This window comes from Nocardia glycosmidis (assembly GCF_052545115.1).
Genome location: NZ_JBQWRH010000005.1, coordinates 1 through 115,343, shown reverse-complemented (window position 1 = coordinate 115,343; position 115,343 = coordinate 1). Strand labels below are relative to the sequence as shown.

The 115,343-nt window shown below is 66.5% G+C and carries 93 protein-coding genes, 3 tRNA genes and 1 riboswitch (1 of these 97 running past the window's edge); of the genes, 52 read left to right on the top strand and 44 right to left on the bottom strand.

Features of this window, described 5'->3' with window-relative positions; all coding sequences use genetic code 11:
• A protein-coding gene (locus ACT86A_RS08310; RefSeq protein WP_445091428.1) for an SDR family NAD(P)-dependent oxidoreductase crosses the window boundary here: on the top strand, positions 1 to 2,925 show its 3' portion. It extends 2,169 nt beyond the left edge of the window; 2,925 of the gene's 5,094 nt are visible here — the last part of the coding sequence; its start codon lies beyond the left edge, outside the window; it ends in the stop codon at positions 2,923 to 2,925.
• Between the two features lie 145 nt (positions 2,926 to 3,070).
• Complete coding sequence (locus ACT86A_RS08305; RefSeq protein WP_445091427.1) at positions 3,071 to 5,356, top strand: fatty acyl-AMP ligase; 2,286 nt, start codon at positions 3,071 to 3,073, stop codon at positions 5,354 to 5,356.
• 110 nt (positions 5,357 to 5,466) lie between these two features.
• On the opposite strand, the gene ACT86A_RS08300 is transcribed toward ACT86A_RS08305, so the two are convergent.
• The 3 genes from ACT86A_RS08300 to ACT86A_RS08290 form a co-directional block, all read right to left on the bottom strand.
• Positions 5,467 to 5,880 (bottom strand): RNA-binding S4 domain-containing protein, encoded by a 414-nt coding sequence (locus ACT86A_RS08300; protein WP_445091426.1) that lies wholly within the window; start codon positions 5,878 to 5,880, stop codon positions 5,467 to 5,469.
• Positions 5,881 to 5,883: 3 nt separating this feature from the next.
• Entirely contained in the window at positions 5,884 to 6,459 is a 576-nt protein-coding gene (locus ACT86A_RS08295; RefSeq protein WP_445091425.1) for a C40 family peptidase, read from the bottom strand.
• A gap of 78 nt (positions 6,460 to 6,537) precedes the next feature.
• Positions 6,538 to 6,703: riboswitch (cyclic di-AMP (ydaO/yuaA leader) on the bottom strand.
• Between the two features lie 215 nt (positions 6,704 to 6,918).
• Positions 6,919 to 7,197, bottom strand: a complete 279-nt coding sequence (locus ACT86A_RS08290) for a hypothetical protein (protein WP_445091424.1) — start codon at positions 7,195 to 7,197, stop codon at positions 6,919 to 6,921.
• Between the two features lie 167 nt (positions 7,198 to 7,364).
• On the opposite strand from ACT86A_RS08290, the gene ACT86A_RS08285 reads away from it, so the two are divergent.
• From ACT86A_RS08285 to ACT86A_RS08255, 7 genes are all read left to right on the top strand, one after another.
• Positions 7,365 to 8,546, top strand: coding sequence for a DUF8462 domain-containing protein (locus tag ACT86A_RS08285; protein WP_445091423.1), 1,182 nt, complete (start codon positions 7,365 to 7,367; stop codon positions 8,544 to 8,546).
• A 173-nt stretch (positions 8,547 to 8,719) separates the two neighbouring features.
• Positions 8,720 to 10,675 carry an acyl-CoA dehydrogenase family protein gene (locus ACT86A_RS08280; protein ID WP_445091422.1) on the top strand — a complete coding sequence of 652 codons (1,956 nt, stop codon included), beginning with the start codon at positions 8,720 to 8,722 and terminating at the stop codon, positions 10,673 to 10,675.
• A gap of 609 nt (positions 10,676 to 11,284) precedes the next feature.
• Positions 11,285 to 12,247 carry an alpha/beta fold hydrolase gene (locus ACT86A_RS08275; RefSeq protein ID WP_445091421.1) on the top strand — a complete coding sequence of 321 codons (963 nt, stop codon included), beginning with the start codon at positions 11,285 to 11,287 and terminating at the stop codon, positions 12,245 to 12,247.
• A gap of 210 nt (positions 12,248 to 12,457) precedes the next feature.
• Positions 12,458 to 12,745: an Rv0250c family protein gene (locus tag ACT86A_RS08270; RefSeq protein WP_445091420.1), complete on the top strand. Its 288-nt coding sequence runs from the start codon at positions 12,458 to 12,460 to the stop codon at positions 12,743 to 12,745.
• Positions 12,746 to 13,191: 446 nt separating this feature from the next.
• On the top strand, positions 13,192 to 14,022 hold the full coding sequence (gene sdhC, locus ACT86A_RS08265) for a succinate dehydrogenase subunit SdhC (RefSeq protein ID WP_445091419.1): 831 nt from the start codon (positions 13,192 to 13,194) through the stop codon (positions 14,020 to 14,022).
• A gap of 24 nt (positions 14,023 to 14,046) precedes the next feature.
• Positions 14,047 to 15,987, top strand: a complete 1,941-nt coding sequence (locus tag ACT86A_RS08260) for a fumarate reductase/succinate dehydrogenase flavoprotein subunit (RefSeq protein WP_445091418.1) — start codon at positions 14,047 to 14,049, stop codon at positions 15,985 to 15,987.
• Between the two features lie 2 nt (positions 15,988 to 15,989).
• Positions 15,990 to 16,736 (top strand): succinate dehydrogenase/fumarate reductase iron-sulfur subunit, encoded by a 747-nt coding sequence (locus ACT86A_RS08255; RefSeq protein ID WP_445091417.1) that lies wholly within the window; start codon positions 15,990 to 15,992, stop codon positions 16,734 to 16,736.
• A 150-nt stretch (positions 16,737 to 16,886) separates the two neighbouring features.
• Here the strand turns inward: ACT86A_RS08255 and ACT86A_RS08250 are convergent, their stop codons facing one another.
• The 4 genes from ACT86A_RS08250 to ACT86A_RS08235 form a co-directional block, all read right to left on the bottom strand.
• Positions 16,887 to 17,111, bottom strand: coding sequence for a DUF397 domain-containing protein (locus ACT86A_RS08250; RefSeq protein WP_445091416.1), 225 nt, complete (start codon positions 17,109 to 17,111; stop codon positions 16,887 to 16,889).
• 186 nt (positions 17,112 to 17,297) lie between these two features.
• Positions 17,298 to 17,759: a DNA-directed RNA polymerase subunit beta gene (locus ACT86A_RS08245; RefSeq protein WP_445091620.1), complete on the bottom strand. Its 462-nt coding sequence runs from the start codon at positions 17,757 to 17,759 to the stop codon at positions 17,298 to 17,300.
• 223 nt (positions 17,760 to 17,982) lie between these two features.
• On the bottom strand, positions 17,983 to 18,903 hold the full coding sequence (locus ACT86A_RS08240; RefSeq protein ID WP_445091619.1) for a DNA-3-methyladenine glycosylase family protein: 921 nt from the start codon (positions 18,901 to 18,903) through the stop codon (positions 17,983 to 17,985).
• Between the two features lie 284 nt (positions 18,904 to 19,187).
• On the bottom strand, positions 19,188 to 21,968 hold the full coding sequence (locus ACT86A_RS08235) for an FAD-binding and (Fe-S)-binding domain-containing protein (protein ID WP_445091618.1): 2,781 nt from the start codon (positions 21,966 to 21,968) through the stop codon (positions 19,188 to 19,190).
• Positions 21,969 to 22,225: 257 nt separating this feature from the next.
• Between ACT86A_RS08235 and ACT86A_RS08230 the strand changes: the two genes are divergently transcribed.
• Positions 22,226 to 24,106 carry an ABC transporter ATP-binding protein gene (locus ACT86A_RS08230; protein WP_445091415.1) on the top strand — a complete coding sequence of 627 codons (1,881 nt, stop codon included), beginning with the start codon at positions 22,226 to 22,228 and terminating at the stop codon, positions 24,104 to 24,106.
• Positions 24,107 to 24,150: 44 nt separating this feature from the next.
• Here ACT86A_RS08230 and ACT86A_RS08225 read toward each other — a convergent pair whose 3' ends face one another.
• The 4 genes from ACT86A_RS08225 to ACT86A_RS08210 form a co-directional block, all read right to left on the bottom strand.
• Positions 24,151 to 25,671: an alpha/beta hydrolase gene (locus tag ACT86A_RS08225; protein ID WP_445091414.1), complete on the bottom strand. Its 1,521-nt coding sequence runs from the start codon at positions 25,669 to 25,671 to the stop codon at positions 24,151 to 24,153.
• A 220-nt stretch (positions 25,672 to 25,891) separates the two neighbouring features.
• Positions 25,892 to 26,887: an oxidoreductase gene (locus ACT86A_RS08220; protein WP_445091413.1), complete on the bottom strand. Its 996-nt coding sequence runs from the start codon at positions 26,885 to 26,887 to the stop codon at positions 25,892 to 25,894.
• A 37-nt stretch (positions 26,888 to 26,924) separates the two neighbouring features.
• Positions 26,925 to 27,995 carry a DNA polymerase IV gene (locus ACT86A_RS08215; RefSeq protein ID WP_445091412.1) on the bottom strand — a complete coding sequence of 357 codons (1,071 nt, stop codon included), beginning with the start codon at positions 27,993 to 27,995 and terminating at the stop codon, positions 26,925 to 26,927.
• A 9-nt stretch (positions 27,996 to 28,004) separates the two neighbouring features.
• Positions 28,005 to 28,166 (bottom strand): hypothetical protein, encoded by a 162-nt coding sequence (locus tag ACT86A_RS08210; protein WP_445091411.1) that lies wholly within the window; start codon positions 28,164 to 28,166, stop codon positions 28,005 to 28,007.
• 147 nt (positions 28,167 to 28,313) lie between these two features.
• Here ACT86A_RS08210 and ACT86A_RS08205 point away from each other — a divergent pair, with 147 nt between their 5' ends.
• Together ACT86A_RS08205 and ACT86A_RS08200 are read left to right on the top strand one after the other, a co-directional pair.
• Positions 28,314 to 28,550 (top strand): FitA-like ribbon-helix-helix domain-containing protein, encoded by a 237-nt coding sequence (locus ACT86A_RS08205; protein WP_445091410.1) that lies wholly within the window; start codon positions 28,314 to 28,316, stop codon positions 28,548 to 28,550.
• Positions 28,547 to 28,951, top strand: a complete 405-nt coding sequence (locus ACT86A_RS08200; RefSeq protein WP_445091409.1) for a type II toxin-antitoxin system VapC family toxin — start codon at positions 28,547 to 28,549, stop codon at positions 28,949 to 28,951. The genes ACT86A_RS08205 and ACT86A_RS08200 overlap by 4 nt, the downstream gene beginning before the upstream one ends.
• A 137-nt stretch (positions 28,952 to 29,088) precedes the next feature.
• Here ACT86A_RS08200 and lon read toward each other — a convergent pair whose 3' ends face one another.
• Positions 29,089 to 31,425, bottom strand: a complete 2,337-nt coding sequence (gene lon, locus ACT86A_RS08195; RefSeq protein ID WP_445091617.1) for an endopeptidase La — start codon at positions 31,423 to 31,425, stop codon at positions 29,089 to 29,091.
• Positions 31,426 to 31,742: 317 nt separating this feature from the next.
• Here lon and ACT86A_RS08190 point away from each other — a divergent pair, with 317 nt between their 5' ends.
• From ACT86A_RS08190 to ACT86A_RS08175, 4 genes are all read left to right on the top strand, one after another.
• Entirely contained in the window at positions 31,743 to 32,534 is a 792-nt protein-coding gene (locus tag ACT86A_RS08190; RefSeq protein WP_445091408.1) for a TIGR03084 family metal-binding protein, read from the top strand.
• A gap of 317 nt (positions 32,535 to 32,851) precedes the next feature.
• Entirely contained in the window at positions 32,852 to 34,036 is a 1,185-nt protein-coding gene (gene lhgD, locus ACT86A_RS08185) for an L-2-hydroxyglutarate dehydrogenase (protein ID WP_445091407.1), read from the top strand.
• A 136-nt stretch (positions 34,037 to 34,172) separates the two neighbouring features.
• Positions 34,173 to 34,634, top strand: a complete 462-nt coding sequence (locus tag ACT86A_RS08180) for an SRPBCC family protein (protein WP_445091406.1) — start codon at positions 34,173 to 34,175, stop codon at positions 34,632 to 34,634.
• 10 nt (positions 34,635 to 34,644) lie between these two features.
• Positions 34,645 to 35,208, top strand: a complete 564-nt coding sequence (locus tag ACT86A_RS08175; RefSeq protein WP_445091405.1) for a ribonuclease H family protein — start codon at positions 34,645 to 34,647, stop codon at positions 35,206 to 35,208.
• Between the two features lie 68 nt (positions 35,209 to 35,276).
• Here ACT86A_RS08175 and ACT86A_RS08170 read toward each other — a convergent pair whose 3' ends face one another.
• The 9 genes from ACT86A_RS08170 to ACT86A_RS08130 form a co-directional block, all read right to left on the bottom strand.
• Positions 35,277 to 36,167: a hypothetical protein gene (locus ACT86A_RS08170; protein WP_445091404.1), complete on the bottom strand. Its 891-nt coding sequence runs from the start codon at positions 36,165 to 36,167 to the stop codon at positions 35,277 to 35,279.
• A gap of 128 nt (positions 36,168 to 36,295) precedes the next feature.
• Positions 36,296 to 37,474 (bottom strand): MlaD family protein, encoded by a 1,179-nt coding sequence (locus ACT86A_RS08165; RefSeq protein WP_445091403.1) that lies wholly within the window; start codon positions 37,472 to 37,474, stop codon positions 36,296 to 36,298.
• Entirely contained in the window at positions 37,471 to 38,562 is a 1,092-nt protein-coding gene (locus ACT86A_RS08160; RefSeq protein WP_445091402.1) for an MCE family protein, read from the bottom strand. The genes ACT86A_RS08165 and ACT86A_RS08160 overlap by 4 nt, the downstream gene beginning before the upstream one ends.
• An 8-nt stretch (positions 38,563 to 38,570) precedes the next feature.
• Positions 38,571 to 39,680 (bottom strand): MlaD family protein, encoded by a 1,110-nt coding sequence (locus tag ACT86A_RS08155; RefSeq protein ID WP_445091401.1) that lies wholly within the window; start codon positions 39,678 to 39,680, stop codon positions 38,571 to 38,573.
• Positions 39,677 to 40,675: an MCE family protein gene (locus ACT86A_RS08150; RefSeq protein WP_445091400.1), complete on the bottom strand. Its 999-nt coding sequence runs from the start codon at positions 40,673 to 40,675 to the stop codon at positions 39,677 to 39,679. Before ACT86A_RS08150 ends, ACT86A_RS08155 begins: the two co-directional genes overlap by 4 nt.
• A complete protein-coding gene (locus ACT86A_RS08145; protein ID WP_445091399.1) occupies positions 40,675 to 41,718 on the bottom strand; it encodes an MCE family protein in 1,044 nt (347 codons plus the stop codon). The genes ACT86A_RS08150 and ACT86A_RS08145 overlap by 1 nt, the downstream gene beginning before the upstream one ends.
• Positions 41,715 to 43,202: an MlaD family protein gene (locus ACT86A_RS08140; protein WP_445091398.1), complete on the bottom strand. Its 1,488-nt coding sequence runs from the start codon at positions 43,200 to 43,202 to the stop codon at positions 41,715 to 41,717. Before ACT86A_RS08140 ends, ACT86A_RS08145 begins: the two co-directional genes overlap by 4 nt.
• 7 nt (positions 43,203 to 43,209) lie before the next feature.
• Positions 43,210 to 44,073 (bottom strand): MlaE family ABC transporter permease, encoded by an 864-nt coding sequence (locus ACT86A_RS08135; RefSeq protein WP_445091397.1) that lies wholly within the window; start codon positions 44,071 to 44,073, stop codon positions 43,210 to 43,212.
• Between the two features lie 4 nt (positions 44,074 to 44,077).
• A complete protein-coding gene (locus ACT86A_RS08130) occupies positions 44,078 to 44,932 on the bottom strand; it encodes an MlaE family ABC transporter permease (protein WP_445091396.1) in 855 nt (284 codons plus the stop codon).
• 527 nt (positions 44,933 to 45,459) lie between these two features.
• Here ACT86A_RS08130 and ACT86A_RS08125 point away from each other — a divergent pair.
• Positions 45,460 to 46,134, top strand: coding sequence for a chymotrypsin family serine protease (locus ACT86A_RS08125; RefSeq protein WP_445091616.1), 675 nt, complete (start codon positions 45,460 to 45,462; stop codon positions 46,132 to 46,134).
• Between the two features lie 80 nt (positions 46,135 to 46,214).
• On the opposite strand, the gene ACT86A_RS08120 is transcribed toward ACT86A_RS08125, so the two are convergent.
• Genes ACT86A_RS08120 through ACT86A_RS08110 form a run of 3 tightly spaced genes read right to left on the bottom strand, consistent with a single transcriptional unit; the run spans position 46,215 to position 48,562 of the window.
• Positions 46,215 to 47,669, bottom strand: coding sequence for an MFS transporter (locus ACT86A_RS08120; RefSeq protein ID WP_445091395.1), 1,455 nt, complete (start codon positions 47,667 to 47,669; stop codon positions 46,215 to 46,217).
• 54 nt (positions 47,670 to 47,723) lie between these two features.
• Positions 47,724 to 48,350 carry an LppU family putative lipoprotein gene (gene lppU / locus ACT86A_RS08115; protein WP_445091394.1) on the bottom strand — a complete coding sequence of 209 codons (627 nt, stop codon included), beginning with the start codon at positions 48,348 to 48,350 and terminating at the stop codon, positions 47,724 to 47,726.
• A 32-nt stretch (positions 48,351 to 48,382) separates the two neighbouring features.
• Complete coding sequence (locus ACT86A_RS08110) at positions 48,383 to 48,562, bottom strand: hypothetical protein (RefSeq protein ID WP_445091393.1); 180 nt, start codon at positions 48,560 to 48,562, stop codon at positions 48,383 to 48,385.
• A gap of 405 nt (positions 48,563 to 48,967) precedes the next feature.
• Between ACT86A_RS08110 and ACT86A_RS08105 the strand changes: the two genes are divergently transcribed.
• From ACT86A_RS08105 to ACT86A_RS08095, 3 genes are all read left to right on the top strand, one after another.
• A complete protein-coding gene (locus ACT86A_RS08105) occupies positions 48,968 to 50,254 on the top strand; it encodes a serine hydrolase domain-containing protein (RefSeq protein ID WP_445091615.1) in 1,287 nt (428 codons plus the stop codon).
• Positions 50,255 to 50,339: 85 nt separating this feature from the next.
• Entirely contained in the window at positions 50,340 to 51,740 is a 1,401-nt protein-coding gene (locus tag ACT86A_RS08100; RefSeq protein WP_445091392.1) for a cytochrome P450, read from the top strand.
• Between the two features lie 279 nt (positions 51,741 to 52,019).
• The gene (locus ACT86A_RS08095; protein ID WP_445091391.1) at positions 52,020 to 52,934 is read left to right on the top strand and encodes a L,D-transpeptidase; all 915 of its coding nucleotides are present in this window, start codon (positions 52,020 to 52,022) and stop codon (positions 52,932 to 52,934) included.
• 138 nt (positions 52,935 to 53,072) lie between these two features.
• Here ACT86A_RS08095 and ACT86A_RS08090 read toward each other — a convergent pair whose 3' ends face one another.
• The 3 genes from ACT86A_RS08090 to ACT86A_RS08080 all read right to left on the bottom strand — a co-directional run bounded on the left by ACT86A_RS08090 (position 53,073) and on the right by ACT86A_RS08080 (position 56,400).
• Positions 53,073 to 55,100, bottom strand: coding sequence for a M13 family metallopeptidase (locus ACT86A_RS08090; protein WP_445091614.1), 2,028 nt, complete (start codon positions 55,098 to 55,100; stop codon positions 53,073 to 53,075).
• A gap of 63 nt (positions 55,101 to 55,163) precedes the next feature.
• Positions 55,164 to 55,538: a DUF397 domain-containing protein gene (locus ACT86A_RS08085; protein ID WP_445091390.1), complete on the bottom strand. Its 375-nt coding sequence runs from the start codon at positions 55,536 to 55,538 to the stop codon at positions 55,164 to 55,166.
• A gap of 10 nt (positions 55,539 to 55,548) precedes the next feature.
• Positions 55,549 to 56,400, bottom strand: coding sequence for a helix-turn-helix domain-containing protein (locus tag ACT86A_RS08080; RefSeq protein WP_445091389.1), 852 nt, complete (start codon positions 56,398 to 56,400; stop codon positions 55,549 to 55,551).
• Between the two features lie 205 nt (positions 56,401 to 56,605).
• Between ACT86A_RS08080 and ACT86A_RS08075 the strand changes: the two genes are divergently transcribed.
• Positions 56,606 to 57,130, top strand: coding sequence for a hypothetical protein (locus ACT86A_RS08075; RefSeq protein ID WP_445091388.1), 525 nt, complete (start codon positions 56,606 to 56,608; stop codon positions 57,128 to 57,130).
• Here the strand turns inward: ACT86A_RS08075 and ACT86A_RS08070 are convergent.
• Positions 57,099 to 57,611 (bottom strand): DUF4190 domain-containing protein, encoded by a 513-nt coding sequence (locus tag ACT86A_RS08070; RefSeq protein ID WP_445091387.1) that lies wholly within the window; start codon positions 57,609 to 57,611, stop codon positions 57,099 to 57,101. The two genes, ACT86A_RS08075 and ACT86A_RS08070, sit on opposite strands and share 32 nt — an antisense overlap.
• Positions 57,612 to 57,736: 125 nt before the next feature.
• On the bottom strand, positions 57,737 to 58,525 hold the full coding sequence (locus tag ACT86A_RS08065) for a pirin family protein (protein ID WP_445091386.1): 789 nt from the start codon (positions 58,523 to 58,525) through the stop codon (positions 57,737 to 57,739).
• Between the two features lie 214 nt (positions 58,526 to 58,739).
• Between ACT86A_RS08065 and ACT86A_RS08060 the strand changes: the two genes are divergently transcribed.
• From ACT86A_RS08060 to ACT86A_RS08040, 5 genes are all read left to right on the top strand, one after another.
• Positions 58,740 to 59,225, top strand: a complete 486-nt coding sequence (locus tag ACT86A_RS08060) for an NUDIX hydrolase (protein WP_445091385.1) — start codon at positions 58,740 to 58,742, stop codon at positions 59,223 to 59,225.
• A gap of 110 nt (positions 59,226 to 59,335) precedes the next feature.
• Positions 59,336 to 60,634, top strand: coding sequence for an MFS transporter (locus ACT86A_RS08055; protein WP_445091613.1), 1,299 nt, complete (start codon positions 59,336 to 59,338; stop codon positions 60,632 to 60,634).
• Positions 60,635 to 61,369: 735 nt separating this feature from the next.
• Positions 61,370 to 63,016 (top strand): glycoside hydrolase family 183 protein, encoded by a 1,647-nt coding sequence (locus tag ACT86A_RS08050; RefSeq protein WP_445091384.1) that lies wholly within the window; start codon positions 61,370 to 61,372, stop codon positions 63,014 to 63,016.
• 94 nt (positions 63,017 to 63,110) lie between these two features.
• A complete protein-coding gene (locus ACT86A_RS08045; RefSeq protein WP_445091383.1) occupies positions 63,111 to 66,821 on the top strand; it encodes a hydantoinase B/oxoprolinase family protein in 3,711 nt (1,236 codons plus the stop codon).
• Between the two features lie 55 nt (positions 66,822 to 66,876).
• Positions 66,877 to 67,692, top strand: a complete 816-nt coding sequence (locus ACT86A_RS08040; RefSeq protein WP_445091382.1) for a hypothetical protein — start codon at positions 66,877 to 66,879, stop codon at positions 67,690 to 67,692.
• A 23-nt stretch (positions 67,693 to 67,715) separates the two neighbouring features.
• On the opposite strand, the gene ACT86A_RS08035 is transcribed toward ACT86A_RS08040, so the two are convergent.
• Positions 67,716 to 69,173 carry a CCA tRNA nucleotidyltransferase gene (locus ACT86A_RS08035; RefSeq protein ID WP_445091381.1) on the bottom strand — a complete coding sequence of 486 codons (1,458 nt, stop codon included), beginning with the start codon at positions 69,171 to 69,173 and terminating at the stop codon, positions 67,716 to 67,718.
• Positions 69,174 to 69,465: 292 nt separating this feature from the next.
• Between ACT86A_RS08035 and ACT86A_RS08030 the strand changes: the two genes are divergently transcribed.
• The 3 genes from ACT86A_RS08030 (at position 69,466) to ACT86A_RS08020 (ending at position 72,910) form a co-directional block, all read left to right on the top strand.
• A complete protein-coding gene (locus ACT86A_RS08030; RefSeq protein ID WP_445091380.1) occupies positions 69,466 to 70,002 on the top strand; it encodes an NUDIX hydrolase in 537 nt (178 codons plus the stop codon).
• On the top strand, positions 69,999 to 72,551 hold the full coding sequence (locus ACT86A_RS08025) for a DUF6049 family protein (RefSeq protein ID WP_445091379.1): 2,553 nt from the start codon (positions 69,999 to 70,001) through the stop codon (positions 72,549 to 72,551). The genes ACT86A_RS08030 and ACT86A_RS08025 overlap by 4 nt, the downstream gene beginning before the upstream one ends.
• Before the next feature lie 236 nt (positions 72,552 to 72,787).
• On the top strand, positions 72,788 to 72,910 hold the full coding sequence (locus tag ACT86A_RS08020; RefSeq protein ID WP_445091378.1) for a hypothetical protein: 123 nt from the start codon (positions 72,788 to 72,790) through the stop codon (positions 72,908 to 72,910).
• Between the two features lie 640 nt (positions 72,911 to 73,550).
• Here ACT86A_RS08020 and ACT86A_RS08015 read toward each other — a convergent pair.
• The gene (locus ACT86A_RS08015; RefSeq protein ID WP_445091377.1) at positions 73,551 to 73,856 is read right to left on the bottom strand and encodes a hypothetical protein; all 306 of its coding nucleotides are present in this window, start codon (positions 73,854 to 73,856) and stop codon (positions 73,551 to 73,553) included.
• On the opposite strand from ACT86A_RS08015, the gene ACT86A_RS08010 reads away from it, so the two are divergent.
• The 6 genes from ACT86A_RS08010 to ACT86A_RS07985 all read left to right on the top strand — a co-directional run bounded on the left by ACT86A_RS08010 (position 73,822) and on the right by ACT86A_RS07985 (position 82,188).
• Entirely contained in the window at positions 73,822 to 77,349 is a 3,528-nt protein-coding gene (locus ACT86A_RS08010; protein ID WP_445091376.1) for a murein biosynthesis integral membrane protein MurJ, read from the top strand. The two genes, ACT86A_RS08015 and ACT86A_RS08010, sit on opposite strands and share 35 nt — an antisense overlap.
• 244 nt (positions 77,350 to 77,593) lie before the next feature.
• Positions 77,594 to 78,226 (top strand): RNA polymerase sigma factor SigM, encoded by a 633-nt coding sequence (gene sigM / locus ACT86A_RS08005; RefSeq protein ID WP_445091375.1) that lies wholly within the window; start codon positions 77,594 to 77,596, stop codon positions 78,224 to 78,226.
• A 188-nt stretch (positions 78,227 to 78,414) separates the two neighbouring features.
• Entirely contained in the window at positions 78,415 to 79,371 is a 957-nt protein-coding gene (locus tag ACT86A_RS08000) for an RsmA family anti-sigma factor (RefSeq protein WP_445091374.1), read from the top strand.
• 116 nt (positions 79,372 to 79,487) lie between these two features.
• On the top strand, positions 79,488 to 80,468 hold the full coding sequence (trxB, locus tag ACT86A_RS07995) for a thioredoxin-disulfide reductase (RefSeq protein WP_445091373.1): 981 nt from the start codon (positions 79,488 to 79,490) through the stop codon (positions 80,466 to 80,468).
• Between the two features lie 33 nt (positions 80,469 to 80,501).
• Entirely contained in the window at positions 80,502 to 80,834 is a 333-nt protein-coding gene (gene trxA, locus ACT86A_RS07990) for a thioredoxin (RefSeq protein ID WP_445091372.1), read from the top strand.
• Positions 80,835 to 80,994: 160 nt separating this feature from the next.
• Positions 80,995 to 82,188 (top strand): N-acetylmuramoyl-L-alanine amidase, encoded by a 1,194-nt coding sequence (locus ACT86A_RS07985; RefSeq protein WP_445091371.1) that lies wholly within the window; start codon positions 80,995 to 80,997, stop codon positions 82,186 to 82,188.
• 31 nt (positions 82,189 to 82,219) lie between these two features.
• Here ACT86A_RS07985 and ACT86A_RS07980 read toward each other — a convergent pair whose 3' ends face one another.
• From ACT86A_RS07980 to ACT86A_RS07970, 3 genes are all read right to left on the bottom strand, one after another.
• Positions 82,220 to 82,948: a GNAT family N-acetyltransferase gene (locus ACT86A_RS07980; RefSeq protein ID WP_445091370.1), complete on the bottom strand. Its 729-nt coding sequence runs from the start codon at positions 82,946 to 82,948 to the stop codon at positions 82,220 to 82,222.
• Positions 82,949 to 83,203: 255 nt separating this feature from the next.
• A complete protein-coding gene (locus ACT86A_RS07975) occupies positions 83,204 to 84,220 on the bottom strand; it encodes a ParB/RepB/Spo0J family partition protein (RefSeq protein ID WP_445091369.1) in 1,017 nt (338 codons plus the stop codon).
• A 70-nt stretch (positions 84,221 to 84,290) separates the two neighbouring features.
• Complete coding sequence (locus tag ACT86A_RS07970) at positions 84,291 to 85,247, bottom strand: ParA family protein (protein WP_445091612.1); 957 nt, start codon at positions 85,245 to 85,247, stop codon at positions 84,291 to 84,293.
• 524 nt (positions 85,248 to 85,771) lie between these two features.
• Here ACT86A_RS07970 and ACT86A_RS07965 point away from each other — a divergent pair.
• Entirely contained in the window at positions 85,772 to 85,951 is a 180-nt protein-coding gene (locus tag ACT86A_RS07965) for a hypothetical protein (protein ID WP_445091368.1), read from the top strand.
• 460 nt (positions 85,952 to 86,411) lie between these two features.
• Here ACT86A_RS07965 and rsmG read toward each other — a convergent pair whose 3' ends face one another.
• The 6 genes from rsmG to rpmH all read right to left on the bottom strand — a co-directional run bounded on the left by rsmG (position 86,412) and on the right by rpmH (position 90,189).
• Positions 86,412 to 87,206 carry a 16S rRNA (guanine(527)-N(7))-methyltransferase RsmG gene (rsmG, locus tag ACT86A_RS07960; RefSeq protein WP_445091367.1) on the bottom strand — a complete coding sequence of 265 codons (795 nt, stop codon included), beginning with the start codon at positions 87,204 to 87,206 and terminating at the stop codon, positions 86,412 to 86,414.
• 250 nt (positions 87,207 to 87,456) lie between these two features.
• On the bottom strand, positions 87,457 to 87,975 hold the full coding sequence (locus ACT86A_RS07955; RefSeq protein ID WP_445091611.1) for a Jag family protein: 519 nt from the start codon (positions 87,973 to 87,975) through the stop codon (positions 87,457 to 87,459).
• 150 nt (positions 87,976 to 88,125) lie between these two features.
• Entirely contained in the window at positions 88,126 to 89,202 is a 1,077-nt protein-coding gene (gene yidC, locus ACT86A_RS07950; RefSeq protein ID WP_445091366.1) for a membrane protein insertase YidC, read from the bottom strand.
• A gap of 4 nt (positions 89,203 to 89,206) precedes the next feature.
• Positions 89,207 to 89,602, bottom strand: coding sequence for a membrane protein insertion efficiency factor YidD (yidD, locus tag ACT86A_RS07945; RefSeq protein ID WP_445091365.1), 396 nt, complete (start codon positions 89,600 to 89,602; stop codon positions 89,207 to 89,209).
• The gene (rnpA, locus tag ACT86A_RS07940) at positions 89,599 to 90,024 is read right to left on the bottom strand and encodes a ribonuclease P protein component (protein WP_445091364.1); all 426 of its coding nucleotides are present in this window, start codon (positions 90,022 to 90,024) and stop codon (positions 89,599 to 89,601) included. Before rnpA ends, yidD begins: the two co-directional genes overlap by 4 nt.
• A 21-nt stretch (positions 90,025 to 90,045) precedes the next feature.
• Positions 90,046 to 90,189 (bottom strand): 50S ribosomal protein L34, encoded by a 144-nt coding sequence (rpmH, locus tag ACT86A_RS07935; RefSeq protein ID WP_006550910.1) that lies wholly within the window; start codon positions 90,187 to 90,189, stop codon positions 90,046 to 90,048.
• A 668-nt stretch (positions 90,190 to 90,857) separates the two neighbouring features.
• Between rpmH and dnaA the strand changes: the two genes are divergently transcribed.
• The 8 genes from dnaA (at position 90,858) to ACT86A_RS07895 (ending at position 104,036) form a co-directional block, all read left to right on the top strand.
• Complete coding sequence (gene dnaA / locus ACT86A_RS07930; RefSeq protein WP_445091363.1) at positions 90,858 to 92,786, top strand: chromosomal replication initiator protein DnaA; 1,929 nt, start codon at positions 90,858 to 90,860, stop codon at positions 92,784 to 92,786.
• A gap of 911 nt (positions 92,787 to 93,697) precedes the next feature.
• Positions 93,698 to 94,873: a DNA polymerase III subunit beta gene (gene dnaN / locus ACT86A_RS07925; RefSeq protein ID WP_445091362.1), complete on the top strand. Its 1,176-nt coding sequence runs from the start codon at positions 93,698 to 93,700 to the stop codon at positions 94,871 to 94,873.
• A gap of 243 nt (positions 94,874 to 95,116) precedes the next feature.
• Entirely contained in the window at positions 95,117 to 96,364 is a 1,248-nt protein-coding gene (recF, locus tag ACT86A_RS07920) for a DNA replication/repair protein RecF (protein ID WP_445091361.1), read from the top strand.
• A 444-nt stretch (positions 96,365 to 96,808) separates the two neighbouring features.
• Positions 96,809 to 97,378 carry a DUF721 family protein gene (locus ACT86A_RS07915; RefSeq protein WP_445091360.1) on the top strand — a complete coding sequence of 190 codons (570 nt, stop codon included), beginning with the start codon at positions 96,809 to 96,811 and terminating at the stop codon, positions 97,376 to 97,378.
• A gap of 452 nt (positions 97,379 to 97,830) precedes the next feature.
• The gene (gene gyrB / locus ACT86A_RS07910; protein ID WP_445091359.1) at positions 97,831 to 99,912 is read left to right on the top strand and encodes a DNA topoisomerase (ATP-hydrolyzing) subunit B; all 2,082 of its coding nucleotides are present in this window, start codon (positions 97,831 to 97,833) and stop codon (positions 99,910 to 99,912) included.
• Positions 99,913 to 99,970: 58 nt separating this feature from the next.
• Positions 99,971 to 102,490 carry a DNA gyrase subunit A gene (gyrA, locus tag ACT86A_RS07905; RefSeq protein ID WP_445091358.1) on the top strand — a complete coding sequence of 840 codons (2,520 nt, stop codon included), beginning with the start codon at positions 99,971 to 99,973 and terminating at the stop codon, positions 102,488 to 102,490.
• Positions 102,491 to 102,529: 39 nt separating this feature from the next.
• Positions 102,530 to 103,714 carry a DUF3566 domain-containing protein gene (locus ACT86A_RS07900; protein ID WP_445091357.1) on the top strand — a complete coding sequence of 395 codons (1,185 nt, stop codon included), beginning with the start codon at positions 102,530 to 102,532 and terminating at the stop codon, positions 103,712 to 103,714.
• Positions 103,715 to 103,962: 248 nt separating this feature from the next.
• A tRNA-Ile gene (locus tag ACT86A_RS07895) sits at positions 103,963 to 104,036 on the top strand.
• Positions 104,037 to 104,089: 53 nt separating this feature from the next.
• Here the strand turns inward: ACT86A_RS07895 and ACT86A_RS07890 are convergent.
• Entirely contained in the window at positions 104,090 to 105,586 is a 1,497-nt protein-coding gene (locus ACT86A_RS07890; protein WP_445091356.1) for an NAD-dependent succinate-semialdehyde dehydrogenase, read from the bottom strand.
• A gap of 192 nt (positions 105,587 to 105,778) precedes the next feature.
• Entirely contained in the window at positions 105,779 to 106,360 is a 582-nt protein-coding gene (locus ACT86A_RS07885) for a TetR/AcrR family transcriptional regulator (protein ID WP_445091355.1), read from the bottom strand.
• 138 nt (positions 106,361 to 106,498) lie between these two features.
• Between ACT86A_RS07885 and ACT86A_RS07880 the strand changes: the two genes are divergently transcribed.
• The 6 genes from ACT86A_RS07880 (at position 106,499) to ACT86A_RS07855 (ending at position 113,635) form a co-directional block, all read left to right on the top strand.
• Complete coding sequence (locus ACT86A_RS07880) at positions 106,499 to 107,563, top strand: 2,5-dihydroxypyridine 5,6-dioxygenase NicX family protein (RefSeq protein WP_445091354.1); 1,065 nt, start codon at positions 106,499 to 106,501, stop codon at positions 107,561 to 107,563.
• Positions 107,564 to 107,797: 234 nt separating this feature from the next.
• A complete protein-coding gene (locus ACT86A_RS07875) occupies positions 107,798 to 108,865 on the top strand; it encodes an alpha/beta hydrolase (RefSeq protein WP_445091353.1) in 1,068 nt (355 codons plus the stop codon).
• The gene (locus ACT86A_RS07870; protein WP_445091352.1) at positions 108,862 to 109,719 is read left to right on the top strand and encodes an SDR family oxidoreductase; all 858 of its coding nucleotides are present in this window, start codon (positions 108,862 to 108,864) and stop codon (positions 109,717 to 109,719) included. Before ACT86A_RS07875 ends, ACT86A_RS07870 begins: the two co-directional genes overlap by 4 nt.
• A 60-nt stretch (positions 109,720 to 109,779) precedes the next feature.
• Positions 109,780 to 111,162: a hypothetical protein gene (locus ACT86A_RS07865; RefSeq protein WP_445091351.1), complete on the top strand. Its 1,383-nt coding sequence runs from the start codon at positions 109,780 to 109,782 to the stop codon at positions 111,160 to 111,162.
• A 191-nt stretch (positions 111,163 to 111,353) separates the two neighbouring features.
• Entirely contained in the window at positions 111,354 to 112,394 is a 1,041-nt protein-coding gene (locus ACT86A_RS07860) for an Ldh family oxidoreductase (protein ID WP_445091350.1), read from the top strand.
• A complete protein-coding gene (locus tag ACT86A_RS07855) occupies positions 112,391 to 113,635 on the top strand; it encodes an iron-containing alcohol dehydrogenase (protein WP_445091349.1) in 1,245 nt (414 codons plus the stop codon). The genes ACT86A_RS07860 and ACT86A_RS07855 overlap by 4 nt, the downstream gene beginning before the upstream one ends.
• A 100-nt stretch (positions 113,636 to 113,735) precedes the next feature.
• Here ACT86A_RS07855 and ACT86A_RS07850 read toward each other — a convergent pair whose 3' ends face one another.
• Both ACT86A_RS07850 and ACT86A_RS07845 read right to left on the bottom strand, forming a co-directional pair.
• Entirely contained in the window at positions 113,736 to 113,942 is a 207-nt protein-coding gene (locus ACT86A_RS07850; protein ID WP_445091348.1) for a hypothetical protein, read from the bottom strand.
• A 269-nt stretch (positions 113,943 to 114,211) separates the two neighbouring features.
• Positions 114,212 to 114,284: transfer RNA gene (locus ACT86A_RS07845), tRNA-Ala, on the bottom strand.
• 332 nt (positions 114,285 to 114,616) lie between these two features.
• On the opposite strand from ACT86A_RS07845, the gene ACT86A_RS07840 reads away from it, so the two are divergent.
• Both ACT86A_RS07840 and ACT86A_RS07835 read left to right on the top strand, forming a co-directional pair.
• Positions 114,617 to 114,689 (top strand) — tRNA-Ala (locus tag ACT86A_RS07840).
• 332 nt (positions 114,690 to 115,021) lie between these two features.
• Entirely contained in the window at positions 115,022 to 115,342 is a 321-nt protein-coding gene (locus tag ACT86A_RS07835) for an AAA family ATPase (protein WP_445091347.1), read from the top strand.
• Position 115,343 lies beyond the last annotated feature (1 nt).

The window sequence follows — 115,343 nt, the reverse complement described above, 5'->3', positions numbered from 1 at the left end:
CACAGCCCGCAGGTCGCCACCGTACTCACGCCGTTCGCCGTCGCGCTGAGCGAGATCACCCCGCGGGCACCGCGGGTGCCGGTGTACTCGACGGCGCGGCGCGGCGCGAAGATCACCACGGCGGCCATGGATCGCGACTACTGGGCCGAGAATGCCGCGGGCACCGTGGAGTTGGCGGCGGCGATGGAACGCGCGGCCGAAGAAGGCATCTCGACCGTGCTGGAGATCGGCCCGCATCCGGTACTCGGTTCGGCCGTGCGGGAATATCCGGAATTTCGCGCCGGCACGCACCCGGTGGCGTTGCGCGAGGACGAGGTGAGCGGGTTCCTCACCGGCCTGGCGCGGCTGTACCTGGAGGGGCGGCCGGTCGACTGGTCGGCGCTCGGCCCGTTCGGCGCAGCGGCGCCACGGCAGTGGCGACGGCGGAGGTTTCCGCTCCTGGTATCGGGAACGGCGAACGGGCAGACCCCCGAATCCGCCTTCGTCACCGACGATCTCACCGACCACGTGGTGCAGGGCGAGAATACGGTGCCTGCCGTGTTCTGGCTGCGCAGGCTACTGCACCTGGCCCGAACGACCGACGCGGCGACGAGACTGATGGACTTCGTCGTGCACGAGCGGACTGATTCGAGCACCCTGCCCGAGGTCGTCTATCGCGGACCGGGAACCGAGGAAAGAATGCGGGCGGAGGTCACCGGCACCGAGACGCTGGCTTCGGCCCGGCCCGCCGGCAACCCCACACCCGCGGATATCGTCGCATGGATGCGGGTGGTCGACGCAAACCGGGCCGCCCGCCACCACATGCGCGTCATCGCGACCGGCTCGTTCTACGAGGAACTGCGCCGCAGGCGGTTGGAGTACGGACCGCGCTTCCGTGCGCTGCGCGGCATCGCGGCGGGTACCGAACGGGCGCTGGGCCTGTTCGACGCCGCCGAATTGCACCGCACCGCAACGCTGGACGGGTGCCTGCAGGTGCTCGCCGCGGCCGTGTTCGACGAGTTGCCCGCCGCGGCGATTCCGTTGCCGATCGGCATGGACTCCGCCTGGCTGTCGAACGAACCGAATCGCCACGTGCTCGAGGTGCACGCGCTGATCCGGGAGCGGAGCGACAACGGACTGGTGGGCGACGTCATCGCGACCGATCAGCACGGCGTGCCCTGTCTTGCCTTCTCCGGCGTGCACATCCGCTACACCGGAGCAGGTGCTGCGAACGAGCTCGGCGCACTGCGAACGCCGCGCGCTGAACCGGACGCGCCGTTCCGTCAAGAGGTGTGGGCACCACACGATCGGGAGTCGCTCGAGCTCGCTGACGCGCCCGCAGCCAACCCGGTCGAACGCGCGGTAGTAGTCGGAACCTCCGACCTCGCCGTCCGACTCGCCCGGGCGTTGCATGCCACCTTGCCGACCGAACGAATCGCGCGCGACCCAGACGACGCGGGCCCGCTCGTCACCGCGGTCCTGACCGGGCGCACTACCGGTCGAAGCGCCATGGTGGTGGTCTGTCCGGCGAACGGCGGCGGGCGCGAAGCGAACGAAGCCATCGCATCCCTCGGCCGCGTCCTCGATCTGCTGCAACGGATCTCCACCGACGCCGCCACCGCATCCTTGACGGTTATCCTGCCGCAGCAGGATGCCGCCCACTCGCGGCTCGACGAACTCGCCATCGGCCCCGCGGCGATCGCCGGCCTGGTGCGCTCGCTGCAACTCGAGTCGAGCCTGCAGGTGCGCCTGATCTGGACGGATAGCGATCCCGCCAGCGTGCCGCTGCTGCGCCGACTGGTGATCGCCGCCGATCAGCCCGACGAGCTGCGCCTGACCGCGGGGGAGGTCGCCCTCCGTCGCTTCACGCCCGCGCGAGCGCGAGCGCTGCCGCCAACGGGCATCGACACGAACGGAACGTATGTCGTCACCGGCGGGCTGGGGACGCTCGGATCGGTCGCCGTCCGTTGGTTGCTCGACGCGGGCGCGCGCGACGTGGTGGTACTGACGCGCGCACCGCGCCCGGTGCCTGCGCTGCTCGACGGCTTGGAGGACCGTATCGTCGTCGTACGTTGCGATGCGGCCGACCGGGACGATCTGGCCGGCGCGCTCAGCGACATCAGGGCCTGGGGTTCGGCGATCCGGGGTGTCGTGCATGCCGCGGGCGCGCTGGAGGACGCCGCGTTCGACGCGGTCACGGCAAGTCAGCTGGCCCGGATGTGCGCCGCCAAACCGTCCGCCGCGAGCAATCTGATCGACCTCACCGCGGCCGACTCGACCGACTTCGTCCTGCTGTTCTCCTCGGCGACCGGCGCGCTCGGAGCACCGGGCCAAGCCGCCTACGCCGCGGCCAACGCGGCCATGGACGCCTTGGCCTGGCGCGCTCCGGGCAGGCGGATTCTCAGTATCGGATGGGGCCTGTGGGATTCCGGCCTCGCCGCGGCAGCGGGTGGGGCGAATCATTTGCGCCGAGCGGGCGTCCGGGCGTTCGACGTGAGCCGCGGAGGCGCGGTGCTGTCGGAAGCCCTCCGCTACGAGGGCCCGTATTTGCTCGCGCTGGACTACACCCCCACCGCCGACACGTCGTCGGTAGCGCAGCGGCTGACGAATCTCCTTGTGCTGAAGCCCAATTCGGTATCAGATGTGCGCCGAAACAGCACAGCGGAGTACCTGCTCGCGGCGCCGGATGCCGCCGAGCCACTGATCCCCACCATCCGCCGCGTACTGGCGAGCACACTCGGTCTGCCCGCCGAGCACATCGACCCCACAGCCGACTTCAACGACCTCGGCCTCACTTCCCTGCTCGCGATCGAAATGCGCCGCAATCTGGAAACCCGTCTGCGCGTCCGGATCGCCACCGCCGAGCTGTTCGAACACCCGACCGTCACCGCACTCGGCACCGCCCTGCTGGCCCGGGTCGCCGAGAACACCAGCGAGGTATCGTGACCGCGAGCATCCACCTGCCAGGCACCATTTCCCTGGCACCAGTGGCCCACTCGGCGGCCATCCGCCCGCACGAGCGCGCCTACACCGCACTGCGCCGGCGCATGCGAGAACGCTCGCCCATCGCGGTGCGGACCAGCGAGCCATCGTGACCGCGCAGGACCACACACCGGACAATATCCTCGCGATACAGGTGGCTCACTGGGCGGCGACACGACCGGACGCGCCCGCCTACACCGAACTGCGCTACCACATGCACGAACAGGTGCCCATCACGGTGACCTACGCGGGCCTGCACACCGCGGCGGCAGCGCTCGCCGCGCGACTGCGACGGGAGAGCGCGCCCGGCGACCGGATCGCCATACTGTGCGCCCACGGAATCGACTACGCGGTCGCCTTTCTGGCCTGTCTATACAGCAATCGCCCTGCGGTACCGCTCTTCCCCGCGAGCGGCACCCGCAACCGAGAGCGATTGCAGGCGATCCTCGCCGACGCCCGCCCCACGCTGACATTGCTCTCGGCACACGACGAAATCACCCCAGCATCCATCGGACCAGCACTCGGACGCGTACTGATCGTGCCGCCGGAAGCGTCCGCGTCCATGGCGGTTTCGGCCGCCGATCCGACCGCTTCGACCACGCGCCCCGCTCCGGCCACTACGCAACCCGCGCTGATCACTGAACGGGCGACGCGGCGAGAGCATTCCGATGAACCGGAACCGCAGTCGGTCGAACCAGCCGCATCAACTTCGGCAAGCCGGCCGGATCAAACCGGACAACCCACCGGACCGGACGCCGGAACAACAGCACCGAGAACGCATTCCGCCACGCCGGCGACGTACTCGGCCGCACTGTCGCCGACGTCTGTCACCGAATGGGCCGAACCGGGACCGCATGGCACACGGCAAACTCCGCCGGCAATGGTTCCGCTATCGCCGAAGACTCCGGCAGAAGGACCGAGTTCGGGTCCAGCCGCTCACCCCATCACAACCAATGGTGACCTGGCCGCGCCAACCATAGTGCCGCTGAGCCCGCCCACGCCTAGGCGAGACGCCGCCGCACAGCGTGCGCGACGAGGCATGCGGTCAGCAGATTCCGCGAGCCGGCATGGCGAGGCAACCGGTGGTAGGCATGCGAGCGCGCGGATTGTTCCCGCGACTGACGCGGATTCGCTCGTCGTCGAGCCGGTGCGGAGCGAGCTCGCCTATTTGCAGTACACCTCGGGGTCGACCAAGTCGCCGGCTGGTGTTCGGGTAACGCATCAGAATTTGGCGGCGGCGGTGGCGCAGTTGCGGGATGCGCTGTGTGCGTCCGAAGATCGCCCCATCGTGACATGGCTACCGCTGTTTCACGACATGGGCCTGATCCTGGGCCTGGCGTTGCCCCTCGCGCTCGGTGTGCACGGCGTAACCCTTGCGGCGGCGGAGTTCGTGAAGCGGCCGATCCGCTGGCTGCGGGCGCTGTCCGACTACGGCGCGGGCATCACGGGATGCCCCAATTTCGCCCTGACGCTCGCAGTTTCGGGCACGACTCCGCAGGAGCGGGCCGGTCTGGACCTGTCCACATTGGATGTCCTGCTCAATGGCGCCGAACCCGTCCGGGCCGGCGCGCTGTACGAATTCACCAGGACATTCAGCCCACACGGCTTCCGTCACCGCGCGCACACGCCCGGCTTCGGCCTCGCCGAGGCCACGCTTGCGGTCACCGTCTGCGACCCCGGCGCGGAACCGGTATGGCACCACTTCGACCGGGCCGCACTAGCGGAAGGTCGCGCGGTGGCGCTACCGGCCGGAACGCGGGAATCGCACAACGGCGTGGCGCTCGTCGGCTGCGGCGGCCCTGCTGGGCAGGAGGTATGCGTGGTCGATCCGACGACCGGGATGACGCTGCCCGCGGGGCGAGTCGGTGAGATCTGGGTGGCCGGAAACAACGTAGGCGACGGATATTTCGGTAGGCCCGACGCCACCGAGGAAACCTTCGGCGCTACCCTGGCCCACGCCGACATCCGCTGGCTGCGCACCGGCGACCTCGGCTTCCAGCACGAGGGTCAGCTCTACATCGCCGGACGCCGTAAAGACGTCATCGTGGTCGACGGGCGCAATCACTATCCCACCGATATCGAGACGACTGTGGCGGCGTGCTCGCCGAAAATTCGGCCCGGCCACGTGACGGCTTTCGGGCATGACGACGGGCTGCGTGAAGACCTGGTCGTGATCGCCGAACTGGTGACCATCGCCGCCGCTGAACCCGCCGAACTCTTCGCATTGGCCCGCCGCATCCGGACCGTGATCGCGTCCACGCACGACGTTATGCCGGGCACGGTGTTGCTCGTCGAGCGTGGGCGAATTCCCAAGACCAGCAGTGGAAAGCTGCGCCGGGGCGAGTGCCGGGCTCGCTACCTCGCAGGCCAGCTACGCCCCGTCGCGATGATCTGAAACTCTTACCGCCGCCGCCACACCCACATATCAGGTGCGAAATCGGCTGCAGTGGGCTGCGAGGATACAGTTCGAGCAGACCGGCCCAAATGCCTCGCAGGTGCTGGGGATCAGCTTGTCGCAGGATCATCCCGGCCCATCAGGCGGTCGGTCTCGCGCCGCTCACGCTTGGTGGGTCGCCCGGCGCCACGATCTCGGCGGGGCATTGCCGCCAGGATTTCCCGTGGCGGGGGAGGCGGACTGCGATCGATCAGGCACTGTGCGGCGATCGGGGCGCCGACGCGCTTGGTGACGATCCGCTCCACGATGACGATGCGCTCGAGGCCGCCTGCGCGAATGCGCACCTCGTCACCGGGGCGCACCGGCTGCGCGGGCTTGGCCGTCGAGCCGTTCACCCGGACGTGCCCACCACGGCAGGCTTCCGCAGCGGCGGATCTGGTTTTGAACAGGCGCACGGCCCAAGTCCACGAATCGACGCGTGCCTGGGTTGCGCTGCTCTGGATGCCGGTTTCGGCGCGGACCACTCGTTAGACGATACGGCGTGCGGTAACCACCATGTCGGGGCGCAGCGGGGTGTAGGACACCGGCTGACCCGACTGCACCGCGTTGAGCAGCTTGTTGTCGCCCGCGTAGATGCCGACATGACCGCCGCCGTTGGTGATGACGATGTCGCCCGGCTGCATCTCCTGGTAGGCAACCGGCGCACCGACATGCGACTGCTCGAAGCTGGTGCGGGGGAGCTCGACGCCCGCCTGGCGGAACGCCCACTGGACGAGGCCGGAGCAGTCGAACGTCCGCGGACCCGCTGCGCCCCAGGAGTACTGGGCGCCGACCTTGGTCTTCGCGGCGTCGAGGGCGACATTACCGGGGGTGCTCGGCTGGGCGAACAGGCCCGGCATCACCGGCGCGAGCCCCGGGAGCTGCGGAGCCACCTGCGCCTCGGGCGCGGGTGCGGCGAGCGCCTGCTGGATCTGCTGATTGAGCTGCTGGACCGGCTGCTCCCATTCCTGCGGAACGTCGAAGCTGCCGACACCGGGAACGTTGATGGTCGCGGCCATGGCTGGAATCGCGGGCATGGCGCCGGTCGCGGCTACCGCACCCATGACAATCGCACCCTTGACGGAATTCGGAACCCGAGAATCCCGTTGCAAGCTGTGTTTACCCACCGAGCTACGTCTCCGATCTTGCTGCGCTCCCGCCGACCGGGTTAGCTGACGGGCTCGGGCCGGGAGATCGGCCCTACCTGGCGACCAATGGCCGCGAGGATTCACCCCAGACGAACCTGTGGGTCCCCGGCACGACAGTCGAGACCAGTTGGTCCGACAGCCGTTCAGGCGGTAACTAGTGGCGCCGCTCCTCTTACGAAGCGCCTGGTTCCACTAAGTCACAAAGAGATTACGATGTCTGCGCGACGTTGTCCAGCGCACAGAGCTGGATGTTCTCCAGCACCGCTCGAACCGCAGCACGAGAGCGGAAACCGCACGCCTTGACGCGAGGTCACAACCAGATCTCGACGCAATCGGCGTGATCACCGAACGGACAATCCAACTCTCGGCAGCCACTCAGGATCGACCTTCGTGGATCGCGCGCTCCAGTTCGTCGATTCGGCGCCGCGCGTCGGCCAGCTCCACCTCCAGCCGCCCGAGCGCCATCACCAGCGGACCAACCGCGAGATCCGCGACCAGCCGGGGATCGTCGAAGCCGCCTTCGATCGCGAAGAGGATGTTCGATTTGATGCGCTGGGCCACTGTGGCGCCCACGGGAACATTCCACGACTCGACCACCTCGGCGGTGCCTGCCGGGGTTGGTTCGTCGGACGCCTGAGTTGGTTCGTTGGACATGGCCCTCCCTTTCCGCGCGCCGTCCCGCGCTGGGCGTTCTCGCGAGCCGCCGCCGACCGGAAAGGCCGACAGCGAGAGCCATAGTGCAATACCGGCCGCTAAGGCTCTCTAGGACACACCGTAGATATGCCCAGATTATGCGGACCGACGCGCTATGGTGTCGGGGCATGGACCCCGTGCGGAATCCGTATGCACCCGGAGCGGGACAGCGCCCACCCGAACTAGCCGGGCGCGACAAACAACTCACCGCCTTCGACATCGTGCTCGAACGCATCGCGCGTGGCCGGCCCGAACGCAGCGTCATGTTGACCGGCCTGCGCGGCGTCGGAAAAACCGTGCTGCTCAATCAACTTCGCTCGGCCGCGATCTCGCGCGGGTGGGGCACCGGCAAGATCGAGGCGCGGCCGGATCAGCAACTGCGCCGCCCGCTGTCCTCGGCGCTGCATATGGCGGTGCGCGCGATCGCCACGGCGCACCGCAATCCGGAGCGGGTGGACGATTTTCTCGGCATCCTGAAGGCTTTCGCGCTGCGGGCGACCGCGGACAAGGGCATGCGGGAGCGCTGGCAACCCGGCATCGACGTGCCGGCGGTGAGCGGCCGGGCCGATTCCGGCGACATCGAGATCGATCTAGTGGAGCTGCTGGTCGAGGCGGCGGCACTGGCCGGCGACATCGGCGTCGGCATCGCGATCTTTATCGACGAGATGCAGGATCTCGGCCCCGCCGACATCTCCGCGATCTGCGGTGCCTGCCATGAACTGAGTCAGGACGCCGCGCCACTGATCGTGGTCGGCGCGGGGCTGCCGCATTTGCCCGCGGTACTGTCGGCGTCAAAAAGCTACTCAGAGCGACTATTCAGTTATCACCGCATCGACCGACTGGACCGGAGCTCCGCGGACCAAGCGCTGATCGCGCCGGCCCAACGCGAGAACGTGAAGTTCACCGACGGCGCGCTGGACGCGCTTTACCAAAAAGCGGATGGCTACCCATATTTCGTACAGTCCTACGGCAAAGCGGCCTGGGACCAGGCGCCGGAGAGCCCGATCACGGCCGAAGACGTCGAGGTCGCCTCGCCCACCGCCGAGGAGGAGTTGGCGGTGGGGTTCTTCGGTTCCCGCTATGAGCGAGCGACACCTGCCGAGCGGGAGTACATGCGCGCTATGGCGGACCTGTCCGGCGACGACGGCCCGGTGGCCACCGCGGCGGTGGCCCATGAACTCGGCCGCAAGCCGGCCTCGCTGTCACCCGCCCGCGACGGGTTGATCAAAAAGGGCCTCATCTACTCGGCCGAGCGCGGCACGATCGGCTTCACCGTGCCGCACTTCGGCCGCTATCTGCGCTCGGTCTGACCGCCGCACGGCGGCGGGAGTCGAGCCCCAGCCGAGCCTCGATTGCGCACTATTCGCCTATCTTGCACGTTCAATAGAATTTCGAAGATTTCTCTCGACCAAGAGCCCTACCGACGGGTAACAAACTCTCCTACACTCGAATGTGATCCTGCTCACGTCCGAGGGAGGACAACATGGCGACAGCCGCGAAAGTCGACGCCACCGAAGAACAGGCCCGCGCACTGGTCGAGGAGTCCCGCGAAACAGGCTGGGCCAAGCCCTCATTCGCCAAGGAAATGTTCCTGGGCCGGTTCCGGCTGGATCTGATCCACCCGTACCCACAGCCCGGCCCCGAGGATGCCGCGCACACCGAGGCGTTTCTGACCCGCCTGCGGACGCTGTGCGAGTCCATGGACGCGACGGTGATCGAAACCGAGGGCCGGATTCCGGACGAGTACGCCAAAGCCATGGCCGAACTCGGCTGCTTCGGCCTGAAGATACCGCCCTCGTATGGCGGCCAAGGGCTTTCCCAATTCGGTTACAACAGAGCATTGATGCTGGTCGGCTCGACGCACCCGAGTCTGGGCGTCCTGCTTTCGGCGCACCAGTCCATCGGGGTGCCCGAGCCACTGAAGCTGGCGGGCACCCCGGAGCAGAAGGCGGAGTTCCTGCCCCGCTGTGCGGCCGGCGCGGTCAGCGCGTTCCTGCTCACCGAGCCCGACGTGGGCTCCGACCCCGCCCGAATGGCGAGTACCGCGACGCCGACCGAGGACGGCGAGGCCTACCTGCTCAATGGCGTCAAGCTGTGGACCACCAACGGCGTCGTCGCAGAGCTGCTGGTGGTGATCGCCCGCGTGCCCAAGAGCGAGGGCCATCGTGGCGGCATCTCGGCGTTCGTGGTGGAAGCCGATGCGCCAGGCATCACCGTGGAGCGGCGCAACTCGTTCATGGGTCTGCGCGGCATCGAGAACGGCCTGACCAGGATGCACAACGTCCGCGTGCCGAAGCGCAACCTGATCGGCCGGGAGGGCGACGGCCTCAAGATCGCGTTGACCACGCTGAACGCGGGCAGGCTCGCCATCCCCGCGATGTGCACCGCGGCCGCGAAGTGGTCGCTGAAGATCGCCCGGGAGTGGAGCGTCCAGCGGGTCCAGTGGGGCAGGCCGGTCGGCGAGCACGCGGCGGTCGGCGAGAAGATCGCATTCATCGCGGCGACCACGTACGCGCTGGAAGCCGCACTGGACCTGTCGGCGGCCATGTGCGACGAGGCCCGCAACGACATCCGGATCGAGGCGGCGCTGGCCAAGCTGTGGGCCAGCGAGATGAGCTGTCGGATCGCCGACGAACTCGTGCAGATCCGCGGGGGCCGCGGCTACGAGACGGCGGCCTCGCTGGGCGCCCGCGGCGAGCGCGCTGTTCCCGCCGAGCAGTTGGTGCGCGATCTGCGGATCAACCGCATCTTCGAAGGCTCCAGCGAAATCATGCGGTTGCTGATCGCCCGGGAGATGGCCGACGCGCACATGGCGGCCGCGGGTGCCCTGGTCGATCGCAAGGCCGAATTCAAGGACAAGGCGAAGGCGGCGGTCGGGGCGACCGGCTTCTATGCGAAGTGGTTCCCGCAACTGGCCGTCGGGGCGGGCACGGTGCCGGCGGCATACACCGAATTCGGCGTGCTGGCCCGGCATCTGCGGTTCGTCGAACGCAGTGCGCGCAAGCAGGCCAGGTCGCTGATGTACGCGATGGGCCGCTGGCAGGCGGGCCTGGAGTACCGGCAGAATTTCCTCGGCCGGATCGTCGATATCGGCGCGGAGCTGTTCGCCATGTCCGCGGCCTGTGTGCGCGCCCAGGCGCTGCGCACCGCGGGCGCGCCGGAGGCCAAAGCCGCCGAGGAGCTGGCGGACGCCTTCTGCAGGCAGTCGCGGCTGCGCGTACGCCGACTGTTCGACGCGCTGTGGGAGAACACCGACGACGACGATCGCACCCTCACCCGAGGCGTGCTCGACGGCCGCTACGAGTGGTTGGAGCAGGGCGTGCTCGATCCGAGCGAGGGGACCGGGCCGTGGATCGCGCAGTGGCAGGTGGGTCCGTCGACAGAGGCGAACCTGCTGCGTCCATTCATGCCTTCGACCCGCAGTCGCGCAGAGGCCTGATCGAGCCGGAGGGCTGCGCCGTCACGGTCGGGAGCGCGGGAGGCGACCGTGACGACGGCCCCACAGTGGTCTTGCGGCCCGGCCGGCACTACCTGCCGGGGCGCACGCCTGCGCGCTTGCGGGCGCGCTCACCGCTACCTGGAGCACCGGGATCCCGCGGCGGCTCTGGTCGAGACGGTCCGGCTGCGCCGCCGCGCCAGGGCCGAGCTCGCCGACGCGGGCGGGTGGCTGTCAGGTCGGCCCCTGCGCACCGATTCAGCCGCGCACTTCCGCCTGGTTGCGCAGTTGCGCGGCAACACCTGCGCCGGTCGTTTGCGCCGTCGCTCGGGCACTATTCGGCAGTATCGGATTATCCGTAGAAAGAACATGGCGGATTCTTCCGGCGGCTGCGCCGGATCCACGTGCGATAGCTTTGTCTACCGGAATCTAGCTTCAACCCAATTATTTCGTAGATTTTCCTGGCGAGCGCGACTCGACTACTGGATCGATCGGCAGCGTCGGTTGGGCAACGTGTAGATAACGGCAGGTATGGGCCGTTAACGCGGCGGAAATCCTGCCCGAAAACGGGGCAGGAGCGCGGAACTCGGCCCACGCCCACAGGAGGGTGCCATGTCCACGACTATCGCCCGCCGGACCGGCGATCACGGCGGCCGGCGCGTCACGGTGTCGGCCGAAGATGGTGTCCCTCTCGCGGTCCACGTCTTCGGCGCCGCCGACGCCCCCGCGACCGTGGTCTTCGCCCATGGCCATTGCCTGCGCGCCGAATCCTGGTCCTACCTGCGCGAGCAATTGCTGCGGCAATGGGGCAACCACACCAGGATGGTGTTCTACGACCACCGCGGCCACGGCGCATCCGGCGCGGCACATCCGTCGACCTACACCATCGACCAGCTGGCGCACGACCTGGACAGCATCCTGCGGACGCTCGTCCCGACCGGCCCAGTGATCCTGGTCGGCCATTCGATGGGCGCGATGGTCGTGCTCGCCTACGCCCGGCTGTTCCCGGCGGCGATCGGCACGCGAATCGTCGGCATCGCGCTGCTGGCGGGTGCGGCCAACGCCATCACCGAAGTGGGGCTCGCACGGTTGCTGAACCGGCGCGCGGTGAGCTCGCTACAGGCCGCCGCCACTCGCGCACCGCGCGCGCTGCAGGCGTCCAAGCAGCTGACCCGCCGCCTGGTCGCACCCATTCTGCGGGAGGCCGAGTTCGGCACCAGGAAGGTGAACCCGCGGGTGGCCGCGCTGGCCACCGCGATGCTGAACGACACCCCGCTGCTGACCATGGCCGGCTTCCTGCACTCGCTGATCACCTTCGACGAAACGGCGACCCTGCACCGTCTCGGCGCCATCCCGGCACTGGTACTGGCAGGCACGGCCGACATCCTCGTGCCGTTCGCGCACTCGGTGGCGCTGGCGTCCCAGCTGGCCGGTTCCGAGCTGGTTCGTCTGGAAGGGGCCGGACACAGCGTGATGCTCGAGCGCGCCGAAGAAGTCGCGCAGTCCCTCGCCGGGCTCGTCGAACGCGCCTTCGCCGCGCCGCACACCGCGACCGGCTACGCCGCCGCCGGCTGACTTCGCCGCCGCCGGCTGACCAGGGCTACCGATCGGCAACCACCAAAGCCCGACCGCGTACGAGCCAGAAACGGATTCTTTCTGTAGTGTGTTACAGATCACGTTGTGTGGTGGGTCACATGACTCGGGTAGCGCGCGGTCCAAGACTGACAGGCAAACCGCGCACTGAAGCCGAGAGCGCATGTCCGCCAAGGAATACAGGAGGTATCGATGACACGCAGCGAATTTGCGGAACTCCGCTACGCGGTCGGCCAGCTCCGGCAATCCATCGGCGTCCTGCGCGGCCACTACGGCGACGCCGGGCCGGTGCGCCGGCTGGAGAACGACCTCGAGCGCCTGGCCATCGACGCCGACGACCTCGAGCAGTCACCACCGCCCGAGGTGCGGCGCAAGGCGCAGGACGTCATCTACGTTCCGGACAGCAAGTCCGACGAGGCCGCCTGGATGGGCGCGCAGGACGAGGGGCTCGGCTTCCACTCCCGTCCGCGAACCACATAGGGCGCCGACCCCGACTTCGCGGGCCCAGCGATAACCGAGGCGGGCCCGCGAGTCGGTGTGCGTGGTCTATCGGCACGCGGGTGTCCCACTCGCCGCACCGAGGCCAGCACCGGAGGAGTCGCTCACCCGGCCCTCGACTCCGGGTCGTGGCGCCATCGGGCCGGGCGCAGATCCCGGCATGGCAATCCGACCGTACGATTCGGCGCCACGTCCTGCGCCGAACCCCCTTCCGCCCCAGCTGAGTTCGACTTGTCGCGGTCTATCAACCGCCCACGTCGTCCAGCCGATCCCAGTCCAAATGTGGCGTAAATCACTGGCATCTTTCCCGGGTTGGATTGCCGGGACTCTGTTCATGCCATAGCGGGGTTGTCGTATGGTGCTCAGCATCACATTCGATTGCGGAGGTAACGATGGCCACCCGCACACAAGATCAGCGAGGCATCCCAGTGAATGCCGCACCGGCCGCTGCCCCGGACCCGGGCACCGGCGTATTCAGCAAAACGAGAGCCCGAATCCCGGAACGCACGTTGCGCACCGACCGATGGTGGATTCCGCCACTGTTCACGGTGCTGGGACTGGCCGCGTTCGTCCTCTACGCGACGATCAGATCCTATGTGCGCACGGCATATTGGGTTCCCGACTACCACTACCTGACACCGTTCTACTCGCCGTGCCTGAGCACCTCGTGTGTCGAGGGTGCGAGCCATTTCGGCACTCCCCTCGGTGAGCTGCCCGCGATTCTGCCGCTCGGATTCGTGGCGCTGCCCTTCCTGCTCGGCTTCCGGCTGACCTGCTACTACTACCGCAAGGCCTACTACCGGTCGGTATGGTTCTCGCCGCCGGCCTGTGCTGTGGCCGAGCCGCACGCCAAGTACACCGGCGAGACCCGGATGCCGCTGATCATCCAGAACGCGCACCGCTACTTCTTCTATGTGGCCCTGGTGGTTTCGGTGATCAATACCTACGACGCCATCGCCGCGTTCCACGGCAAGACCGGCGGCTTCGGCTTCGGCCTCGGCAATATCGTGCTGCTGGGCAACGTGATCTTGCTGTGGGCCTACACGCTGTCGTGCCACTCGTGCCGGCACATCGCGGGCGGACGGCTCAAGAACTTCTCCGCGCATCCGGTGCGCTACTGGTTCTGGACGCAGGTCTCCAAGCTCAACACCCGGCACATGGCGCTGGCCTGGACGACCCTCGGCACCCTCGTGCTGACCGACTTCTACGTCATGTTGGTTGCCAGCAACACGATTTCAGACCTGCGGTTCATCGACTGACCGCCTCACCGAGGAGTTCTCTGCATGGCAGAAGTGGAACGGCACAACTACGACGTCGTCGTGATCGGAGCGGGCGGCGCCGGATTACGTGCGGTGATCGAGGCCAGAGAGCACGGACTGTCCGTCGCGGTGGTGTGCAAGTCACTGTTCGGTAAGGCGCACACCGTGATGGCCGAAGGCGGCTGCGCCGCGTCGATGGGCAATGCCAACGAAAAAGACAACTGGCAGGTCCATTTCAAGGACACGATGCGCGGGGGCAAATTTCTGAACAACTGGCGCATGGCCGAGTTGCACGCCCAGGAGGCGCCCGACCGGGTGTGGGAACTGGAGACCTACGGGGCCCTGTTCGATCGGACTCCGGACGGCCGGATCAGCCAGCGCAACTTCGGCGGCCACACCTACCCACGGCTCGCACACGTCGGCGACCGGACCGGCCTGGAGATCATCCGCACCATGCAGCAGAAGATCGTCTCGCTGCAACAGGAGGATTTCGCCGAGACCGGCGACTACGAATCGCGCATCAAGGTGTTCGCCGAGTGCACCATCACCGAACTGCTCAAGGACGGCGACCGGATTTCCGGCGCGTTCGGCTACTGGCGTGAATCCGGCCGCTTCATCCTGTTCGAGACCCCGGCGGTGGTGTTGGCGACCGGCGGCATCGGCAAGTCGTACAAAGTGACCTCCAACTCCTGGGAGTACACCGGCGACGGGCACGCGCTGGCGCTGCGCGCCGGCGCGACGCTGATCAACATGGAATTCCTGCAATTCCACCCGACCGGCATGGTCTGGCCCCCCAGCGTGAAGGGCATCCTGGTCACCGAGGGCGTGCGCGGCGACGGCGGGGTGTTGAAGAATACCGACGGCAAGCGGTTCATGTTCGACTACATCCCGCCGGTGTTCAAGGGACAGTACGCCGAGACCGAGGCGGAAGCCGATCAGTGGTTACGCGACAACGATTCCGCGCGCCGCACCCCGGACCTGCTGCCGCGCGATGAGGTCGCGCGCGCGATCAACGAGGAGGTCAAGGCGGGCCGGGGCACCGAACACGGCGGTGTCTACCTCGATATCGCATCCCGGATGCCGGCCGAGGAGATCGTGCGACGGCTTCCCTCGATGCACCACCAGTTCAAAGAGCTCGCGGACGTCGACATCACCAAGGAGCCGATGGAGGTCGGGCCGACCTGCCACTACGTGATGGGCGGCGTCGAGGTCGACCCGGACACCGGCGCGGCCACCGTGCCCGGTCTGTTCGCCGCGGGTGAGTGTTCCGGCGGGATGCACGGGTCGAATCGCCTGGGCGGGAACTCACTGTCGGACCTGTTGGTGTTCGGCCGCCGGGCCGGTCTCGGCGCCGCCGCTTACGTGGCGGGCCTCGCCGGCCGGCCGTCGGTTTCCGAGGTCGACATCGCGAAGGCCGCCACCGCGGCCCTGGCACCTTTCGACCCCGCCACCGGCGGTAACGGCGAGAACCCCTACACCTTGCACACCGATCTGCAGCAGTCGATGAACGACCTGGTCGGCATCATCCGCAAGGAACACGAGGTGCGCGCGGCGGTCGATAAACTCGCCGAGCTGCGCGACCGGTTCCAGCACGTGACCGTGGAGGGACATCGCCAGTTCAACCCGGGCTGGCATCTCGCGCTCGATCTGCAGAACATGCTGCTGGTCAGCGAATGCGTGGCAAAGGCCGCGCTGCTACGCACCGAAAGCCGCGGCGGGCACACCCGGGACGATCACCCCGCGATGGACCCGGACTGGCGGAACAGATTGCTGGTCTGCGCGGTGGATCCGGGCACAGCGGGCGACCAGATCCCCAGCGTCACAGTGACGCGCCAGGATCAGGCGCCTATGCGGCCGGACCTGCTCGCCCTTTTCGATCTCGGCGAGCTCGAAAAGTACTACACCCCGGCGGAACTCGCCGGGCACCCGGCCGCGGCCGGTAATTCGACGGAGCGAGAGGCGTAACGATGGGTTACGACGCCAAATTCCGAGTGTGGCGTGGCGATCTCGACGGCGGGGAACTCCACGACTTCACCGTGCTGGTCAACGAGGGCGAGGTGGTGCTGGACATCATCCACCGACTCCAGGCCACCCAAGCGCCCGACCTGGCCGTGCGCTGGAACTGTAAGGCAGGCAAATGCGGTTCCTGTTCGGCCGAGGTGAACGGGCGGCCGGGTCTGCTGTGTATGACGCGGATGTCCACCTTCACCGAGGATGAGGTGATCACGGTGACGCCGATGCGTACGTTCCCGGTGATCAAGGACTTGGTCACCGATGTGTCCTTCAACTATGAGAAGGCGCGGGAGATCCCGTCGTTCACGCCGCGCGAGGATCTGAAGCCGGGCGATTACCGGATGCGGCAGGTGGATGTGGAACGTTCGCAGGAGTTCCGCAAGTGCATCGAGTGTTTCCTGTGCCAGAACACCTGCCACGTGGTGCGTGACCACGAGGACAACAAGAAATCGTTTGCGGGGCCGCGTTTCTTGATGCGGATCGCCGAGTTGGAGATGCATCCGCTGGATGTGGCCGACCGCCGGGATCTGGCGCAGGACGAGCAGGGGCTCGGCCTGTGCAACATCACCAAGTGCTGCACCGAGGTCTGCCCGGAGCACATCAAGATCACCGACAACGCCTTGATCCCGCTCAAGGAGCGGGTCGCCGACCGGAAATACGATCCGCTGGTCTGGTTGGGCAACAAGCTGTTTCGTCGTTGATACGCGATCGGCGACCGGCCGGACCACCCGGCCGCTCGGCCACCTCGCCAGTTCTGCCACGACACCGACGGACACGATCCATACCAGTAGGCCGACGAGCAACGCGGTCGGCCCGGCAGTTCTTCGCCTCGCTGCCGGGCCGCGCGGTGCTTACTTCGGTCGATCGAACTCACCATCGTGCACACCGGCGGTGAAGGCCGCCCATTCTCCCGGCGTGAAAATCAGCACCGGCCCGTCCGGGTCCTTCCCGTTGCGTAGACCCACGTGCCCCTGCGCGAGCAGAGCGACCTCCACGCTGTCGTTGCCCGAGTCTTCTCCTGCCTTTCGCCATGTGGCGCCGGTCAGGTCGATGTTCGCGTTGCCTTGAACGCTCACGATGGGACTCCTTCGCTGTCTACCAAGAGCCGAGGTCTGGGGACCGAAAATCTCGATACATCGCGCTCGACGCGCGCGGCGATCGTACCGCCGACGCCGGCATAACCGGCGTACAACTGGATTTCGGGCACGGTGGCACCCCTTCGGACGAGCGGTCGCCGCTAGCCGCGCTCCGAGCGCCTACCGTCACCGACTGCGCCGGTCCGGGGGCGCCCAAGCGCGGATAGCCGCGACAACCACCTGGCCCGAAGGACGAAAATGATTGCGAGGCGGCACTATCCAGCGGCGGATCGCGGCGGCCGTCGACGTCGGAGACGGCAACGCGATCGTCGAGCCGGTGCGAGCGACCGCGACATTCAGCCGGAACAGCTCGGCGAACAGTCGCGTATCGCTTTCGGGCAGGTCTGGAGCGATCAGGAACGTCCATCGGTTCGAACGCGGATGCGCGAGGATCGGGCCGAGCGGGATGCTCCGGTTCTGCATATGCACCTTGACCGCTTGACCCAAGCTGCTCGGCATGGTCAATGCCCACACCGATCCGGCGCGCATCACGATCCGGCCGAGTTCGGGTGGGTCGACAACGGCGGGCAGATCACACTCCCGCCGGTAGAACTGGCACCGGGACCGTGGTGTATCGCCGAGTGGCATCTGATCCACTGACAACCCCCTGCTGTTATGTGGTTCGACAATGCGCACCGACCCTCCCGAACCCCGCGGCGGCTCCGTGCAATGCATCGGTGCGGGATTACTGCGGAGGCCGGAAAGTGGCGCGCGCCTCACTCCAGTGTCCCTGCGCCCAGAGTCGGCGGAAATGATAAAAGGGGGGCAAAACTGAGGAAAATGAGGGACGCCGGGCGGCAAAAGACGTGGCTCAGTGCCAGCTATGGTCGGTCAGGGGAGTGCGAGGGCCGAACTTCGGTTTGTGGAAGTGGCCGCTGATTTCGAGTAGGCGGATCGCCCGATAGCGATGCGGGCGTAGCGGTTCCAGGTATTCGACCATCGCGTCGTCATCAATCGGTCGGCCGAGCAGGGTCCAGCCGACCGTGGCGGCGAGGTTGTAGTCGCCCACCGACAACGCGTCCGCGTCACCGAATGCCCGCTGCGCGATCTCGGCGGCGGTCCACACCCCGATGCCGGGGACACTGCGCAACATGCGCGTCGCCTCGGCCGGATCGACCCGCGCCGCACGCTCGAGCGAGTCGGCGACCCTGGCCGCACGCACGATGGTCTGCGCCCGCTGCGGGCCTACGTTCGCCTGGTGGTAGGCCCAAGACGGAATCCGGCGCCACGTGTCGGCGTCCGGTGGCAGCCGCAGTCCCTCGGGTGCTGGGCCGGGAGCGGGTTCGCCGAACCGCCGCACCAGTTTCCGCCACGAGGCGCGTGCGGAGATACTGTGCACCTTTTGTTCCAGCACGGCGGGCACCAGGGCCTCGAAAACCAACCCGGTACGCAGCATGCGCAGACCCGGGAAACGACGGTGCGCGTCGACGAGTTTCGGATGATCCGGCGCGAATGCCGAGAGGTCCTCGTCCAAGCACAGCATGTGCTCGAGACCGTCCAGGAACTCCGCGGCGCCGGGCCCCCAGGCGCGGGCCTGCACGAGGCGCGGACCGGATTGGGTCAATCGGTAGGTGACCGGCCCGGTCGGCAGCCGGGAGACGTGCCAGTACACACCGTCACCGGTCGCGCGGTGACACGGGTCGCCGCTGCCACGGCCCAGCGGAGCGAGCGTGCTCGCCAGGTCGATCGGCCGATCCGCCGACACGGTCCGGCTTGCTCCCGGCTCGGCCATCGCAGTGCGCACGGAATCATTCTGCCCCGGTGCGGCGCGCCTGTCGGCGTCCACCGCTATGTAACGCTTCTGCAAGCGAGTCGATACTGATTCCAATCGGCAAATAGCTGGCAGCGCCATGATGGAGGTTTTCCGATGATCACCAACGTACTCAACTGGTTGCTCAACGCCTGGGGCGGTGTTTCCGCAGGTAGCTCGGGTTACCAGATTCCGCCGGGCGCCCTTCCGTTCGGCAGCTGAGCACAGCGGCGCACCTGGACCGGTTCGGCGGACACGCGAAAGTCTCACTGCCCCAAGAGAAATTGCGCGAGATGCCGACCTTGCCGCCCGGCCAGGGCAGCGGTCTGGGTGCGACAGGAAAAGCCGTCGGCGAGGACGATCGCGTCCTCGCCCGCGGCGCGCAGCGCGGGCAGCAGACCGTTCTCGGCCACCGCCACCGAAATCTCGTAATGGCCGGACTGCATGCCGAAGTTTCCGGCCAGGCCGCAGCATCCAGTGCTTTCCGTCACGTGAACACCCATACTGGCTAATAGTTGGCGATCGCGCTCGAACCCGAGTATCGCGTGCTGATGACAATGCGGCTGGACCACGACGGGCACTCCGGTCCGCGCTGGTGGGCGCCAGTTCGGCTGCTCAGCGAGAAATTCGGCGAGCGTGCGCACCGCGGCGGCGACCGGGGCCGACCGCGGGTCGTCCGGCAGTAGTTCCGGCAGGTCCGCTCGCAAGACCGCGGTGCAGGACGGTTCCAGTCCCACGACGATGCCGCCCGCGGCGACGTGTTCCTCCAGTACGGCCAAGGTGGCGCGCAGCCGTGCGCGGGCGCCGTCGAGCTGCCCTGTGCTGAGCCAGGTGAGGCCGCAGCAGACCCGGCGTTCGGGAATCCGGACGCAGTAGCCGAGAGCGGTCAGCAGCCGTGCCGCGGCCAGCGCGATCTGCGGATCGAAGGCATCGGTGAAGGTATCTATCCATAGCATCACCGCACCGGAGCCGGCCGGTTCCTCGGGCGCGTACGCCGACTCGGCGAGCAGGGCGCCTTCGTCCAAGTCACGCCAGATCCGGCGGAACGTGCGCTCGGCCAGACGCGGCACGGCGCGGCGCGGGTCTACGCCCGCTGCTCGTAAGCCGACGCGACGCACCGCGGCGCGAGCGGTCAACGCGTTGACCAGGCGCGGCATCCGACTCGCGACGGCCAGCCAGCGAGGCAGCCAGCCCAGCGAGTAATGATCGATCGGACGCAGCCGACGACGGTAGCGACGATGCAGCGTCTCCGATTTGTAGGTGGCCATGTCGACCCCCGCCGGGCAATCCGACCGGCAGGCACGACACGAAAGACAGAGATCGAGGGATTCCGCGACGGCCTGTGACGACCAGGGCAGCGCTCCGCGCACCACCTCCTGCAGCACCCTCGCGCGCCCACGCGTGCTGTCCTTCTCATCCCGGGTGGCCTGATAGGACGGACACATGAACTCACCGTCCGCGCGGCATTTGCCGACGCCGACGCACCGATGGACCGCGACACCGATATCGCCGTCGTCATCCGCGAGGGCGTAACCGTCCGAGCTTCGAACCCGCGGCAGTCCGGCGAGCCGAAGGTCGGCGTCGACCGGACGGGGCGCGACGAGCACACCGGGATTCAATATGTCGTCGGGATCGAACAGCGCCTTGTACCCGGCGAAGACATCGAGCGCCGCGCGGGAATACATCACCGACAGCAGCTCCGAGCGGGCCCGGCCGTCACCGTGCTCGCCGGAAAGCGAACCGCCATGACCGACGACCAGCTCCGCCGCGTCGAACAGGAAAGCACGAAACCGGCGCGGCGCGTCGGCGATCGGGAGATCGAGCCGGACGTGGATGCAGCCGTCGCCGATGTGGCCGTAGAGCAATCCGTCCAGGCCGTGGTCCCGGGTCAGCTCGGCGAAATCGCGCAGGTAGGCGCCGAGCCGCTCCGGCGGAACAGCCGCGTCCTCCCAGCCGGGCCAAGCCGGCCGCCCATCGGGGGTGCGGCCCGCCAGCCCGGCGCCGTCGGCACGGATCTGCCACAGCGCGGCGGCGCTACCTGGGTCGGTGACGATCCTGCTGTCCAGCGCGCCCGCCGTCCGGCACAACCGCTGTGCGACGGCCACCGCGTCGGCCTGCGTCTGTCCGGCGGTCTCCACGAACAGCCATCCGCCGCCACGCGGCAGGTCCGGGACGAACCCTCGCTGCGCGCGGACGACATCGACCAGCCGCGCGTCGATGCCTTCGACCGCGATCGGCGCACATGCCAGCACCGCGGCCACGTCATCGGCCGCGGTGGCGATATCGGGGTAGCCGAGGACCGTCAACACCGTCGCCGGCGGCAGCGCGACCAACTCGACAGTGGCATCCAGCAGCAGGCCACACGTGCCCTCGCTACCGACGAACGCCTTGGCTGCCGACCCGCCGCGCTCAGGTAGTAGATGCTCCAAGCCGTAACCGGACGCCTGTCGGTCGAACCGCCCCAGATCGGTGCGCAATACCGCCAGCCGCGCCCTGGTGAATTCCGCGAGTCCCGGCACCACGGACAAATCCGCGGCCAGCATGCGCTCGGTGCCGGTGCCATCCAGGATGCGCAATGCGCGCACGGTGTCGGCGGTGCGGCCCCAGGCGACGGCTCGCGGTCCGCAGGCGTTGTTGCCGATCATGCCCCCGAGCGTGCAGCGACTCTGGGTCGAGGGATCGGGGCCGAAACGCAGGCCGTGCGGACGGGCCGCGCGCTGCAACCGCGCGAGCACCACGCCCGGCTGCACCGTGACGACGCGCGCGACCGGGTCGATGACCCCGATCCGGTTCATGTGCCTGCTGAAATCGAGCACGAGCCCGGGACCGATCGCGTTTCCCGCCACCGACGTTCCACCGCCGCGCGCGGTCACCGGCAGGCCATGGTCGCGGGCGAATTCCAGGGTGACCGCGACATCTTCGTCGGCACGCGGGAAGACGACCGCAGCCGGCGGAACGCGATAGTTCGACGCGTCCGTCGAGTACTCGGCACGACGGCGCTCGGAAGTGTCGACCTCACCCGCGATGCTGCCGCGCAGTGCCGCCATCCGATTCTCGGTCACATCGCCCAGCCTAGGGGTACGGGCGCAGCGGTTGGCGGTGACGAAGACCCACAGGTGCGCGAGATTCGAGTCGCTGGAGATGTGCTGGACACCGACGAAGTTTCCGCCGCACCGCAGCAGCTCGCCGTCTGCGCGCGACGAGTGAAACAGTGCGGCGAAATCTCCTTGAACTCAACCATTGTTGAGGTCTTAATGTCGGTGGCCGAGTCTTCGATGGGTCGGGGAGCGAGAGGGAGAACAACGTGAGCATCGAGTCCGTGGCGTGGAGCCAGATGTACCGGCGGGCGAACGCGCCGCGGGAACAACGGCCGTTCCGGCTGGCCACCGCCGAGCGCATCATCCGGTTCGCCGCGCCGCAGCACCGCCGGATCGGCGCGTTTCTGCTGTTCAGTGTGGTGTCGGCAATACTCGCGGTGGCCACGCCGGTACTGGCCGGCCGGGTCGTCAACGACATCGTGGGCGGTGCGGCGCCGCGGGTCGTGGTCCTGCTCGCGCTGCTGATCGGCGTGCTGGCGGTGTTCGACGCCGGGCTCGGGTTGGCGATTCGGTGGATGTCGGCGCGGATCGGCGAGGGATTGATCCTCGACCTGCGCACCGCCGTGTTCGACCACGTGCAGCGGATGCCGGTCGCGTTCTTCACCCGGACCAGGACCGGTGCGCTGGTCAGTCGCTTGAACAACGACGTGATCGGCGCCCAGCGCGCGTTCAGCGACACACTGTCGGGCGTGGTGGCCAATCTGGTGACTCTCGCGCTGACGCTCGGGGTGATGGTCAGCATTTCGTGGCAGATCACGCTGCTCGCGCTGGTGCTGCTGCCGGTGTTCGTGGTTCCGGCGCGCCGGATGGGCAACCGCCTCGCCGACCTGCAGCGGGAAGCCGCCCAACTGAACGCCGCGATGAGCACCCAGATGACGGAGCGGTTCTCCGCGCCGGGCGCGACGCTGGTCAAACTGTTCGGCCGGCCGGAGCAGGAATCCGATGAATTCGCGCTGCGGGCGCGCCGGGTGCGGGACATCGGCGTGCGCACCGCGATGCTGCAGACCGTGTTCGTCACCTCGCTCACGCTGGTGTCGGCGCTGGCGATCGCCCTGGTGTACGGGCTCGGTGGCTGGTACGCACTCCGCGGGCAATTGGACGCGGGCGCGGTGGTGTCGCTATCGCTGCTGCTGACCAGGCTCTACACACCACTGACCGCGCTGGCCAGCGCTCGCATGGAAGTCATGTCCGCGCTGGTGAGCTTCGAGCGGGTCTTCGAGGTGCTCGACCTGAAACCGCTGATCGAGGACGCGCCGGATGCGAAACCGGTTCCGGCGGGCCCGGTTTCAGTGGAGCTGGACGCGGTGAGCTTCGGCTATCCGGCGGCCGACAAGGTGTCGCTGGCCTCGCTCGAAGACGTCGCCACGTTGGATACCCGCGGCGGGGTGGAAGTGCTGCACGGCGTCTCGCTGCGCGCCGAGCCGGGCCAGCTGATCGCCCTGGTCGGCTCGTCGGGTGCCGGCAAATCGACCATCGCCCAGCTGGTTTCCCGACTCTACGATGTCGACGACGGCGCAGTACGGTTGAACGGCACCGATATCCGCGAGCTGAGCACCCGGTCGCTACGGGAGACGGTCGGACTCGTGACCCAGGACGGTCACCTGTTCCACGACACCATCCGGGCCAATCTACTGCTCGCCCGGCCGGAAGCGGCCGAGGACGAACTCTGGGACGCGCTGCAGCGCGCACGGCTGCGCGAGTTGGTCATATCATTGCCAGACGGGCTGGAGACGGTGGTCGGCGAGCGCGGCTATCGGCTCTCCGGCGGCGAGCGTCAGCGCCTGACGATCGCGCGTCTGCTGCTCAAGCAGCCGCGTGTCGTCATCCTGGACGAGGCTACGGCGTCGCTGGATTCGACCTCGGAAGCCGCTGTGCAGGAGGCGCTTTCCGAAGCGTTGGACGGCCGGACCGCGCTGGTGATCGCCCACCGCCTGTCCACCGTCCGCGCCGCCGATCAGATCCTGGTGCTGGAGGACGGCCGAATCGTGGAGCGCGGCAAGCACGCTGAGCTGCTGGCCGCCAACGGCCGCTACGCGCAGCTGTACCGGACGCAGTTCGCTGACGAGACGGTGCCCGCCGCGGTCTGATCGATCCGCTGACCCGGCAACGAGCGCCGGGTCAGCGTTGCGGGCTAGGGGGCGGACCGATCCGGGTAACAGGTGATGTCGGTGGACGGGAGAGTTCCCGCACCGAAGTAGGCGTTGATCGCACTGTTCACACAGCTGCTCAATTCGGGCCGGAAGGTCATGTGGATACGAACGTCCTGCAGAGTGACCATCCGCGACTCGGACAGATACTGATGCAGGCGGACGCCGTGCGCGTAAGGAGTCCGCGGATCGCCGCTAGCCTGCACGATGAGCGCGGGAACCGAATTCCGGACCACCGTCGGAGGTTCGACGGGCCGGGGCCAGAACGCGCACGGCTGGATATTGCCGGCCAGCGCGCCGAACACCGGTTGGGTGGCTCGGGTCTGTTCGATGTTGCGCCAGTACCAGGTCGGATCGATCGGTGCGCCGACATCGCCGCAGGCGATCTGTGCCAGCGCCGAGTTCTCGTCGTCGCGCAACGCGTGCACGATCGCACCCAGCCGGGGCGTGCGCGATGCCGTCGGTGGGCCGCCGGCGGCCTCGGCGATCTCGCGCACGGTGTCGGCCAACGCTTCGTTGAGCCGGAAGTTGGTCAGCAGGGCGTGCACGATGAACGGCAGCCAGTGATCATCGATCGCGAACCCGTCGATGACGATCGGCTGACGGGCGGCGAACCGCACGAGGTCCTCGATCTCGGCTCGCACCTGCTCCGGCGTCGCCCCGAGCCGGAATTCGTCGTCCCGGGCCGCCGCCCATCCGGCCCAGTCGTCCAGCGCGATCTCGTCTGCCGCGCCCCAATCCTGTACCAAGCCGGTCCAATACCGGTCCGGGTCGATCGCGCTGTCGAGCACGACCCGATCACTGCGCTCGGGAAACATCTGTGTGAACACCGCACCCAGGTAGGTGCCGTAGGACAAGCCGTAGAAATTGATCGTGCGCTCGCCGAGGGCCGAGCGCACGACGTCGATGTCCCGTGCGGTATTGCGCGTGGTGAACTGCCGCATCGTGAACGGATCGCGGATCAGGCAGGACCCGGCCATGCCCGCGGACTGCACCGTGTCGTGGACGAACCCCAGCGGATCCAGCCCCGCGGACCGAATCATCTCGCCGACCGGCCACCCGCACCGCGGACTCCGGCCGGACGCGCCGACTCCCCGTGGATCCATGCCGATCAGGTCGTAGCTCGCCAGCACCTCTGGCGACAGCACGTCACCGAGCAGATCCACACTGTCCAAACCCGGCCCACCCGGGCCGCCCGGATTGGACAGCAGAATGCCCCGCCGCCGCGCCGGATCACCGGCCCGCACCCGCGAAATCGCCACGGTCATCGTGCGGTCCTCGGGCTTGCCGTAGTCGAGGGGCACCAGGACGTTCGCGCACTCACCACCGGTCTTGTCCAGATTCTCGATATCGCAGGGCTTCCACTCGAGCCGCTGATGATAGAACCGGTCCAACCCGATCGGAGCCGCTTCGTCGACCGGCTCGGCCTGGCCGTATGCGGGCACCGTCAGTAGCACGGCCGCCGTCAGTACCGAAATCGAACGCCAGAACACCTTCGCTGACAACAAATTTCGCCTCTCGGCCGGAGCGAACACGCGGAATTATTGCGCAGTGAACCGTATCGGATCAGGGCCGCAGCGGTCGCGATCCATTCCTATTCAGGCAAAGCCGCGTGTCGAAGTCAGCGGTTCCGGCGCGCGTCGAGCCCCGCCCAGTCCACGGGCCGGGGATGGCAATCTCGACGCACGCAGCGGGCCAATGCGATGGCTCGGGTGCCGTCGGCGCTCAGAATTCGCCCGCGACACCCAGAACCGTTCGGCCCCGGTGGCCGCCATCCAGGATCGAGCGCAGCACTCGCTCCGCATCGGTGACCGGCGCGTAGCTCTGGAGAGTCGAAAGATGCTGTGGCCGAAACTCATTCGCGAGCCTGGTCCACAGCTCGGCACGCCGCTCGATGGGCAGGTTGACCGAATCTATGCCCAGCAGCGCGACTCCGCGCAGGATGAACGGCAGCACCGTGGTGGGCAGTTCGGACCCACCGGTGAGGCCGCTGACCGCGACCGCGCCGCCGTAGCCGATCGCGCTGAGGATGTAGGCGAGCGAAGTGCCGCCGACGCTGTCCACCGCTGCGGCCCAGCGCGCTTTGGTCAGCGGCCGCAGCTCGGCGGTCGGGTCCTGCGGCAGGCGGCCGATCACCTCGTTGGCCCCGAGTTCGCTGAGCAGATCGGCCGCGTCGGCCTTCCCGGTCGAGGCGATGACCTCGAAGCCGAGATGCGAGAGGATGTCCACGCTCACGCTACCGACGCCGCCGGTCGCGCCGGTGACCAGCACCGGGCCGTCGTCCGGGGTGAGTCCACGGTCCAGCAGGGCCTGCACGCTCAATGCCGCGGTGAAGCCCGCGGTGCCGATCGCCGCGGCCGTGCGCGGGCTCAGCTGGTCGAGCTTGACGAGCCAGTCCGCGGGTACCCTGGCGTACTCGGCGAAACCGCCGTTGTGCGAAACGCCGATTTCATAGCCGTGGGCGACCACCGGATCGCCGGGCGCGAAATCGTCGACAGACGATTCGACGACCTCGCCCGCGAGATCTATGCCCGGCACGATCGGGTAGCTGCGGACCACGCCACCACCCTTGGTGATCGCCAAACCATCCTTGTAGTTCGCGCTCGAGTAGTGCACTTTGATCGTCACGTCGCCCCGGCCGAGGAATTCCTCGTCCACCTGCTGCCGGGTCAGCACGATCCCGCTAGCCGATTCCTGCGCCACCATCGCCCAGAACTCCATGCCGACGAGCATACGAGCGTCCGGCCGGGTTCGGGCGTTACCGCGGCAGCAGTTCCAGGCGGACACCGAGCAGACGTACCGGCCGGTCGAGCTCGAACCGGTCGGCGATGCGCACCGCGGTCTCGGCGATCCGCGCGACATCGATGGTCGGCTCGGGCAGTTTCTCCTGTTTGCTGCGGGTGTAGAAGGTGTTGGTGCGAACCGTCACGGAAACCCGGGTGCCGATCCGGCCCGCGGCCGCCATCTCTTCGGCGACCTCGATGGCCAGTCGCGCCACCTGAGCACGGATCTCACCGGGATCGGTCAGGTCGTGCGGAAATGTCTCGGATTTGCTGCGGCCCAAGGGAATTCGTGGTTCCGTGGTGACCTCGGTGTCGCCCTTGCCGTGTCCGAGCACCCAGAGGTAGGGACCGGTGTTCGGACCGAACTCGGCGGCGAGCCGATGCCGGTCAGCCGCCATCAGTTCGCCGACCGTGTGAATGCCGAGTTCGGCGAGGCGGGCGGCGATCCGATTCCCGATGCCCCACAGCGCGTTGGTCGGGCGGTGCGCCATCACCTCGCCCCAGTTCGCGGCGGTGAGCCGGAAGACCCCCGTGGCGGCGCCCACGTCCGCGACCGGCTCGGCGGACGACTTGCCGGCCGACTTGGCGAACCCGGTGGCCAGTTTGGCGGTGAGCTTGTTGTCGCCGACGCCGATCGAGCAGGTCAGCGTCAAGCCGGCGACCGCGGTGCGGATCTGCTGCGCGAGGGTCTCGGGGTCGTCGGTGTCGGCGGCGAGGAACGCCTCGTCCCAGCCCCACACCTCGACCCGCCCGGGGAACGTCCGCAACAGCGACATCACCTCATCGGAAGCGTCCTCGTAGGCCGCCAGGTCCAGGGGCAGGAAAATACCGTCCGGGCATTTGCGCTGGGCGATGCGCAGCGGCATTCCGGCCCGTATTCCGAACGCTCGCGCCGGGTAGGACGCGCAGGTCACCACTTTGCGCGGTTCGGTCGGGTCACCGTGGCCGCCGACGATGACCGGCAGCCCCCGCAGTTCCGGATGACGGCGGAACTCCACCGCCGCCTGGAACTGATCGAGATCGACGTGCAACAGCCATCTGGCCACATGCCGTTCTTACCGCACTACTCCGACACGCGGCCGGAATTCCGCAGCGATGGGCCGGGTGTTCCCGCCGAGCCGCAGGTCGTCGGCGCCGCCTGGCCAGCGCTCCCGCTGCGTAGCGGCCGGTGCGTCGCGCACGATGAGCGCCGCGAGGCCGTGGCTGCGATCCCGCATCCAACGTCATGTGCGCCGGTCTCTACATCACCGAGTATCGGTTCCGCGTTATTGAGATGCGACAAAGATCGATAATCGGCGGCGGCAACGCAGCCGTTCGCTGACAACACCATACATGCGCATGACATTCGCATGTATGGTGAAGGCATGGTCGTTGCGATTCAGATCAAGGATGTGCCCGAGGAGGTGCGCGACGCTATCGCCGCACGAGCCGCCGCCCGTGGACAGTCCACTCAGGTGTACCTGCGCGCCCTGCTGGAGCGAGAGTTGCGTGCCGAGCGGAACAAGCATCTGCTCGAAGCCATGACCGGGCACCGTAGCCTCGGCATGGGCGCTGAGGACGTCGTCGAGGAGATTCGTGGTGGCCGCGAGGACGACGAGTGATCGTCGTTGATGCGAACGTCATGGTGATGGCGTTGTCCAGCCCCTCGACGCAGGGCGACACGGCGCGAGCGGCGATGCTCGCCGACGACGACTGGATGGCTCCCGGACATATGCCATTGGACGTACTGCGAACTCTCCGCAAAGCCGTACTGGGCGATCGCATGACCGCCGCCGACGCCGACGCCGCGTTCCGAGCGCTCGCCGCTATGCAGATCGTCTACGTAGGAACCGATGTCTCTCTGCTGCATACGATCTGGGCGATGCGCCACAACGTCTCGGTATATGACGCGGCCTACCTGGCGGTCGCCGCTCTGCACGACGCTCCGCTCATAACCTTCGATGCCCGGCTCGCCAAAGCCACCGAACAGACCAAACCGGACATCCGCGTCACATTGCTTTGATCCCGAACAAACCGCAGGCCACGAGTGACGCGGCACTGCCGGACACGCCCAGAACGTTGGTAGACCCAACGCAGGATCCGAACGCGCGTCCGGCGGCGCTCCGTTGTATGGCCTGAAGCCCCACCGAGGCAGCGCAGTCAGGCGGTCGCGGCCAACGCCCGGTCATCCAAGGCCGGTTCGGCGACCGGCTCGATGGCGTAAGCCAGGATGTCGGCCACGTCGGCGACCGGGCGGACATCCAGCGCGGCGAGCACTTCCGCGGGGACGTCGTCCAGATCCGGCTCGTTGCGCGCCGGGATGAACACCGTCCGCAAACCGGCTCGCTGGGCAGCGAGCAGCTTCTGCTTCACGCCGCCGATCGGCAGCACCCGGCCGTTCAGCGTGACCTCGCCGGTCATGCCGACGTCCGAACGCACCTGGCGATCCAGAGCCAGCGAAACCAGCGCAGTGACCATGGTGACGCCCGCGGACGGGCCGTCCTTGGGTACCGCGCCGGCTGGGAAGTGGATGTGGATATTGCGATCCAGCACCGTGGGCTCGATACCGATCTCCTCGAGGTGCGACCGCACATAGGTCAGTGCGATCTGCGCGGATTCCTTCATGACGTCACCGAGCTGGCCGGTGAGGGTCAGCGAGCGTTCGCCCTCGGCGGCGTTGGCCTCGATATAGAGGACATCGCCACCGGCTCCGGTCACGGCGAGGCCGGTCGCCACACCCGCCACGGCGGTGCGTTCCACCGAGTCGGGGGTGAAGCGCGGGCGGCCGAGGTAGTCCTGCAGGTCGCCCAGACCGATCGTCAGCACATCGTCGGTCCGTCGGGAGCGGCTCGGCTCGGGGTCGTAACCCGATGCGGCGGGCACTGTTTCACGCTCCGACAGCCGAGTCGCCGCCTTGCGCAGCGCCTTCGCGATCAGCCGCTCCATCTGCCGCACCCCGGCTTCCCTGGTGTAGTCGGCCGCGATCTCGCGCAGCGCCTCCTCGGTGACGGTCACCTCGGCGGCGGTCAGCGCGTTGCGCTCCAGTTGCCGCGGCACCAGGAAGTCGCGGGCGATGGCCACCTTGTCGTCCTCGGTGTAGCCGTCGACGGTGATCAGCTCCATCCGGTCCAGCAGCGGCCCCGGGATGGTCTCCATCACATTCGCCGTGGCGATGAACAGCACGTCGGACAGGTCCAGATCCATATCGAGGTAGTGGTCGCGGAACGTGTGGTTCTGCGCCGGGTCCAGCACCTCGAGCAGGGCGGCGGCCGGGTCGCCCCGGAAATCCGAGCCGACCTTGTCGATCTCGTCCAGCAGCACGACCGGGTTCATCGAACCGGCCTCCTTCATGGCGCGCACGATACGACCGGGCAGTGCGCCCACGTAGGTGCGCCGGTGACCGCGAATCTCGGCTTCGTCGCGCACCCCACCCAGAGCGACGCGCACGAACTTGCGGCCCAACGCCCGCGCTACCGACTCACCGAGCGAGGTCTTGCCCACACCGGGCGGGCCGACCAGCACCAATACCGCTCCGGAGCCACGCCCGCCGACGACCTCCAAGCCGCGGGCGGCACGGCGGGCCCGAACCGCCAGGTATTCGACCATGCGGTCTTTCACCTCCGCCAAACCGTGGTGATCGGCGTCGAGGACGGTGCGGGCGGCGGAAACGTCGGTGCTGTCGGTAGTTTTCACCGTCCACGGCAGTTCCAGCACAGTGTCCAGCCAGGTTCGGATCCAGCCGGATTCCGGGCTCTGATCGCCGGCCCGCTCCAGCCTGCCGACCTCGCGCAGCGCCGTCTCGCGCACGGTGTCGGGCAGGTGGGCCTGCTCGACGCGGGTGCGGTAATCGTCGGCCCCGTCGGGCTCATCCTCGCCGAGTTCTTTGCGGATGGCGTTGAGCTGCTGGCGCAGCAGGAACTCGCGTTGGCTCTTCTCCATGCCCTCGCGGACGTCTTCGCTGATCTTCTCGGTGATCTCGGCCTCGGCGATGTGCTCGGTGGTCCACTCGATCAGGATGCTCAGCCGCTTGGCCACATCAGGAGTTTCGAGTAGTTCCCGCTTCTGCTCGAGGGTGAGGTAGGACGCGTAGCCGGCGGTGTCGGCGATCGCCGACGGATCGGTCAGCTGGTTGACCGTGTCGATGATCTGCCACGCCTCGCGGCGCTGCAGCACCGAGACGACCAGTTTCTTGTACTCGGCGGCGAGTTCTCTCGTCCGGCCGTCCGGTGTGGGTGTCTCGACCGGTTCGGCCTCGACCCACAGCGCGGCGCCCGGTCCGGTGACCCCGTGCCCGATCTTGGCGCGCCGCTCAGCCTTCAGGACGGCCGCCGGAGCGCCGCCGCGCATCCGGCCGACCTGTTCGATGGTCGCCACCACGCCATAGGTGGCGTAGCCCTCGGTCAGCCGAGGTGCGAGCAGTACGGCGTCTTTGTCGGCGGCCCGAGCGGCGTCGATCGCGGCCTGCGCGGATTCATCCAGCCCGATGGGCACGACCATGCCCGGCAGCACGATCGGATCGGTCAGGAACAGCACCGGCAGTTTCTGTGGTGTAGTCACGTCTTCGACCCTTCCAAAAGTTGAGCGATACCTACTCAACCCGGGGGTAATGGCGTTTGTTCCGCGCAGCTCGGGTCGTTCGCTGCGGGCGAATTCTCGGCCTCGGCACCCACGACGAAAGGAAGACCGGTACCGAGGTCTCGTTCTCCGGCGTTCCGGTCGAGATAAAACAAGCATGTTTGCCTTCTTCTGTCCCCGCTGCGATGCTGATCGCCAACGGCACCGGAGGCGATGCGTCTGGGAGGGCAAGGAAACCGATGGCTGACCTCGAAGTCTTGCTCGGCGATTTGACCGAAGAATGCGCGGATCTGGAACGACTCGTCAGCCCGTTGGCGCCACCGGAGTGGGCGCGCGCAACCCCGGCACCCGGTTGGAGCATCGCCCATCAGATCGGACATCTGACCTGGACCGATGAGATCGCGACGATCGCGGCAGCTGACCCGGAGGAATTCCGGCGTCTGGTGACCGAGGCCGGGCCGCGTGCGCTCACTTTCGTCGATGAAGCGGCCGAGCAGGCCGCGACCGCGACGCCGGCCGACTTACTCGACCGGTGGCGGCGTGGACGCGCGTCCCTGGTCACGGCGCTGCGCGCGGTTCCTCTGGGCGTCAAGCTGCCGTGGTTCGGCCCACCGATGAGCGCGGCCTCGATGACCACCGCCCGCGTCATGGAGATCTGGGCGCACGGGCAGGACGTGGCCGACGCCCTCGGCGTGCGCAGGACGCCCACCGCACGGCTGCGCACCGTGGCCCATATCGGCGTGCGTACCAGGGACTTTGCCTATGCGGGGCACGGAAAGACCCCGCCGTCGGCGCAATTCCGCGTCGAGCTGACGGCCCCTGACGGCACGATCTGGACGTGGGGTCCCGAGGACGCCGTGCAGCGCGTCACCGGACCCGCACTCGACTTCTGCCTGCTGGTGACGCAGCGCCGCCATCCGGACGACCTGGCGATCGCGGCGCAGGGAGACGACGCCACGGAATGGCTCACCATCGCACAGGCTTTCGCGGGGCCGGCGGGCGCAGGAAGGTCAGCGGGCCAGTTCACCTGATCCGCCGCCACCCGGCCCGCCGGAGGATTCGAGAGCGGGCGAGCGCCACACTTGGGTGCGCCTTTTTCGTGTCGGCCGGACGCCGTTGGCCGGGTGCTCGATGTGGCAGTCGAGAATGACGCTCGCCAGCTACCCGCATATCTACCCGCTGATGTATCGACAGAAACATGACGGAAACATGAACGCCCACCGGCCGCGGCCGGACAGGCGGTAGTCACCGCATACCCTTGCTCGACAATGAGCGAGCGAAACGAGCGAACCATCGACACGGCAACCGAGGCGTTCGGGCCCGAACCGAACCTCGGCGAGGTACCGGTGTGACCGCCTACGACTTCTGCGTCATCGGCGGCGGGATCGTGGGCGTCGCGACCGCGCACCAGATCCTCACGCGCAACCCCGGCGCGCGACTGGTGCTGCTGGAGAAGGCGTCCGAGCTGGCCGCGCACCAGACGGGGCACAACAGCGGCGTCATCCATTCCGGTATCTACTATCCGCCGGACAGCTTGAAAGCCACACTGTGCCGCCGCGGCGCGCGGTGGACGAAGGACTTTGCTGCGGCACATGACATTCCATACCGGGTCTGCGGCAAGCTGCTGGTGGCGACCGACGATGCCGAATACGCGCGGATGCTCGCGCTGCACGAACGGTCGATCACCAATGGGGTGGCCGCCGAACTGATCGACGCCCCGGAGCTCGCTCGGCGCGAACCGAAAATCGCCGGTGTAGGAGCGCTTTTCGTGCCCGACACCGGGATCATCGACTTCACCCGGGTGACGACAGCGCTGGCCGAGGAAGTCCGGGCAGGCGGAGGTCAGATCGTACTCGGCGCCGAGATCACCGCGCTCACCGAGACGGCCGACGCGGTGAGCGTCGCGGGCCCGACCGGCGCCTGGAGCGCGCGCCGCTTGGTGGTCTGCGCGGGCTTGCAGTCCGATCGAATGGCGCGAGCAGCCCGGCTGCGCACGGACTTTCGCATCGTTCCGTTCCGGGGCGAGTACTACCAGCTGCCGCCCGAACGAGCCGAACTGGTCCGCACGCTGATATACCCCATACCGGATCCCGAGTTGCCTTTTCTCGGCGTGCATTTGAGCCCCATGATCGATGGCGCGGTGACCGTCGGCCCGAACGCAGTGCTCGGATTGTCGAGAGAGGGCTATCGCAAGGGCAGCTTCGATGCGCGGGACGCACGAGAAGTGCTCGGGTTTCCCGGATTTCACCGAGTTGCCAGCGCCAATATGCGGACCGGGCTGCGGGAACTGCGCAACTCACTGTTCAAGCGCGGATACCTGGCCCAGTGCCGCCGCTACTGTCCGGAGTTGACGCTCGCCGATCTGCATCCGCGCGAGGCAGGTATTCGCGCGCAGGCGGTTCTGCGGGACGGAACCTTGGTGCACGACTTCATGATCGAGCGCACCGAGCGCTCGATTCACCTGCTCAATGCCCCGTCACCGGCGGCGACCTCGGCCATGCCGATCGCGGAGTACATCGTCGACCAGCTCTGAGCGTCGCCGAACGGCGCCGACTCCCGCGCAACCGCCCGGTCGCGATCTGGCAGTACGACACACCAAATCACGCCACCTCTCGAATAAAGAGGAGATCTGTAGTATTTTTGACGGCAGTCGTGAACAGGGAGGGCCTATGGGCCACATCAAGTACGCGAGTGACGTCGGAGCGCCCGTCGAGGTCGCCTTCAACTACACGGACAACCACCTATTCGTACCGGAGTGGATGTTCGGCATCACGGATTTCGTACCGATCGGCGACGTGGACCGCGGGCTCGGCGCCGTCTTCGAGACCAGCGCCCGCCTCGGACTCTGTCGACCGAGTTCGACCACCTGCGAGATCACCGAATACCGGCGCAACGCGGTGATCGGATATACGCTCCGTGGACGCTTGTCCGGGACGCTGACATTGCGCTTCGACCCGCTCGGCTACGGGCGTTCGGTGCTGACGTCGGAGGTGGAATACGACCAGCTGCGCCGCCCGGTCGGACGCCTGGTGGACGCCGCGGTCAAATCGGCGCTGCGGCGCACCGAATCCCGATTACGGATGGAGATAGAGCAATTCCACGGTACCGATCTTGTCGGCCGGATTGCGTAGGGTGCCACCCATGATCATCGTGAGCACCGACGGATCCTGCCTGCGTAATCCCGGCGGCGCCATCGGCTGGGCTTGGGTCAATCATCAGGGCTCCTCCGCCAGCGGAGCAGCGGTATCCGGAACCAACCAGATCGCGGAGTTGCGCGCGGTGCTGGAGGCGATCAGCTCCCATCCGGGCGCCGAACCCCTTCTCATCGAAAGCGATTCGCTCTACGCGATCAAATGCGCCTCGGAATGGGTGGCGGGCTGGCGGCTCAACGGATGGCGCACGGCCACCGGCGGCGCGGTGAAGAATGTCGAACTCGTCCAGCAGATCGATCGAGCCATCGCGAGCAGGCCCGGTCCGGTCCGATTCCGTTGGGTGCGAGGGCATGTCGGCAACTACTTCAACGAGCAGGCCGACGCGCTGGCCGGCGAAGCGGCTCGGCAGGCCGCGGCCACCGCGGCTGTCGCCGAGGCGAACACCGTGGAACTGCCTGCGGTGACTGTGCCGGCGGCGCCGGAAGCGCCGATGGACAAGGCCGCGGGGAAGGCAGCCGCGCCGTCGGCGCCACCGGCATTGACACTGTTCTGATCCGCTCGCGCAGACTGCCCGAATGGCCTCCGGCGGTGGTGGCTCGGCCCACCGCCGGAGGCGCCCGGCTAGCTACCCGGTCGCGGCCCGGGCGGACCCTGCGGTGCGGGCTGCGCGGGGCCGCCCTGCGGTGCGGGCTGCGCGGGGCCGCCCGGCGATGCGGGCTGCGCGGGGCCGCCCGGCGGTACGGGTTGCGCGGGGCCGCCCGGCGGCGGCGCACTCGGCAGGCCGGTGCCCGCGCCCTTCAGCATCGGTGAGTCGAGTTTCTCGACCAGCCATTTGTCGCCGGACTTCTGCAACTGGGCGATCACGACGACGAACTGCCGCTCCGGGTTGGCCTGGGTGAAGTTGGTCCGATACTGCGTGAGGGTCACCAGCACCTTCGCCGAGGTCTTGTCACCGGACTGGTAGCCGCACTGCACGTCGTCGGCCCAGGACTTGACCCGCGCCTGCACCATCGCGTCCTCGAGCGCCTTGGTCGCGTCGTCGAACTCTTTCAGGAACTCGCCGGTCGATCCGGCCTTCACCGTGGTGAAGTAGTCATCGAGGTTCTTCGAGTAGTCGTAGACCGACACTTCCTTGCCGAACTGGCATGCGGCGCTGGTCGAATCGCGAATCGCGTCGAGCTTGTCACCGCGGTCGGCGCCCTGCAGGAAGAACACGACGACGGCGGTGATCGCCCCGACCGCGAACACACCGGCGACGAACGCGGCCACCAACGAAAGCGTTGCGGATCTCGCGGAGGCGTCCGCTTCGAGACCGCCCTGCTCCGCCACCTTGTGGTCCGTCTTCGGCTTGTTGTCCGGCTTCGGCTTGTCTGCCTCGTCCGCCTTGGACAGGTCGGGCTTCGCCGCGCGGTCGGCGTCGTCCGATTTCTCGGTCACCGCGTCGGTGTCCTCGCCGCTCGTGGCGGCCGTGGTCTCGGTGTCCTTGTCGGTCTCGGCGTCGTCGGTAGACATCGATACAAACCTGCACTTTCCCGGCGCGCCTCGTCGCGGGCCGATTGACTACGGCCCACGGCAACGGGCCTTACGGGTTCTAGCGGCGAGTATGCCCGGGCAGCGGGGGAGCCGCCGGACCGGGTGACTCACCGCACCGGAGGAAGGGTCCGCTCGTTCGGATCCACACCCGGTGGCATGTGCGCGCCGTTGTTCGGCACGTCGGGTCGCGGCGCGTTCGCCGCACCACGGATCAGCTGACCCGGCGGCGGGTTCGCACAGTAGTTCCACTTCGGAATCGTCCCGTCCTGGACGACCTCGTTGCGGATCCTCGGGGTCTCGTACGCGCAGAACGGCCGGGGCCAGATGTCGATGATCGCGTGGAACTCGCCGTCGTGCGCCGGGATGCCGAGTGCTTCGCCACCGAGCGCGAGTGAGGGGAACAGCGCCCGCAGCGCGGGCAGCCGCAACTGTGCCGCCTTGGTGATCGCTTGGAAGTTGGTCACCAAACTGGTGATCGGATCGGCCGTCCGGTCCAGCACGGCACCGAGGCCGGCGAGCTGGCCGGGCGCCTGGTCGAGCACCCGCTGCAGTTCGGCGTTCGCGTTCTCGAACTGCGCGAACAGTGTGCCGGAATTGCGGGTCAACGTAGCCAGGTCCGGCTGTGCCATGGAGCTGGTGTTCGCGATGGTGCGCAGGTTCGTGATCAGATTCGTGGTCTGCGGCAGCAACGAGTCCAGTCCCGCCATGGCCAGGCTGATCCCGTTGACGATGCCGCGCAGCTGATCTGGTCCCGCGCTGAGCGCGATGTCCAACTCGTTCAGGATGACCTTGAATTGGTCCGGGTTGATCTGCGCGATCAGGGCGCTGGAGTTGTCCAGCACCGCCCACACCGGCGTCGGCGTCTGGATCTTCGCCGGATCGAACGCGAGCACCGCGCCATCGGCCAGGAACGGACCCTGCTCGGAGTTCGGCCGGAAGTCGATGTACTGCTCACCCGCGCCGGACAGGGCCTGCACCGCGATCCGGGTGTCCACCGGAATCTGGTATTTCGCCTCGATCCGCGCGGTGGCGGCGATGGCCTGGCCCCGGTCGATCAGCTCGATCGAGGTGACCTTGCCGATCCGCCAACCCCGCAGTGTCACATCGTTGCCCGGTTGCAGACCGCCGGAACGGTCCAGGTTCACCGTGACCGTGTAGTCCGAACGCAGAGGGTTGACCCGCATGACGTTCACCATCAGGTACCCGCCGCCGACCAGCAGCACGAGCACCAGGCCAAGGTTCGACAGCAGCACCTTGCGTCCGGTCAGGTTGCGCAGGAAGGTCACCGGTGTCCTCCCGCCACCCGGCCCTGCACCACTTGCAGCACCTGGATCAGGCTGCCCGCGAAGTCCTGCAGATCGTTCAGATCCTGCATCCTGCCGTGTTGCGGATCGGTGAGCGCGCTGATGTCGAGGTTGGTCACGGTCGCGTACACCGCGAAACTGCTGCCCCGGAAGGTCGCGTCGACCTTCGGCCGCACCACCCGCAGCCGGTCGAGCAGCACGCCGAAATCGTCGCCGGTCCTGGCCAGCGCGTCCATCAGCTGACGGGTGTTGTCCAGCAGGCTGCTCAACTGGCCGGTGGAGGTGTTCGCGTAATCGCCGAGCGCGGCACTGGCCACCGACAGCTTGGTCAACAGATCACCGACGGCCCGGTTGTTCTCCGCGACCGCGCCGATCATCTGCGGCAGCGTGTCGGCCACCTCGCCGAGCTCCGACCGCCGCGACTCGAGGGTAGCGGCCAACGTGCTGAACTCGCTCAGGACGCTGTCCACCCGGGCGGTGTTGGCATTCAAACTGCCGACCACACCGGTCATCTCGGTGATCAGCTGAGCCAGTTGCCCGCCGCGGCCGCCGAGGATGGAGTCCAACTCCGCGCCCAGCTTGGACAGGCTCGCGATGCCGCCGCCGTTGAACAGCAGGGAAACCGAGATCAGCAATTGCTCGACGGTCGCACCCGCGGAAGTCTTGTCGAGGGTCAGCGTGTCGCCGTCGCGGAGCATTTGCGCACCGGCTTCGGCTCTGGGCTTGGACACGGCGACGAACACATCACCGAGTGGGGTGGCCTGACGCAGTTGCGCCGTGCTGCCCTTGGGCAACTCGATGTCCTTGCGCAGGGTCAGATCCACGATGGCCTGGAAGTTCTTCGTCTTGATGCCGGTGACCACGCCGACATCCGAGCCGCCGATCTTCACCTTCGCCTGGTCGGGCAGGTTCAGCGCGTTCTCGAACACCGCGTGCACGGTGTAGGTGTCACCGTTCGGGCCGGGTTGGGGCAGCGGCAGCTTCTCCACGGTGACACCGCAGCCCCCGGTGACCGCCACAGCGGCCACCGCGACGACCGCGACCAGTGCCCTGCGTACCTTGACCGTCATCCGGTAGGTCATTTCGTCAGTCCGAGCAGCGCGGCGGTGAGCCCGTAGTCGGGTCCGAAGTCCTGCATATTCCCGGTGCGGCAGCCGTCGGCCCGCATCTGGACGCGCTCGCAGAACAGGCTGACGATCTCGCCCGACAGTGCGGTGCCGATGATCGCGTGCAGCCGGACGTATTCATGCTCGCGGTTCACGATGCCGTTGATGTTCTGCATGGCCAGCGGCGCCACGTCGACGACCTCGGTGATCCCGTAGGCGTTGTCCCGCAGCTGCCGTGTGACGTTGGTCAGCCCGATCATGGTGCCGGCCAGCTGATCCTGGTACTGCGTGAGCGTGCTGCTCGTGTTCCGCAGGAAGGCGCTGAGCTGGTCGAGCGTGGCCTGCAGGCCGGGGGACTGCTCGGCGAGCAGGCCGGACATCCGGGTGACCCGGTTGCTGAAATCGCGCACCGACTGGTCGTTGTCGGCCAACATCGTGGTGAGCTCGTTCAACTTGATGATGATGCTGGAGATCGCGTCCTTGTTGTCCACACCGACCTTCAGTGCGCCGGACAGAGCGCGCAGGGTGTCGCGGATCTTCTCGCCGTTGCCGTTGAGCATCGGGTAGAGCACCCGGCCCGACAACGGGCCGATACCTTCCTGCCCCGGCGCCGGCGCGAGCGCGGCGGCGAACTGATCGATCGTCTTGATCATCGTGTCCAGCTCGACCGGCGTGTGGGTGCGTATCTTGGGCAGGTGCGCGCCATCGGCCATGGTCGGGCCGCCGGTGTAGACCGGGGTGAGCTCGATGTGCCGGTCGGTCACGATGGACGGCGAAATGATCGCGGCCTCCGCGTCCTTCGGGATCTTCACGTTCTTGTCGAGCGACATGTGCACCTCGACCAGGGTGCCTTTGGGCACGACCTTGTCGACTTTTCCGACATCGAGCCCGAGAACCGTGATCGGATTGCCCTCATAGATGCCCGCGATGTTCTCGAAGTCGGCGGTGATCCGCATGGTGGCGCCCACGGCGTCGTTCACCGAACTCGGCAGCAGCGAGCAACTTCCGACCGCCAGCGCCGCGGTGCTGATCAGGAACGTCTTCGCGACGGTGGTCAACGGAAAAGCCGGGCGGAATTTCATCCCTGGCACCCTTCGATCGCTTGGGCGAAGCACAACCAGTTGTCCGGGAACAGCCACGGCAGCCCGACATCACCGTACGGTCCGCTGCCGCCCCACGAGTTCGCCAGGTAGCGCACGGTCGGCGGCATGAGCGACAGCAGCCGGTCCAGGTTGTCCTTGTTCTTCTGCAGGCCCTCGGCCATGGTGTTCAGCTGCTGGATGGTCGGGCCGAGCTGATCGTTGTTCTGCGCGCCGATCTCCTGCAACTGCCTGGTCAGCGTCGCGACGCCGTCGAGCAGCTGGCGCAGCAGGGTCTGGCGCTGCATCACGCGATCGGCGATGGCATCGCCCTGCGTGATCACCAGCAATACGCTGTTGCGGTTGTCGGCGAGGATCCGGGTGACCCGGTCCAGGTCTTTCAGCAGCGTGTCCACCTCGGCCTTGCGGGCATCGACCACTTTGGCCAGCGCGCCGACGCTGTCGAGTGCTTGCGCGGCCAGCTGCGGCGAGCCGTTCATCTGCTCGTTGATCAGGTTCAGCGCCTGCGCCAGTTTCTTGGCGTCCAGCGCCTCGAATTTCGGCGTGCCGACTTGCACGACATCGGCCAGATTGTAGGGAACGGCGGTGTTGGACAACGGGATTCGCTTGCCCCTCGAGCCGGAGCCGTCGCCGGGCTCCAGATCGACGAACCGGGCGCCGAGCAGGGTGGCCATCTTGATCGAGGCGCGCGCGTCCGGACCGAGTTGCACGTCTTTGCGCACGCTCAGTGTGAGCAGCACGTGGCTTCCCTCGAGTTCGGCGCCGACCACCCGGCCGGAGGACACACCCGCGACGTTCACTTTGTCGCCGACCTTGATGCCGGCGGCCTGCACGAACTCGGCCTCGATCGACTGCTCGCCGACCCCGACGAGCTTGTAGACACCCGACACCAGCAGCAGCACCACGATGAGGACGCCGCCGAGAATGCCCACCCAGAAGTGCCGGTTGCGGTCGAACCGGGCCGCGATTTTCGTCATCATGGGCGGCACACCGCCGAATGCGAGGTCCCACCGATCTGAGCGAACACGCCGCGCGGGAACAGGACTCCGTAGAGCGAGACATCCAGACCGCACAGATACGCATTGGCGTAAGCGCCCTCGGAGGTGTGTCTGCCCGCATCCGACAAGATGTTCGGCAGATCGATCGCCGCCTGGTCCAGCTTGGCGCCGTTGTCCAACAGCAGGGTCAGCGCCGCGCTGGTGGAGTTCTGCGCGGTCCGCAGCTTCGGCTGGATCTGCCCCACCATGTCGATCAGCGACGTGGTGGCGCTCGTGATCTGCTCGGTCGAGGCGAGCAACGACTGCCCCTGTTCGTACAGCCCGCCGATCAACGCGCGGGTCTGGGTTATCAGGGTCTCCAACTCATCACCTCGTTTGGCCAACCCCGCCATCACGGCGGAGAGGTTGGTGATCACATCGGACAGAATCGCGTCCCTGCGCTGGAAGTCGGTGGCCAGTTGCGCGGCCTGCACGATGAACGCGCTCAACGAGACACCGTCACCCTGCAACGCCTGGATGAAGGTCTCCGACAAGCGGTTGACCTGTTCGGGCTGCAAAACTTGGAACAGCGGCTGGAAGCCGTTGAGCAGGGCCGATACATCGAACGACGGCTCGGTCCGTTCGATCGGGATCGTCCCGTTGTTCTGCAGCGGTGCCGGGCTCGACGCCGTACCAGCAGCCAGCGCCACATAGCGCTGACCGATCAGATTCTGGTAGCGGACAAGGGCTTTGGTGTCGTTGTAGATCGCCTGGTCGCGCTGCACCACGAAGGTGACCTCGGCGACCGACTTTCTCAGCGTGGCATCGCGCGCGAGCTCGATCTTCTCCACCTTGCCCACCCGTACACCCGCCATGCGCACGTCGTCGCCCTCGTGCAGCCCGAGCACGTCGGAGAACGTCGCGCTGTAGCGGTAGGTGTCCCCGGTGACGGTGCGCGCCAACGTGTTCCACACCACCACGGTGACCAGGATCGACACGAGGGCGAAGATGCTGAAGCCGATCAGCGGCTTGCGAATGCTCATCGTCGGGCACCATTGTCGGACACCTGCATGGTTCCCCCCTTCAAAATCGCGCTCAGCAGCAGATATTCGGCGGTGGTCGGCTTGCGGCCGAGCAGCGCGACGATCGCCGAGTCCCCCTGGTAGGAGATCGGCGCCGCCGCCGGGGTGCCCTCTGGTGCGGCAGGCACAGCAGCCGGTGCCGGCGCGGCAGGCGGAAGCAGACCGGGCGGCAGCATCGGGAACAGGCCCTCGAGCGGCGTGCCCGCGAAAGGACCGATCGGCCCGCCGTTCGGCGCCGCCGTGGTGGCCCGGTCCGGGTCCGGCGTGGTGACACCCGGGACCAGCGGCAGACCCGGCATAGGCAGCACCGGCGGCAGTCCCGCAGCCGAGTCGAGCGCGCGCGGCCTCAGCTGAGGCGGCAGTTCCGGAAGGTCGGCGACGGCGGGGGCGGAGGAGCAGCTCGGACCGGCCAGCTCACCGTAGCGCGGGCAATCGGCCACGGTGTAGGGCCGGTACGGCGTCAGCGTGGCACCCGCGTTCCAGACCTGCTGCTGCTGCGGACCCCAGGTGAAGGTGGTGTCCAGCCGGCGCGTGGTCTCGCTCAGGTTGAGCAGACTCCTGGTGATCGCGTCCGGGTCCGCCGCGAGGGCGCCGAACATGTCGCTGGTCCCGGCGGTCACCTCCTTGCCGGCATCCGGGCTGCGGGCGAACAGATCGTTCACCGTGTCCACCGTCGCGCCGGCACCCGTGATCAGCGCGACCAGCTCACCGCGCCGGTCGGCGATGGTGCGCGCGGTCTGCACCGAGCTGCCCAGCACGTCGACCAGCTCCGGCGCGGACTGGTTGAGCGCGTGGAACGACGCGGAGAAGTCGCTCAGCAGCACCCCGAGGTCGGGGATCGACTCGTCGACGGACCGCAGCCAGCGGTCGAACCGCTCCACGGTGGAGCCGGGCATCCGGCCGCTGCCGTCCAGTGCCTGCGACAAGGTGCCCAGCACGCGGCCGAATTGCACCGGGTCGATCTTGTCGAGGATGTCGCGCACGGTGGTGAGGGTGTCCTGCAGCGCGATGGTGCCCTCGCTGCGGTCCTCCTCGATGACGGAGCCCTCGTGCAGGTACTGATCGGCGGGCCCGTTGAAGACCAATTCGACGGTGGTGACCGCGAACAGGTTGCTTGGCACCACGCGAGCGGTCACGTTGGCCGGGATGTCGCCGGCGAATTCCGGCTTCATCTCGATCCGGACCTGCTGTAGCTCGCCTTTCGCGGCGACGTCGACGTTCTGCACAGCGCCGACGAGCACGCCGCGGAACTTCACATCGGCCTGCTCGGGCAGGCCGTCACCGGTGGTGGTCAGGTTCGCGGTGACGTTGACCTTCTGCTTGAAGTAACCCTGGTAGCGCAGCATCAAAAAGGTCAGCACCAGCGCGAAGACGAGCAGACCGCACAGGCCCGCAACGAGCAACTGCCGCGTCGTGGGCCCGCGCCCACTGGGATCGATGATCATCTGGTGGTTACCCCGAGATCCGGATGCCGGGGTTGACACCCCAGATAGCCAACGTCATGAACAGGTTCGCGAAGACGACCGCGATGATGCACATCTTGATCGCGCGGCCCGCGGCCACACCGACGCCTTCGGGACCACCGGAGGCGAAGAAGCCGTGGTAGCACTGGATGAACGTGGTGATCGCGACGAACAGGATCGCCTTGATCAGCGAATAGATCACGTCGACCGGGATCAGGAACTGATAGAAGTAGTGCTGGTAGGTGCCGGCGGCGGTGTCGCCGATCAGCTGCACGGTTACCGAGCAGGAGATGTAGGCCATGGCCAGCCCCAGGCAGTACAGCGGGATGATGGCCACCATCGCCGCGAACATCCTGGTGCTGATCAAATAGGGCAGCGGCCGAATGGCGATGGACTCCAGCGCGTCGATCTCCTCGGAGATCCGCATTGCTCCCAGCTGCGCGGTGAAGCGACAGCCCGCCTGGGCGGCGAAAGCCAACGTCGCGAGCAGCGGTCCGAGCTCACGAGTGGTCGCGAACGCCGAGATGGCGCCGGTGATCGGACTCAACCCGAGCAGGTTCAGCGAGTTGTAGCCCTGGATGCCGACGGTCATGCCGCCGAAGGCGCTCAGGATCGCGACGACGCCGATGGTGCCGCCACCGACGACCAGATTGCCGTTGCCCCAAGTGACGTCGGAAAGTAGTCGCCAGACTTCCTTGGGGTAATGCTTGAGCGCCAACGGAATGGAACCGATCGAGCGCAGCAGGAAGAACACCTGATGGCCGAGCCGGGCGAGCATATCGACTGGCGCCTGAGCGGATTTCCGGATCGTCCGGAGGGGTCGCAGCAGCGGAGGTATATAGCTCGAGGACACCGGCTCAGACCACCTGCGACGGGAATAGTGCGTTGTAGACCTGGGTGATGATGAGGTTCACCCCGAACAGCATGATGGCGGAGCTCACCACCGCGGAATTCACCGAGTTCGCGACGCCCCCGGGACCACCCCGGGTGTTCAATCCGGTATCGCAGGCGATGATCGCGGCCAGCAGTCCGAAGATCAGCGATTTGACCAGCGCGACAAGCAGATCGGTGGTCACCGCGAACGAGGCGAAGGTGCCGACGTAGGAACCGGGCGTGCCGTTTTGCGCGAAGATATTGAAGATGTAGCCGGTCAAGAATCCGACGAAGACCACGAAGCCGCACAGCAATACGCTGACCAGCATCGCCGCGCCGAGCCGCGGTGCGACCAGCCTGCGCATCGGGTCGACGCCCATCACCTTCATGGCGTCGATCTCCTCCCGGATGGTGCGGGAGCCGAGATCGGCGCACACCGCGGAGCCGACCGCGCCGGCGATCATCAGCGAGGTGACCAGCGGGGCGCCCTGCTGGATGATGCCGAGGCCGTTCGCGGCTCCGAGGAACGAGGTGGCGCCGACCTGACCGGCGACCGAACCGACCTGAATGGAGACGATCACGCCGACCGGGATGGCGACCAGCAGCGTCGGCGCCGCAGCGACATTGGCCATGAACGCGCACTGCCGAACGAACTCCCCGAATGGGAACCGTCGACGCAGAATTGCCATGAACAGTTCGGCTATCGCGGCGAAACCCATGGTGATCTGCCGGCCGAATGTTTCCAGCGAGCGCTTCGGATGATCTCGCCAGTACGACTCCGTCCAATCGACCGCGTCACGCAACCGTGACCCTCGGGGTGGACTCTCGGTCGACTGCACTGGCTAACCCTCCTCGACGCCGGTTGGGTGCCCCGACGACTCGTTTGCTTGACGCACCCTACTACGGGGTAGTGCATAACACAGCGCGGACTTGTGATTGCTGTCATAGATGTTGCCCACCGTTGACCGAAAGCAATAACAGAAGTCGATGAACATTGGGGTACGGCCCGATAGCACCGATCTGATCGCTGCGACAATTGATAGTCCCACCTGCGTAAATACCGGCCTGAGCAGATCGAAGCGGAATTAATATGGAGAATATTCATCGAAAATCCCAGCTGGAAACGGACGACGAACACATCTACCTCTGGGCGCACCCCCGGCAACAAACGCCCATGAGATTTTCACTATTGCGATAGCCGAGCACTATTGTTCAAATAAGATACGATTCGATCGTTGTGTACGAAATGAGGTTGAAACACCTCGCGGTGGGGACAACCCGTAGTGGGTGACGCGCCCAAGACCGATTACTGACACGATGGGTGCGACAGATTGATATCGTGCGGGCTTCCGACGTCTGGAGGGACATGTTCAGCAAACTCGCCAAGGTGGCCAACGCCGCCTTCGCCGTCGCCCTTGGCGCGGCGCTGCTCGGCACGGGCGCAGGGGCCGCAAACGCCCAACCGGGCCCGCCGATCGTGGGCGGTGGATCCGGGATCATCATCGACAACCAATTCGAGTGCACGGTCACCACGGTCGGTCACGACAACGCCGGCCGTCTGGTCGGATTGACCGCTGGACACTGCGGCGATCCCGGCTCGCAGGTCTACGCCGAATCCGCCCGGGACGCGGGTGTGATCGGCCGGTTCGCCTACTCCAACCATGACCTGGATTACGCCGTCATTCAGTTCGAGCCGGGCAAGATCACCCCGGTGAACCGAGTCGGTAACGTCACGATCACCGGGATCGGTGGACCTGCCAACTTCCCGCAAATCGTCTGCAAGGAAGGCCGGACCACCGGCAACACCTGCGGTATCGCCTGGGGCGACGTCTTCCGGACCAATGTCGAGACCTGGAGTCAGATGTGCGTGGTCGAAGGCGACTCCGGCGCGCCGGTCGTCGTCGGCACGACACTGGTCGGTATGGTGAACGCCTACCTGGCCGTCGCTTGCTTCGGACCAGAGGTCGGCACCAACCTGAGCGCGATCATGGGTGACCTCAACACGCGCGGCGGTGTCGGTGCGGGTTTCCTGCCGATCTGATCGAACCCCGACCTGATCGGCCACCGACCTGATCAGCCACCGACCGAGCGGCCCGAACGGAGCGATCCGTTCGGGCCGTTTCATTTCTCGTCCAGGTCCGGCGCCAACGCGGGACCGGAGACCGCAGCACACTGCGGTAGGCAATCGACATTGTCCAGGACCGGCACGTGCCGCTCGGGACGCAGGAGAACGGCGGCGAGCACCGAGCCGGTCACGAGCAAGCCGACGCACAGCCACATCGCGGTGGTGAAGCCGTCATCGAACGCCTTCGGGTCGCCCAACGCACCCGAGATGCCCGCGAGTCCGGGCAGCGCCGCCACCGCGAGCAGTTGCGCTGTGCGCGCGACGGCGTTGTTCACCCCGGAGGCGATGCCCGCCTCACTGCTGGGCACCGCACCGAGCACCGCGCCGGTCAGCGGGGCGACCAGCACCGAGAGCCCCAGCCCGAAGACGAGTACGCCCGGTAGCACGTCGACCAGGTAGGTGGTGTCGGGACCGATGCGCAGCAAGAGCACCAAGCCCGCCGCCGCCAGCAGCGGCCCCAGGGTCATCGGGATGCGCGGTCCGTGCATCTGCGCCCAACGCCCGGCCGGAGCCGACAGAGTCAGCATGATCAGGGTGACCGGGACGGTCGCGACACCGGCCATCAGCGGCGAATAGCCCGCCACCAGCTGCAACTGCAGCACCAACAGGAAGAACACGCCGCCGAGGGCGGCATAGACCGCGAGCGTCACCAGATTGGCCGCGGTGAACACCCGGGAACGAAAGAGCGCGGGCGGCACCAGCGGATGATCGCTGCGCAGCTCGATCGCGACGAAAACGGCCAACAGCACGACACCGATGACGATGAGCGGCGCAATGGTGTCGATCAGTCCCAGAGTCAGCGCGCCGAGGCCGAGCGCGACCACCACCGCGCCCGGCAGGTCGAGTCGCGTCGCCGCGTTCGGGTCGCGGCTCTCCGGCACATGTCGCAGCGCGACGAGCACCACGGCCAGGGTCAACGGAACATTGAGAAAGAAGATGGACCGCCAGCCCGCCACCTCGATCAGCCAGCCGCCGAGGAAAGGTCCGAGCGCGCCCGCCACGCCACCGAAGCCCGACCAGAGTCCGATTGCCGCGCCCTGGTCGCGTTCATCGATCGAGGAGGAGATCAAGGCGAGGCTGCCCGGCATGAGCATCGCGCCCGCGACACCCTGCAAGATCCGGGCCGCGACCAGCATTTCGATGTTCATCGCGGCGCCGCACAGCACGGAGGAGATCGCGAATGCGACGGTCCCGCATACGAAGACCTTGCGCCTGCCGAGCTTATCGCCCAGCGAACCGCCGAGCAGGATGAACGAGGCCAGGGTCAGCGTGTAGCCGTTCAGCGTCCACTGCAGCCCCGCGACGTCGGTATCCAGCGACTCCCCGATTCGCGGTAGCGCGATGTTGACGACGGTGGTGTCCAGCGACGCTACCGATGATCCGAGGATCGTGGCCAGCAGGATCCAGCGCCCGGTGCCCGACCCCAGGCGAGGAAGCTCGGTGGTGCTCACCGAACCAACCTAGCGCCAGAACCCGGATGAGCGATGCCGAAGCAGAATGGGCCGTCAGAGCGATTGGACGCACACGACGAAGCGGCGTTTGTCGTAGACGTATCCGGTGCCGCTGCCACAGACGCTCACGTCGTCGGCGCTCTGCTGGATTTTGACCACCTTCACGCCTTTGGCCGGGTTCGCACCGGTGCAGTCGATACGCTTGGGCTCATCGCCGCCGACATCCATGCAGCCGCCGACCACCCAGTCGATGTCCAGGCACAGGGCGCCCTGCTCGATACCGTTGAGGGTCTCGGCGTAGTAGTTGTCGGCGTCGCTGACGCACTGCGAGCTCTTCGACTTCTTCTCGATCACCTTGTAGTTCGATGCGCGGCTACCGCACGACGCCTTGTCGATGGTGGCGTTGGTGGTGGTGCCGCCGAGTGTCACACAGTCACCGACCTCGGCCTGGAAGTCGGTGTTGCCGGCCGACTTGGTCGGCGACGGCTTGCCGCTGCTCGGAGCAGGCTTGCTCGGGGACGGTTTCGGCGTATTGGTCACCGAGACCGCGTTGATGGTCCCGTTCTCCACAGCCGGCTGCGCGGTACCACGGATCGTGGAGCTACACCCGATCAGCGACAGACCCGCCGCGATCGCGAGTCCGGCGAAGACGAGACGACCCCAGGTCGGTTGACGAGACACGTACAGTCCTCCCGAGCTGTAGCGCTCCGAACTCACACCCCCGTAAGAATCCGAAGTTTGCCATGGCTGTGCTTGAAATACCACGCCATGAATACACCATCGACCGAGCGCGCGTCGAGCCAGGGACGGAAACGGGCGCTCTCGGCCGCTCCGGGTAGCGCGGCGAATTCCGTTGCGAGAGCAGTTATCCGTGGGCCGATCAGCTCGATCATCTGCTCGAACGCCCCGATCGACGCCTCCTGATGCGGTACGCCAGTGGCTTCCCGCTGCCGAGACACGTTGCGAATCGGTACCCCGGAGCCGATATCACCCTCGTGGACGCAATGACCAGCCTGTCGTGCCGCCGGCGAAGCCCCCGAGGGTGGCGACGGAGTCGGGACAAGCGCGACAGGCAGCAAAGTGCCGGGGCGACTCCGGTCTCGCTCGATGGACCGCGCGCCGGACGACGCCCGACGAGCAGACGGTGGTGATTCGCCGTGGTGGTCACGGAAAACGCGATATTCCGGCGAAATGTGCCCGACCACGGCTTTTGACCGCCGGCCGACCGACTGCGCGAGTTACCCTGGTTGACCGGCGCGACTAACGGGTGGTCAGGAGGTGACCCCATGGTTTCCGCAATGGCGGCGGACGAATTCGAGCCCGCCGATACGACGGGCAAGAAACCGGCGCCACCGCGCGAGATGCTGGTCGACCCGCGATTCATCCGGCTGGCCGATCAGTTCTTCGGCATGTTCGCCCAGCCCGCGCGCGGTGGTGGCGCACTGGCGGTCTACCTGGACGGCAGGCCGGTGGTCGATATCTGGGCGGGCTGGGCGGACAAGGAGCGCCGCTGGAACAGCGAGACCGTCGCACTGACCTTCTCCACCGGCAAGGGCGTGGCCTCGACAGTGCTGCATCGGCTCGCCGAACGCGGTCTGATCGGCTACGACACGCCGGTCGCCGAGTACTGGCCGGAATTCGCCGCGCACGGCAAGGACGACATCACCGTGCGCGACGTGCTCTCACATCGAGCGGGTCTGCATCGGGTCCGCGGCTTGGTCCCGGGACGCGAGGGCATTCTGAACTACGACGCCGTGGTCCGCGCGCTGGCCGACAGCCCGCCGGATCCGCGCCGCATCCGCACCTCCGGTTACCATGCGATCACCTTCGGCTGGCTGGTCGCCGAGATCGTGCAACGGGTGACCGGCGCGCCGTTCACCGACGTGGTGCGCAGCGAAATCGCCGAGCCGCTCGGGTTCGACGAGTATTGGTTCCAGGTGCCCGAATCCGAACGATATCGAATCGCCAAGATCTTCCGGCCCCTCAGCCCGCCGGGGATCCGCTGGAACACCGCTTCCTCGGTGCTGTCCTGGGTGCGGCCCGTGCGCGGGCTCGCCGAGGCGGGTATGCCGGAGAGCTTCGATGAACTGGTCCGGGACCCGCGGGTGCACGACGCGGTGATGCCGGGGTGGAACGGTGTCTTCTCCGCACGGGCGCTGGCGCGGATGTACGGCGCGCTGGCCAACCGCGGCCTGGTCTTCCCCGACCAGTCGGCGTGGGGCGTGCACGGCGTCGGCACATCCCCCGCGGAGCACGTGGTGCGGTTGCTGGCTCCGGAGACGATCGAGATGATCAGCGAGGTGCAGCCAACCGTGAGCCGCGACTATGTCCTCGGCGTGCCGATCCGCTTCACGCTCGGCTATCACCGCCCAGTTGTGATGGCCAAGCAGCAACCACGAAACGCGTTCGGTCACTACGGCATGGGCGGTTCGGGTGCGTACGCCGATCCGGATCTCCGCATGTCGATCGCGTTCGTCACCAACGGTCTCGGCAGCATGGTGACCGCGCTCGGCGACGCCAGACTCGCCCGGCTGGCGGCGACAGCGCAGGGTACGGTCCGCAAGTACAAGCAGGCCGCGCCGTAGCGAGCCGTCAGGCAGCTCACCAGGACGATCGAGCGAGTCGAACCCGTCCGATGGCGAACTCGTATTTCTGAGTATGTACGTGCGTATGCCTTCGACCCGCGCGAGCGCGGATCACGCCGGGCCACACGTCCCCCGGCTGACCGTGCTGCACGCGCTGGCCGCGGGAATCGATTTCGACCGATACTTCCGATGGCGCAGGGCCCGCGAGGGTGACCCCTTCTACGTTCGTTTCCCCGGATTCGGTGCGGCGTTGTTCACCGGGACGGCGGTCGGCGCCCGCGAGATATTTCGCGCACCGGTCGAGTTCACCCAGCCACCACGTCCGAATCCGATCGAACCGATGGTCGGCGCGGCATCGCTGATCCTGGCTTCGGGCGAACGCCACCGGCGCGATCGCGCGGTGCTCGCCCCCGCATTCCATAGCGTGCGGATTCGCGAGTACGGCGAACTCATCCGCGACTCTGTCGTGCGGGAGATGTCCGGGGAGAGCGGCCAGGCTTGGGTCGTGGGCGCGCGCGTCGACGCACGAGCAGCCGCACGGGCGCTGACACTGCGGGTGATCTCGACAGTGGTGTTCGGGGTGGACGACCCGCAGCGCCGGGCGGAGTGCACTGCCGCCGTCACAGACTTCCTCACCGCGTTCTCCGGGTCGCTGATGCTGGTGCCCGCACTGCGGCGCGGTGTGCTCGGGCATGGTCCTTGGGACCGGTTTCACGCCGCCCGCACGCGGCTGGACATGCTGATCCGCGCCGAGATCGCGCGTCGGCGCCATAGCGACGGCACACCACCGACCGACATCCTGGGCATGCTGCTGTCCGCGGATGCCGACCTGCTGTCGGCGGATGCCGACGAACCTGCCGCGAGCGCCGACGACAGGCTGTGCGAGCAACTGCGGACGCTGCTGGTGGCCGGCCACGAAACCACCGCGACCGCGCTGGTGTGGGCGTTGTTTCGGCTGCATCGCGCACCGGAGGCGCTGGCCCGGCTGCGGGCGCAGCTGCGGGACGCCGGTTCCGACGCGACCGCGCTCGAGTTGGCCGGACTGCCCTACCTGGACGCTGTGTGCCAGGAGACGCTACGTCTGCACCCACCGGTCCCGATCGTCCTGCGGCGGCTCACCGAGCCGTACACGCTGCGCGGCGTCGCGCTCGCCGCCGGCGACACCATGGGGATCGCGCTGCCATTGCTGCACTCCGACCCGGATGTGTGGACCGACCCCGAGCGCTTCGATCCGGGCCGCTTCATCGAGCGCCACTACCGGCCGTTCGAGTACGCTCCGTTCGGCGGTGGCCACCGACGTTGCGTCGGGGCCGCACTCGCGGACTACGAATTGCGGATCGCGCTGGCGACCATCCTGGGGCGCAAGCACCTGCGACTCGCACCACCCCATGCGCACGGACGCATGCCGGTCTCGGTGCCACACAACATCGCGACCGGTCCACGTCGCACGATTTCGTTCGACGTGCTGAGTGACGTTTCTCACTGAGACGTTTTGCGCCGAACCTCCATCCCTTCGCGCATCGGACACCGGCCGAGACCTCGAGATCCGTCGTGACCGGGTCATCATCAGACTGATACCCCATCGCAATCGCTTGTGATGCACAGCACATTCATTTCTACAATGGCATAACTCTGAAACGCAGGTGGCTAAGACCCGCGCCGGGACGGTAGGAATGACCACGGGTCGGGCTGTCATATCTGTGGGGCGCTCTGCTGGCTCCGCGCCGAATGAAAGATCTCGCTACGCGCGCGAGCAAGAGATGGAATGGACGAGAAACCTATGCATGCCGCTTTGCACACCGGATCGTTGCCTGCTCACCGCAAGGGAGCTCGGCTGACCCGCCGGTTGCGCGAGGGCGTCCTGCTGTCCGCCGCGATCGCGGCGGCCGGGGTCATGCTCGTCGCGCCCGCGCAGGCCGAACCGATTGCGGGTGTCGACACGGGCTCGGCCACCGCGGCCACCGATCCGGGATCGCCGGCGAACTTCGCCCCACCGTCGATCAACATCGCCGATGGCGAGGTCGTCGGTGTCGCGCAGCCGATCATCATCACCTTCAAGGAACCGGTGACCGATCACGCCACCGCCGAGCAGGCCATCAAGATCACGTCGTCGAAGCCGGCGCCCGGCCATTTCTACTGGCGGGGTGACAAGCAGGTGCGCTGGCGTCCGGAGGAGTTCTGGCCGGACAACACCGACGTGCAGGTCCAGGCGGGCGGCACCACCAGCTCGTTCCGGATCGGCGACGCGTTCGTCACCACCGCCGATGACGACACCCACACCATCACCATCACCCGCAACGGCGAGGTGGTGAAGGAAATGCCGACCTCGATGGGCAAGCCCAAGCACGAGACCCCGAACGGCACCTACATCGTCGGCGAACAGCAGCGCAAGATGATCATGGACTCGTCCACCTACGGCGTGCCGACCACCGACCCCGAGGGCTACAAGCTCGAGGTCGAGTACGCGACCCGCATCTCCAACAGCGGCATCTTCGTGCACGCGGCCCCGTGGTCGGTCGCCCAGCAGGGCGTCTCCAACGCCAGCCACGGCTGCCTGAATGTCAGCACCGAGAACGCCAAATGGTTCTTCGAGAACGCGCGCCGCGGCGACCCGGTGATCGTGCAGAACACCCAGGGCGGCACCCTCAGCACCAGCGACGGCCTGGGCGACTGGAACTAGCCGCCCCGCTGCCCCGCCTCTCCGGGTCTTTAGGCCGTACGAACCGAAGCTTCCCTCTCCGAAGCGGAGCCTCGGTGGTGTCACCGCGCAACATCTGTCGGTCTGAGGCAGCCGCCTTGGGCTGCCTCAGACCCAGGATCACCAGATCTTTACCCGGTCAGCGGGATCCAGGTAGAGCGCGTCGCCAGGATTGACGTCGAACGCTTCGTGGAAGCTGTCGATATTGCGCACGACCGCGTTGCAGCGGAACTCGGGCGGGGAGTGCGGGTCGACAGCCAGGCGGCGGATGGCCTCTGCTGACCGGACCTTGGTGCGCCACACCTGCGCCCAGCCGTAGAACACCCGCTGCAGACCGGTGAGTCCATCGATCTCCGGCGCGTCGGCTCCGTTCAGCGAGATCTTGTACGCCGCCAGCGCGATCGACAGGCCGCCGAGGTCACCGATGTTCTCGCCGATGGTGAACTCGCCGTTGACGGTGTGCTCATCCGGCAGATCCGCGGGCGAGAGCACACTGTACTGGGCGATCAATGCCTTTGTCCGCTTGCCGAATTCGGTGCGATCCGCGTCGGTCCACCAGTCGACCATGTTGCCGTCACCGTCGTACTTCGCGCCTTGATCATCGAAGCCGTGCCCGATCTCGTGGCCGATCACGGCACCGATGCCGCCGTAGTTGGCCGCGTCGTCGGCGTTCATATCGAAGAACGGTGGCTGCAGAATCGCGGCCGGAAAGACGATCTCGTTCATGCCCGGGTTGTAGTAGGCGTTGACCGTCTGCGGGGTCATGAACCACTCGTCCCGATCGACCGGGCCACCGAGCTTGTTCAGATCCCGATCATGTTCGGCGGCGTAGCCGTTGCGGTAGTTGCCGACCAGGTCGCCCGGATCTATGGCCACCGCCGAGTAGTCCCGCCACTTGTCCGGGTAACCGATCTTCGGCGTGAACTTCGCCAACTTCGCCAGCGCCGCGGACCTGGTGTCCGGCCCCATCCAGTCGAGTTCGGCGATGTTATGCCGGTACGCCTCCTGCAGGTTCTCCACCAGTTTCACCATCCGCGCCTTGGCCTGCGGCGGGAAGTGTTCGGCCACATACAGTTTGCCGACCGCCTCGCCGAGGAGGTCTTGGACCAGCGAGACGCCACGCTTCCAGCGTTCCCGGTTCTCGTGGGCGCCGGTAAGCGTGCGGCCGTAGAAATCGAAGTTCTCCTCGACCAGCGCATCGGTCAGATACGGGGCGCGCGCCCGCAGCACTCGCCACGCCGCCCACGCCTGCCAGTCCGCGAGCGGCTCGGCGGCCCAGACCTGCGCGAACGTTCGCAGGTAATCCGGCTGGTAGACGACCAACTCGGCGAACAGGTCGGGTCCGTTCCGCTCGACCCCCTCGGCCAGCGCGCAAGTCCATGCGGTCCAGTCGAATTCGGGGTTGTCCGCGGCCAGCGCGGCGAAGGTGGTCAGGTTGTACCTGAGTTCGGCGTCCCGGCGGCGAACCACGTCCCAGTGCCCGGCTGCCAGCTTCTGCTCCAGGGTGAAGACGCGCTGTCCGACCGCGTCCAGCTCCGCGGGCAGCAGATCCGCCACCTGGGGGTCGGCGGCGGCCAGGGCAAATATGCGGTTGATGTGCGCGATGTACTTCGCGCGGATCTCGGCGAACTCGTCCTGCCGGTAGTAGGACTCGTCGGGCAGCCCGATCCCGGACTGGGTGGCATGCACGAGGTAGCGGCTGGAGTTCTTGTCGTCGGTGTCGATGAAGATCGCGACGGCGCCGCCGACGCCGGTGCGCTGCAATCGGCCGAGCAGCGTCGCGAAAGCCTCCTTGTCGCGCACGTCGGCGATCGCAGCGAGTTCTACGGCGATCGGCGCGAGCCCCGCGGCGGCCGTGGCGGCAGTGTCCATGAAGCTGGAGTACAGGTCGCCGATCTTGCGTGCGTCGCTGCCCGGCTCGGCGCCGGCCGCCGCGGCATTCTGGATGATGGCCTGGACGTCCAGTTCGGCCTGGTCGTACAGCGCGCGGAAAGCGCCGTCCACCGCGCGGTCGGCCGGTATCTGGTAGTCGGCCAGCCATTTGCCGTTGACATGCGCGAACAGGTCGTCCTGCGCCCGCACGCCCTGGTCGAGGTGGGACAGATCGATACCGGAAGGGCGGGTCAGCTCGGAAGTCACAGTCTCCAGTATGCCGATACGCGCGAGAGTAACTCCCGGCCACGCCAGGCCGGGAGTTACCGCGCGGGGGAATCAGGCGAACGCGACGATGCGGTCGAATTCGCCGTCGTGGGCGCCGAGCAGGAAGGCGCGCCACTCCTCAGGGGTGTAGGTGAGGGTGGTTTCGCCGTGGCGCAGTGTGGTGTGACCGTTCGCGGCGGTGTGCGCGCTCAGTTCGCTATTCGATCGCCCGCGGGTGCGCAGGACATCGAGGAACGCGGTCCATTCGGTGGCGGTAACGGTGATGATGGGCTCGTCGACGGAGCGGTTGGCCGGGTTGCGGCGATATTTGCTGTCACGGATGAGTACCGCATCACCATCGAACCGAATCTCGACGCATTGGTTGCCGTTGTTCGATCTGGTCGATGTGAACCAACCGGTGCTCGCCGGCTGTGCGGTGGTGGCCATGGGCAGGATTTTACACGCGGGAATAGTGCCTGATCAGGGCCAATGACTCGGTACGTGAGAGCGATTGCTCCACGGCGCGCAGGTAGGCGAAGCTCAGGTCCCGGACCAGATCCGGGTCTTCTACGGCGCCGCCGAATACCGCGCTCTCCGCCCAGCCGAAGGTGGGCAGTTGCTCGCCGGCGAAGTCGATGAGATGGAAGCTGGACCCGCCGAGTACCGCGCCCGCCGTGGCGGCGAACGGAATCACCCGCACTTCGACGGTGTCGAGTTCGTCGATCAGCCCGGCCAGGTAATTCAACTGCCCCCGCAGCACCTCCGCCCCGCCGGTCTGCTGCAGCAGCGTGCCCTCACCGAACACCGCGGTCAGCTCGACCGGGTCGTCGCCGCGCAGCCGCTCTTGGCGCCGCATTCGAATCGCCACCAACTGCTCGACCTGTACCGGCCGGATCATCACGTCGGCGCTGATCAACGCGCGGGCGTAGTCCTCGGTCTGCAGCAGCCCCGGCACGAGGAGGCTGTCGTAGCTGCGGATGCTCTGCGCGCCATATTCCATGCCGTACAGGCGCTGCAACTCTGATCCGATCAGCGCCGACGACTTCGCCCACCATCCGCGCTGCTTGCTGGCCTCTAACAGGGCGAGGAGTTCGGCGCGTTCCTCGAGTTCCACCTCCAGCAGCTCGAGCACCGGGCCGATGGTAGTGGTGGTGAGCACGCGCCTGCCCTTCTCCACATGCGACCAGTTGGCCGGAGTGAACCCGACCCGCTTGGCGAAACCCGCCGAATCGAAACCGCGCTGTTCGCGCAGTTCGCGCAAGCGAAGCACCAGCTCCCAGCGGGCAACGGTTGGCGAGACAGGTGCCATGCCGGCTGATGCTACGCCCACGGCGGCGCACCGCCGTGGGCGCTCGACCGGCGGTGCGCTCGCCCTTTGTCGCCGCGCGGGCTGCTCCGAGCCGGACACTCGCCCAAGTGACTATTGTCAACCAACTTGCCCGGAGCTAGGGTCGATGCAAGCGGTTGACTTTTCCAGTACACGATCCACCCGCACCGAGGCGAGGTTGTTCGTCATGAGTAGATCCCGCATCGAGTCCGGCAGCCGTCTCACGCCAACGGATCCGCCGGCGATCCAGGACGCATTCGCTCGCTGCCGTAGCTACCGCCTGGACAATGGGCTGTACGCCAGAGTCGACGGGGCGTTGGGACGCATCATGCTGGAAGTCGGCTCGGTGGGTGCCGTCGTGATGCCCTCCGCGTTCGGCCGCCGGGTGCGGGAGCGTTTGATCGCCGGAGCCGAGGCCCGGCCAGGGCCGATCATCGCGCATCCGCGCTCGGACCGCTGGACCTTCCTGACCGGCCCGACCGACAATTCGTATCTGGACACCGAGTTGTTCGCCGCCCTGTTCCGATACTGTGCTTCGATCGCCTTGCCGGGCAGCCACATCGTGCTGCCTTCACCCACCGACGAGCACGGCGGCTACCGGATCTGGGTCGCGGTGCCGGATGGCGACTTCCGCCGCGAGTTCACCGAAGTGATCGCCGCGACCAGGGCCTGCGGCGCGGCTACCGTGGCGTCGGTGGCGCCGGTGGAGTAAGCGTGACACTGAGCTTGTCCTGCAGCTTCTGATTCCATTCGCGTTCGCACTGCTCGACCTTGGACTGATCGTTGCCCGCCTTGTTCAGACAGTCGACGAAGTCTTTGCCACCGGAGTCGACGAAGAAGTTGTATCCGACGATGGTGAGCAGGACCGCGCCGATGAGACTCAGGACACCGAGCACCAGACCGGTAATCGCCATGCCGGTGCCGCCCGCGGTGCCTGCGCGGGCTTTGACCAGCGCGATCACGCCGAAGATGACGGCGAAGATACCGAACAGATAGCCACCGACGATCGTCCAGAAGCTCAGCAAGCCGACGATGCCGAGCACCAGGGCGGTGATCGCCAAGCCCTTGCCCTTCGGTGACTCCTGCCAGTAGGCGGACTGGCCGGGGTACTGCCCGGGAGGCGGCGGGTATTGACCCGGCGGCGGATACTGGCCGGGGGGCGGATACTGGCCGGGGGGCGGATACTGCGACATGGACTTCCTCTCCGTCGGTGCCTCGCGATGCTCGGTCCGCCACGAGGTGGGTCCGGTGGGCGCGCCGCGATCGCTTACTGATCGCGCTACCTACGGACGGATGTTAATGCGATGGCCGCAACCGGCTACTGGGCGCCCAAGCGCGCATGCATCTCCCACACCAGAATTTCCGACGGCTGGCGTGCGGTCACGCGCTGGCCTCCGCTCCTGGTCAAACGCACCGCGTCACCCGCGTAGAGCGGGCCGACCCCTTCCATGTCCACCTCGCCACGCGCGACGAACAAGTGCAGGTATGGCGCGTCGGGCAGTTCGATCACCTGTCGCGCACCCGGCTCCGCGCTGATCATGCGTGCAACGTGCAGCGCCGAATGGCTACTGTTGATGGCGATGGCAGTTCGGTCGCGGTATCGGGGCAGGCCCGACGCGACCGTCACCAGCCCGCCGCCGGCCAGCTCGGCATCGATCTCCAGCTGTTCGTAGCCCGGATTCAGGGCCGCCTCGTCCGGCACCACCCACATCTGCACGAAATGCACGGCCTGGTCGTGCTCCGGGGTGCGGCCGTCCAGCCGCCACGAGTCGTTCTTCTCCGAGTGCAGAATGCCGGTGCCGGCGCTCATCCGCTGCGCGAGCCCGGGATAGATGACGCCGCTGTGGCCCAGGGAATCCTGGTGCACCAGGCTGCCGCCGAGCACCCAGGTGACGATCTCCATGTCCCGGTGCGGGTGGGTATCGAAACCCTGCCCGGGGGAGACGATGTCCTCGTTGTTGACCAGCAGCAGGCCGTGGTGGGTGTTGTCGGGGTCGTAGTGCTCCCCGAAGGAGAACGAGTGCTTCGAATCCAACCAGGAGACCCGCGTCTTCATACGGTCGCCACCACGGTGGACGTCGATGTGTGGTGTCGTGAGTGTGGACATCATGGTCCTCCTCTCGGGACCGTGCACCGATCGCCATTTCAGGGTAGGGGCACTTCCGCTGCGGTACTCCGCATTCCTAGTAAATTGAGCTGCACTCGGCATTTTACGCGAGCGACCGGAAGGTGAACGGGAGGCGAGCAGAACCAACCGGTACGTCGAAATGTCGAGCCGCCGCGTCGGATATCGACGCCGGTACCTATCGCAGAGCGCCACAATGCCGACCGGAGGTAACGACGTGCTGGGTTCCGATGAGCTGGCCCGGATCGAACAGCGGCTCCGCAGTGAAGCACAGCGGGACGGCATCGCGCATTTCGTGATCGGTATCGCAGTGTTCCGCGCGGGCAAACTTCTGCTGGTCCGGCGGACAGCCGGCGACTATCGCGGCGGATTATACGAACTGCCCGGCGGCGGCGTCGAATCAGGGGAGACATTTGCCGAGTGCGTGGCCCGGGAATTGCTGGAGGAAACGGGGTTGCACGTACGCGTCATCACCGAATTCGTGGGTGGATTCGATTACGCCACCCGAACCAAGTCGAAAGTGCGTAAATACAGCTTCGTGGTGGAGGCGCAACCCGGTGATGTCGCGCTGGCGCCGGGCGAGCATGACGCGTTCGCCTGGATAGACGCACGCGGACTCGACGAACTGCCGATGGCGCCGGATACCCGCAAAGCGGTCAGCACACTGGTGGATCGGGTCTGATTCGCGCACCGCGGCTCAACGGGTGGCGCTGCCGCAGAAGCAGTACCCTCGCGGACGTGTCGACAGGTCACGCCGAAGGCCACACCCCCGCGCAGCCACGACCGGTTGGGCTGCGCGCGGCACTGCGGGAAAGCCCGGGTGTGTCGCGTCTGGCCCTGGTGCGGTTCGCCGGGCAATTCGGCGACGGCATGTTCCAGGCGGCGTTGTCGGGCGCGATTCTGTTCAATCCTGAACGGGAGACCGATCCACTGGCGATCGCGGCGGGCTTCGCCGTGCTGCTGCTGCCGTATTCGCTGGTCGGGCCATATGCGGGCGCGCTGCTGGATCGCTGGGACCGGCGCACCGTGCTGCTGGCGGCCAATGTCCTGCGCGGGATCTTGATCGCCATGCTGAGCGCGGGACTGCTCGCCGGGATCGGCGAGACGCCGCTGCTGCTGCTGGCATTGGCGGTGGTCGGGGTCAGCCGTTTCGTGCTCGCGGGTGTGTCGGCGGCGCTGCCGCGGGTGCTCACCCAAGCGTGGCTGGTGACGATGAACTCGGTGTTCGCCACGGTGGCTTCCGGCTGCGCGGGGCTGGGCGCGGCCACCGCGGTCGGCGTGATCGCGCTGATCGGGGCAGGGGATTTCGGCTCGGCGGTGGCGGTCGCGTTGAGCGGCGCCGGATCCGTGATCGCGGCGGCATTGGCGGCCGGCTTCGGTCGGGGCGTACTCGGCCCCGCCTCCGACGCGGTGGCGCGGGAGAACACCGTGCACGCGATCGCCACCGGACTGCGCACCGGCGCCACGGCGGTGTGGGAATCTGTGCACGTCACCACCGCGATGCTGGGGATCGGGACGCACCGGATCGTGTTCGGGGTGAATTCGCTCATCATGGTGCTGGTGCTGCGCCAGGCTCCGCTGGACGGCTCCGGGCTCAGCGGTGGTCTGGTCGGTTTCGGCGTTGCCATCGCCGCCACCGCGGCGGGCATGCTGGTGGCCGCGGTCGTGGCGCCGCTGCTCATCCCCAGGCTGGGTCGCCCGCGCACCGTGGTCGCCGGTCTGATCACCGCCATGCTGGTACAAGTCACGCTGGTCACGCCGATCGCGTTCGCCGACTCGGGTATTACGTCGCAGCGGGCGCACCAACTCCTGCTGGCGGGCGCGTTCCTGCTGGGGCTGGCCGGACAGACGATCAAGCTGACCGGTGACGCGACTATGCAGATAGAGATCGACGACGCGCGACGAGGTCAGGTGTTCGCGTTACAGGACACCGTCTTCAACGTCGCGTTCGTGCTGGCGATCGCGGCTGCCGCACTGGTGATTCCGGACAACGGTCGGTCGCTGGCAGTGGTTCTCGCCGGCGCCGCCATCTACGGTGCCGGCATCGCGGCCATCGCACTGAACACCCGACGCGGCACGCTCGCGCGATGAACGGATCGCCGCCGAGATTACGTCCGTTGCGACTCCCCAGTGCACCAGGTGCTCGGGCAGTGCCTCGACCTGCGCACGATCGAGCAGTGCGGCGGGATCATCGGAGTCCGGGAACGCCGACGACACCTCCGGCGGCTGCGCACCGCCGATGAGGCGATCGGGCACCTCATGCTCCGTACGCACGATCCAGCCCAGCGGCTCGCTCGTTGTGTCGGCGGGCAGACCGGTGATCTGGTGATTCCAGCTACCGAGGCCGGTGGGGTCGGTGAAGAAGTGGTCGAGCACACCGTCATCATCGAGATCCAGCGCCGCGATATCGGCGATCCCCGAGCCGGACGAGTCCCATAACGCGTCGTCGGCGCTGCCGTCTCCGTCGAAGTCCAGCCGTACCGCATCGGCCCCGCCCGTATCACCGAGTTCCAGATCCGCCTGACTGGTCCAGACATGTACCAGCCCGTCGCCCGTGCCGAAGACGTACTCGATGTCACTCATATACTCCTGGACGCGCGTAGGGCGGCGCCGGTTCCACTATCCCGGCGTTTTCCGATTCCCCTCCCACGTTCGTGGGGCAAATTCCGGTATGTTGAGCCGTCGCCGGCCGACCGATAGGAGGCAACACGACATGGGTTTTCCAGTGAAAAGGCCCAGTGCGGTGCAAAAACCGATGGGCGCGTGGAAGACCCGGTCCGCTGCCGCCGGCCCGACCGTCGGATAGTCCACCGCCGAGCCGACATGATGCGCGAATCCGGAATCGAATCCCGTTGTGCACCGGCATTGTTCGGCGCACTACTCGCCGCGGTGCTCATCCTGCCGATGCCCGCCGCGCAGGCCGCGCCGTTCCCGTGGGCGCCGCCGCCGGTGAACAGCTGCGGTGAAGTCGGGTTCGATCCGCTCGACCGCGAGCCCGATCCCAGGCAGCCGCCGCCTCCGCCGCTGCCGCCACAAATCGACATTCCGGTGCCGATTCCGGAGATCACACCGGTTCCGGTACCCGACCCGCCGCAGGACAATACGCGGATCGTCCCCGACCCGCTGCCGGCGAATCCATGCGACAACCCGTGCCCGGACATCAGAGACAACCCGAAACCACCGGAGCCGGATGCCGATCCGAGTCCGAATTCCGGCAACGGGTCCGATCCCGAGACCGGCAGCGGTCCCGGCTCCAACTCCGGGTCCGCTTCGGGCTCGGGCAGCGCTTCAGGCTCAGGCTCGGGCAGCGGCTCAGGCTCGGGCGACCCGGTGAAACTGCCGCGCATCGAGTTCAAGCCGGAGACCGAACCGATTCCGATTCCGGTGCCCGGCGGTCCCGGTGAACCGCCGCAGCCCGCCCCGCCGAACGTGGTGCATCCGGTCGAACCGGGCCCGCTCGCCGCGCCGGTAGTCGCACCCGACGTCGAGTCGGTCCAGCTGGTCGGTCAGGTGACCGGGCATGGTTCGCAGAACCGCACCGATATGCGCTGGCAGGTCGACGGCACCGACCTCGGACTGATGTGGGAGACGACGCCAGGTGAGGTCGCCGTGGTTTTCGGCGACACCTTCGGCAAGGGCTGGGGCGGCGGTGGCGCGGGCAACGACGACCAGGACTGGCGCAGCAACGTCATCGGATTCAGCACCGATCGCGACCTCTCCGATGGCCTGACCTTGGATACCTTCGCGCAGGACAGCCGCTGCCACGCCGCTGAGATCCTGGGCAGTCGCAAGGTCAAGAATTGGGAGACCACCACCATCCCGACCTCTGGATTCGCCATCGGGAACCGGCAGTACCTGAGTTACATGTCGGTGAATCGGTGGAGCCGCATTCCGGGCCTGTGGTGGACCAACTACGGCGGCATCGCCTACTCCGACGATCACGGCCGCACCTGGCGCAAAGACCAGCATGCCAAGTGGGAGAACTTCTTCGGACTCGGCAGATTCCAGGTCGCGGCGATGGTGCCGCAGGGCGACTATGTCTACATGTTCGGCACGCCGAACGGGCGCATCGGCATGATCGGGCTGGCCAGGGTGCCGAAGCAGCAGGTGCTCAACAAATCCGCCTACCAGTACTGGGTGGGCGGCAGCTGGGCGCCCGCGGCCGAGAACCAGGCCACCCCGCTGGTGCTCGGCATGGCCAGTGAGGTGTCGGTGCGCTACGACCGGGAGACCGAGCTGTGGCAGATGGTCTACCTGGATTCGGCGCGGGGCGCGATCGTGCTGCGCACCGCGTCGAGCCCGCAGGGCGCGTGGACGGACGCGGTCCCGCTGGTGTCCACCGCCGATTACCCGAAGTCCTACGGCGGTTTCATCCATCCGTGGTCGACGAGCAAGGATCTGTACTTCACGCTCTCCGCGTGGGACAGCTACAACGTGTATCTCATGCACGCCCGGCTGGACGCCCGCCGCTGACAACGACGTCACCGCGCTCAGCGGACCACGATGGCGCTGGTCAACTGGCCGAAACGACCGTTGGTATGGTGCGCGGTGTGAGCGACCGGCGTGTATGCACTCGAAACGGGAGACTCTGGTGACCGAGACGGGCGCGACGATATCCGGCGCGGCTGGAACAGGCTGGCAGTTCTGGATCGACCGAGGCGGCACATTCACCGACGTGGTGGCTCGGCGCCCAGACGGCACGCTCGTTACACACAAGCTCCTGTCGGAGAACCCGGCACGTTACGCCGACTCCGCGGTTGCGGGCGTCCGGGAAATACTTGCTGCCGCCGGCGGTGCAGAACCCGGCGACCAGCCGCGGATCGATGCGGTCCGAATGGGTACTACAGTCGCCACCAATGCCCTGCTGGAACGCAAGGGCGAGCGCACCGCTCTGGTCATTACCCGCGGCTTCCGAGATGCCCTGCGGATCGCCTATCAGAACCGCCCGCAGATCTTCGCCCGGGAGATCGTGCTGCCGGAGCTTCTGCACGAGCAAGTGATCGAAGTGGACGAACGGGTTATGGCAGACGGCACGGTGCTGCAGCCACCGAACCTGGGCGCGGTCGCGGCCGAACTGAAACAGGCGTACGAGGGCGGTATCCGGTCCATAGCGGTGGTGTGCATGCACAGCCACCTTTATCCCGAGCACGAACAGGCCGTCGGCCGGGTCGCAAGCGACATCGGGTTCCCGCAGATCTCGCTGTCCAGCGAGGTGAGCCCGCTGATGAAGCTGGTGCCGCGAGGCGATACCACGGTAGTGGACGCGTACCTGTCACCGGTGCTGCGGCGCTACGTCCAACACGTCGCCGACCAGCTCGAGGGCGTGCGGCTGATGTTCATGCAGTCCAACGGCGGACTCACCGAAGCCGGAAAATTCCGGGGTAAAGACGCTATCCTGTCCGGACCGGCCGGCGGCATCGTCGGCATGGTCCGGATGTCCCAGCTCGCCGGGTTCGACCGTGTTATCGGCTTCGACATGGGCGGAACCTCCACGGACGTCTCGCATTTCGCGGGCGAGTACGAGCGGGTGTTCACCACGCAGCTCGCCGGCGTGCGGCTGCGCGCCCCGATGCTGGATATCCACACCGTCGCGGCGGGCGGTGGTTCAATCCTGCATTTCGACGGCAGCCGCTACCGCGTCGGACCCGAATCCGCGGGCGCCGTACCCGGACCGGCCTGTTATCGCGGTGGCGGACCGCTGACCGTGACAGACGCCAACGTGATGCTCGGCCGCATCCAATCCGCCCATTTCCCGCGCGTTTTCGGTGCGGACGGAGACGAGCCGCTCGATGATGAGCTGGTTCGTACCCGGTTCGCCGAGCTGGCCGCCGAAATAGCCGAGAGCACCGGGGACAATCGCACCCCGGAGCAGGTCGCCGAGGGTTATCTGCAGATCGCCGTCGCCAACATAGCGGCCGCCGTCAAGCGGATCTCGGTGCAGAAAGGCCACGATGTCACCCGATACGCGCTGACCACCTTCGGTGGCGCGGGAGGTCAACTCGCCTGCGCGGTAGCCGATTCCCTCGGCATCCACACCGTTCTGGTCCCGCCCATGGCAGGTGTGCTGTCGGCACTCGGCATCGGGCTGGCCGACACGATCGCCATGCGCGAACAGTCCGTGGAACTTCCACTGCGACCTGGGTCGATGCCGCGCGTCACAGATACCGCCGATGCACTCGAGGCCGCCGCCCGTGCCGAGCTGGCGGCCGAGGGCATCCCGGAGCAGCGAATCCGCGTGGTACGGCGAGCCCAGCTGCGCTACGACGGCACCGACACGACCCTGGCCGTGCAGCTCACCGAACCGGGCAGGATGACAAGGGAATTCGAAGAGCGCCACCATGCCACGTATTCGTTCACCCTGGACCGCCCGATCGTCGTCGAAGCCCTCTCCGTCGAGGCGACCGGTCGCACCGAACCACCCGAGTTGTCCGGTCTCGCACAATCTTCCGCGAACGGAACAGGACCAGGAACGATTCGCCTGCACACGGGTGGCGTCTGGCGCGATGTGCTCCTCTATCGACGCGAGGAGTTGGTGCCCAGTGCGACCGTACGAGGGCCCGCCGTGATCACCGAAGCCAACGCCACCACCGTCGTCGATGATGGCTGGCAGGCGGCGGTGAACGACATCGGGCACCTGATCATGGAGCGGGTGGCCGTGGTCGCGGGACCGGAAGCGGGTACCGAGGCGGACCCGGTCCTGCTGGAGGTCTTCAACAACCTGTTCATGTCGATCGCCGAGCAGATGGGAGCACGTCTGGAATCGACCGCCCAATCGGTCAATATCAAGGAACGCCTGGATTTCTCGTGTGCACTGTTCGATCCCGACGGCAATCTCGTCGCCAACGCCCCGCACATTCCGGTCCATCTCGGCTCCATGGGCACCAGCGTCAAGGAGGTCATCAGGCGACGAGCGGAGCGGCCCGGGGGCGCCGATCGGGCAGCAGCCATGCGTCCCGGCGACACCTACGCGGTCAACGACCCCTATCACGGCGGCACCCACCTGCCGGACGTCACCGTGATCACGCCGGTGTTCGACCCGGCGGGAAGGCGCATCCTCTTCTACGTCGCTTCCCGTGGCCATCACGCCGAAATCGGCGGCATCGCACCGGGTTCCATGCCCGCGAACAGCCGCCGCATCGAGGAGGAAGGCGTCGTCTTCGACAACTGGCTGCTCGTCGAGAACGGCAAGTTCCGGGAGGAAGACACCTACCGCCTATTGACCGAGGCGCCGTATCCTTCGCGCAACCCGGCCACCAACCTCGCCGACCTGCGGGCGCAGATCGCCGCCAATGCCAAAGGCGTCGAAGAAGTCCGAAAGATGATCGAACACTTCGGGCTGGACGTCGTCGAGGCGTATATGCGCCACGTCCAGGACAACGCCGAAGAATCGGTGCGCCGCGTCATCGAAGCGCTCGACAACGGCGCATGCACCTACGAAACCGATCTGGGGGCCACCATTCGGGTGCGGATCACTGTGGACCGTGAGAACCGCCGCGCGATTATCGATTTCACCGGCACGTCGGCGCAGTTGGCCGGTAACTTCAACGCCCCGTATGCCGTTGCCAATGCGGCGGTCCTGTACGTCTTCCGCACTCTGGTGGACGCCGACATCCCACTCAATGACGGCTGTCTGCGGCCGCTGCAGATCATCGTGCCGCCGGGTTCCATGCTGGCTCCCGAACCCCCTGCTGCCGTCGTCGCGGGCAATGTCGAGACTTCTCAGGCGATCACCGGCGCGCTATACGCGGCACTCGGCGTGCAGGCCGAGGGCTCGGGCACGATGAACAACGTCACATTCGGCAACGACCGCAGCCAGTATTACGAGACCATCGGTTCCGGTTCCGGTGCGGGCAACGGCTTCGACGGCACCAGCGTCGTCCAGACGCACATGACGAACTCGCGGCTCACCGACCCCGAGGTCCTCGAGTGGCGACTACCCGTGCTGCTGGAGGAGTTCTCGGTGCGCGGCGGCAGTGGAGGAGCCGGTCGCTGGCGGGGCGGGGACGGCGCGGTGCGCCGCCTTCGGTTCACCGAACCAGTGACGGTCTCCACACTGTCGAGCCACCGCCGCGTCCCGCCGTACGGCATGGCGGGCGGTGCACCGGGGGCCTTGGGTGTCACCAGGATCGAACGCACCGACGGAACAGTCGTACGCCTGCGCGGCGCGGATTCAGCGCAGCTGGAACCCGGCGATGTGCTGGTCATCGAAACGCCGGGCGGCGGCGGATACGGATACCCGACTCTTTCCGGGGACGCCGCGCCGACTGACGAACAGTGACACGATGCGCGCACGCCGTCGCACAGCGCTGTCGGGAAGTACTCTCGGTCCAATCATGGCCACGCACCCCGATCCGAAGTCCTGGTCGCCGTTACGGGCCGTCGATGTCGGCAAGCGCCTGTTCGATCAATCCTGGCTGGAGCAGTGGGTCGTGCTGAGCACCGCTTGGCTGGATCCGGTCGCCGACCTCGGTTCCGGAACCGTCACAGCGCTGCTGCCGGATGTGCTGATGACCATGCTCAGCGAGGGCATCCTGAGCCGGTTCGGCGGACAAGAGGTCAGCGCCACGCTCCTCGGTCATGACCTGCGGGCCACCTTGCAGGTGCTGAAGGTGCGCCGCCGAGGCGCGCATTTCCAGGCCGAGTCGGTGCTGTCGGGACTGCGCTGGGACGATCATTCGATCGAGACCGTGACCATTATCGCGCACGGCGTCCGCCTGATTCCGGGTGTGCCGACCAAGGTGCGTGCCGGCCGGCTCGACCTGGAGGGCACGGTCACCATCGCGACGCTGGTCGGCTGGCTCAATGCCCAGCCGTCGCACTGGCGGCTCGACCTGCACGAAACCGGGCTCATCCGTGCGCGGCACCGCCGACGAGCGGTCACGGCGCTGGTCGAAGCGTCGGTCACCGACCATCGGCTGGGCATCGCGGTCCGCAAGGCGAGCTGGTTCGGCGTACCGATCCCGCGCCGACTGGTCGGCGTGCCCGCCGTGCCATTGCAGCGACTACCCCACGACGCGTGTATCGCGTGGACCGTCCGGGAAGGCGAGCTGATCCGGTTCCGCATCGAACTGCCCGAGATCACCGGTTCGTTCGACCTGGCGCAGATCCGCTCCGCGATCCTCGCGGGCACCACCCTGATCGTCTTCTGACCCGGTCAGTTCTGTTGACCCGGTCAGTTGTGTGTCTTCCACCACTCGCGCAGGGCCGACTCGGCTTCGTCACGGGTGAGCGGGCCGTGGTCAAGGCGAAGTTCCTTCAGGTGACGCCACGCTCGGCCGACCTCCGGGCCGGGCGGCAGGCCGAGCAGCTCCATGATCGCGTTGCCGTCCAAGTCCGGACGCACCTTGGCCAGGTCCTCCTGCTGGCGCAGCCGTTCGATCCGCGCCTCGAGTTCGTCGTAGGTGGCGCGCAGTGCGGCGGCCCGTCGCTTATTGCGGGTCGTGCAGTCGGCACGGACGAGTTTGTGCAGACGGGGGAGGAGATCACCGGCATCAGTGATATAGCGCCGGACCGCTGAATCGGTCCACTGGCCTTTGCCGTAGCCGTGGAAGCGCAGGTGCAGGAAAACCAGCTTGGCCACGTCTTCGGTGAACTGCTTCGGGTACTTCAGCGTCCGCATCCGTTTCCGGACCATCTTCGCGCCGACCACCTCATGGTGGTGGAAGCTGACGCCGCCGCCCGGCTCGTTGCGCTTGGTATCGGGCTTGCCGACGTCGTGCAGCAGCGCCGCCCAGCGCAGCACCAGGTCGGGGTCGCCTTCTTCCTGGTCGATGGCCTGCTCCAGCACGGTGAGCGAATGCCAGTACACGTCCTTGTGCTGATGATGCTCGTCGATCTCCAGCTTCATCGCGGGCACCTCGGGCAGCACCCGCTGCCCCAGCCCGGTCTCGCACATGACGTTGATGCCGTCGACCGGGTGTTCGCCCGCGATCAGCTTGTCCAGTTCTACGCGCACCCGTTCCGCGGTGATCCGGTCGATCTGGTCGGCCATCGCGGTGATCGCGGTCCGAACCCGCGGATGCAGCTCGAAGCCGAGCTGCGCGACGAACCGTGCCGCGCGCAGCATGCGCAGCGGATCGTCATTGAACGAATCCTCCGGCGCGGCAGGCGTATCGAGCATCCCGTCGAGCAAGGCGTTCATTCCGCCGAGCGGATCGACGAACTCCAGCGCGCCGTCCGCGCCGACCCTGACCGCCATCGCGTTCACCGTGAAATCCCGGCGCACCAAGTCATCCTCGAGCGAGTCACCGAAGGTCACCTGCGGGTTGCGGGACACCCGGTCGTAGCTGTCCGCGCGGAATGTGGTGATCTCGAGTTGCTCGTCACCTTTGGCCGCGCTGACCGTGCCGAACGCCAGTCCGCCGGTGTCCCATAGATGGTCGGCCCAGCCGCGCAGCATGTCCTGCACCACCTCCGGCCGCGCGTCGGTGGTGAAGTCCAGATCGGTTCCCAGCCTGCCGAGCACCGCGTCTCGCACACTGCCGCCCACCAGGTACAGCTCGTGTCCGCGCTCGGCGAACATCTCGCCCAGCGGCGTCAGCACATCCGACAGCCTCCCCAACGTCACCGCCGCGGCGGCCAGCAATCGGGTACGTCTATCCAGCGCGTCCTCGGACTTGGGCGAAACCACGAATGAGCAGCTTACCGAGCCACGACAATGCATATTGCGGCGCAGGCCCACGCGGACAACCTGTCGAACTGTCCCCGGCGCACCGCGGCTGCGCAGCTGTCACAGGGTTCGGTGAACATCCAGGTATCCGGTCATCACCCCGCGCCACCGCACCGGCCAACCCATATTTCCGACGGCCCAACTCCGTCTTCGAGCGCAGCGAGACCGAGCATCCCTGCTAGCGGGACCGGCTCGGGAACCGCGAACACCCAGCGCCGAAGGCGCTGCCGAACCAACACAGTAGGATTGCCAGGTGTCTCCGGCCGATCGTGCGAACAGTCGACGCCGCCAGCCTCGGCGCCGCGGTTCGGCCGCCAATGCCGCGAAGCCGCGGATGCGCACCGTGCGGGAGACCTCGGCCGGCGGACTTGTCGTCGACGGCCTGGACGGCCCGCGGGAGGGACGCAGCGCCGCTCTCATCGGGCGCACCGATCGCCGTGGGCGGCTACTGTGGTCACTGCCCAAGGGACATATCGAAGAAGGCGAGACTGCCGAGCAAACCGCGGTCCGGGAGGTCGCCGAGGAGACCGGCATCAATGGTGTCGTGGTCGCCGAAATCGGCAGCATCGATTACTGGTTCGTGACCGACGGTCGGCGGGTACACAAGACCGTGCATCATTATCTACTGCGTTCGGTCGGCGGTGAGCTGTCCGACGCCGACGTGGAAGTCACCCAGGTCGCGTGGGTTCCGTTGAGCGAGCTGGATTCTCGGCTGGCCTACGCCGATGAACGGCGGCTGGCCGAAATGGCGAACAAGCTGATCGACCGGATGGAGACCGGCAAGCGATGACGCGTGGACTGTTCCGGATCTTCGTGGCGGTCCTGACCATCCTCGGCCCCGTGACGGCGCTGCCGCTGCTGGATACGACGGCCGTGGCGCAACCCACCGGATCCGGTGCCTCGTCGACCCCGAAGTTTCTCAAGCTTTCGCTGGATTCCGTGTCGCCGACCACGGTGACCACCGCCAGCGCCGAGCGTGTCACGGTCTCGGGCACGGTCACCAACATCGGCGACCGTTGGGTGGACGACGTCAGCATCCGCATCCAGCGAGCGGCGGCGATCACCGCGCCGAGCGGGTTGCGCGCAAGTTTGCGTCTCGACGAGGTCGATTATGACGTGAACGGCGAGTTCGAGGATGTCGCGCTGCGGCTCGATCCTGGACAGCGCAAGCAGTTCACCCTGAGCATCCCGTTGCGCTCGGAGACCGGGGCGACGTCGCTGCGCATCACCGAGCCGGGCATCTATCCACTATTGCTGAACGTGAACGGCGAACCCGCCTACGGCACTCAGGCCCGGCTCGACGATGCCAGATTCCTGCTCCCGGTTCTCGGTGTGCCGCCCGCCCCGCACGCAGACGGATCCACAGCCGGGGCGATACCCGCGTCCACCGACGCGCCCGTGGCGACGACTTTGCTGTGGCCACTGGCCGACCGGCCGAGGCAGGTCGCGGGCCATCCCGGCAGCGTCGACGGCAAAGTGGAACTCACCGACGACGAATTGGCCGCTTCGCTCGGTAAGGGCGGGCGTCTCGACCAATTATTGGCCGCCCTGGAAGGGGTGATGGCCGCAGGCGCAGGCCGGGACAGCAATCTGGCTGCGGCGGTATGCCTCGCTGTCGATCCCGACCTGCTGCTCACGGCGCGGGCCATGACAAAGGGTTATCGCGTGCTGGCCAGCCCGTCCGACCCGGATGGCGCGACCAGGGCGGGCGCGGGCGCCGAACAGGCGCAGAGCTGGCTGGATCGGCTGCGCGCGTTGGCGGGTTCGATGTGCACCGTGGCGCTGCCATTCGCGCAGGTCGATCTCTCGGCGGTGGCCGCCGTCAACGACCCGGCACTGTCCGCGCGCGCGATCACCGAACCGGCCGACATCGTCGACTCGATCCTGTCCACCCGCTCAGTGCGGGGTGTCAGTCTGCCGGATTCCGGCAGCATCGATGCGAGTGCGGGACTCCTGTTGCGCAATCACGGTTTCGGGACCGCCGTGCTCGCCGCCACGGCCGTGGGTTCGTCGGGCGCTGCCGACTGGGCGCAGTCGACCAGTGAAAGTGGCGCGACAACAGCTGATTCGAACTCGATTTCCGCGAGCGCGGACTCCGCGCACCCGGAAGTGGTTCGGCTGCCCGCGATCACCGCGGTGCCGCCGGCCGCACCGGTCACGGCCAATGCGACACCACCGATCGGACCCGCTCCGGCCGCGGACCCCGCGCTGCACGCGGTGACGTTCGACATCTGGTCCGCGACGGCACTGGCCGCAGTCGGCTCCAACCCACCTACGCCGCCGTTCACGCCGTCCCGGGTCCGCTACGACGTCACCAATGATTCGCGTGCGGCGCGGTTGCAGGATGCGCTCGGGGCGATCTCCTGGAGCGCGTTGAAACCAGCGACGAACCGGTCACATTCGCTGTTGCTCGTCCCACCGCAGCAGTGGGGCCCGAACCGGGACGAAGCGACCGCGCTGTTACGCCAGGTCGACATGCTGCTGCGCGGCAACCTCGCCATCGCTCGTCCGTTCCCCGACTTGGTGGCCCTGCCGCCGGACCCGCAGCCCTATGAGCTGGACTATCTGCCGCAGGTCGCGCAGAACGCGGTGCCGGACCGCTTCGTGCTGCCCGTTCGGGACCAGGGCCGTCGGATCACCGAGCTGATGCGCGCTCTGGTGGATGTGCCCGAAGCCGAGCTGACACCGCACGCTTTCCTGACGCCGCTGCGGGACGATCTGATTCGCACGCTGAGCCTGTCGGACCGGCGCGGGGGCGACGCCGCGCAACCGGATACCTTCGCCCAGCGCAGGCTGGACCAGACCATCCGGACGACGGACCGGCTCTACCGCTCGGTCACCGTGCTGCCACCCGGCGGGGTGTATACGCTCGCGTCCGAGCAGAGTCCGTTGTTGCTGGTCGCACGCAATGATCTGCCTGTGGCCATCCGGGTCAGGTTCCGTATCGAGGCGCCCTCGGAGACGAAGATCACCGATCCCGGCGAGCAGCAGCTCCCGGCGAAAGGGTCTCGATCGTTCCAGATTCCGACCGAGGTCAGCGACAGCCGCAACCTGGTCATTCCGATCTCGCTCACCACATCGGAGGGAATCGCACTCGGCAATCCCACGCAGGTCTCGGTGCGTTCGAACGCCTATGGGCAGGCCTTGGCGATAATTACCGGATGCGCCGGACTCCTGCTGCTCCTGTTGGCCGGGCGCCGTCTGTGGCGCCGGTTCCGCGGCCAGCCCGACCCGGCGGACGAGGGCTTCGATCCCGGCACCAGGCGCCGGGTCAATCGATACCGGCGCGCACGCAGGCAGATGCTGCGGGAGCAGGAGCAGCTTCAGGAGACGCAGTGAGCGTCTGCGCGGTGTCCGGCCCTGCTAGACCGCTTCTACCTGCTCTTATGTGGTATCCAGCGGTGCCGTATGGCACGGTGGAGGACAATCAGAATGCTTCCGCGCCGGCCTGGGCTGGAGGGGAGCGAAAGGCAGAACGTTCGCCGGACACGGTGAACCGGTGCGGTGAACTGCGGCTCACCGCACCGATGGGAGCGCGGATATTCCGGCGGGTACAGGAGGCATGTTGAGCGACGATGACTTATCGGCTCATCACCCTCGACCAGGTGATCGGCTCGACGGGCCACCGGCCCGCCGAGCACCGGTCGCACCGTGGGAACGCCGTCCGCCGCATCCCGAAGCCGACAATCCGGATGTGAACGGCGGTCAGAACGGCAGCAGGCCGCAGATCAGTCATCCCTCGGCCGCGCCGCGGCAGGGGCAGGGGCAGGGGCAGGGGCAGCGCATGCCACCACCGCCGCCAGCGGTTCAGCCGCGACCGCAGTGGCCGTCCGCTCCGCCGCCGCGCCAAGATCCCGGGCCGCAGGTGGGCCAACCGCAGCAGTACCCGGCGCCGCTGCCGAATCCCGGACAACAGCCCGGTTCCGCACAACCGTCCGGTTTCACACAATGGTCCGGCCCCGGACACCCGGCCGGTGGCCCGACCGAGCGTCGGCGACCTGCGCCACCTGGCCCTCCCCGTCCGGCGCCTGGCCAGTCCGGCCCGCGCCCAACAGGCGCGCCGACCCCTGCGCCACCGGCTCCGTCCACCGCGCCGCGTCCGCCACAATCGGGCGCAATCCCGGCCACGCCACGTCCGCCCCAATCTGGTCCCATCCCGGCCGCACCGCGTCCCCCGCAATCTGGTCCCATCCCGGCCGCACCGCGTCCCCCGCAATCGGGTCCCATCCCGGCCGCGCTACGCCCACCACAGTCAGGTGCCAACGTCCCCGAGTCGGGCCGAGCGACGCCGCCCCGCTATGCCCCGCAGCAGCCACAGCAGATTCCGCCACCGGCTTCTCAGCGGCCCCCGGTTCCCGTCCGGCATGAGCCCCCCGGGCCGGACCGGCCCAGGACCAGCGAGTGGCCTGCCGCCACCAGTACCGCGCAACCGCCGAAGGCGGAGGATTCGAAGCAGAGCGCGAGTTCCCGGCTGCTCAGCGACTCGGGATCGATCGCGTTCGCGACGCTGATCAGCCGGATCACCGGATTCGGCAAGCAACTGCTGCTGCTGACCGTGCTCGGCCCGGCCATCGCCAGTGCGTTCACCGTCGCCAACCAGATCCCGAACATGATCGCGGAACTGGTGCTCGGCGCGGTGCTCACCGCGATCGTGGTGCCGACGCTGGTGCGCGCGGAGCAGGAGGACCCGGATCGCGGCGCTGCTTTCGTCCGGCGCCTGGTGACCGCGGCCTTCGTGGTCCTGGCCGTCGCCGCACTGCTGGCAACCGCGGCGGCCCCGGTGCTGACCACGCACGTGTTCCTGTCGGACGACGGCAAGGTGAACACCGCGCTGACGACAGCGCTGGCCTTCCTGCTGCTGCCCGCGATCCTGTTCTACGGCATGTCGGCACTGCTCACCGCGATTTTGAACACCAGACAATTGTTCAAACCCGGTGCGTGGGCTCCCGTGCTGAACAACGTGGTCGTGCTGACCGTGCTCGGCCTGTATGTGCTGATGCCGGGTGAGATCACCCTGAACCCGGTCAAGATGAGCGACCCCAAGCTGCTCGTGCTCGGTGTCGGCGTCCTGAGCGGCGTCGTGGTGCAGGCGGTCAGCCTGATTCCGGCGATCCGCCGGGCAGGCATCGACCTGCGCCCCCTCTGGGGGGTCGACGACCGGCTCAAGCAGTTCGGCGGCATGGGCGCCGCCATCATCCTGTACGTCCTGATCAGCCAGGCGGGCTTCGTTTTCGCCACGCGGATCTCCTCGCACGCCGACGCGGCCGGTCCGGCGATCTACAACAACGCGTGGCTGCTGCTGATGTTGCCCTACGGCGTGCTCGGCGTCACGGTGCTCACGGCGATCATGCCGCGGCTGAGCCGCAGCGCCGCGGCCGACGACACGCCCGCGGTGGTGGACGACCTCTCCGCCGCCACCCGGCTGACCATGATCGCCCTGGTTCCAGTGGTCACCTTCCTCACCCTGGCCGGCCCGCAGGTCGGTCAGGCGCTGTACGGCTACGGCAATTTCGGCTCCGACGCCGAGCGCCTCGGCCTCGCGGTCAGCTGGTCGGCGTTCTCGCTGATCCCGTATTCACTGGTGCTCATTCACCTGCGCGTGTTCTACGCCAGGGAACAAGCGTGGGTTCCGACCTGGATCATTCTCGGCATCACCACGGCGAAGGTCGTCTTCTCGGCGCTCGCACCAGTGGTCACCGACGCCGAACACGTGGTGATCGCGCTCGGCGTCGCGAACGGTCTCGGGTTCGCGGTCGGCGCCGCGGTGGGCGGCTTCCTGCTGCACCGCAGCTTGGGTGATCTCCGGATGGCCAATGTCGGCCGCACGGTGACCCGGGTGGTGCTCGCGTCGCTGGCCGGCGGCGCGGTGATGTGGATCGTGGACCGGGTACTCGGGCTGGACCGACTGAGCGCTTCGTTCGACGGCCCTGGCTCGCTGATCCGGGTGGCGATCACCGCGGTCGTCATGTTCGCGGTGGCCTTCGGCCTGATGCGCCTGGCCGGGATTCCGGAGATCGTCGCGATCACAGTGGCTATCTCGCGGCGCCTCGGCTGGACCGCACCCGCGCCGGAACTCGACCTGGCGAGCCCGGTCGAAGATCCGTACGTCACGCAGGTGCTCCGCAGACCTGACCCATACCTGGCCTACCCGCGCTTCGACCCGTACATGGACACCCAGACCATGGTGCTGCCCGTGATCAGACCGGAAGCTGTTGACCGCACCGGCCTGAGTCAGTTCCCGTACCCTGTTCGGCAGACGAGCACAAGTGGCGAATTCGCCGGAACCGCGACAAATCAGGGCGAGACAAATCAGGGCGAAGGAGGACCGAGGGTGAGCGACGACGCGGTGGGCGGCGTCCCGGCCGCCGATTCTTCTACGACCACGGCCGGCGGATTGTCCACCGATGTTCCGCCGACCGCGGGGGAGCCGTTGGATCCCGCGTACGCGAACAAGGAGCCGGGGACGGTTCCGCCGGATCAGGACGCAGCGAGACCGCAAGAGGATCAGCTGCCGCCGCGCGATCCGATGTACGACACCGGGATGATCCCCATCGGCTCGCCGGAGATGCCGCCGATGGGTGGCGAGAACTTCGGCGGTCGACGCATTCCCCGCGGACCCAAGCTGATCCCGGGCGCCTCGGTAGCCGGTGGCCGCTACCGGCTGTTGGCCGACCACGGCGGTGCCCGCGGCCTGAAGTTCTGGCAGGCGCTGGATATCAAACTCGACCGCGAGGTCGCGCTCACTTTCGTCGACGCCGACCAGAAGGCGAGCGACAACTCCGGCCACGATGGCCCGCAGGCGATCCTCTCCCGCACGCTGCGCCTCGGGCGGATCAGTTCACCCGGCCTCGCCCGTGTTCTGGACGTGGTGCGCGGTAGCTCCGGCGGCATCGTGGTGGCGGAGTGGACACCCGGCCGCTCGCTGCGCGAGATGGCCGAAACGGTGCCGTCCCCGATCGGCGCGGCGCGCGCCATCCGTGCGCTCGCCTCGGCGGCCGAGTTGGCCCACCGCGGCGGTGGGTCGCTGTCCATCGACCACCCCGACCGGGTGCGCATCAGCGCATCCGGCGACGCGGTGCTGGCCTTCCCCGGCACCCTGTCCGATTCCGACGCGCAGTCCGACGTGCGCGGCCTCGGCGCGATGCTCTATGCGCTGATCACCGCGCGCTGGCCGATCCGCTCCGGCGGCGTCTCCGGCGCCGCCGCCACGGTCGGCGGCCTGCGTCCGGCGGATTTCGGCTCGGACGGCACCCCCATCGAGCCCCGCCAGATCCGCCCCGAAGTGCCGTTCGAGATCTCCGCGGTCGCCGTCCGCTCGCTGGAATCGAACAAGGGCGTGCGCACCGCCGCCACGGTCCAGCACGTGCTCGAGCAGGCGTCGGTGGTAGACCAGAAGACCGATTTCATCCCGGTGCTGCGCCTCGGTCAGCGCGCGTCCGCGAACGTCGATGAGTCGCTCGCCGATCCGGAACTGCTGGCGGCGGAACGGGAACGATCGCAGCGCATGATGTGGATCATGGTCGGGCTGGGCATCCTGGCCGCATTGGTGGTGGGCGTGGTCATCTGGTGGATGGTCAGTGTTTTCGCGCCGAGCGCCGCTGACGCACCGCTGAATGAGCAACGCAATATCGGCCTGACCACGAACAGCCAGCCGCAGCCCACTCCCGCGGCCGCGGGCCCCAACCTCACATCGACCGGTGTACCGGTCCCGGTGACCGGCGTATCGGTGTTCTCCCCTGAGGGCACCCCCGACGGACTGTCCGCCGTCCAGGCGGTGCTGGACAACAATCCCGACACACTGTGGCGCACGGATCAGTACTTCCAGCAGTTCCCAGCGCTGAAGAAGGGCGTCGGGCTGCTGGCAACGCTGCCCACCCCCGCCAAACTCATGAATATCTCGATCAATTCGCCGAGCGCGGGCACGTCGGTGGAGATTCGCACGTCGCCCACCGGCTCGCCGACCCTTGATCAGACGCAGCTGATCGGGTCCGCCCGGCTGGAAGACGGCGTCACCGACATCTCCGTGCGCGCCGACCAAGCCGCCCGCTACGTACTCGTCTGGATCACCGGGCTGGGGAACTCCGGCGGGCAGTTCCAGAGCGCCATCGCCGATATTCGTTTCGACGCCGCACCGTAGTTCGGCCGCACACGGGACCGGCCGTTCGGGCAGGCCATCAGCGCGCGCCGGGGAGCGCGCATTCCTCCGATTTCGCGCGCTCGCTTGGTTGCTGCCAAATCATAACGGACGTTATGATCTTGGAGCGCTCTCAGCAGGGGAGCTTCCCAGGGGCTCCGGTGCTTTCGATCCCGGATGCTGCGAAATGCTCGGCGATGGTCAATCGTGTCCGTTGCCGCCGTGAGCGCTGTCCGAGGGGTTGGCTTTGTCGTCGGAAATGAATGAGGGGCTGCGCGGGGGGTCGTCGCCGCCGGTGGTGTGCCGAGAACGTTCGCTCGTTCTGGATGAGTGCAGCGATGTGGAGTTGTTGCGGGCGCACGTGAATGGCAAGCGTCATGCGTTCGCGGAGTTGCTGCGCAGGCATAACGATCATTTGTGGCAGACGGCGTTGCGGACGTCCTATACCCGTGAGGACGCGGCGGATTCGTTGCAGGATGCGTTGTTGTCGGCGCATCGGATGGCGGGGGCGTTTCGGGGTGAGGCGGAGGTGCGCAGCTGGTTGCATGCGATCGTGGTGAACGCGTGTCTGGATCGGATCCGGCGCAATAAGTCCCGGCGCGCAGTGTCGTTGTCGACAGACGGTATGCCGGAGCCGGTGGAAGATCGCGACGAGATCGCCGCGGTGGAGATGTCGATGGTGATCGATCGGGCTTTGTTCGCGTTGCCGCCGGAGCAGCGGACCGCGCTCGTCGCGGTTGATGTGGAGGGGTATAGCGTGGCCGAGGCGGCGTTGCTGTTGGGGGTACCGGAGGGGACGATCAAGAGTCGGTGCGCTCGCGCGCGGCAGCGGTTGAGCCAACGGCTGAATTTTCTGCGTGATCCGGGGAACCGGAGGTAGCTGGGGTGCGTCATTAACAATGCCGGCCTCCTCAGCGATGTAGACGAACAGCAATGTAGATAAGCCGCAATGTAGCTAAACAGCGATGTAGAAAAACAGCGACGTAGAAAAACAGCGACGTAGCCGAACGCTGTGCAGGCAGGCCCGCCGCCGAGGTGGGCATTGCGGTGGTGTCAGAGGCGAACGCCATGGCAGAAGCGAACTATGGAGGTGCGATGGCGAGAGGCGTGCCGCGGCCCGCGTTCACGGCCGAGTTGCTCGCCGACCTGCATGCCGGCAACCTGCCCCAGCGCCGGCGTGAGCAGTTGTGGCCCGCGGTCTCGCGGGACCCGCAGGCGCTGCGTTTCCTGCGGTCCCTGGATGAAGTCAGCGCCCAACTGGGCGCACTGGGCCGCGACGAGCGCATCGTCCACCCCATGCCCGCCGACGTAGCCGCCCGACTCACACGGTTCGTCGAGGAATTACACCCGCCGGTGGACTCCACCACGCCGTATCGAGACGGCGTCGGGTCCGATGCCATCGCGCCGGACAACACCCCACCGGTCACCACTCCGGGTGCCACCGTCCGGGATGCCGCTACGCCCGGCGTAAGCGCGCCGGAGGCCGCGATCCATCGGCTGTCCTTCGTGCCGACACACGAATCCGACAGCCGACCAACGCATTCTGAATCCACACCCGCTGAGCTGGTCACGCTCGGGAAGCGCCGTGGCGGCAAAGTGCGCTGGATCGCCGCGGCAGCCGCGGCGATCCTCGCCGTCACCGGCGGCGGGTTCGTGATCTCAGCGCTCAATATCTCAGCGGTCAGTAATGACGCGCGCCCCGCACCTAACGCCCAGATCAGCGCCGCGCCCACCAGCGGAAACACCGACCTCGGCGAGGAGCTCACCGCCACGGTCGCGCTGGGCGCACTCGGTCGGCACACCGCCACCGGCGCACTGGCCAGCCCAGCAGCACTGCAGCTCTGCGCCCACGCCAACGGACTCGACCGCCCTGTCCTCGGCTCCACCGACATCACCTTCCACGGCCGCAATGCCGTTCTCATCCTGCTCTCCGGCCCACACCCGCCCACCATCACCGCGCTCGTCGTCGGAACCGGTTGCAGCGCAGATGATCCACAACAGAGGGCGTTACAGGACATCGGCTGACACCGTGAAATCGACCACGTGCACGATGTGACCCGGACGACACGGGAACAACAGCGATTATCCTGTTGTTGATCGGCACGTCCCTGTCGTCCACTTCAGACCCCCGGAAGGGCCCCATGAGCGTTCGCGACCTGATCATCATCGGCTCAGGACCTGCCGGCTACACGGCCGCTGTCTACGCCGGCCGGGCGGAGCTCGAGCCGCTGCAGTTCGAGGGCACTCAGTTCGGCGGCGCGCTGATGACCACCACCGAGGTGGAGAACTTCCCCGGCTTCCGTGACGGCATCATGGGCCCCGATCTCATGGAAGAGATGCGCGAGCAGGCCAAGCGATTCGGCGCGGAAATCCGCACCGAGGACGTCGACGCGGTGGACCTGAGCGGCCCGATCAAGAAGGTCACCGTCGGTGCGGAGGTCTACGAGGCCTACGCCGTGATCCTCGCGATGGGCTCGGCGGCTCGGTACCTGAATGTGCCGGGTGAGCAGCGGTTGCTCGGGCGGGGTGTCAGTGCCTGCGCAACCTGCGACGGCTTCTTCTTCAAGGGACAGGACATCGTGGTGGTCGGCGGCGGCGACTCCGCGATGGAGGAGGCCACCTTCCTGACCAAATTCGCCTCCAGCGTCACCATCGTGCACCGCCGCGAGGAGTTCCGTGCCTCGCGCATCATGCTGGAGCGGGCGAAGGCGAACGAGAAGATCAAGTTCGCGCTCAACGCCGAGGTGATCGAAGTACACGGTGAGAGCAGCGTCACCCATCTGACGTTGCGCGACACCCGCACCGGCGAAACCTCCGAGCTGCCGGCAACCGGTCTGTTCGTCGCGATCGGCCACGATCCCCGCAGCGAGTTGGTCAAAGGCCAGGTCGCGTTGGACGACGAGGGATACGTGCTGGTGCAGCACCCGACCACGGCCACCGATATCGCCGGCGTCTTCGCCGCGGGCGATCTGGTCGACCACACCTATCGCCAGGCGATCACGGCCGCGGGCACCGGCTGCCGGGCAGCCATCGACGCTGAGCGCTGGCTGGCCGAGCAGGGCGATATCACCGCGAACACCCTCGACCACGCGGGCGAGTCGGTAGCTGTCCCCGCCAACTGATCTTCCGTCTCGCCATATCGCAAGGAGAAATTCATGTCCGAGTCCGCCAAGACGGTCACTGTCACCGATGCGTCCTTCGCCGACGACGTGCTGCTCAGTGAGAAGCCCGTCCTCGTCGATTTCTGGGCCGACTGGTGCGGGCCGTGCAAAATGGTCGCGCCCGTGCTGGAGGAGCTCGCGGGCACGCACGCGGACAAGCTGACCATCGCCAAGCTGGACGTGGATGCCAACCCGAGCACCGCCCGCGACTATCAGATCCTCTCGTTGCCCACTATGATGCTGTTCCGCGGCGGTAAGCCGGTCAAGCAGATCGTCGGAGCGAAGGGCAAAGCGGCGCTTTTGCGCGAGCTCGAAGACGTCATCTGACGGCGCGAAACGACAGCGCGCCGTAGGATGCCTGGACCCGGCGAATTATCGCAACCCGGTCCGGGTCTGAGACAATCGACCGACGCTCCGGTCGTGCGAAGGTGTATCCCATCGCATGAGTGGGTACCCGCGGGTTGACGGAAGGAAAGGGCTCTCGCGCATGCACCGACTTCGTCACGGCGATTCGGGTCCAGCCGTAGCAGAGGTTCGGAGCACCCTGGCAAGTCTCGGGTTCCTACATGCGCACGCCGGCACCGATCACGCAGACGCACGCGAGTACTGGAAAGAGACCGACGTCTGCTTCGACCATCATCTCGACTCCGCGGTCCGTGCGTTCCAGCAGCACCGCGGGCTACTCGTCGATGGCGTGGTCGGTCCGGCGACCTATCGGGCGCTGAAAGAGGCGTCTTACCGACTCGGCGCGCGCACGCTGATCTATCAGCTTTCCGCACCGCTGTACGGCGACGACGTGGCCACCCTGCAGCGCAGGCTGCAGGATCTCGGTTTCTACGTGCACCGCGTCGACGGCTATTTCGGCCCGCACACCCACGACGCGTTGTCGGCCTTCCAGCGTGAGATCGGATTGTCCGCGGATGGCATCTGCGGTCCTGACACACTTCGCTCGCTGGACCTGCTCGGCGCCAGGGTCACCGGGGGCAATCCACATCGCATCGCTGAGGAAGAAGTGGTGCACCGGGCGGGCCCGCAGCTGACCGGCAAGCGGATCGTCATCGATCCGGGTCTCGGGGGCCCGGACAAGGGCTGCCCGGTACCCACCGAGTACGGCGACGTCTATGAGTCGGAAATCCTGTGGGACTTGGCAAGTCGCCTGGAGGGCCGGATGGCGGCGACCGGTATGGAGACCTTCCTGTCGCGCCCGTGGGGAGCCAATCCGACCGACGCCCAACGCGCCGACACCTCCAATGCCTTCGACGCCGATCTGATGATCTCGTTGCGCTGCGCGGCCAATCCGAGTCCGCTGGCGAACGGCGTCGCCGGGTTCTACTTCGGCAACTCACATGGCTCGGTGTCGATGATCGGACAGGTGCTCGCCGGCTTCATCCAGCGGGAGGTTGTCGCGCGAACGTCGTTGCAGGACTGCCGAACCCATGCGCGGACCTGGGATCTGTTGCGTCTCACCAAGATGCCGACCGTGCAGGTCGACATCGGCTATCTGACAAACGAATACGACGCCTCGGTGCTCACCAACCCGCGCATGCGGGATGTCATCGCCGAAGCAATCCTGATCTCGGTGAAGCGGCTGTACCTGCTGGGGCAGGACGATCAGCCCACCGGCACGTACACCTTCGCGGAATTGCTGGCCGAGGAGCTGGCCGCCGCAGACCGAATGTAGCTCCCTGCGCTGAACCGCGCTGTCGTCCGGCTCAGCGCGCCCCGATACGGGTCGGTATGGTCATCGAAGCCGCCGCGAGCAGTTGATCCAGCGCCCGCTCGACGTCTTCTTTCCAACCGTGATCGGAGTCCAACTCCAGGCGCAACCGCGGAAACCGGTGATGCGGGGCGACGACTTCGAAACCGACGTCCTCGAGGAAGTCCGCATCGATCATGCAGGTCTCCGGCGAGCATTGCGTCGACGCCCCGGCTGAGCTCGAACCATTGATCGGGGCGACGATCCGTTCCATCAGTGTCATCGAGCCGAAGCGCTCCGACAACGCCTGCGTGGACGGATCGGTGCGAATGCCGAATGCCTCCAGTGCGCGTACACCGCGACGCACCAGATCCGCCACCACCGCTTGGATCAATTGGTGGGCAATGTCGGCATCATGGTAGGGAAACTCGGCTCGCAGCGTGGTCAGCAGGATCGCGTCCGGGCTTACTGGGGAAGTGGGGAAGAGTGCGGCACGCGGTACCGCGCTCGGCGGAGCGTACAGAGCGCAGCCCGCGACGTTGCCGTCGACGTTCACCACCTGTCCGCACGAACCCCACTCCAGCATGACGGTGGACAGCCACGCTTCCTTCTCGAAGACCGGATCGCTGAAGTTGCGCGAGTCCTCGGCCACGGCGGGATCCATCTCCCAGAAAACACAGCGGCGCGCATGCGCGGGAAGCTTTTCCAGTCCGCCGAGGGTTAGTACTGTGACGCTGGTCGACACTGCTCTGCTCAGCCTCCAGCTGTCCGATTCATCCACGCTCACGTCGCATCAATGTTTGTTCGCCAGCAAGAATAAGCGATCAATGGGAACCCGCCTCATTCCGTGTCGCTGTGCTGTTGGTCAGCAGGACTTGTGCTACTCCGCCTCGCGGAGCGCACCTCATTTCGGAGACCGCGCAAAACCATGCCGTCACAGTGACGTTTTGGCTGCTGGCCCATACCTACAGACATCACGAGCTAAATTTCGTCACTTCTGTCACACCTTGGATTTTTTCTGCTCCATCAGGGCGACGATCCGCTCGAGGTCGTCGACCGACCCGAACTCGACAACGATCTTGCCTTTGCGCTTACCCAGACTCACGGTGACCCTGGTGTCGAACGAGCCGGACAGCCGATCCGCCACGTCCTGCAGACCTGGCATCTGGATCGGCTTGCGACGGACTACTGGGGCGGGCCCCGTGGCATCCCGATCTCGGTTCGCCAACATGACAGCTTCCTCAGTAGCCCGGACCGAGAGTCCCTCGGCCACGATGCGGGTGGCGAGCGCCTCTTGGGCGTCCGCACCCGCCTCGAGTCCGAGCAGTGCCCGCGCGTGCCCGGCGGACAACACACCCGCCGCGACCCGGCGCTGCACCAGGATCGGCAACTTCAGTAGTCGGATCATATTCGTCACAACCGGTCGGGAGCGACCGATTCGGGCAGCTAATTCCTCATGGGTGACGTCGAATTCCTCCAGCAACTGCTGATACGCCGCCGCCTCTTCGAGTGGGTTCAGCTGCACCCGGTGGATGTTCTCCAGCAGGGCGTCACGCAGCATCGCCTCGTCCGCGGTTTCGCGGACAATGGCGGGAATAGCGGCCAGACCGGCCTCCTGGCACGCCCGCCAGCGCCGCTCGCCCATGACGATCTGATAGCGGTCGACACCCGGCTGCACCCGCCGCACCACGATCGGTTGCATCAGGCCGAACTCGCGGATCGAATGCACCAACTCGGTCAGCGCGTCTTCTTCGAAGACTGTGCGCGGCTGCTTCGGGTTCGGCTCGATGTGATCCGGCGGGATCTCGCGGTAGAGCGCGCCGCCGACCGCTATCTCGGTGTTGTCGTCGACGGGGTCGGGGACCCGGTGCAGGTACGTCGCGGTGGGCTGCGGACCGATCGGATCGAGACCGATGACGCTTGCCGCGGCACTGCCGAGTTCCGGCGTGGCCGCCGGTGCCGTCGGGATCAGCGCGGCGAGACCGCGCCCGAGTCCACCCTTCTTCGCCTGACTCATCGGCCTACCGACCCCTTTCTCATTTCGCCACCAACCGGACTTCGCCGAGCATCGACTCGGCCGAACCGGGTCACTCCGCCGACTTGGTCGCGGCAGCGGGCCGGACCAGCGCGCGCGCAGCCATCTCACGTCCGGCATCCAGGTAGCTCATCGCACCCCGGGAGCCTGGATCGTAATCGAGCACTGTCATGCCGTAGCCCGGTGCCTCGGACACCTTCACACTGCGTGGAATCACCGAGCGCAGCACGACATCACCGAAGTGACCGCGAACCTCTTCAGCGACCTGGTCGGCCAGCTTCGTGCGGCCGTCATACATCGTGAGAATCACGGTCGAGACGTGAAGTTCCGGATTCAAATGCGCCTGTACCAGCCCGATATTGCGGAGCAGCTGGCCGACGCCTTCCAGCGCGTAGTACTCGCACTGAATGGGAATCAGCACCTCCTTCGCGGCAACCAGCGCATTGACCGTCAGCAGGCCCAGCGAGGGCGGGCAGTCGATCATCACGTAATCGATGTTGTACCCGGCGATATTCGCCTCCTGGATGGCAGATTTGAGTCGACCTTCCCTGGCTACCATCGACACGAGCTCGATCTCGGCACCGGCCAGGTCGATGGTCGCGGGGATGCACAGCAGACGTTCATTGTGCGGACTCGCTTTGATTGCCTCCTTGACCGAGGCCTCACCGATGAGCAGCTCGTAGCTGGACGGGACGCCCGAATGATGCTCGATCCCCAAGGCGGTACTGGCGTTGCCCTGCGGATCCAGATCGATCACGAGAACGGTCATCCCCTGATGCGCCAGGGCGGCCGCCAGATTCACGGTTGTGGTCGTCTTACCGACGCCACCTTTCTGATTGGCGATCGTGATGATGCGCTGCTCGTGCGGTTTCGGCACAGTCACCTTTCCTGGATGGAGAACTTGGCTTGCGCGTTGGGCTTCGGCGGCTATCGGGGTTTCGCTCGGGGAGATGTGCCCGAACGGTGTGCTTCCGAATGCCTCCGCGTCGAAATTGCTGGAGTCCAGCATCCCCGGCACGCGCGACGTTGTTTCCCGTGAAACATTCGCCGGACCGCTCGACATAAACAGCTCCTAACCCGAGAAACTTCAGAACACGCGCGCGTCGGGACAGGTCGACGTCGTGCCTGCAACAGCCTTGTCGGATCGAACACGATGCACAACTGGGGTCGCGGCGCCCGATCGACCGAGCGGAGCTCTTGCCGCTGTGACAACCAGATCGTCCGTGGTACCTGAGCTCACGCCCGACGCCCACTAGCTTGCCAGCACTCAGCGCGATAAGAAAGTTGAATCGCGACGACGCGCAGAGCGACACGCGAATCCGCACGATTCCGCCTCGCCACATGCGCTGTTTCACATGAAACATCGTCCACGGGAACGAACGTACCTAGTGCTGCCGAGCATCCCTCCCGCCTGCCGGGAGATTGGTCGCTGTCCGAGGGGGCGTCTCACCGTTCGATTTCGCCACCGCACGGCGACTGACACACCGTTCCGGCGGAATAACTGCACCGCCTCGGACTGCACGACGAGATCGGATGCGCGACTGGCACGTTGCGTTCTCGGTTGTGGTCGCGCTGACGGCGGGAGGTTCGGCTGCGGCGTTCGGCGGTGCGAGCGCGTCCGCGCTGGAGCTGAACCCGTTCCCTGGCGGCACCGCGAACCTAGCCGCGCCCCTGACCGCGCGGACCTACAACGGCCACTTGCTAGACGAGTGACGCGATTCCGAAAAGAGCAGCACCTCAACGCCATCGATGTGTGTCGGGCACGACCAACATCGATTCAGGTCGGCCGGAGCCATGTTTCACGTGAATCATGCAGTGCTCGTGTGCCAATCGAACAGATTCGCGGAGCGAGGCCGGCATGTCACTGGTATTCGCGGAGGGATTCCGTCGGCACATGGTGTTGAACTTCGTCGACCGCGACAATGCGCCGGGACACGACCATGAAGACGCTGATCGACTGAACCGATCCGCTGACCGTGGACTCTGGCTCGAATCCATCGGCTACTCGGCAGCATCGCCCGGCCTATCACCTCAGTTCCGTCAGCGTGACGAAACGACGCGACCTTTCCGGTGCGCCATTCGGATGTGGTCCCACGATCGAGCAGTCGAGGGTCGAGAGGGCATGGACGTGGGCTCGCGCTCGCCCGACCACGATGACTCAACCAGCCAATCCCTATTTGGCTTTCCGGCCCGCGCGCTTGACGCGCCCACGCTCCATCGCACCGGTACGTGCCGCCTCGGCACCGCCCGCGACCACTCGTTCGGCTCGCCGCCGGGAAGTGCGCTCGGCGCGGGGGAGCCGTTCGGCGCTGATCACCATCGTCGGAGTGGACACCAATCCGACGCCGCAGGCCAGCACGATCGCGTTACCGGCGCCGGCCCGCGCCAGGGCATCGCCGTCGCGCTCGAGTTCTTCGGCTGCGCTGGCTCCCTTCAGCGCGAGCATGTGCCCGTGGTCGCGCAGGAGCGGAAGCGACCACTGGGCGAGCTTGCCGAGCGGCGCAACCGCGCGGGACGTAACGACGTCCGCCCCGCCGGCTTCCTTCATCACGCCCGACTGTTCTGCACGCCCCCGGACGACGGTCACGTCCAATCCGACCGATTCGATGAACTCGCTCAGAAAGATGGTTCGGCGCAGTAGCGGTTCGACCAAGGTGATCCGGAGGTCCGGCCGTGCGATCGCCAGCGGGATCCCGGGGAGGCCGGCGCCACTGCCGATATCGACCACGGCCGCACCTTCGGCGATCAACTCGCCGAGCACCGCGCAGTTCAGGATGTGACGATCCCAGAGGCGGGGCACCTCGCGCGGACCGATCAGCCCGTGCTGCACGCCCGCGGTCGCGAGCGCCGCGCAGTATCGCTGCGCGATATCGAGCCGGTCACCGAAAACGGTCACCGCCGACGCGGGTGGTTCCAGCTCCGCTGGCGCCGCGGTGGTCCCACCGAGATCTCGTTCCACGTGAAACATCCTTCCGAACTCGAGTCGATCAACGAGCGAGCAGTCGGGCGCCGGACACGAATAGGGCCTCCGGTCCGAAGACCAGAGGCCCTATCCAACCACTGTTCATTCAGCCACGGAACATGCGCCTCATTCGGCCGCGTGCAAGGCTTCTGCCGAATGCGCATCCTCTGCGGCCTCCTCAGCATTCTCGCGGCCCAGCCTGGACGGCCTTCCGTCCAACTGAACCCGTTATGCCGTCGCTCCGGAGCACCGACGCTCAGACCGGAGCGACCACCACGTGGCGGTTCGGCTCGACGCCTTCGCTTTCGCTACTGACGCCCTCCACTGCGGACACCGCGTCATGCACGATCTTGCGCTCGAACGGGGTCATGGGCGCCAGCGATTCCGGCGTGCCCGACTCCAGCACCCGCTGCGCGGCGGCCGTACCGAGCTCGCTCAGCTCCGACCTCCGCTTTGCCCGCCATCCCGCCACATCGAGCATCAGCCGACTCCGTACCCCCGTTGCCTGTTGCACGGCCAGGCGAGTCAATTCCTGCAAGGCGTCGAGCACCTCGCCATTGCTTCCGACAAGCTTGGTCAGGTCGCGACCGCCGTCGATGCTTACGACAGCGCGGTCGCCTTCGACGTCGAGATCGATATCACCGTCGAAGTCGAGCACGTCGAGCAACTGCTCGAGATAGTCGCCGGCGATCTCGCCTTCCTCGATGAGAGCTTCCTCGGTGTCGTTCTCGACATCGTCGGCGTCGGTGCCGGCATTCACCATCGTTGTCGCCATGGCGGCGTCCCCTCCGTCGGTCTCAACAGTCATTTGATTTCCTTCATCTGCTCATCGCGCGCGCCGGGCGCTCGCCGCCGGGCGGTATTCGCGATCAAAGGGTTGCTCAGCGATAGAGAGAGGTGGACCGGCCCGGCCCACATCACGAGGTCAGCGCCTGCGCTTCTGGTTTGCCCTGCCGCGGTTCGCCCGCTTCTGGCCGCCCGCACGACGTTGCCCAGTGGCCTGCTTCGCCGGTTTGGCGGTGCCGTTAGTCGATGCGATCGCCGTATCGGCGTCAGCCTCGGCAGCACCAGCGGATGGCGTCGGCTTCTTCTTCACATCGACCGGTTTAGCGCCTGGCTTCGGTGCGTTCTGCGCACGCTGCTCCAGCTTCGCCTGCTTTTTGGCTTCGTCTTCCTTCGCCATCCGGCCGAAGACAAGGTGCTGCTGCCCGTAGGTCCAGATGTTGTTGGAAACCCAATACAGCAGGATGGCAATCGGCAGGAACGGACCACCGACGAGGACGCCGAGCGGGAACACCCACAGCGCGAGCTTGTTCATCATCGCGGCCTGAGGGTTGGCCGCGGCTTCCGGCGTCTGCCGCGCGACCGAGGCGCGCGCGTTGAAGTGGGTCGCGAGACCTGCGATGACCATCAAGGGGATCGCGACGAGCGCGATGCTCAGCCGGCTCGGCACACCGCCGTAGTCCGCGAACGCCTGCAACTCATTGATCGGCGTGGTGATGAACGCCGAGATCGGCGCACCGAAGATGCGGGCGCTCAGGAACGACTGGACGTCGGTGGCGCTGAAGACGTAGTTCGCGGTGTTCGCGTTCTGCTCGGGTGTCATACCGAGCTGGCCGAAAGCGTGCCCGGTCCGGTTGAATGACCGCAGCACGTGGAACAACCCGAGGAACACCGGTACCTGAGCGAGGACCGGAAGACAGCCCATCAGCGGGTTGAAGCCGTTCTCCTTCTGCAGCTTCTGCATCTCGACCGCCATCTTCTGACGGTCGTTCTTGTACTTCTTCTGCAGTTCCTTGATCTGCGGCTGCAGCTCCTGCATCTGCTTGGTGGTGCGCACCTGTTTGACGAACGGCTTGTAGAGCACCAGGCGCAAGGTGAACACCAGGAACACCACGGCCAGTGCCCAGGTGAGACCGTTGTCCGCGCCGAACGCGAACCCGAAGACCCGATGCCAAAACCAGAGGATCCAGGACACCGGGTAATAAATGAAGTCGAGCACGGCTCTATGCACTCCCGTCGTTCGTGTCGCCGATCACCGCGTGCGGCGATCCTTTACAAGCGTTCGGCTGCGATCGCGGCTCGGCAGGCAGGCTCGCTTCCTGCGGCGCCACGTCGGCAGCTGCCTCGTCCGCGGGATCGGCGCGAAGTGTGCTCCGCGTCCGGTCCGGGACGGGGTCCCACCCACCAGGGTGCCAGGGTGCGCATTTGGCCAAGCGCACGACCGTCAGTACGAGTCCGATGAACAGGCCACGGGTGCGCAGCGCGGTAACCGCGTACTCACTACATGTAGGGGTGAATCGGCACACCGGCATGCGGGTGGGGGAGACGTAGATCCGATACAGCTCGATCAGAAAGATCAGCGCATTCGCGGGCAGTTTGGTGATTGTCGCGGAGCTCATGCCGGACCGCCCATCCGCGCTCCGGTGGCGACGCCGAGCTTGCGCAGAGCGCCGCGCAGCTGGCGGAGCAGGTCATCCGAGGACGCTGTGGCCGCACCTGGAAGTACCCGGATCACGACGTCGGTCCCCGGCGGCACCTCGGCCACCAGCTGGGCGCACATATGACGCAGGCGGCGAGCAACGCGATGTCGAATGACCGCGTTGCCCACCGCCTTGCTGACAATCAGCCCGAAGCGTGGCCCACCCACGCGAACCAGCTTGTCGTCCCGGACCTGATCGTGTCGTTCATTTGCGCCCACGACTCCGTCATACTCGCCCAGCAGCGCGTGCACGACCAGATCGCGCCTCCCGATTCGCTGGCCGCGGCGCACCGTCCGGGAGAAGTCGGCACGATGATGCAACCGATACGGCTCAGGCAACACCCGAGCGTCCGAGTGCGAGGATCAGGCAGTGAGGGAGGCGCGGCCCTTGCGGCGACGCGCCGACACGATGGCGCGACCCGCACGGGTGCGCATCCGGAGCCGGAAGCCGTGCACCCGCGCCCGACGACGGTTGTTCGGCTGGAACGTCCGCTTGCCCTTGGCCACGGTCAACACTCCTCGAGTAGGCGGGCACCAGGTAGCGCCCGAAGCTTTGTCGGTGATACGTGTAGTGCGCGAATGAATCGCAGGGTCTGGTCATCATCCGGCACGCGTCGGTCCTGGCGCACAGTCGGTCGATCACGACCTAAACGCCGGTCGATCACGACTTAACGCGGTCAGCACAAGACCGCCACCGCACCAAGGGGTGACTGTACGAGGGTACTGATCGGCTCGGGACGGGTCAAACTCGCCCCATGCCTACGAGCCGACCCCGGCGATCAGGCAGAATCGGCCGCGAGGAGCCAGACGTCCTGGCAGTGACCGTGAGTTCGTCCACACCCCTAGCCGCTGGACACCTCGGCCGCTCAGGTGTGTTGCCAGCCGATTGCTATAGAGCCGCAGGTCGCAGCGTTGCCGCTCGCGCGCGTGCGCGCATTCCTCAACTCCCAAGAGTTCTCCACATCTGTGGATAATTGTGTGGAAAGACCCCTGGAGTGGCATATTCGTAGGGCCGACGGTGCCACGCCGCAGCCTGGATGGGGGACCCGGGCAGCGTCCGAACCGGTTACGGATGTACGCAGGATCACGGGATCGACCCGATCACGGTCGCACCTCATCCGCCCCGCGTACCCGGCCGTCTGCTCCTATCGACCTACTTCCGGGGAGGAAACTGCATGGACGACGAGCAGAACGTGTTGGCCACGGTGTGGCCCGAGGTTGTCACCGAGCTGACCACCGGGTCACCGGATGGCGCCATCCCTCCGGTGACCCGAGCGCAGCAGGCCTGGCTGAAGCTGGTCAAGCCGCTTACCGTCGCACAGGGGTTCGCCTTGCTCTCGGTGCCTTCGTCGCTGGCGCAAGAGGCCATCGAACGCGATCTGCGCGAGCCGATCCTGCGTTCCCTAGCCCGTCGCCTCGGCCCGCAAGTGGAAGGGCTCGGTGTCCGCATCGCGGCACCGACCAGTCCGACGGTCGACCGGCAGAGCAACACACCCCGGCACGCCAGGATGACGACCCGGCCCGAGCGAACGCGAGATGTCGGGCGAGCCCCGGCCACCTATCCGGGTGCCGACTTCCCCGGCCGCGACGAATACCCCGCGCCGCGCTACGCGCAGTCCGCTGACTACGCGCCGGCGTCCCGGTATGACGATGGCTCCGACTTCGCCCGCCCCGAATACGGACAGGAATTCGCACCGGCCGAGGAGTTCCGCCAATCCGAGTACGCCCACACCGACTATCCCGCGCGCAGCGAGTACTCCACGATGGCCGAATTGCCAGGGATGTCCGCAGCGGACGCGGCGCCGCGGCGCGAAAACGGACTGCCGCCGCGCCGCGAGTCGGCCGTCCCGCCGGGCCAGGAGTCGCTGTTCAATCCCGAACCCGGACCGGGCCCGCTGCGCGCCTCGGTGCGCGAAGCCGCCGAGACCGACGCGGGGCCGGCACACGATCCGGTCCGCGAGCCGATCGGTGACAATCCACGTCGTGACCACGACGACGAGCCCGTGGTCAACGTCCGCAACTCGTGGCCGACCTACTTCACCAAGTCGCAGGAGACGTCGGCTCCTGCGACATCCTCGGCCAGCCTGAACGCGAAGTACACCTTCGAAACCTTCGTCATCGGCGCGTCGAACCGTTTCGCGCACGCCGCCGCCGTCGCCATCGCGGAAGCCCCCGCGCGCGCCTACAACCCGCTATTCGTCTGGGGCGCTTCAGGATTGGGCAAGACACACCTGCTGCACGCGGCGGGTCATTACGCTCAGCGCCTCTTTCCGGGCATGCGGGTCAAGTATGTCTCGACCGAGGAATTCACCAACGACTTCATCAACAGCCTGCGTGACGACCGAAAGGTCGCGTTCAAGCGTCGCTACCGCGAGACGGACATCCTGCTGGTCGATGACATCCAGTTCATCGAGGGCAAGGAAGGTATCCAGGAGGAGTTCTTCCACACGTTCAACACGCTGCACAACGCGAACAAGCAGATCGTCGTTTCCTCGGACCGTCCACCGAAGCAACTGGCCACGCTGGAGGAGCGGCTGCGGACACGGTTCGAGTGGGGATTGATCACCGATGTGCAACCGCCGGAACTGGAGACCCGGATCGCCATCCTGCGCAAGAAGGCGCGGATGGATCGGCTCGACGTGCCGCACGACGTATTGGAGCTGATCGCCAGCCGGGTCGAGCGGAACATCCGCGAGCTGGAAGGGGCGCTCATCCGCGTGACCGCGTTCGCGTCGTTGAACGGTCAGCCGCTGGATTTGCCGCTGGCCGAGGTCGTCTTGCGCGATCTCATGCCGGACACCGCGGCGCTGGAGATCAACGCGGCGACCATCATGGCCGTCACCGCGGAGTACTTCAATACCACCCTCGAAGAACTCACCGGTCCCGGCAAGGCTCGGCCGCTGGCCCAGGCCAGGCAGATCGCCATGTATCTGTGCCGCGAGCTGACCGACCTTTCGCTGCCGAAGATCGGTCAGGCGTTCGGCCGCGACCACACCACGGTGATGTACGCGGAGAAAAAGGTGCGCAAGGAGATGACCGAGCGCCGCCGCGTCTACGACCAGGTACAGGAACTCACAGCCCGGATCAAGCAGCGCTCGCGCTGAGGTTCATCCACAGGTAAGCACCGCCCCTGACCTGGGGCGGTGCTTTTTTGTGGGTTGTGGATTCCTCGAGGAATCCTTGTGGAGTCCTCGAGGAATCCACGGGTTTGTCCACTGGTTCATGCACAGGCGGGCGGGCGCGGCGCCAAACCTCCGCTCACAGGCCGAATTCAACAGTTTCCCCAGCGGCGGTTGTGCACACCCCTTGACCAGCACGTGGTCCGGATCTGCCTTGTGGATTCCTCGAGGAATCCTTGTGGAGTCCTCGAGGAATCCTCGAGCTGTCCACGATTTCGTGCACAGGTGTGCACAACTGGGTGAATCTGGTGGAACAACTCGAGGAGTGCTCGAGGATGAATCTGGGACAACCGGCGAAGCTCCACAGACGCCTCGTGTTCATCCTCGAGACACCCCATCGTCATCCCCACGGCACCACACGAGCTGACCAGCGGATTCGGCCATATTCCACAGAATCCACAGGACCTACTACTACTTCAGTTCTTCTCATTAGAGATCTCTCTTCAAAACAGGGTGTGTGGAAAAGTCGGTCGAGCATCGTCGCGTCGGCGGCACAGGACTTCCGGCAGGGAGAGGCGGACTGACCGATGGTCGTCTCGGCGTCGCGCCACCTCCTGGAGACGAACACCTTCCGGAGACGAACGAGGACGAACCCCGACCGCGTCTCGCACGCCTCTGCGTGACTGCGCTGCGCAACCGTTCGGCAGCCGGCGCCAAGTACCGCCGGAGGGTCGGGCTAGGTGCCTGCGCCCGACGCGGGTACGGTTTGATGTCGGTCGCCTGTGCCACACTGCGAAAGCGGCCGATTCGGCAGAACCCTTGCGAGAACCGACTTCGAGAACCGACACTGACGAGCCGACAACAGATCACGGAACCGGGAGAGGACAGATCGGGCGATGGAGCTTGCGAGCATGAAGTTTCGGGTCGCCCGCGAGGATTTCGCCGACTCGGTCGCCTGGGTGGCACGCAGTCTTCCGTCCCGGCCCCCCGTTCCGGTGCTCGGTGGTGTCCTGCTGGTCGCCGATGAGGACGGTCTGACCGTCTCCGGCTTCGACTACGAAGTCTCCGCGCAGGTGCGCGTAGCGGCGGAGGTCGCGGGCCCCGGCCAGGTGCTCGTCTCCGGCCGCTTGCTGGCCGACATCACCAAGGCGTTGTCCAATAAGCCCGTCGATGTCTCGGTGGACGGCACCCGGGTGCTGATCGCCTGTGGCAGCGCGAAGTTCTCCCTGCCCACCATGCCGGTCGAGGACTATCCCCAGCTGCCCGAAGTGCCGCAACAGACGGGTGCGGCGAGTGTCGAGGTCTTCGCGGAGGCTGTTGGGCAGGTCGCCGTCGCCGCGGGCCGCGACGACACCCTGCCGATGCTCACCGGGATTCGCGTGGAGATCGAAGGCTCGCAGGTCGTCCTGGCGGCGACCGACCGGTTCCGCCTTGCCGTCCGGCACATCGAATGGCAGCCCACGCGCCCCGATATCGAGACTTCGGTGCTCATCCCGGCAAGGACGCTGTCGGAGGCCGCCAAGACGCTCGGACCCTCCGACGCACCGGTCCAACTGTCGCTGGGCGCCGGTGGGGGATCGGAAGGCCTGCTCGGCATCGTGAACGCGGGCCGCCGCACCACCACCCGACTGCTCGATGCGGAATTCCCTAAGTTCCGCCAGCTACTCCCCAAAGAGCACACCTCGATCGCCACCCTGGCGGTCGCCGCGCTCACCGACGCCATCAAACGCGTCGCGCTGGTCGCCGAGCGCGGTGCACAGGTGCGGTTGGAGTTCTCCTCGGACGGGCTGCTGTTGTCCGCGGGTGGCGACGATGCGGGACGCGCCGAGGAATGGTTGGAGGCCGACTTCCGCGGCGAGTCGCTCACCATCGCGTTCAATCCCGGCTACCTCATCGACGGCTTGTCCGCGTTGCACGCCGACCGGGTCACCTTCGGTTTCACCACGCCGAGCAGGCCCGCCGTGCTGCTGCCCGCGTCCGAGGAAGAGGTCGAGGTACTCGACTCCGGCACGTTCGCAGCGCTGTCCAGCCCGTACATCTACCTGCTGATGCCGGTCCGGCTCCCGGGCTGATGGCCGGTGCATGATCGGGTGCCGTGCGGATCCACGCCGCGTGATCCGATGCGGGTGAGCGGACGTATCGCTGGACAACCGCCAGCGATACCGGCGGACTCGGTCACGCCGAGGAGGTCCGCGCACTTTATCCACAGGTGTTCCACAGGGCGGTGGCACGCGCCGCAGCGAACGGCGCCCGCACTGGGGCCGTTTCCACCAGCAGAAATAACCGCTTCAGCCCGGCCAGGGGCGGGATAGCGGATGTTCATCCGAGCACTGTCGCTGCGTGACTTCCGCTCCTGGGAGCACGTGGAACACGAATTATCCCCAGGCCGGTCCGTCTTCTTGGGATCGAACGGCAACGGCAAGACCAACCTGCTCGAGGCGATCGGCTACCTGGCCACGCTCGGGTCGCACCGTGTCGCCACGGAGGCGCCACTGATCCGGACCGGCACCGAGCGCGCCCGAATCGGTGCCACCGTGGTCAACGCCGGCCGTCAGCTGCGCATCGATGTGGAGCTGAACCAGGGCAGCGCCAATCGTGCGCAGATCAACCGTTCGCCGGTCCGCCGGACCCGCGAAATCCTCGGCATCCTGCAGACGGTGCTGTTCGCGCCGGAAGATCTCGCGCTGGTGCGCGGCGATCCAGGCGAGCGTCGCCGCTTCATGGACGAGTTGTGCACAACACGCCTGCCGAGGCTGGCTGCGGAACGCAGCGACTACGACCGGGTGCTACGCCAGCGGTCGGCGTTACTGAAAACCGCTGGGCGCCAGGTCAGATCGAAGACGGATCTGAGCACTCTCGACGTGTGGGACGGACACTTGGCCGCGCACGCCTCGGTGCTGCTGGCCCAGCGGCTACGCCTGGTGCACGACCTGGCCCCGTATGTCGCGCAGTCCTACGCCTCGATCGCCCCGGAGTCGCGGCCTGCGTCGATCGCCTATCGCAGCGCGGCGTTACCGCCGGAGTTCCTCGATCCGGCACGGTCACCGCGCCCGGAGGATCCGGAAGTGCTCGAGGCGATCCTGCTGCGCGAGCTGGCGGCAGCACGGTCGAAGGAACTCGACCGTGGAGTGTGCCTGGTCGGCCCGCATCGCGACGAGTTGGAGCTGATGCTCGGGCGCTCGCCCGCGAAGGGTTTCGCCAGTCATGGTGAGTCGTGGTCGTTCGCGCTGGCCTTGCGGTTGGGCGCGTTCGATCTGTTGCGTGCCACCGGCGCCGAGCCGGTGCTGCTGCTCGATGACGTGTTCGCCGAACTCGACCGGCGTCGCCGCGCCGCGCTGGCAGCGGTCGCCGCGGGGGCCGAGCAGGTACTGATCACGGCGGCCGTACCAGAGGACGTGCCCGCCGAACTGGCCGCGCTAGAGCTACGAGTAGAGACCACAGAAGGACCTGATGGACGCATTTCGCGCTTCGCTGCCGAAGAGCGGGCCACGCACGGCACAGACCACCGCTTCGATACGGGCGGTGAGCGGCATAACGATGCGGTCACGCCTGCCGGGCCCTGACCTGCGCGTGGCTGTCTCCCCCGTTCGCCCGAGACGCGGGCGTTCTAGTCATCTCGAAGGTGTGACGCATCCAGCTTTCCGAGGACCGGCGTGGGCGCGCAGACCCGGTCCGGGGCTCCGTGTCCATGAGTTCGATCCACTACAGTGACCAGTCTTCGCCAACCACCGCCCGATTTCTCACTAGCTGAGACCCGACTCTCAGGACCTGTGGAAAACTCGGCCGGTTCGATGTCCCCGAGCCCAGTTAAAACTCATTCAGCAACAGATTGGCAATCAAAGAACTTGCCCGGAAGTCTCTTCGGATAGGCGGTGATCAGGTCAATTGCTCCGACTATCCGGTGTGTTACCCGATACACATCGACGCCCTTGGCAACAGCCGGCAAACCCTGGGGACAAAGTGATCAAAACTGGGGACAAATGAATGCGTGCGAAGGGAGAGCGCCGATGAACGAGCAGCCCGCGGAGCCTGGATCCGCCGAATCCGCAGGCCGCGAGCCTGAGCTGCGCGGAATCGACCTGGCCCGGCGCGCGCTGGAGGAGGCGCGTGCCGCGGCTCGGGCCAGCGGTAAGTCCGTCGGCCAGGGGCGTTCCTCGCCGCAGCGCAGGCTGCGGACCGGCGTCCGTAGGCGTACCGGGTGGTCCGGCGCTCGCCCGGATGATCGCGATCCGCAACTGCTGTCCAAGCTGGCCGGCTCGCTCGCGAAGAGCCGCGGTTGGTCGAGCAAAGTTGCTGAGGGAATGGTGTTCGGCCGGTGGGCGAGTGTCGTCGGCGAGGACATCGCCGCCCACGCCGCTCCCGTCGCGTTGAAGGACGGCGTGCTGAGTATCGCTGCCGAGTCGACCGCATGGGCCACCCAGTTGCGGATGCTGCAGAGCCAGATCCTCGCGAAGATCAATGCCGCTGTCGGCCAGGGCGTCGTGACCTCCCTGAAGATCGCCGGACCTGCCGCACCGAGCTGGCGCAAGGGTGAACGGCATATCAAGGGTCGCGGACCGCGCGACACGTACGGATAGGCGGACGGTATCTGATACTCGATGTACGTCTACGGCGCGTTTCACGTGGAACACCTCGGCGTCGCCCACTCCGAACTCGTCGCACCGGCGCGGCCGCATTGCTCCGTTGTCGGCGGGTGAAGGTCAGCTGCTTCGGCACTTTCGATCCGGGCGCCGGATCGGCACCGCGCGTTGATCGCCGGCGGCCCCGAAGTTCGCAGTCGCCGACGCATCTCTCAGCCGACGCCTGATGGATCAAAACCGGCAGTGGGCAGAACCGAGTCGGCGCGATCCGATTTCTTGCATTCACGAAGCCGTCAGGGGTGTCGGAGGTGCGCTGCAAGTTGGGTCTACCAGTAGGATGGTTACGTAACTAGCGGCGATACCTTCGGCGCGTTTCGCACAGTCCGCGCGTGGACCCTAATTTTCGAGCAGATACGACCACGGTCCCACGTGCGCTGTCCGATCGCTGTATGCCGGGACCAGCAAGTAAGGAGAGCTACCGACCAGTGGCTGCCAAAGACTCCACCGCATCGGGTTCGACCAAGGCGACCGGGAAGCAGGACTATGGTGCCTCCTCCATCACGGTTCTCGAGGGCCTCGAGGCGGTTCGCAAGCGTCCGGGCATGTACATCGGCTCCACCGGTGAGCGTGGTCTGCACCACCTGATCTGGGAGGTCGTCGACAACTCCGTCGACGAGGCGATGGCCGGGTATGCGACGAAGGTCGAGGTCACCCTGCTGGCCGACGGTGGTGTCGAAGTCGTCGACGACGGTCGCGGTATTCCGGTCGCCATGCACGCCCAGGGTGTGCCCACGATCGAGGTCGTCATGACCCAGCTGCACGCGGGTGGCAAGTTCGACTCCGATTCCTATGCGGTATCCGGTGGTCTGCACGGCGTCGGCATCTCGGTCGTCAACGCGCTGTCGAGCCGGCTGGAGGCGGAAGTCGAGCGCGACGGCTATCACTGGAGCCAGACGTATAAGGACTCCACTCCCGGCAAGCTGGCACAAGGTGAGCCGACCAAGCAGACCGGCACCACGATCCGCTTCTGGGCGGATCCCGAGATCTTCGAGACCACCACGTACAACTTCGAGACGGTGGCCCGCAGGCTGCAGGAGATGGCGTTCCTCAACAAGGGGCTGACCATCAAGCTCACCGATGAGCGCGTCTCCGATTCCGACGTCACCGACGAGGTGGTCAGTGAAACCGCCGAGGCGCCCAAGCACGCGGACGAGAACGCCGCGCCCGCCGAGCACAAGGTCAAGAGCAGGACCTACCACTATCCGGGCGGCTTGGAGGACTTCGTCCGTCACATCAATCGGACCAAGCAGCCCATCCACAATTCGGTCGTCGGGTTCACCGGCAAGGGCACCGGCCATGAGCTCGAGGTCGCAATGCAATGGAACTCCGGTTACTCGGAGTCGGTGCACACCTTTGCCAACACCATCAACACGCACGAGGGCGGCACGCATGAGGAGGGCTTCCGCGCGGCGTTGACCACCGTGGTCAACAAGTACGCGAAGGACAAGAAGCTCATCAAGGAGAAGGACGGCAACCTCACCGGTGACGACATCCGGGAGGGCCTGGCCGCCATCGTGAGCGTCAAGGTCGGCGAGCCGCAGTTCGAGGGCCAGACCAAGACCAAGCTCGGCAACACCGAGGTGAAATCGTTCGTGCAGCGCACCTGCAACGAACATCTCGCCCACTGGTTCGAAGCCAACCCGGCCGACGCGAAGACCATCGTGAACAAGGCCGTGTCCTCGGCGCAGGCCCGCGTCGCCGCGCGTAAGGCGCGCGAGCTGGTCCGCCGCAAGTCGGCCACCGACCTGGGCGGACTGCCCGGCAAGCTGGCCGACTGCCGATCCAAGGACCCGCACAAGTCCGAGATCTACATCGTCGAGGGTGACTCCGCCGGTGGCTCGGCCAAGTCCGGCCGTGACTCTATGTACCAGGCGATCCTGCCGCTACGCGGCAAGATCATCAATGTCGAGAAGGCACGTATCGATCGGGTGCTCAAGAACAACGAGGTCCAATCGATCATTACGGCGTTCGGCACCGGCATCCACGACGAGTTCGACATCGCCAAGCTGCGCTACCACAAGATCGTGCTGATGGCCGACGCCGATGTCGACGGCCAGCACATCTCGACACTGCTGCTCACGCTGCTGTTCCGGTTCATGCGGCCGTTGGTCGAGCATGGGCACGTCTACCTCGCGCAGCCGCCGCTGTACAAACTCAAATGGCAACGTAGCGACCCGGAGTTCGCTTACTCCGATCGCGAGCGCGATGGTCTGCTGGAAGCGGGGCTCGCCGCGGGTAAGAAGATCAACAAGGACGACGGTGTACAGCGCTACAAGGGTCTCGGCGAGATGAACGCCAAGGAGCTGTGGGAGACCACGATGGACCCGGCGGTGCGGGTGCTTCGTCAAGTGACGCTCGATGACGCGGCCGCGGCTGATGAGCTGTTCTCCGTCCTGATGGGCGAGGACGTCGAGGCGCGTCGCAGCTTCATCACCCGCAATGCCAAGGACGTCCGCTTCCTCGACGTATAGCCGGCGTGAGTTCATTCGCTGCACGGCCCTTTCACGCCAGGCCTTCTAAGGAGACCGCATGACCGAGACCACGCTGCCCCCGAGCGGTGGCGCAGGCGACCGTATCGAACCGGTCGACATTCAGAACGAGATGCAGAGTAGCTACATCGATTACGCGATGAGCGTGATCGTGGGTCGCGCGCTGCCCGACGTGCGCGACGGCCTCAAACCGGTGCATCGCCGGGTGCTCTATGCGATGTACGACAACGGCTACCGTCCGGACCGTGGCTACGTGAAATCGGCCCGCCCGGTCGCCGAGACCATGGGTAACTATCACCCGCACGGTGACGCGTCGATCTACGACACCCTGGTCCGTATGGCCCAGCCGTGGTCGCTGCGTTATCCCCTCGTCGACGGCCAGGGCAACTTCGGTTCCCGCGGCAACGATGGCGCTGCCGCGATGCGGTACACCGAGTGCCGCCTCACCCCGCTCGCGATGGAGTTGCTGCGCGAGATCGATCACGAGACAGTCGATTTCACGCCGAACTACGACGGCCGTTCCCAGGAACCCACGGTGCTCCCGAGCCGGGTGCCGAACCTGTTGATGAACGGCAGCAACGGCATCGCGGTCGGCATGGCGACGAACATTCCGCCGCACAACCTGAACGAACTCGCCGAGGCCATCTACTGGGCGCTGGACAATCACGACGCCGACGAGGAAGCGACGCTGGCGGCGTGCATGGAGCGGGTGAAGGGTCCGGATTTCCCGACTCACGGCCTGATCGTCGGCAACCAGGGCATCCACGACGCCTATACCACCGGGCGCGGCTCGATACGGATGCGCGGTGTGGTCGAGATCGAAGAGGACAACCGGGGCCGCACCACCATCGTCATCACGGAGCTGCCCTACCAGGTCAACACCGACAACTTCATCAACTCGATCGCCGAGCAGGTGAAGGACGGCAAGATCGCGGGCATCTCCGACATCCACGACGAGTCCTCGGACCGCGCGGGGATGCGGATCGTGGTCACGGTCAAGCGTGACGCTGTCGCCAAGGTGGTGCTGAACAACCTCTACAAGCACACCCAGCTGCAGACCAGCTTCGGCGCGAACATGCTCTCGATCGTCGACGGTGTGCCGCGCACGCTGCGCCTGGATCAGATGATCCGCCTCTACGTCGAGCACCAGTTGAACGTCATCGTCCGGCGCACGCGATACCTGCTGCGTAAGGCGGAGGAGCGGGCGCACATCCTGCGCGGCCTGGTCAAAGCGCTCGACGCGCTCGACGAGGTCATCGCGCTGATCCGGCGTTCGGCCAACACCGACACCGCTCGCACCGGCCTGATGACCTTGCTGGACATCGACGAGATCCAAGCGACCGCGATCCTGGATATGCAGCTGCGTCGCCTCTCTGCCCTGGAGCGCCAGAAGATCATCGACGAACTGGCCAAGATCGAGGCCGAGATCGCCGACCTCAAGGACATCCTGGACAAGCCGCAGCGCCAGCGCGCGATCGTGTGCGACGAATTGCGGGAGATCGTCGACAGATACGGCGACGAGCGGCGGACCAAGATCGTCGCGGCCGACGGCGATGTCGCCGACGAGGATCTGATCGCCCGCGAGGACGTGGTCGTCACCATCACCGAGACCGGCTACGCCAAACGCACCAAGACCGACCTCTACCGCAGCCAGAAACGTGGCGGCAAGGGGGTGCAGGGCGCCGGTCTCAAGCAGGACGACATCGTCAAGCACTTCTTCATCACCTCGACGCACGACTGGTTGCTGTTCTTCACGAACAAGGGCCGCGTCTACCGCGCGAAGGCCTACGAACTGCCCGAGGCGAACCGCACCGCACGCGGACAGCACGTGGCGAACCTGCTGGCTTTCCAGCCGGACGAGAAGATCGCCCAGATCATCCAGATCAAGTCGTACAACGACGCACCGTATCTGGTGCTGGCCACCAGGAACGGCCTGGTGAAGAAGTCGAAGCTGACCGATTTCGACTCCAACCGCAGCGGCGGCATCGTCGCGGTCAACCTGCGCGACGAGGACGAATTGGTCGGCGCCGTGCTCTGCTCGGCCGACGATGACCTGCTCTTGGTATCCGCGCTCGGCCAGTCCATTCGTTTCTCGGCCACCGACGAGGCGTTGCGTCCGATGGGCCGCGCCACGTCAGGTGTGCAGGGTATGCGATTCAACGACAGTGATGAACTGTTGTCGCTCAACGTGGTTCGTGACGGCACATATCTGCTGGTCGCGACGTCCGGCGGCTATGCCAAGCGGACCGCGATCGAGGAGTACACCCCGCAGGGCCGCGGCGGTAAGGGCGTATTGACCATCCAGTTCGACGCGAAACGTGGCACCCTGGTCGGGGCGCTCATCGTCGATGACGAGGATGAGTTGTATGCCATCACCTCCGTGGGCGGCGTCATCCGGACGGCGGCGAAGCAGGTTCGTAAGGCTGGACGGCAGACCAAGGGCGTGCGATTGATGAACCTCGCAGAGGGCGATACCTTGCTTGCGATCGCGCGCAATGCCGACGAACCCGATCCCGATCAGGTCGGCGGCGACAGCGACACAGGTTCCTCTGAGAAATAATCCAACAGCGGCGGCAACGAACGGATCTAAGGATTCCCATTGACCACTCCGAATCAGCCGAATGACGAGCGGCACCAGACGAACGGCGTGACCGAGCGGATCGCGCCGTCACCGATTCCGCCGCGGCCGATCCCTCGGCCGGTCCCCTCGGCCGAGAACGGTCAGTCCGGTGGCGGCCGGCCAGGTGGCGACCAGCCGGGCGGTCATCAGCCCGGCGGTCATCCTGGTGGCGGACAACCGGGTGGTCCCCAGGGCCAACCGGCGCCGCAGCCCGGCGCCGGGCAGCCCGGTGCCAACCACCCGAATGCCCAGCCGCACGAGATCCGCGACCAGCAGGGTGATTTCCTGGCGCAGCAGGGGGCGACGGACAAGGCGCCCGGCGGCGCCGGCCAGGACCACTTCGATCAGCAGACGGTACGGATAAACACCAAGGCCGAGCAGCCCGCGCCCGAGGGCAGCGGAAAGCCGGTCGAAGGTGCCGCCGGCAACGGCAGCCAGCCGCCGCATCCGGACGGGTGGTCGCAGCTTCCGCAGCGGGAGCCGCAGTCCAACCTGTACCGCCCTGGTCAGTCGCCGGTCACCGGCCGGCCGAACTCGAGCGGCTCGGTCGGTCTCGGCAGCAGCATGTCCAACGCGCGTACCACCGCGGACCTCGCGGCCAAGGCGGCACGCAAGGAAGCGGCAATGGTGAAGTCCGTCGGCATCGACGGACCCACCCGCAGCATTGCGCGGCCGGAGCTGGTCAAGGACATGCCGGACCTGTCCGAGATCCGTCACCCGCTGCCACCCACCGAGGCTGTCGGTCCGCAGTCCGCGCCGGTCTCACCGGCGGTTCCGGTCGCGGTCGCCGCGGTCGCTTCCGGTCAGCCGCTGCGGGCTACGGTGCAGATCCGCCGCATCGATCCCTGGTCGACGCTGAAGATCTCGTTGGTGATCAGCGTGGCGATGTTCTTCGTGTGGATGCTGGCGGTCGGCCTGCTGTACATCGTGCTCGAGGGCATGGGTGTGTGGGAACGGCTGAACAACACGTTCACCGACATGGTGTCCCAGGACACCGGCTCGGTAGGGCTGATCGACGCGGGTACCGTCTTCGGCTACGCGGGCGTGATCGGCCTGATCAACGTCGTCCTGTGCACCGCGCTCGGCACCGTCGGCACCTTCATCTACAACCAGTGCTGTGACCTGGTCGGCGGCATCCAGGTAACTCTGGCCGACCCTGACTAGTTCCCGGCCTCTTCCGGAACGGCCGGTACCAGCCCCTGCGAGCTGGTGCCGGCCGTTCTGGTTGTCGGAGTTCTCGGCATCCGCTCCGGACCAAGCTCCAAACCCAGCCAACGGGAAATACCCGGCCAGATCGCTTCCGGTAGGCCGGACATAGTTGACCGCAAGCCGCCTACCAGCTGTTTTGGTTCATCGAGCTGGTGTCCGGTAATCTTTGCTCTCGGCTCGGCAATCCGAGCCGAACATGACACGGGCCTATAGCTCAGGCGGTTAGAGCGCTTCGCTGATAACGAAGAGGTCGGAGGTTCAAGTCCTCCTAGGCCCACACATATTAGGGACAACAAGCCCGAGACCGCGCGCAACGAGCACGAAATCGACTCAGTGGGTGGGGCGACGGGCAATGTTGTAGAAGCGGATGTTCTGGTATTCCTCCAGCCCTTCGGCGCCGCCCTCACGACCGAGGCCCGACTGCTTGACACCGCCAAAAGGCGCTGCGGCATTGGACGGGACGCCCTGATTGATGCCGACCAAGCCGGTTTCGAGCTTGTCAGCGACATTGAAGGCTCGGTCGAGGCTATCGGTGAACACGTATCCAGCCAGGCCGAACTCAGTGGCGTTGGCGCGGGCGACCGCTTCGTCTTCGGTAACGAACCGCTGGATCGCGGCGATCGGGCCGAAAATCTCGACCTTCGCCACATCGGCAGTCGCGGAAACCTCGTCCAATAGCGTGGGAGCGAAGAAGTAGCCATCGCTGTCATAGGTTGCGCCACCGGTTCGGAGCGTGGCTCCCTTGGACACGGCATCGTCGGTGAGCGCCTGCATCTGCGCGACAGCACGGATGTCGATGAGCGGACCCAGAACCGTTCCATCACCGAGGCCGTGGCCGACACGGGCCGCGGCAAGACGCTCGGACAGAGCCTCGACGAAGGCGTCGGCAATACCGTCCTGGACGTACATGCGGTTCGCCGCGATGCAGGACTGACCACCGTTGCGCATCTTGGCCGCGAACGCACCGTCGACAGCCCGTTCGAGGTCGGCATCGTCGAAGACGATCAGCGCAGCGTTACCGCCGAGCTCCATTGAGGAGCGCAGTATCTGGTCCGATGCGATCTTCAGCAGTGTGCGACCGACCTGAGTCGATCCTGTGAACGAAACTTTGCGGACACGACTGTCTCGAAGGACCGCCGCACTGAAGGCCGCTGCATCCGACGTGGTGACGACCTGGATCAGGTCGTCCGGGACGCCCGCTGTACGGGCCAGCTCGACACTGTAAATGGTGGTCAGTGGGGTGAGGATGGCCGGCTTGATCACCGCGGGACAGCCTGCGGCGAGCGCAGGCGCGATCTTGCGAGTGGCCATCGCGAGCGGAAAGTTCCAAGGAGTGATCAGGACGGCGAGTCCCACGGGACTGCGCCGGGTAAGGATCTGGGCTCCACCATCAGGTGCCTCCCGGAAGTTACCGCCCGGCCGGACAGCTTCTTCCGCATACCAGCGGACAAAGTCGCTTCCGTATTTGACCTCGGCGCGGGCTTCTGCCAAAGGCTTGCCCATCTCGAGCGTAATCAGATGTGCGAGTTCATCCGTGTGGGCAACGAGTATCTCCCACCAAGCGAAGAGGACGTTGGCGCGCTGTCGCGGTGTAGTGCGAGCCCATGCTCGGCCGGCAGTGTCCGCGTGGTCCACCGCAGCGAGGGCTCCGTGAGCGTCCAGATCGGGGACGTGCGCGATAACTCTCCCGGTTGCTGGATCGCTAACCGAGATCGTCTCTTCGCCCTGAACCGAGAGCCCGAGGAGGCGGATCGTTTCGTTCGCGACGGCGACCTTGCGTGGGTCGGCCTGAATCAAGTCCGACAGGGCAGGATCAGAAGTGGTCATTGGTTCTCCGTTCTGCGATGGCGTGCACGAAGGTCTCCCCGTTCTCATGGCGCGCCGGTCGGCCGGCACACGGTTCGCTCGATCGACCGCCGGATGCCCAGCACGTCCAGCACCGCCCGATGCAGGCGCAGCCCTACCCGGCCTCGGTGCACACCGTGAACCGGCGACGCGCGGCGGCGCGCATCCGACGCGTCACTCCTTCCCGATGAGGAGATCGCACATCGCTTCGACGGCATTGGTGACCGGGGTCGAACCGGGAAATTTGACATTGATCGCATATCCGTCCACGGCCATGAAAATCGTATGGATCAGCATGTCGCGCTGAGCGAGATGCCGGTGGTGTTCGGGCAGCGTCTCGACGATCATCGCAGCAACGCGATCCTCGAAGTCGATAAGGTGCTCGCGCGCGTAGCCCTTGTCGGTCGGAGCCGTCGTCATGGCCACCGCCTGCACCAAGTTGTTGAACAGGCCGTTGTCGGCCTCGGGAATGTCGCGCCACATCGTCAGCAGGATCGCCCGCAAGCGTTCGCGCGGCGAGTCCAGCCCGGCGAGCTTGGCCTCGAGCCGAGCCATATGGGCATTCAACCAGGGGACGAAGACGGCGTAGACGATCGCGAGCTTCGAGCTGTAGTAGCAGTAGATCGTCGATGGTGTGATGCCCGCGTCGGCGGCGATCGCGGTGACCGTGGTGCCGTGGTACCCGCGCTGCGACAACAGTTTGCCGGCAGCGGTGAGGATGGCGTCACGCACCTCCGGCTTCTTGACCTGAACCATGGTGCGTAGCTACCCCTTTCGCGTTCACGAGCAACAATACCGATTGGCAGTCGGTATTGACACGCCCCTCCTCGAGTGTCACTGTGAGGTAGGTAACAGCAACTTAGTTACTTCGACCTTCCCCGAGGAGTGGCCATCATGCGTCCACAATCCATCAATCCCAGCAAGCTCGCCGAACTCTTCCGCCGGGAGTTCGAACTCTGTCAGGTCAAGCCAGGTGAGACGGTGGCGCTGCTGAGCGATCTGACCGCGCGCCGCGAGTACGTCACCGCGGCGTTCGCGGCGCTCGAGACGCTCGGCGCCAACGGCTACGAGCTATGCGTCAACTCCACACCGACCTGGACCAAGGTCGGTATCGAGACGGTCGGTGCGTGCAAGGGGACGGTCGAGGCATTCGCCGCCGCCGACCTTCTGGTGTGCCTGCACGTTCCCTTCTTCACCCGGTGGCTGAAGCAGGTCCGCGACGCGGGGACGCGCGTGCTCATCGTCGTCGACCACCCCGACGACCTCGAGCAGGGCATGGCTCCCAAGGGGCTCAAGGAGGCGGTCATCCACGCCGGCAAGCGCCTCGAGCGGGCGAAGACGTTGCGTGTCGTGAACGACGCCGGGACCGACTTGACCGTGGACATCGGCGAATACGAGACCATGGTCCAGTACGGCTATGCCGACGAGCCGGGCCGTGTCGATCATTGGGGCGCCGGCCACGCACTGACCTTCCCCAATGAGGGGACTGCCAACGGCACCGTGGTGTTCGCCCCGGGCGACATCATCGTGTTGCCATACAACCGCTACATCACCGAGGAGGTCCGCGTGGAGGTCGCCGACGGTTTCGTCCGCGACATCAAAGGCGGGCTCGACGCGCGGCTGATGACCCACTGGCTGGAGGACAACCGCGCCCATCCCGGTGACATGGACGGCCACGCAGTGTCGCACTTGGGCTGGGGTCTCAACCCGCAGGCACGCTGGGACAATCTCGCCCTCTACGGCGACGACCCGGAGCGCAACGTCGGTGCCGCCCGCGCCTTCGCCGGCAATTTCATGTTCTCGACCGGACCGAACACCCAGGGCGGTGGCACGCGGAACACCAAGGGCCATCTCGATATACCCATGCGGGACTGCTCGGTCATGCTAGACGGCGACATGATCCTCGACCACGGGCGTTTCGTCGACGAGAAAATGATTGTGGCCCGCGAACCCCGTTGAGCAACAACATTTTTCGTAGCTGAAACACAGGGCGGTGGATCCGGAGAGCAGGTCGGCTCGACTGGCGGGGCGGGGCCCGCACACGCGCTCGCGCGGCTGGCGGCCGGGCCGGGCCGGGTGAGTTTCGGTGTCCTGCGGGGCCGGATGCCGAGCGCGTCGCGCCCGCGGTGGCACGGTTCGGCGGCATAGGCGGGGGCATCGTCCCGCACCGTATCGAGAAAGCACACGGGGTCGATGACCTCACCTCGTCCCGCTCGCGCTCGCGGCTCGGGCGGCGGGGCCTCCGCCTGCTCGGAAAAGCCGTCCTCTCGTAGTTGCGACGTCACGGACTCGTGTCGAGTCCGAATCTTCAAGGGAGTGTTCGTTATGTCGGTGGCACAACTCGAAAAAATCTATGAGCTCCTCAGGGCAAGGCCGCATTTCACTGAGCCGATCGAGAAACGGCGCAGGGGCGGCGACATCATGCTCTCTCGTACTCCGGTGCCGGAGGACGTGCAGATCCTGCCGGCCGATTGCGACGGGGTACCGGGGGTTTGGGTCGTCCCGCCGGGCGTCAGCGAAAAGAGGATCGTGCTCCACCTCCACGGGGGCGGGTTCATGATCGGATCGTCGCGGACGCATAGCGAAATCGCCTCCCGGATCGGCCGTGCGGCCCAGGCGCGGGTGCTGGTGATCGATTACCGACTTGCTCCGGAGAACCCGTTCCCGGCGGGTCTCGAGGACTGCTTTCACGCCTATGAGTGGCTGCTCGAATCCGGCCATGAGCCGAGCGATATAGCGGTATCGGGCGACTCCGCGGGAGCGACGCTGATGCTGTCAGCGCTGCTGATCGCGAAATCCAAAGGGCTTCCGTTGCCGGCGTGCGTCGTTGGCATTTCCGGTTGGTACGACCTGACGAACTCCAGTGAGTCGATCCGTGCCAACGGAAACCGTGACGTCTTCGTGCCGGAAGGCTTCAACGACTGGGCGGCGAAGGGCTATCTGCAGGATGCCGATCCCCGGGACCCGCTCGCCTCTCCGATGTTCGGTGATTTGGCGGGTTTTCCGCCGATGCTGATCCATATCGGGGGCGCGGACCGCTTGCTCGACGACGCCTACCGGCTGCACGAGAAACTGCAGGTCGCGGGTGTGGACAGCACGCTGGAGGTGTGGCCGGAAATGCCGCATGCCTGGCATGTATTCGGGCAGATGCTCAGCGAAGGGCTGCAGGCGACAGAACGTGTGGCGGAGTTCATCCTCGAGCACACTCGCTCGAGTTCGCTGCCGGACAGCGGAGACACTGAGCCGAGGAGTCGCGCATGATATTGGTGACAGGCGGTAGCGGACGCGCGGGTCGGCACATCGTGCGAACGCTCGTCGACAATGGCCTCGACGTCAAGGCAATGGGCACCAGTTCCCGGGTGGAGGAGCTGAAAGAAATCGGCGTCAAGGACGTCTGTGTCGGCGACCTGAACAAGGTCTCCGATATTCGGGAGAGTCTGCAGTCCGTCGACAAGGTCATCTTTATTTCCCCCGCGTTCAGCGGCAGTGAATTCTACATGGGGAAATACTTCATCGACGAAGCACTGAACGCGGGCGTCGGGCAGTTCGTCTTACATTCGGCCGCACATCCCTGTTTGAGTGTGCTGTTGCACCACGAACAAAAGCGGCGTATCGAAGAGTATCTGATGCTGGAAGGGTTGTCGGCCGGCCTGAACTTCACCATAGTCCAGCCGCCGAGTTACATGTACAACTTCTTGTCCGGCTTCGACCAGAAAGCCAACACGTACCGCTCCTACTATGCGGTGGATTCGAAGCTCACCTTTGTCGATCCGATGGATGTCGCCGAGGTGGTCGTAAAGATCGTCAACGAAGGTGACAAGCACAGGGGTGCCACGTACGAGCTGGCGGGAACGGAATATCTCTCGGCGCGCGAATTGGTCGATATCTACAATGACGTCACCGGCTCGAACGCCATATGCGAACATGTGGACGTCGACACATTCCTGGCGCTGTACAAATTAGAGGATGTGTACGCGCGCGCCGGATTCACCGCGATGTCGGATGTCTACAGCAAATACGGCCTCCACAGCAACAGTAACGTCCTGGAGTGGATGTTGGGCCGCAAGCCGACGACCTTCCGGGAATTCCTGCAGAGAACTCTCGATAGACGTTGACCTGATGCGGCGACCGCAGTATGAGATGGCGCGCGCCGAAAGTTCGAAAGGATTGATTCCGTGGAAACCTTGCAGAAAAATACGACCAACAGCCTGGCGGCGGCGATTCAAGACGCCGGTGGGCCACTCAATCTACTGCGCAGTTCGAGTATCGGCGCATTCGTCTTCCCGCATGTCGCGCCGGAATATACGAATTGGCGCGACGAGATGCGCTCGTGGCGGAATCACGTTGCTCTGGTCGACATGTCGTACCATATGACCGAGCTGGATATCCGAGGTAAGGATGGCATCGCATTGCTGTCCGGCCTGGTTACGAACAAGCTCGATCCCTATCCCGTTATGCGCGCCAAGCAGCTGATCTTCACCAGGCAGGACGGGTATCTGATCGGGGACGTGATCGGTTTCCGGGAGTCGGAAGACCATATTCGGCTCATCGGCGCCCCACAGGCGATCCATTGGGTGCAGTACAACGCGGAGAAGAGCGGGATGGACGTGGAAGCCACCCGCCGGGAGAGCCTGTACGGCCGGAACGGGGTCCCCGAACAGTTTCGGATCCAGATTCAGGGCCCGAACGCACTTGCCCTGATGCAAGAGGTCACCGACGGCGGCCTTCCGAACGTGAAGTTCTTCGATATCGCCGAGTTCGAGATCGCCGGCCGCCCGGTCCGCGCATTGCGCCACGGGATGGCCGGAGAGGTGGGATTCGAGATCTACGGACCCTGGCAGTACAAGGCGGACGTATGGGCCGCGATCGAGGAGACCGGCGTTCAGTACGGCCTGCGCAAGGTGGGCTTCATGGCGATGACAACGCCCTCCCAGGAGTCGGGTTGGATGCCGATGCCGCTGGCCGCCATCTACGAGAACAGCGAGATGCAGCTCTATCGCGAATGGCTCGGAAAAGATTCTCTGGAGGCGATCGGATCACTCGGTGGCAGCTTCTTCAGTAATGACATCCGCGACTATTATGTGGACCCGGTCGAAATCGGCTACAAGTCCCTGATCGATCTCGACCATGACTTCGTGGGGAGAGAGAGTGTTCGCGCGATGATCGACCGCCAGAAACGTAAGAGGGTTACGCTGGAGTGGAATAGCGATGACGTCATGGCATGCGTAGCTTCAGCACTGACCGACCCTGGAAATGGTGCGCTGTACATGAAGCTGCCGAATCCGATGTACGCGACATTCCAGTCCGACGCGATCCTGAAGAACGGCAAACAGGTCGGTATATCGCAGTGTCTTTCTTTCTCGACGAACGCGAATCGGCTGATCTCACCGGCCATCGTCGACCTCGAGTATGCCGAGCCGGGCACCGAGGTTACGGTGCTCTGGGGAGAGCCGAATTCTACGCGGCCAGGCGTTGACAAACACCAGATCAGGGAGATCCGTGGAACGATTGCCCCGTCGCCCTATTTCAAAATGGTGAACAAGACGCTGAGTCGATAGATTCGGCCCCCTGCGGCGCGCACCGGCGCCGACCAGCCGGACCAGATACGAAGAAATATTTACGATCAGTCGCGACACCGCGGGTGAACGACGGGTCCGAGACCGGCCGGTGTCGCGTCACGATTGCGGCATACATCAATATTGGAGGCACAAATGAACGGTGGTCTGTCACCTCGATCCGGGGTGATCGCATGATGGTGAGGCCGGAGATCACCGTTTCGGTGCAGGAGGCCCGGACACTGGCGATCAAAGTCTTACAAGATCACGGTGCGCCGTCCCGGGGCGCGCAGCTGCAGGCCGACCTTCTGATCGAAGGCGATCTGCGTGGTCATCCCTCCCACGGGTTGCTGCGATTGCCGCGGCTGGTACGGCGGATCGCCGCGGGGGTGCTCGATCCGGTGACCGAGGGGCGATCGACCTGGACGCACAGCGCCTTGCTGGAGGTGGATGGCGAACACGGTTTCGGCGCGGTGATCGCCCACAACGCGCTGGCGGAGATCACCGAGCGGGCCGCGTCGACGGGCGTGGCAGCGGCGGTGATCAAGAACAACAACCACATCGGCATGCTGGCCCACTACGCGGAGAAAGTCGCCTCGGGCGGGCAGGTGCTGATCGCGTCCACGACGAGCGAGGCGCTGGTACACCCCTGGGGTGGCCGTCGCGCCATGGTCGGGACGAACCCGATAGCCGTCGGTGTGCCGTCCGCAGGCGACCCGGTCGTGTTCGACATGGCGACCGGGGCTGTGTCGATGGGCAAGATCCACGCCTACGCCGCGGCGGGCCGGCCCCTGGAGGCCGGCTGGGCCGTGGATGCCGACGGGCGTCCGACCCTGGAGGCGGAGCGGGCCAAGGACGGGGCGATCGCACCCTTCGGCGGAGCGAAGGGCTACGGGCTGGGCATCGCGCTGGAAGCGCTCGTCGCGGCCTTGACCCAGACGGCGCTGGGCCGCGATGTCCGGGGAACTCTCGATGACGACCACTTCAGCACCAAAGGCGATGTCTTCATCGTCGCCCAGGTGCAGCGTGGTGCCCCGCACGCTGTCGCCGCGTATCTCGACGACGTGCGGAACTCTCCGTCCGCTGATCCGCGTACCCCGGTCAGTGTGCCCGGTGACCGGAGCGCCGCCCGGAGGAGGCGAGCGCTCATCGACGGTCTGTCCATACCGGACGCCCTGTGGGCCGAGCTGCACACGTTGGCATCCGCACCCGCGAGTAAAGGATCTCTGAAGTGAACGCACCACTGGGTTTGCTGCGGCAACCTCCCACGGTCCTGATCGGCCGAGGCGTGCGCCGGTCGTTGCCCGCTCATCTGCCGCACGGCGCGTCGCGCGCGGTGCTGGTCACCGACGAACGCATGGCCGGTGCGGCCGACTTCATCGAGCTGAAGACTCTCCTCGAGCAAAACGGGACCTCGGTGTATCTGATCGGCTCGGTCCAGGCGGAGCTGCCCGCCGCCGACGTGGTCGAGGCCGCGAAGTCGATCGAGTGCGAGCCGGATGTGATCGTGGCGGTGGGCGGGGGAAGCGTGATCGACTTCGCCAAGGTGCTCGCGGTGCTGCTCGCACACGGCGGCGTCCCGCAGGACTACTACGGCGAGTTCGCCGTTCCAGGGCCGACGGTCCCGGTCGTCGCACTTCCCACCACGGCGGGGACCGGGTCGGAAGCGACGCCGGTCGCCGTCGTCAGCGACACGAACCGCGAGATGAAGGTCGGCATCTCGAGCCCGCATCTGATCCCGGTGGCTGCTCTGTGCGATCCCGAACTCACCGACTCGGCGCCGCCGTCGCTGACGGCTGTCTCCGGCACCGATGCGCTCTCGCATTGCATCGAGTCGTTCACCGCGGTCGGCAGGGAGCCGATCGCCACGCTGCCGGCGGAACGCGTCTTCATCGGCAAGAGCCCGCTGGTGGATCTGTATGCGCTGGAGGGTGTCCGGGCGGTGAAGCGGAGCTTGCGCAACGCCGTCATCGGTGACCGCGATGCCGCTACATTGCGCACGGCCAGGGACGACATGGCATTCGCGGCGTTGGCCGGCGGCTTGGCGCTGGGCACTGGCGGCACCGCTGCCGCGCATGCCTTGCAATATCCGGTGGGCGCGCTGACCCACACGCCGCATGGGGCCGGGATCGGCGCCCTCCTCCCGTATGTGATGGCGTTCAACCGGCCGGCGCGCGTGCCGGAGTTCGCTCAACTCGCTCTCGCCTTGGGTGCCGAGGACACTGGTGATGCGGAGAGTCTGTCGTATCAGGCCGTGGAGGCTGTGCGAGCGCTCCTGGCGCAGATCGGAATTCCCGCCACTCTTGCCGACCTGGGTGTGGCGCCGGGCATGCACACCTGGATCGCCGAGCGGGCATCGACCGCTCGCCGCCTTGTCGAGAACAACCCACGGGAGCTGAGTGTGGACTCGCTCGCGGCGATCACGGCGGCCGCGCACGCGGGTGATATGTCCATTCTCGACGACCACCCCTACTGAATACCGCGGGACCGCGTGGCTGGAACGCTGAATGTCATGCGCATACGCGATGTGGTCGGAGAACGGCTGCGTTGCACCAAGGCTGAGATCGGCGCGTCCATCAGGGGAGATGCATCAGCTGCCGGGCAAGGGTGAACAGACGGCCGGCAAGCTTCACAACGGGGATGCCCAGCGGAAGCAGGATGACCGTCACGCATAGCACCGCGCCGACGAGCCACAGCAGAGCCGCGACGATCCCCAGCACCGTGCCGAGTATCGCAGTGAGGATTCCCACCAGCACGCCGAGCAGACCCTGTAGCAGCCGCATGATGACTGACCTCCTGATTCCCAGTCTGCTCTCATTCGGACCGGTGTGCACCGGCGATGTCGTCCGACCTCGAACGGCACATCTGGGCGGCGCACGGGCTCAGGCGCCGCTCGGTGAGCAGCCGGACGCAAGGGGATCTTCAGGGAAGTGAGGCGCGGTGCGAATCCGCGTCGCCGGATCGAATCCGGCGACTCTGTCGGCGTTTGCGCCCACTTTGGTCGACGCGAGCGGCCGAGCGGAAAAAGCCGCTCGACCTGCCCCGATGGTTGTGGAGCCTAGGGGAATCGAACCCCTAACCCCTGCCTTGCAAAGGCAGTGCTCTGCCAATTGAGCTAAGGCCCCGTGATCTCCTGCGCGGATTGCACAAGCGCCTGGAAACGGTACCTTCTCAGGGGCGATGCGGTCAAAACAGCGGATCTCGCGCCGAAAGCGGACGGCCGGCAGCGCCCGTCCATCGGGTTCGCACGACGATGTCATCCGGCCCGTTACGCATCGCGTGCGTCGGAGCGTGGAGACCGAACCCGTTCTGAGCCGACCTCGTCCGGGCGCAGTAGGCTGGGTCCATGAAAATTCTGCTCACCGTTGGTGTCGTGGTTCTGGTCCTTTTCGGCATCTCGAAGCTGCGCCAGCGCAATGATGGGGACACGTGGCACGAGGTCACTACCCGCTGATCCGGGGCCTTAGCTCAATTGGCAGAGCACTGCCTTTGCAAGGCAGGGGTTAGGGGTTCGATTCCCCTAGGCTCCACTCCCTCACCGGTTCGAGCCCGGCTCGCCGGCATCGAACGTGCGATCAACCTGCCAGTCGATGATCGCGCAGAGACGATCGCGAAGAACTGGCCTTCAGACGTCCCGCGTCATCTGCGGTTGCGATGGTCTCGAAATGCGTCGCCGCAATTGGGTTCGGTATCCAGCTGACCCGGCGCTCTCATCGCGAATAGCATCCGTGTGTCCAATTGGACACACGAGCGGCGCCGCGACGGCGGCGACAACAGGCCGCCGCAATCAGACGATATCCAGTCGCGCTGTGCCAGACTTGCCCCGCACAGCAATGTACTCCTCACCCTCGGAGGACCGTCCATGACGAATTCTGTCGCGCCACTCGAATTGCCCGAGCCTTTGGTCATCACGCTGGGGAATCTCAAGGGCGGCGTCGGTAAGACGACCTCGGCGTTCTTCTTGGCGAGTTACTTCGCTTCCGTTCATCGACTGCGGGTGCTGGTGATCGACGCCGACCCGCTCAGTCAGACCGGCTACTCCTGGCACCGGCGGCTGGTCAGAGGGGGAATCGAAGTGCCGTTCGAACTGGTGGCGTTCCCCTCCCGGCATGTCGACGATTGCATTACCGATAAGGCCGATGATTTCGACGTCATAATCGTGGGTCTGGCGCAGACTTCGTGAT

Excerpts from the sequence above, each read along its gene's own strand:
- ACT86A_RS07955 (WP_445091611.1), bottom strand. The coding sequence starts at position 87,975 with ATGGCGACAACGATGGTGAATGCCGGCACCGACGCCGACGATGTCGAG.
- ACT86A_RS08220 (WP_445091413.1), bottom strand. The coding sequence starts at position 26,887 with ATGGAGTTCTGGGCGATGGTGGCGCAGGAATCGGCTAGCGGGATCGTG.
- lon (WP_445091617.1), bottom strand. The coding sequence starts at position 31,425 with ATGGTCGTGCCCATCGGGCTGGATGAATCCGCGCAGGCCGCGATCGAC.
- ACT86A_RS08065 (WP_445091386.1), bottom strand. The coding sequence starts at position 58,525 with ATGTCCACACTCACGACACCACACATCGACGTCCACCGTGGTGGCGAC.
- gyrA (WP_445091358.1), top strand. The coding sequence starts at position 99,971 with ATGACCGAGACCACGCTGCCCCCGAGCGGTGGCGCAGGCGACCGTATC.
- trxB (WP_445091373.1), top strand. The coding sequence starts at position 79,488 with ATGAGCGTTCGCGACCTGATCATCATCGGCTCAGGACCTGCCGGCTAC.
- gyrB (WP_445091359.1), top strand. The coding sequence starts at position 97,831 with ATGCCGGGACCAGCAAGTAAGGAGAGCTACCGACCAGTGGCTGCCAAA.
- ACT86A_RS07885 (WP_445091355.1), bottom strand. The coding sequence starts at position 106,360 with ATGGTTCAGGTCAAGAAGCCGGAGGTGCGTGACGCCATCCTCACCGCT.
- ACT86A_RS07850 (WP_445091348.1), bottom strand. The coding sequence starts at position 113,942 with ATGCGGCTGCTACAGGGTCTGCTCGGCGTGCTGGTGGGAATCCTCACT.
- ACT86A_RS08075 (WP_445091388.1), top strand. The coding sequence starts at position 56,606 with ATGAGTAGATCCCGCATCGAGTCCGGCAGCCGTCTCACGCCAACGGAT.
- ACT86A_RS07975 (WP_445091369.1), bottom strand. The coding sequence starts at position 84,220 with ATGAGTCAGGCGAAGAAGGGTGGACTCGGGCGCGGTCTCGCCGCGCTG.
- ACT86A_RS08000 (WP_445091374.1), top strand. The coding sequence starts at position 78,415 with ATGGCAGAAGCGAACTATGGAGGTGCGATGGCGAGAGGCGTGCCGCGG.
- ACT86A_RS08080 (WP_445091389.1), bottom strand. The coding sequence starts at position 56,400 with ATGGCACCTGTCTCGCCAACCGTTGCCCGCTGGGAGCTGGTGCTTCGC.
- ACT86A_RS07860 (WP_445091350.1), top strand. The coding sequence starts at position 111,354 with ATGATGGTGAGGCCGGAGATCACCGTTTCGGTGCAGGAGGCCCGGACA.
- ACT86A_RS08050 (WP_445091384.1), top strand. The coding sequence starts at position 61,370 with ATGCGCGAATCCGGAATCGAATCCCGTTGTGCACCGGCATTGTTCGGC.
- ACT86A_RS08095 (WP_445091391.1), top strand. The coding sequence starts at position 52,020 with ATGGACGAGAAACCTATGCATGCCGCTTTGCACACCGGATCGTTGCCT.
- ACT86A_RS07880 (WP_445091354.1), top strand. The coding sequence starts at position 106,499 with ATGCGTCCACAATCCATCAATCCCAGCAAGCTCGCCGAACTCTTCCGC.
- ACT86A_RS08295 (WP_445091425.1), bottom strand. The coding sequence starts at position 6,459 with ATGGGTGCGGTAGCCGCGACCGGCGCCATGCCCGCGATTCCAGCCATG.
- ACT86A_RS08160 (WP_445091402.1), bottom strand. The coding sequence starts at position 38,562 with ATGACGGTCAAGGTACGCAGGGCACTGGTCGCGGTCGTCGCGGTGGCC.
- ACT86A_RS08245 (WP_445091620.1), bottom strand. The coding sequence starts at position 17,759 with ATGCCACTCGGCGATACACCACGGTCCCGGTGCCAGTTCTACCGGCGG.
- ACT86A_RS08275 (WP_445091421.1), top strand. The coding sequence starts at position 11,285 with ATGTCCACGACTATCGCCCGCCGGACCGGCGATCACGGCGGCCGGCGC.
- ACT86A_RS08260 (WP_445091418.1), top strand. The coding sequence starts at position 14,047 with ATGGCAGAAGTGGAACGGCACAACTACGACGTCGTCGTGATCGGAGCG.
- ACT86A_RS08070 (WP_445091387.1), bottom strand. The coding sequence starts at position 57,611 with ATGTCGCAGTATCCGCCCCCCGGCCAGTATCCGCCCCCCGGCCAGTAT.
- ACT86A_RS08235 (WP_445091618.1), bottom strand. The coding sequence starts at position 21,968 with ATGGCGGCACTGCGCGGCAGCATCGCGGGTGAGGTCGACACTTCCGAG.
- ACT86A_RS08285 (WP_445091423.1), top strand. The coding sequence starts at position 7,365 with ATGGACCCCGTGCGGAATCCGTATGCACCCGGAGCGGGACAGCGCCCA.
- ACT86A_RS07875 (WP_445091353.1), top strand. The coding sequence starts at position 107,798 with ATGACCTCACCTCGTCCCGCTCGCGCTCGCGGCTCGGGCGGCGGGGCC.
- yidD (WP_445091365.1), bottom strand. The coding sequence starts at position 89,602 with ATGAGCTCCGCGACAATCACCAAACTGCCCGCGAATGCGCTGATCTTT.
- ACT86A_RS08105 (WP_445091615.1), top strand. The coding sequence starts at position 48,968 with ATGGCGGCGGACGAATTCGAGCCCGCCGATACGACGGGCAAGAAACCG.
- ACT86A_RS08150 (WP_445091400.1), bottom strand. The coding sequence starts at position 40,675 with ATGACGAAAATCGCGGCCCGGTTCGACCGCAACCGGCACTTCTGGGTG.
- ACT86A_RS08290 (WP_445091424.1), bottom strand. The coding sequence starts at position 7,197 with ATGTCCAACGAACCAACTCAGGCGTCCGACGAACCAACCCCGGCAGGC.
- ACT86A_RS07970 (WP_445091612.1), bottom strand. The coding sequence starts at position 85,247 with ATGCTGGACTCCAGCAATTTCGACGCGGAGGCATTCGGAAGCACACCG.
- ACT86A_RS08170 (WP_445091404.1), bottom strand. The coding sequence starts at position 36,167 with ATGTCTACCGACGACGCCGAGACCGACAAGGACACCGAGACCACGGCC.
- ACT86A_RS07870 (WP_445091352.1), top strand. The coding sequence starts at position 108,862 with ATGATATTGGTGACAGGCGGTAGCGGACGCGCGGGTCGGCACATCGTG.
- ACT86A_RS08180 (WP_445091406.1), top strand. The coding sequence starts at position 34,173 with ATGGGCCACATCAAGTACGCGAGTGACGTCGGAGCGCCCGTCGAGGTC.
- dnaA (WP_445091363.1), top strand. The coding sequence starts at position 90,858 with ATGGACGACGAGCAGAACGTGTTGGCCACGGTGTGGCCCGAGGTTGTC.
- dnaN (WP_445091362.1), top strand. The coding sequence starts at position 93,698 with ATGGAGCTTGCGAGCATGAAGTTTCGGGTCGCCCGCGAGGATTTCGCC.
- ACT86A_RS08045 (WP_445091383.1), top strand. The coding sequence starts at position 63,111 with ATGCACTCGAAACGGGAGACTCTGGTGACCGAGACGGGCGCGACGATA.
- ACT86A_RS08010 (WP_445091376.1), top strand. The coding sequence starts at position 73,822 with ATGATCGCGGAACTGGTGCTCGGCGCGGTGCTCACCGCGATCGTGGTG.
- ACT86A_RS08255 (WP_445091417.1), top strand. The coding sequence starts at position 15,990 with ATGGGTTACGACGCCAAATTCCGAGTGTGGCGTGGCGATCTCGACGGC.
- ACT86A_RS08110 (WP_445091393.1), bottom strand. The coding sequence starts at position 48,562 with ATGATCGAGCTGATCGGCCCACGGATAACTGCTCTCGCAACGGAATTC.
- ACT86A_RS08155 (WP_445091401.1), bottom strand. The coding sequence starts at position 39,680 with ATGAAATTCCGCCCGGCTTTTCCGTTGACCACCGTCGCGAAGACGTTC.
- trxA (WP_445091372.1), top strand. The coding sequence starts at position 80,502 with ATGTCCGAGTCCGCCAAGACGGTCACTGTCACCGATGCGTCCTTCGCC.
- ACT86A_RS08040 (WP_445091382.1), top strand. The coding sequence starts at position 66,877 with ATGGCCACGCACCCCGATCCGAAGTCCTGGTCGCCGTTACGGGCCGTC.
- ACT86A_RS08175 (WP_445091405.1), top strand. The coding sequence starts at position 34,645 with ATGATCATCGTGAGCACCGACGGATCCTGCCTGCGTAATCCCGGCGGC.
- ACT86A_RS08085 (WP_445091390.1), bottom strand. The coding sequence starts at position 55,538 with ATGGCCACCACCGCACAGCCGGCGAGCACCGGTTGGTTCACATCGACC.
- ACT86A_RS07965 (WP_445091368.1), top strand. The coding sequence starts at position 85,772 with ATGCGCGACTGGCACGTTGCGTTCTCGGTTGTGGTCGCGCTGACGGCG.
- ACT86A_RS08025 (WP_445091379.1), top strand. The coding sequence starts at position 69,999 with ATGACGCGTGGACTGTTCCGGATCTTCGTGGCGGTCCTGACCATCCTC.
- ACT86A_RS08280 (WP_445091422.1), top strand. The coding sequence starts at position 8,720 with ATGGCGACAGCCGCGAAAGTCGACGCCACCGAAGAACAGGCCCGCGCA.
- ACT86A_RS08100 (WP_445091392.1), top strand. The coding sequence starts at position 50,340 with ATGCCTTCGACCCGCGCGAGCGCGGATCACGCCGGGCCACACGTCCCC.
- ACT86A_RS08240 (WP_445091619.1), bottom strand. The coding sequence starts at position 18,903 with ATGGCCGAGCCGGGAGCAAGCCGGACCGTGTCGGCGGATCGGCCGATC.
- ACT86A_RS08205 (WP_445091410.1), top strand. The coding sequence starts at position 28,314 with ATGGTCGTTGCGATTCAGATCAAGGATGTGCCCGAGGAGGTGCGCGAC.
- recF (WP_445091361.1), top strand. The coding sequence starts at position 95,117 with ATGTTCATCCGAGCACTGTCGCTGCGTGACTTCCGCTCCTGGGAGCAC.
- ACT86A_RS07915 (WP_445091360.1), top strand. The coding sequence starts at position 96,809 with ATGAACGAGCAGCCCGCGGAGCCTGGATCCGCCGAATCCGCAGGCCGC.
- ACT86A_RS08140 (WP_445091398.1), bottom strand. The coding sequence starts at position 43,202 with ATGATCATCGATCCCAGTGGGCGCGGGCCCACGACGCGGCAGTTGCTC.
- ACT86A_RS08125 (WP_445091616.1), top strand. The coding sequence starts at position 45,460 with ATGTTCAGCAAACTCGCCAAGGTGGCCAACGCCGCCTTCGCCGTCGCC.
- ACT86A_RS08060 (WP_445091385.1), top strand. The coding sequence starts at position 58,740 with ATGCCGACCGGAGGTAACGACGTGCTGGGTTCCGATGAGCTGGCCCGG.
- ACT86A_RS08020 (WP_445091378.1), top strand. The coding sequence starts at position 72,788 with ATGACTTATCGGCTCATCACCCTCGACCAGGTGATCGGCTCGACGGGC.
- ACT86A_RS07890 (WP_445091356.1), bottom strand. The coding sequence starts at position 105,586 with ATGACCACTTCTGATCCTGCCCTGTCGGACTTGATTCAGGCCGACCCA.
- ACT86A_RS07985 (WP_445091371.1), top strand. The coding sequence starts at position 80,995 with ATGCACCGACTTCGTCACGGCGATTCGGGTCCAGCCGTAGCAGAGGTT.
- ACT86A_RS08190 (WP_445091408.1), top strand. The coding sequence starts at position 31,743 with ATGGCTGACCTCGAAGTCTTGCTCGGCGATTTGACCGAAGAATGCGCG.
- ACT86A_RS08270 (WP_445091420.1), top strand. The coding sequence starts at position 12,458 with ATGACACGCAGCGAATTTGCGGAACTCCGCTACGCGGTCGGCCAGCTC.
- ACT86A_RS08145 (WP_445091399.1), bottom strand. The coding sequence starts at position 41,718 with ATGAGCATTCGCAAGCCGCTGATCGGCTTCAGCATCTTCGCCCTCGTG.
- rsmG (WP_445091367.1), bottom strand. The coding sequence starts at position 87,206 with ATGTTTCACGTGGAACGAGATCTCGGTGGGACCACCGCGGCGCCAGCG.
- ACT86A_RS07835 (WP_445091347.1), top strand. The coding sequence starts at position 115,022 with ATGACGAATTCTGTCGCGCCACTCGAATTGCCCGAGCCTTTGGTCATC.
- ACT86A_RS08210 (WP_445091411.1), bottom strand. The coding sequence starts at position 28,166 with ATGCGGGATCGCAGCCACGGCCTCGCGGCGCTCATCGTGCGCGACGCA.